This window comes from Streptomyces sp. NPDC051963 (assembly GCF_044593495.1).
In the GTDB taxonomy this organism is placed as follows: Bacteria; Actinomycetota; Actinomycetes; order Streptomycetales; family Streptomycetaceae; genus Streptomyces.
The window spans coordinates 54,556-149,361 of record NZ_JBIUCC010000016.1 but is presented as its reverse complement, the minus strand read 5'-3'; the positions used below and the strand labels follow the sequence as shown (position 1 = coordinate 149,361).

Below are 94,806 nucleotides of genomic sequence, written 5' to 3'. Positions count from 1 at the left end.
TTGTCGGACCCGTCGTTGTTGATGGCGCTGCCGCGGACGACCGCGTAGATGCGGTCCCCGGCCTCGACCGCGTCCGACAGCCGGCGCAGCACCACCGCGACCACGCCGTTGCCCACCACGGTGCCCTGGCGATCGGCGTCGAACGCACGGCAGGAGCCGTCCGGGGAGAAGACGAAGCCTTCCTGGTACGGGTAGCCCCACTCCAACGGGAACGTCAGCGCGGAGGCGCCGGCGAGTGCCACGTCGGATTCCCCGCGCAGCAGGCTCTGCCGGGCCAGATGCGCGACCACCAGCCCGGTGGAGCACGCCGTCTGCACCGTCAGCGCGGGGCCACGCAGATTCAGCCTGTGCGCCACCCTCGTGGACACGAAGTCGGACTTGTTCCCGAGGAGGTCGCGGTAGAACTCATGGAGTTCGGTGATCTCGTCGCCGCGCACGCTTCCGCTGTTGTAGCCGCCGAATCCGGCGCCGGCGAAGACCCCGATGCGGCCGGGAAAGGCGTCCGGCTGGATGCCGGCGTTCTCCAGGCCCTGCCAGGCCGTCTCCAGGAAGAGCCGGTGCTGCGGGTCCATGTTCTCCGCTTCGGACCGCGAGTAGCCGAAGAACTCGGCGTCGAAGAGGTCGGCGTCCTCCACATAGCCCTTGGCCGGGACGAACGCGGGATCGTCCAGCAGGTGCCTGGGCACCCCGGCGTCCAGCAGCTCCTGGTCGGTGAAGCGGCGGATCGACTCGACCCCGCCCCGCAGGTTCGCCCAGAACTCCTCCGCGTCCGTCGCACCCGGCAGCCGCAGGGCCACGCCCACGATCGCCACCGCGTCCTCGTCCGAACGCTCCCTGGCCGGTACCGTCGCCGCGGTCACCGCGGGCGTGGCCTCGTCGCGCAGGAACGTGGTCAGCTGCCGCACCGTGGAGTGGCGGAACAGCGTGGAGAGCGGGAAATCGCGGTCCACGCCGGCCCGGATCAGCTCGTGGACCTGCACCGCTGTCAACGACGTTCCGCCCAGGTCGAAGAACCCGATGTCCGGGTCCACATCGGCCGGCTCCAGCTCCAGTACCTGCGACCAGGCCGAGAGCACCGTCTCCCACACCCGGTCGTCACCGGCGGCCGGAGCGGCGGGAGCCGGCTGCGCCGCGGGCAGTCCGGCCGGTTCCGGGGTCACGTGGTGGTCGTGCCTGCGGAACCAGCCCTCGTCCTCGGCGTGGGGCAAGGACAACCGGCTGACCGGCAGACCGCCGTCCCGGACGAAGGAGTTCAGCATGGTCTCGAAGTTCGCGACCATGCGGTGTGCGGATTCCTGATCCAGTACGTGCGTCTGGAACTCCAGTTCCCCGCGCAGTCCCTCCGCGGCAGGTGCGAGGCTCATGGCCAGCTCGAACTTGGCGGTTCCCGCGACGTTGCCGGTGAAGTGCCCGCCGTACGGCCGCCATGTGCCGTCGTCCGGCTCCGCACCCAGGCCGTAGTTGAACACCGCCCGGAACAACGGGTTCTCCTCGCCGTTGCGCTCGGCGTCGACGACCTTGACCACTTCGGACAGGGGCACGTTCTGGTGTTCCATCACACCGAGCACGCGGGACTGCATCGCCGACAGCAGCTCGGGCACGTCCGGGTCGGCGGAGAGATCACAGCGCAGCGGCAGGGTGTTGGCGAGGAAACCGACGATCTCCGCCGACCCGGCCAGTCCGCGCCCGGACCACACCGTGCCGATGCTGAAGTCCCGCTGGTCGCTGTACCGGGAGAGCAGCACGGCGAAGGCGCCGGCCAGCACCGTGTACAGCGTGACCCCCGTATCGGAGGCGAGGGACTCCAACTCGCCCCGGAGGGCGTCCGGCAGTGCGAACCCGACCTTGCCCGCGCCCGGGTCCGACTGCCCCCGGGGCAGTTCCAGACGAGGGGCCCCGGACAGTTCGTCCCGGAAGAAGCCGAGTCCCGCCTCGAAGGCGCCCTGCGCGATGGAGTCCCGCTCCCAGGCGGCGTAGTCGCCGAGGTGCACGAGCGACTCGCTCCCGCTGTCGGGGGCGTAGCCTTCGCGGAACTCCCCGTACACGGCGACCAGCTCATGCAGCACCATGACCAGCGACCAGGCGTCGACGACCGCGTGGTGCAGAGTGAAGCAGACCACCTGTTCGTCCGCGCCGGTGAGCACCAGGCAGCGCAGCAGCACGGGGCCGGACAGGTCGAAGGGTGCCTCGGCCTCGCTCCGGATCCGGTCGGCCAGTTCCTCGGAACCGGCCACCTCCTCGAAGCGCAGCGGGGTGTCGAACTCCTCGTACACCACCTGGACCAGCTCACCGTCGCGGCTCTCCAGGCCCGTGCGCAGTGCCTCGTGCCGCCGCACCACGAACTCGACGGCGGAGGCGAATGCCGCGCGGTCCAGCGGTTCGGCGAACCGGACCGGCATCGTCACGTTGTACTCGGCCGTGCCGGGACGCATGTGCTCCAGGAACCACAGCCGGCGCTGCCCCTCGGTCGCCGGATGGACATCGCGTCGCGCCACGCGTTCCACACGCGGGCCAGGCTCCGTGTCGTCACCCCGGTCCCGTACGGACTCGTTGAGGTACGCCGCCAGGCCGGCGGGCGTCGGGTGGTCGAAGACCGCCGTCGCGGCCAGCGCCAGTCCGGTCTCGGCGGCCAGCCTGCGGCGCAGTTCCACCGCCATCAGGGAGTCCAGGCCGAGGTCGGTGAAGACCGCCTCGGGGTCGATCTCGGCGGGCGTGCCCAGGACCACCGCCGCTTCGCGCCGCACGAGATCCGTCAGGGCGCGGATCCGTTGCGCTTCCGGCAGGTCGGCCCAACCCGTGCCGGTCGTCCGGGTGTCCGCCAGCCGCCGCATCCGGGACCTGCCGCGCAGCAGCGGCGATCGGGTCTCCTCGGGCCCGGAGAGATCGACGCGGATCGGCACCACGTGGGCCGGCCGTGCGGCCAGGGCGGTGTCCAGGGCGTCGAGGGCCTGCGCGCCGGTCAGCGCGGTCACGCCCTGCCTGCGCATCCGGGCCAGTTCCGCCTGGCCGAGGTCCGCGGTCAGCCCCGTGCCGGCCTGCTCCCACAGCCCCCAGGACAGGCTCAGTCCGGGAAGTCCCTGCCTGCGCCGCTCCAGCACGAGCGCGTCCGCGAACGCGTTCGCCGCCGCGTAGACGCTCTGCCCGGCGCTGCCGAGCACACCGGCGGCCGAGGAGAACACCACGAAGGAGGTCAGCGGACGGGCGGCGGTCAGCTCGTGCAGCCACCACGCCGCGCGTGCCTTGGGAGCCCAGACGCGTTCCAGTCGCTCCGGGCTCTGGTCCGCCAGCAGCCCGTCGTCGAGTACGCCGGCCAGGTGCCACACCCCGCTGAGGTCCGCGACGGACTCCACGAGCCCGGTCACGGCTTCGCGACTGGTGACGTCGCAGGCGACCACGCGCACGCTGTCGGCCCCGGCGGCGGTCAGTTCGGCGCGCAGGTCGCCGGCGCCGTCCGCCCCTTCGCCCCGGCGGGAGGCCAGGACCAGGCTGCGCACCCCCCGAGCCTTCACGAGGTGCAGGGCGACCTGCCGTCCCAGCTCACCTGTGCCGCCGGTGATCAGCACCGTGCCCGGTGCGCCGTCCATGCCCCGGGGGGCGTCGTCCACCGGTGCCGTGTCGCGCGGGGAGAGCCGGACCAGCCGGGGAACGCGGATGCCGGCGCCGCGGACCGCGAGTTCCGGCTCGGGGACGGTCAGGGCCGCCCGCACCGCGTCCGGATCGGCGTTCCCGTCCACGTCGACCAGCCGGACCGGATGCCCCTCGGCGCGTGCCGCCCGCAGCAGCCCCCACAGGGGTGCCGAGGCCAGGTCGACGGCCTCGCCCTCGGCCGCGGACACCGCCTGGCGGGTCACCCATACCAACTCGGCTCCGTCCAGCCGGAGATCGGTCAGCAGGTCCCGCGCACGGATCAGTGCAGCCGTGGTGGACTCCTGCGGTGTGCCGGAGGTCTCCGTGGCGTCCACGACGATGCGGGAGGGAACCGGTCCGGTCCCGGCGTCCAGCACGGGCAGCGCGAGCGCAGCCGCGAGGGGGCCACCGGTGATCACGGTGTCCGCGAGTGCGGCGGCCGGCGCCGGGCACTCCTGGAACTCCACCCGGTACAGGTGCCGTTCCGTCGCCGCCCGCAGGCTGCCCGCGGTGGCCTCGCGGAGCCGGAGGCGCGCGGTGGCCACCGGATTGCCGTTCTCCTCCGTCACGGACAGCTCGACCTGCTCGCGCGTCTCGTCCAGGCGTACGCGCACCCGCACGACCGAGGCCCCGGTCGCGTACAGCCGGGCGTCGCTCCACTCGAACGGCAGCAGGATCCGCTTGTGGTGCTGCCCACCGGACGTGCTGCCTGCCTCCTCGGCCTCCTCGGCCACGAGGATCGTGTGGAAGGCCGCGTCCAGCAGGGCGGGGTGAATGCCGAAGCCCTCGGTGCGCAGGCTCTCGGGGAGGCGGAGGACGGCGTGCAGTTCGTTGTCCTGTCGCCACAGGTCGCTGAGGCCCTGGAACGCGGGTCCGTAGTCGATGCCGCGCTCGCGGAAGCGGTCGTAGAACCCGGTCAGGGAGACGTGCTGCGCGTGCTCGATGGCCGTCCAGTCGACGGGTTCCGGTGCCTGTGCGGGTGTGTGGTGGGTGAGTTGGGCGGTGGCGTGGGTGGTCCAGGGGGTGTCGGGGTGGGTGTCGGGGTCGGGGTGGGTGTGCACGGTGGCCTGGCGGCGGCCGTTGCCGTCGATGCCGCTGACCGCGACCTGGACACGCAGGGGCCCGCTGTCGGGCAGGACCAGCGGAGTGGCGAGGGTGAGGGTGTCGATCCCGGTGGCGCCCACGCGTTCGGCGGCGGTGAGGACCATGTCGAGGATCCCGGTGCCGGGCAGGAGCACGGTGCCGAACACCTGATGCTCGTTCAGCCAGCGCTGTCCAGGGGTGGTCGCGTCGATGCTGCCGGTGAGGATCAGCCCGTCGCCGGTGGCGAGCGGAGTCGCGTTGGTGAGCCACGGGTGGTCCAGGCCGTCCGCGCCCCGGCCCGAGGGACCGCTCGTGGTCTTGGCGGGGGTGGCGTGCCAATAGCGTTCACGGTCGAAGGCGTAGGTGGGCAGCGTGGCTTCCACGGGCGTGCGCGGGACGGCCCGCTCCCAAGACCATGCGTCACCGCGGGTCAGTCCGGCGCGGGCCCAAGAGGTGAGGACGTCGGTGATGTCGGCGTGGTGACGGTGAACGGTGGCATGGCTGGTCCCGCCGTGACGCCGCGTGATGTCATCGAGAGCCATCGCCATGACGGGATGAGCACTGACCTCGACCCAGGTGTCATGCCCGTCAACGGCAGCAGCCTGACTGGCCTGATCGAAACGCACCGGCCGGCGCAGATTGGCGCACCAATAATCCGCGTCCATCCCGGTGCCGTCGATCTTGCGGCCGTGGACCGTGGAGTAGAGGGGCGTGTGTCCGGGCCGGGGCTCCAGGTCGGCCAGTTGCTCGGCCAGGCCGGGCAGCAGCGGGTCCATGTGCGCACTGTGGGAGGCGTAGTCGACCTGAACACGGCGGGCGAACACCCCCTCGGCCCGGAACTGTTCGAGCAGCGCATCCAGGGCGTCACTGTCCCCCGAAATCACCGTAGAAGTAGGGGTGTTGACGGCGGCGACCGACAAAGCGGTGCCGGCCAGACGCTCACCGACCCACTCATGGCCACGCTCCACGACGGCCATGCCGCCCTCACCACAGCAGGTGGCGACAGCCCGCGAACGGGTGGCGACAATGCGCGCACCCTGCTCGACGGTCAGAATGCCCGCGACCACCGCCGCGGCGACCTCGCCCTGAGAGTGACCGATCACAGCCCGGGGCGTGACACCCATCGACCTCCACCACGCAGCCAGGCCCAGACTCATCGCGAACAACGCCGGCTGCACCTCCTCCACACCGGTCAACCCACGGCGACCGGTGAGCAGATCGGTGACCGACATCCCCGTCCACGGCAGCAGAGCCGCATCACAAGCCGCCACCGCCTCCGCGAACACAGGGGACTGCTCCCACAGTGCCCGGCCCATGCCCTCCCACTGCGAACCCTGACCCGGGAACACCCACACCCCGCCATCACCGCTCTCAAAGAAGTCCTCAACCGGAGCTTCAAAGGGAGCGACGACACCGACGGCGTCCGTGCCCTCAGCGAGGGCTTCGAGGCGTTCAATGGCCTCCTCCCGGGTGGTGGCCAGCACCGCGGCCCGGTGCTCGAACCAACTGCGGTGCCACAGCGCCGTGGAGGCGACCCGGTCCAGGGACACCTCGGGGTGGCTGCGCCACCACTCGGCCCAACGCCGGGCCTGAACCCGCACCACACCCGCATCCCGACCCGAAACCACCACCGGAACCACCACCGGAACCACACCCTCGGGCAGTGCCTGCTCGGTGACGGCCGCCACGGCGGGGGCGGGGGCCTCCTCCAGGACGAGGTGGGCGTTGGTGCCGGACAGGCCGAACGACGACACTCCCGCGCGCCGCACCCGGGATTCCTCCTGCGGCCAGGAACGGGCCTCACCCAGCAAGGCCAGCCCGCTGCCCTCCCACTCGATGTGCGGGCTCGGCTCGTCCGCGTGCAGCGTCGCGGGGAGTTGCTCGTGCTGGAGGGCCAGCACCATCTTCATCACGCCGATCACGCCGGCGGCGGCTTGGGCGTGCCCGATGTTCGACTTGGCCGAGCCCAGCCACACCGGCCGTTCCGCAGGCCGCCCCGGCCCGAAGACCTCGGCCAGCGCGCCCGCCTCGATCGGATCGCCGAGAGGGGTCCCGGTGCCATGGGCCTCGATCACGTCCACATCCGCCGGCGACAACCCGGCGCGCGACAACGCTTCCTGAACGACCCGCTGCTGCGACGGCCCGTTCGGAGCGGTCAGCCCCTGCGACCGGCCGTCCTGATTGACCGCCGAACCACGGATCACGGCCAGCACCCGGTCCCCGGCCGCCCGCGCGACCGACAGACGCTTGAGTACGACCACACCACAACCCTCGGACCAACCCGCACCGTCGGCATCGGCCGAGAAACTCTTGCACCGCCCGTCCGGAGACATACCGCGCAGCCGCGAGAACTCCACGAACAGCGACGGCGTCGACATCACGGTCACACCGCCGGCGAGCGCCACGTCGCACTCACGCTGCCGCAGCGCCGTCACCGCCAGGTGCAGCGCCACCAGCGACGACGAACACGCCGTGTCCACCGTCACCGCCGGACCCTGCAACCCCAGCGCGTACGACAACCGGCCCGACAGCACACTGCCGGCGCTCCCCATCGAGCCGTACGCGTCGAGTGCGCCCAGGTCCTGGTTGTGGAAGCGGTCGTAGTCCGACCCCATCGCACCCAGGTACACACCGGTGTTGCTGTTCTCGAGCGCCTCGGAACGGATGCCGGCACGCTCCAGGGCCTCCCAGGAGGTCTCCAGGACCAGCCGCTGCTGCGGGTCCATGGCCTGCGCCTCGCGCGGCCGGATCCCGAAGAACGCGGCGTCGAACTCCTCCACGTCCCGCAGAAAACCGCCCTCACGCGCATAGCTCTTCCCGACGGCCTCCGGATCCGGGTCGTACACATCCCAGTCGTCCCACCGGGACGGGAACCCCTCGATCGCGTCCCCGCCCGAGGACAACAACTCCCAGAACTCCTCAGGAGTCCCCACACCACCCGGCAACCGGCACGCCATCGACACGATCGCGACCGGATCGTCGTCCTCGTCCGCAGCCCGGACGACGGCCTCGGCGGGCGGCACTGCCCGTGACAGGTCCATCTGTTCCAGGAGGAACGCCGCCATGGCGGCAGGAGTCGGGTAGTCGAACGCCAGCGTCGCGGGCAGGGGGACCTCCGTCTCCTGCGAGATGCGGCGCCGCAGTTCCACGGCCATCAGCGAGTCGAGGCCGAGGTCCCTGAACACCTGCTGGGCCGGCACCTCACCGGCGTCGGGGAGGCCGAGCACGCCCGCCGCCGCCGACCGCACCAGCAGCGTCAGCGACTCCCGGCGCTGGTCGGGCGACATCGCCGCGAGCCTGCCGCGCAGGCCCGACGGAGTCTCACCGGTGTTCGCGCGCCGCAGGCGCGGCCGGACCATGCCGCGCAGGACCGCGGGCACCTCGTCCTGGCCGCGGCGCAACGCGGCCGGCGCGAGGCGGACGGGGACCAGATGTCCCCCCGGCTGCGACGCCATTGCCGCGTCCAGAGCCCGCAGCCCCTCGTCCACGGACAGCGGCTCGACGCCCATGCGCCGGATCCGGGTCAGCTCGGCCTGGCCGAGATGCGCGGTCAGACCGATACCCGCCTGCTCCCACAGTCCCCAGGACAGGCTCCTGGCGGGCAGGCCCGCGTGCAGCCGCCATGCGGCGAAGGCGTCGAGGAACGCATTGCCTGCGGCGTACGTGCTCTGGCCGGGGCTTCCGAACACTCCGGCCAGCGAGGAGAACACGACGAACTCGGACAGCGCGTGCTCAAGGGTGAGTTCGTGCAGGTGCAGGGCTGCGTCCAGCTTGGGAGCGAGGACGCGGGCCATCCGCTCGGCGTTCTGGTCCGGCAGCAGTCCGTCGTCGAGTACGCCGGCCAGGTGCCACACCGAGTCCAGGCCGTCGATGGAGCCGATCAGACCGGCGAGGGCTTCCCTGTCGGTGACGTCACAGGCAGCGATCCGCACGCTGTCGGCCCCGGCCGCCGTGAGTTCGGCGGCGAGGTCGGCGGCCCCGGGGGCCTGCTCACCGCGGCGCGAGGTCAGCACGAGACGCCGTATCCCGCGCGTCCGCACCAGGTGCCGGGCGAGCACCCTGCCCAGCTCACCGGTGCCTCCGGTGATCAGTGCCGTTCCCCCCGGCGCCGGGGTTCCCTCGGTGGCGTCCTCCGGCTCAAGATCGACCGCGACCAGCCGCGCGACCTGGACCTCTCCTCCCCGTACCGCGATCTCGGGTTCGTCCGCCACGGACACGGCCCGGGCGAGCGCGGCCTCGTCCTCGGCCGCGGGACCGACGTCCACCAGACGCAGCGAACGCTGCGGGTACTCCGCGCGCGCGGCGCGGACCAGACCCCACAGGGCGGCATGGACGAGGCCGTCCGCGCCCTGCCCCTGTTCGGCCGCCACGGCCTCCCGGGTCACCCAGACCAGCTCGGTTCCGTCCAGCCGGGAGTCGGCCAGCAGGCTCTGCACCACGTGCAGCGCGGTCGTGGCGGCCTCCCGTACCGCATCCGCCAGCGCGTCCGGGTCCGGCGCGGTGTCCGCGGTGTGGTCGAGGACGAGCCGTGCCGGGGGCTCCTCGCCGGCGTCGAGCAGGGCCCACAGCGCGTCCACGCCGCTGACGGGTCGCGCGCCGAGCACGGGCACGAGGTCGCCGGAGCCGCCGAGGACCCAGGTCTCGGCGGGTGCCTCGCGCATCGTGCGGGGAGGCTGGAATTCGACGCGGTAGAGGTGGCCGGGGGTGCGCTGCCGCAACTGCTGTGCGGTCGCCGTCCGCAGGACGAGCGCGTCCGCGTAGGCCACCGGCTCGCCGTGAGCGTCGGCCATCCACAGCCGGACCGCGTCGGAGGACCCGGGATCCCGCTCGATCCGGACCCGGAGTTCGGTCGCACCGGTTGCGTACACCTCCGTACCGGCCCACTCGAAGGGGAGCGACACGCGCTCCGTGTCGGAGTTCAGCGCCGAGATCGCGTGCAGCGCCGCGTCCAGCAGTGCCGGATGCACCGCGAAGCCGCCCGCCGCCGCGTTCTCGGCCGCGGCCTCGGGCAGGCGGACCACGGCGTAGGCGGTGTCGCCGCTGCGGGAGAGCTCCACCAGCCCCTGGAAGGCGGGTCCGTACTCGATGCCGCGCTCGCGCAGCCGGTCGTAGAACCCGTCGAGGTCCACCGGCGTGCTGCCCGCCACCGGCCAGTCGCGCAGTTCCCGGAACCCGTCGTCGTCGGCGCCGACCGCCTGGTGGGTGAGTTGGGCGGTGGCGTGGGTGGTCCAGGGGGTGTCGGGGTGGGTGTCGGGGTCGGGGTGGGTGTGCACGGTGGCCTGGCGGCGGCCGTTGCCGTCGATGCCGCTGACCGCGACCTGGACACGCAGCCCGCCGGTTTCGGGGAGGACGAGGGGGGCGGTCAGGGTGAGGGTGTCGATCCCGGTGGCGCCCACGCGTTCGGCGGCCGTGTGGACCATGTCGAGGATCCCGGTGCCGGGCAGGAGCACGGTGCCGAACACCTGATGCTCGTTCAGCCAGCGCTGTCCAGGGGTGGTCGCGTCGATCCTGCCGGTGAGGAGCAGGCCGTCCTCGCCGACGAGGGGGGCGGCCAGCGTGAGCCACGGGTGGTCCAAGCCGTCGACGCCCCAGGCCGACGGGTCGGCCGCGGTGCCTGTGGGGGTGGCGTGCCAGTAGCGTTCACGGTCGAAGGCGTAGGTGGGCAGCGTGGCTTCCACGGGCGTGCGCGGGACGGCCCGCTCCCAAGACCATGCGTCACCGCGGGTCAGCCCGGCACGGACCCACGAGGTGAGGACGTCGGTGGTGTCGGCCCGGTCCCGATGGGCACTGCCGACGGTGACGCCCCCCGCGTGCTGGGTGATGTTGTCGAGGGCCATGGCCATGACGGGGTGGGGGCTGATCTCGATCCAGGTGTGGTGGCCGTCAGCGGCAGCAGCCTGACTGGCCTGGTCGAAGCGGACGGGCCGGCGCAGGTTGGCGCACCAGTAGTCCGCGTCCATCCCGGTGCCGTCGATCCTGCGCCCGTCGACCGTGGAATACAAAGGCGTATGCCCCGACTGCGGCTCCAGGTCGGCCAGTTGTCCGGCGAGGCCGGGCAGCAGCGGGTCCATGTGCGCACTGTGGGAGGCGTAGTCGACCTGAACACGGCGGGCGAACACCCCCTCGGCCCGGAACTGTTCGAGCAGCGCATCCAGGGCGTCACTGTCCCCCGAAATCACCGTAGAAGTAGGGGTGTTGACGGCGGCGACCGACAAAGCGGTGCCGGCCAGACGCTCACCGACCCACTCATGGCCGCGCTCCACGACGGCCATGCCGCCCTCACCACAGCGGGTGGCGACAGCCCGGGAGCGGGTGGCGACGATGCGCGCACCCTGCTCGACGGTCAGAATGCCCGCGACGACCGCCGCGGCGACCTCGCCCTGGGAGTGACCGATCACAGCCCGGGGCGTGACACCCATCGACCTCCACCACGCAGCCAGGCCCAGACTCATCGCGAACAACGCCGGCTGCACCTCCTCCACACCGGTCAACCCACGGCGACCGGTGAGCAGATCGGTGACCGACATCCCCGTCCACGGCAGCAGAGCCGCATCACAAGCCGCCACCGCCTCCGCGAACACAGGGGACTGCTCCCACAGTGCCCGGCCCATGCCCTCCCACTGCGAACCCTGACCCGGGAACACCCACACCCCGCCATCACCGCTCTCAAAGAAGTCCTCAACCGGAGCTTCAAAGGGAGCGACGACACCGACGGCGTCCGTGCCCTCAGCGAGGGCTTCGAGGCGTTCAATGGCCTCCTCCCGGGTGGTGGCCAGCACCGCGGCCCGGTGGTCGAACCAACTGCGGTGCCACAGCGCCGTGGAGGCGACCCGGTCCAGGGACACCTCGGGGTGGCTGCGCCACCACTCGGCCCAACGCCGGGCCTGAACCCGCACCACACCCGCATCCCGACCCGAAACCACCACCGGAACCACACCCTCGGCGGCGGCCCCGGCCGCGGGCCCGGCGGATTCCGCGGGCTCCGGTGCCGGCTCCGGGTGCGCCGGGGCTTCTTCGAGGATCAGGTGGGCGTTGGTGCCGGACAGGCCGAACGACGACACTCCCGCGCGCCGCACCCGGGATTCCTCCTGCGGCCAGGAACGGGCCTCACCCAGCAAGGCCAGCCCGCTGCCCTCCCACTCGATGTGCTCGCTGGGCCGCTCGGAGTACAGGGTCGCGGGCAGCCGCTCGTGCTGCAGCGCGAGCACCATCTTGATGACGCCGGCCACGCCGGCGGCGGCTTGGGCGTGCCCGATGTTCGACTTCGCCGAGCCCAGCCACACCGGCCGTTCCCTAGGCCGCCCCGGCCCGAAGACCTCGGCCAGCGCGCCCGCCTCGATCGGATCGCCGAGAGGGGTCCCGGTGCCATGGGCCTCGATCACGTCCACATCCGCCGGCGACAACCCGGCGCGCGACAACGCTTCCTGAACGACCCGCTGCTGCGACGGCCCGTTCGGAGCGGTCAGCCCCTGCGACCGGCCGTCCTGATTGACCGCCGAACCACGGATCACGGCCAGCACCCGGTCCCCGGCCGCCCGCGCGACCGACAGACGCTTGAGTACGACCACACCACAACCCTCGGACCAACCCGCACCGTCGGCATCGGCCGAGAAACTCTTGCACCGCCCGTCGCGGGCGGTGCCCTGAAGCCGGGAGAACTCCACGAAGACCGATGGCGTCGACATCACCGTGACACCGCCGGCGAGCGCCACGTCGCACTCACGCTGCCGCAGCGCCGTCACCGCCAGGTGCAGCGCCACCAGCGACGACGAACACGCCGTGTCCACCGTCACCGCCGGACCCTGCAACCCCAGCGCGTACGACAACCGGCCCGACAGAACGCTGCCCGCCCGGCCGGTGTTGACGTAGCCGTCCTGGTCGTCGAGACCGTGCCCCAGGCTGCCGTAGTCGCCGTTCATCGTGCCCAGATACACACCGGTGTTGCTGTTCTCGAGCGCCTCGGAACGGATGCCGGCACGCTCCAGGGCCTCCCAGGAGGTCTCCAGGACCACCCGCTGCTGCGGGTCCATCCCCCTGGCCTCGCGCGGCGGGATCCCGAAGAACGCGGCGTCGAACTCCTCCACGTCCCGCAGAAAACCGCCCTCACGCGCATAGCTCTTCCCGACGGCCTCCGGATCCGGGTCGTACACATCCCAGTCGTCCCACCGGGACGGGAACCCCTCGATCGCGTCCCCGCCCGAGGACAACAACTCCCAGAACTCCTCAGGAGTCCCCACACCACCCGGCAACCGGCACGCCATCGACACGATCGCGACCGGTTCGGTCAGTTGCGCCTCCAGATCGGTCGCCCGCCGCTTGAGCTCCCGGATGGCGGGCAGCGCGAGTTCCAACCGACTCTGTTCAGACATCAGGCGGTTCCTTCCGAGCAAGGGCGAGGGGCGAGGGGGAAGACTTCTAGGTATCGAGTGCGAGGAGAGCCTCGAGTTCGGCGCCGATCTCGGCGACCGACCGGGCCGGCGCCGGTGCCTCCGGGGCCGTAGGAGACCTTGGTTCCGGTACCGTCGCGGCCTGCGGGCGCGTGAGCCCCAGGCGCCGCATCAGCAGGTCCGCGATGTCGGCCGAGGTCGGATGGTCGAAGGCGAGACTCGCGGGCAGCGGGACCTCGGCGGCGTTCGCGAGCCGGCTCCGCAGTTCCACGGCCATCAGCGAGTCGAGGCCGAGATCCTTCAGCACGGCCTTGCTCCTGAGCGCTCCGGGACCGGACAGCCCCAGGACGACGGCGACCTCCTCCAGTACGAGCCTGGTGACCGAGGCGGCCTGCTCGCCGGGCGTCAGCCCGCTCAGACGCTCGCGCAGCGAACCGCGCGCGGGGGTGTCCCCGGCCCGGCGGAGCGAGGGCCGGACAAGACCGCGCAGCATCGCCGGAGGCTCCCCTTCCAACGCGGCGAGGTCGAGCCGGACGGGGACGAGGTTGCCGTCCTGCGAGCGCAGCGCACGGTCCAGCAGCCGCAGGGCCCTGTCCACGGGCAGCGGAGCGATTCCCTGCCTGCGCAGCCGCCCCAGCTCCGCTTCGGTGAGGTGGGCCGTCATGCCCGAGCCGGCCTGCTCCCACAGCCCCCAGGCCAGACTGGTCCCGCCGCTGCGGGCCGCGAGGGCGTCCAGGCAGGCGTTGGCCGCCGCGTAGGCGCCCTGTCCGGCGGCACCGAACGTCGCCGCGACCGAGGAGAACAGGACGAACGCCGACAGGCCCAGTCCGGCGGTGAGTTCCGCCAGGTGCGCGGTCCCGTCCAGCTTGGGGGCCAGCACCCCGTGCAGTCGCCGCCGGTCGTAGTCGAGCAGCAGACCGTCGTCGAGCACGCCCGCGAGGTGCAGTACGGCCGACCAGTCGTCCGCCGTGGACAGGACGTCGGCCACCTGGGACCGGTCGGTGACGTCACAGGCCAGCAGCCGGACGGATCGTGCGCCGGCTTCGGTCAGTTCCGCCACCAGATCCGCGGCTTCCGGGTGCTCGGGGCCGCTGCGTGAGGTCAGGACCAGGTCGCGGACCCCGTGCTCGGTCACCAGATGCCGGGCGACCGCCCTGCCGAGTTCGCCGGTCCCGCCGGTGAGCAGAACCGTTCCGTCGGCCACCGCGGTGGTGGGCGCACCCGGGGCGCCCGCGGCGGTCAGCCGGGGGGCCAGGATCTGCCCGTCCCTGACGGCGAGTTCCGGCTCTCCGGTCACGGACAGCGCCGACAGCAGGGTCACGGCGTCTGTCCGGTCGCAGTCGACGATCCGCAGGGCGGCCTCCGGGTGTTCGCGCCGCGCCGCCCGCAGCAGACCCCACAGGGGTGCCCCCGCGAGGCCGCCCACGCGGTCCTCGGGGCGGGCGGCGACGCTGTCCCTGGTGATCCACACGAGCTCGGCGTCCTGCCGGGGCAGCAGCCGGTGCAGCAGGTCCAGCGCGTGCGCGGTCGCCTCGTGGGCGGCGGCGACGCCGTCGGGGTACCCGGTGGCGTCGATCAGGATCCGGCGCGGGCCGTCCCAGGTGACCTCCTCGGCCGGTGCCACCCCGAGGGCCTCGGACACCGCACCGCGGCCCAGGACTTGCACCGGTTCCGCAACCGCGGGCACGTCCGGCACGGACCGGAAGACCACCCTGTAGAGATCGGGAACGGACAGGGCGGCACGCAGCTGGTCGGAGACGACCGGACGCAGCTCCATGGCTCCGATGTACGCCACCGGAGCCCCGGCGCCGTCGGTCATCGCGACCCGGATGCCGTCGTCCCGGACATCGACCCGCACGCGCAGCTCGGTCGCTCCCGTGGCGTACAGGCGCACATCGGTGAACTGGAACGGGAGCTGGGCCTCCGCGGAGGCCGGGACCACCGCGCGCATCACTTGCAGGGCCGCGTCGAGCAGCGCCGGGTGCACACCGAAGCCGCCCGCCTCGCCTGCGGGGAGCCGGACCACGCCCGCGGCGGTGCGGTCCTGCCCGCGCAGTTCGGCCACGCCGTGGAAGGCGGGGCCGTAGTCGACGCCCTGGGCGGCGAAGCCTTCGTAGAAGCCGGAGAGGTCCGCTGCGGGCAGGTCGGGCATCGACCAGTCGACGTGCTCCGGGCCGGACGCGTCGACCAGCACGCCCTCGGCGTGGGTGTTCCAGGCTCCCGTGCCGTCCACCCTGCTGTGCAGGGTCGTTGTCCGCTGTCCGCCTTCGGAGGGGCTGATCCTGACCTGTATCTGCGCCGTGTCCTCCAGCACCATCGGCCGTGACAGGGTCAGTTCGCCGATACCGGTGGCGCCGGCCTGGCCGGCCGCGGCCAGGAGCAGGTCCAGCAGCGCGGTGCCGGGGACGACCACGGTGCCGAAGACCACGTGGTCGGCCAGCCAGGGCTGGGACGAGGCCGAGATGCGGCCCGACAACACCCAGCCGCCGTCGGCCAGTTCGGTGCTGTCGGTCAACCAGGGGTGGCCGGCGTGGCCGGCGTGGCCGGCGCTCCGGGCGTCCAGCCAGAAGCGTTGCCGCTGGAAGGCGTAGGTGGGAAGGGCGACTCGGCGGCGCCTGCCGCCGTACAGGGCGGGCCAGTCGACCCCCGCACCCGCCGTGTACGCCCGGGCGACCGCCAGGGCCAGCGCCTCGGGCCCGGGCCGGTCCGGCCGCTGGGTCGCGATCACGACGGCCTCGCGGTCCAGGCAGTCCCCGATCATGGCGGCGGGCGTGCCGTCCGGGCCGATGTCGAGGAACCGGGTGACGCCTTCCGCGAGTGCGGTGCGGATCCCGTCGGCGAACCGGACCGGCTGCCTGACCTGCCGCACCCAGTGGCCGGCATCGCAGGCGGTGGCGATCCGCCCGGTCGGATTCGTCACCAGCACGAGGCGCGGCGGGTGGAAGGTGAGCCCCTCGGCCACGTTCCGGAACTCGTCGAGCATGCCGTCCATGTGCGCGGAGTGGAAGGCGTGCGACACGTTGAGCCGCTTGGTGCGGCGTCCGGGGAACCGTGCGGCCACCTCGTCCACGGCGTCGGCGTCACCGGCGATCACCACGGACCGCGGCCCGTTGACGGCGGCGAGGGAGACCCGCGCGGACAGCAGCGGGGCGATCTCGTGCTCGGCGGCCTGGACGGCGAGCATGACCCCGGTGTCCGGCTGGGCCTGCATCAGCCGGGCCCGGGCCGCGACCAGCGCGCAGGCGTCCTCCAGCGAGAGCACGCCCGCCACGTGCGCGGCGGCGAGCTCGCCGACGGAGTGGCCGAGCACCACATCGGGCTTCAGGCCCCAGCTCTGAAGGAGCCGGAACAGCGCCATCTCGAAGGCGAACAGCGCGGGCTGGGTGAACTCGGTACGCCGCAGCGCGTCCGGGTCGTCGATGAACTCGGCGACCGGAAGACGCAGGTGCCGGTCGAGTCCGGCGCAGATCTCCTCCCACGCCGCGGCGAACACCGGGTACGCCTCGCGCAGTTCGGCTCCCATGCCCGCACGCTGGGTTCCCTGCCCGGCGAAGACGAACGCCGTCCGGCCGTCGTCCGCCGACCCTTCCACCAGCGACGCCGAGGGTGCTCCCTCGGTGAGCGCGCGCAGCCCGGCGAGCAGGTCCGCGGTGTCCCGGCCGACGACGACGGCGCGCTCCTGGAAGGAGGTGCGCGAGGCGGCCAGGGAGAACCCCAGGTCGGCGGGGTCCGTGCCGGGGTCCGTCCCGACCCGGACGGCCAGCCGGGACGCCTGTTCGCGCAGGGCTTCCCGGCTCCGCGCGGACAGTGTCCAGGCGAGCACGTCGGGGCGGGGGCCCGCCACGGGCTCCTCGGCCTCGGCGGACTGCTCCAGGATCAGGTGGGCGTTGGTGCCGCTGATGCCGAAGGCCGAGACGCCCGCTCGCCGCGGGCCGTCGCCGTTCCAGGCGACGGGGTCCGTGGCGAGCCTGAGGGAGTCCGCCGACCAGTCCACGTGGCGGGACGGGGTGCCGGCGTGCAGGGTGCGCGGGACCACGCCGTGCTGCATGGCCAGCACCATCTTGATCACGCCGGCCACGCCGGCCGCCGCCTGGGTGTGGCCGATGTTGGACTTCACCGACCCCAGCCACACCGGTCTGCCGGAGGCGCCGTAGGTGGCCTGGAGGGCGCGTGCCTCGATGGGGTCGCCCAGTGTCGTGCCGGTGCCGTGGGCTTCCACGACGTCCACGTCGCAGGCTTCGAGCCCCGCCGCGGCCAGGGCCTTGCGGATGACCTGCTGCTGGGCCCGGCCGTTGGGTGCCGTGAGGCCGTTGGAGGTGCCGTCCTGGTTGACCGCCGAACCGCGGATCACGGCCAGGACGGGATGCCCGTTGCGCCGCGCGTCCGACAGCCTCTCCAGGAGCAGCAGCCCGCTGCCCTCGGACAGTGCGGTGCCGGAGGCGTCGTCCGAGAAGGCGCGGCACCGGCCGTCCGCGGCGAGGCCGCGCTGCCGGCTGAATCCGACGAACAGGCGCGGCGTGGCCATCACGGTGGCGCCGCCGGCGACGGCCATCGCGCACTCGCCCCTCGACAGGGCCTGCGCGGCGAGGTGGACGGCCACCAGCGAGGCCGAGCAGGCGGTGTCCACGGTGACGGAGGGCCCTTCCAGGCCGAGTGCGTAGGAGATACGGCCGGAGACCACGCTGGCGGCACTTCCGGTGAGCCCGAATCCCTCGGAGCCGTGGGGCGTGCCCAGGGACGCGTAGTCCTGGCCGTTGGTGCCCAGGTAGATGCCGGTGTCGCTGCCGCGCAGCGTGTCCGGTGCGATGCCGGCCCGCTCCAGCAGCTCCCAGGACCCCTCCAGGAGGATCCGCTGCTGCGGATCCATGGTCAGCGCCTCCCGGGGGCTGATCCCGAAGAACTCCGGGTCGAATTCGGCGGCGGCCACGAATCCGCCTTGGCGGACGTAGCTCGTGCCCGGGTGGTCCGGGTCCGGGTGGTACAGCGCGGACAGATCCCAGCCCCGGTCCTCGGGGAACGGGGTGATGGCGTCCCCACCATCGGCGAGCAGCCGCCAGAACCCCTCCGGATCGCGTACGCCGCCGGGGAACCGGCAGCTCATGGCGACTATGGCGATGGGCTCGGCCGAGCCCTCGGGGGCGCGGGCCGAGCCCTCGGGGGCGCGGGCCGGGGTGGCGGGGACGCGGGCCGGGGTGGCGGGGGCCAGATCGGCGACAGCCGGGACGGCGGGCGCCGGGACGCCGGATGCCGGAACAGCGGATGCCGGGACGGCGGGCGCCGAAACGCCGGATGCCGGAACAGCGGGCGCCGAAACGCCGGGCGCCAGGACGGCGGGCGCCGAAACGCCGGGCGCCAGGACGGCGGATGCCGAAACGCCGGGCGCCAGGACGGCGGGCGCCGGAACGCCGGGCGCCGAAACGCCGGGCGCCAGGACGGCGGGCGCCGAAACGCCGGATGCCGGAACAGCGGGCGCCGAAACGCCGGGCGCCAGGACGGCGGGCGCCGGAACGCCGGGTGCCGGGACGGCGGCAGCCGGGGCTGCGTCCGTCGGGGCCGGTGCGTCGGGAAGGGAGGCGGCGTGCAGGAGTTCGTCGAGGATGTGCTCGGCGACCTGTGCGGGCGTGGGGTGGTCGAAGACCAGTGTGGTGGGCAGCCGCAGCCCGGTGGCGGCCCCCAGCCGGTTGCGCAGTTCGATCCCGAGGACCGAGTCGAAGGCGAGTTCCTTGAAAGTGCGCTCGACGTCCACCGCGTCGGCCGCCGCGTGCCCGAGCACGAGCGCGGTCTGCGCCCTGACCGCCTCCCGCACGGCGTGCGGCCTGCCGTCCGCGGGCAGTTCGGCCAGGCGCCGGCGGAGGGCGGGCCCCTGCTCGGACGCCGCTTCCACGCCGTCGGGCAGATCGCCGAGCAGGGCGCTCGGACGGGCCGCCGTGAACACCGTGCGGAACCGGTCCCAGTGCACATCCGCCACGGTGACGCAGGGCTCGGGGGCCGCCACGGCCCGGTCCAGGGCCAGCAGGGCCAGGTCCGGCGCCATCGGGGGTACGCCGTGACGGTCGAGGACCTCCCGCACCGGCCCCCGCGCCATGCCGTCGCCGTCCCAGGGACCCCACGCCACGGAGGTCGCGGGCAGTCCCTGGGCGTGCCGGAGCGCAGCCAGGGCGTCCAGATACGCGTTGCCGGGCGCGTAGTTGCCCTGTCCCGGAACGCCGACAGTCGCGCCCCACGAGGAGAAGAGCACGAACGCGTCCAGTCCGGTGGTGAGTTCGTGCAGATTCCGCGCGCCCTGAGCCTTCACCCGCAGCGCCGCGTCGACCTGGTCGAGGGTGAGGTCCTCGACGAGTGAGTCGTGCAGTGCCCCGGCGGCGTGCACCACGGCTCTGGGCCGGGTCCGCCCGAGGAGCTCGCGCAGCGCCTCCCGGTCGGCGACGTCGCAGGCGACGATCTCCGCCCCGGCCCCGAGCCGGCGGATGTCCGCGGCGAGCGACTCGGCCCCGGGGGCGTCCGGTCCGCTCCGGCTGACCAGCACCAGGTGTTCGGCGCCCTGCCCGGCCAGCCGGCGGGCGACCGCGGCGCCGAGCGCGCCCGTGCCGCCGGTGATCAGAACCGTCCCCCGGGGACTGAAGTCGCGGGCCGGACCGCCGGAGGCGCGCACCAGGCGGCGGCCGTATACGCGGGACCCCCGGATCGCCACCTGGTCCTCGCCGTGCCCGCCGTTGAGCATCCCGGCCAGTACCGCGGCGTCGTACACGGTGGACACGTCGATCAGACCGCCCCAGCGCGCAGAGTGCTCGAGGGCGACGACCCTGCCCAGGCCCCACACCAGACTCCGGTCCGGCGCGACCGTTTCGTCCGAGACGGCGACGGCGTCGAGCGTGACGCACCACAGCGGGGCGGTCACCCCCGCGTCCCCCAGCGCCTGCACGGCGGTCAGCGTCGTGGCATAGCCCGCGGGAACGCTCGGGTACGCGGGGTGCGGAGCGTCCTGTGCGGCGGCCAGGCAGAGCACGCCGTCGCAGGTCACGCCCCGCAGGCGGGCGGCGAGCGGGTCCCGGCCGAGGCCGGGTTCGACGTCCATGACGGTGATGTGCAACCCCTGTCCGGTCAGGGCCTCGACCACGGAGTGCGCCCAGGCGTCGCCTGCCGGCACCAGGGCCAGCCAGTCACCCTGGCGGGCCGCGGCCGCGCGCACCTCCTTCCAGCCGATCCGGTACTGCCAGTCGTCCAGGACGGAATCCGCGGTGCGCCGCCGGCGCCAGGAGGCCAGGGCGGGCAGGACGGGGGCGAGTGTGTCCGGGTCGAGGCCCAGGGTCCGGGCCACCTCGTCGACGTCCCGTCGGCCCACCGCGTCCCAGAACGGCGCGTCCTCGGCCGGCCCACCGCCCGCCGCGTCGGGGTCGGCGTCGATCCAGTACCGCTGGTGCTGGAAGGGGTACGTCGGCAGGTCCACGACGTTCGCCCGTCCGAAGGCGCGGCTCCAGTCGACGTCCACCCCGCTGGTGTATGCCTCGGCCAGAGCCGTCAGGAACCGGTCGCCCTCCCCCCTGCGCAGGGTTCCGACGGTGTGCACGTCGGCGCTCTCCTCCACGCCCATGGTGAGCACGGGGTGCGGAGTGCATTCGATGAACACCCGGTGGCCCTCGGCGGCCAGCTCGCGTACGCACGCGTCGAGTTCGACCGTGGAGCGCAGGTTCCGGTACCAGTAGCCCGCGTCCAGGGTCGCGGTGTCGATGCGGCCGGTGTCGACGGTGGAGAAGAAGCCCTCCACACCGGGACGCGGCCGGATCCCGGCCAGCGCGGTGAGGATGTCCTCGCGGATCTCCTCCACCTGCGCCGAGTGCGAGGCGTAGTCGACCGGGATCCGCCTGGCCCGGATGCCCTCGGACTCGCAGTGCGCGATCAGCTCCGTCAGCGCCTCGGGATCACCGGAGACCACGGAGTTCCTGGGCCCGTTGGCCGCGGCCATCGACAGCCGGCCCGGCCACCGGTCGGTCAGCGTTTGCGCGTCGGACCGCGAGGCCACCAGCGAGACCATGCCGCCCCGGCCCGCCAGTCCTCGGCGGATGGCCTGGGCCCGCAGCGCCACCACGGCCGCCGCGTCCGCGAGCGACAGCGCTCCGGACGCGCACGCCGAGGCGATCTCACCCTGCGAGTGCCCGAGCAGGACCGCGGGTTCGACGCCGAAGTGGTTCCACAGCCGTGCCAGCGACACCATCATCGCCCACAGTGCGGGCTGTACGACGTCCACGCGTTCCAGGGCGTCGGCGTCCGAGATCACCTCGCTGAGCTTCCAGTCCACATACGGTTCGAGTGCCTGCTCGCACTCGGCGAACCGCTCGGCGAAGACCGGGGAGGACTCGAGCAGTTCGGCGGCCATTCCCGGCCACTGGGCGCCCTGCCCGGCGAACATCAGGACCGGGTTGCGCCCGCCGCCGGATCCGACGACCAGGTTCGACGCCTGGGCTCCCGAGGCGAGCGCCTCCAGCCCGCGGAACAGCTCCGCGTCGTCCCGCCCCAGGACGACGGCCCGGTGCTCGTGGTCGGCACGGGTGGTCGCCAGGGAGAATCCGACGTCGGCGGGCACGAGGCCGGGGTGCGCGGCGAGGTGGGCGCGCAGTCGGCCGGCCTGTTCCCGCAGGGCGGGCGCGGAGCGTGCCGACAGCACCCAGGGAAGGCGCGTCCGCTCGACGGACTCCTGGACGTCGGCGGTTCGCGCCGGTGGCCCCGCCAGCGCGAGGTGGGCGTTGGTGCCGCCGTAGCCGTAGCTGCTGACTCCCGCCAGGCGTTCTCCCTCCGGCCACGGCTGGCGGCTGGTGACCACGGCCAGGTTCGCCGCGTCGAAGTCGATCTTCGGGTTGGGGTTCCGGAAGTGGAGGCTGACGGGCAGTTCGCCGTGGAAGAGGGCGAGGGAGGTCTTGAGCACACCGAGCACGCCGGAGACCGGTTCGAGATGGCCGAAGTTGGTCTTGGCCGACCCGATCCGCAGGGGGTCCTTCCTGCCCCGGCCGAGCACCTGGCCCAGTGCCGCCGCCTCGATCGGATCGCCCCGGCGGGTCCCTGTGCCGTGCGCCTCCACGTAGTGCACCCGGCCGGGGTCCACGTCCGCCTCCCGCCAGGCCGTGCGCAGAACTTCGGCCTGGGCCTCGGCGCTCGGGGTGGCCAGGCCGTCGGTAGTGCCGTCGTTGTTCACGGCGCTGCCGCGGATCACCGCGTAGATCCGGTCGCCGTTGCGGCGGGCGTCCGCGAGCCTGCGCAGGACGACCACGCCGCAGCCCTCGCCCCGGACGTACCCGTTGGCGCCGGCGTCGAAGGCGCGGCACCGCCCGTCGGGGCTCTGCGTGCCGAGCTTGGACATCGCCACGGTGGTGTGGGGGTGGAGGATGAGACTGACACCGCCGGCCAGTGCGAGGTCCGTCTCTCCCGACCGCAGGCTCCGGGCCGCCTGGTGGATGGCGACCAGCGAGGAGCTGCATGCGGTGCCGATGGACATCACGGGGCCGCGCAGGCCGAGGGTGTAGGCGATACGGGCGGGGACGATCGAGGTGTCCGTACCGAGGGCCGTGTGCGTACGGATCTCGCGGGCGGACGCCCCGGTGGCGAGGTGGTACTCCTGCCACATGGTGCCGAAGAACACGCCGGTGGCCGACCTGGCGAGCCGGTCGGTCCGGATCCTGGCGTCCTCCACCGCGGCCCAGGCGACCTCGAGCGCCAGCCGCTGCTGCGGATCCATCTGACGGGCCTCGGTGGGCGAGATGCCGAAGAACTCGGCGTCGAACCCCGCGATGTCGTCCAGGAATCCACCCCACCGGGTCCTCATCTTGCCCGGTGCCGAAGAGTCGACGTCATGCCAGTCCTCGGCTCGCCACCGCTGCGGGGGGACCTCGCTGATGGTGTCGATCTCGTCCAGCAGGCCCTGCCAGAGGGCCTCCGGGGTGTCGATTCCGCCGGGGAGGCGGCAGCCGAGTCCGATGATGGCAATATCGTCAGCGTTCATCACGCATCCTCACTTCGGGCAGGCAAAAGGCACGGCGGTGCGCGCCCGCCGGGCCGACTCCGGGGGACCTGGCCCGGGGGAAAGTTCGTTGGCAGAGCGCCGCGTCAGAGGATCTGACCGATCAGGGCAGCATGCATGTCCCACCCGCGGCGCCGGTGACTGAAGGCGACGCCCATCTCGACCCTGGCGAACTGCTGCCACGCACTGGTGCACGCCGTGGCCGAGGTCGAGTACGTCCGGTTCCTCCGTGGCTCCCCGGACGACCGAACCGGACCCGGCGGCTCACAGATCGCCGACGAGGAAATGGGCAGAGCGAATTCCCGCACCAGATCCGACGAGGGGCCCATATCCCGCATGGCCGCTATCCGGTCCACGGCACGCCGTACGGTGAATTCACCGGTGAACAGCATCCGGAAACGGGTGTGCTCCGGCGGGTCCATGAAGAAGAAAACTCCCGGCCGTGCGGGCTCGGAAGTGCCTCCCCCGACCGCCGTCCTGCGGTGTTGGGGCAGGTACGCTCAGTGGGTAATTCCACCTGTTTCAGATCGGTCCTGGTCAAGTCCACTCCGTGGTTGTGACGGCCTGTCCGTCCGGCCAGGTTCCGGGATAAGTCCCGCAGATTGGCTTACCCGATGGTGCCAGACAACCCGGATCTCGATCTTTCTGTTCATGTCGTGTGCGATCTTCCTGCGATTACTCCCCAATCCTTTCTCAAGCGTTCTCTTAGACTCTTAGACCATGTCCTACGTGGTGAGGCGGACGTTGACGTCGATATAGGGCGGGGAACATGGAGTTGGATTGTTCCGGACGGTTTATGGGAGAACGAGACACCACCCTCACAACGGCCGACCTGCCCAGATGGCTGCGGTGGAAGCGCATTGGAGTCCGGATCGCACGCAAAGGCATCGAGTCCGGTGAACGGTTGGGCCGTTGCAGGTGGGTGATCGAGCGGACCATGTCGTGGCTGTCCGGCTGTCGAAGACTCAGTCCTCGATACGAGCGTCATCCCCGCAACTACCTGGCCTTCTCTGGTATCCGCGGAAGGGGGCGGGGACGCCTCAGCGGTCGCCGAGGCCGGGGCTGTCGGTCGCGCCGACCAGTACGGCCGAATTGCCCGGTGCCTGCACGCCCTCGAGCAGGTCCTGATGGGCCCGGCCGATCTCCTCGAAGGTGTACGAATGTCCCAGGTGCGGGTCCACGAGGCCCATGTCGACGAGGCGGGTCACGGCGTGATACTCGCGCGGATTGGCGAAGTGAGATCCCTGGAGCCGCTTCTGCCTCATCCACAGATATCTGAGGTCGACGTCCACGTTGTAGCCGGATGTGGCCCCGCAGATGACGATCATTCCGCCCGTGCCGCACACATAGACCGACGTGGGGATGGTGTCGCTGCCGGGATGCTCGAAAACGATCGTGGGCGATGCCTTCTCACCGAGGATGTCCCAGATCTCACGCCCGAAGCGCCGGAGTTCCGAGGTCCATCGCTTGTGCTCCGCCGTGCCGGCCTCGGGCACGCGTCCCCAGTGGCTGTACCCGGTTCTGTCGATGACGCCTGTGGCCCCCAGGTCGAGGCAGTACTTGGCCTTCTCCGGTGAGGACACGACGGCGATGGGCCTGCCTCCCAGGTGCCGGGTCAGGGATATGGCCATGGCGCCGAGGCCGCCGGAGCCGCCCCAGATGAGGACCGGATCCCCGGGCTGGACCGTATTGGGTGCCCAGCCGTTGAGCTGCCGGTACGCCGTCGCGCCGGTCAGCAGAAAGGCCGAGGATTCCGCCCAGCTCAACCGGGCGGGCCGGGGCAGACACTGGAAATCGGCTACCAGGGCGAACTGGGCGAATGAACCCCAATTCGATTCATAGCCCCACGCTTTCAGTGAGGTCGCGAACATCGGATCGACGCCGAGCCGGACGTCAGGATCGTCCGCGTCCCACAGTCCGGCCGAGACGATGACCTCATCGCCCACCTTGACGTGGCGTACGCCGGCTCCCAGTTTCCAGACGATTCCGGAGGCATCTGATCCGCCGACGTGAAAGTCCTCCGTGCTGCCCTGCCGCTGACGTGCGCCCACGACATCGACGGGGTGCCCCTTGGCGGCCCAGACGTTGTTGTAGTTGATGCCGGCGGCCATGACCGCGATGAGCACGAACCCGGGGGGAACCTCAGGCGTGTCAACGACTTCCGTCCGGAAGGCCGTTGCCGGTTTCCCGTACCGCTCCGGGCGAATGACGGATGCGTACATGGATCTGGGGACCGTCCCGAGCGGGGGCAGGTCTCCCACCTCGTAAAGGGTGCTGGTCGTCGAGGAGTCCAATGTGATCTCCAGTGTCGAGTGGTCGGTTGCGCCCTGGGCTCTTCGGTTTCGTGCCGGTCAGATGCCGGAGGCGTTCGCCACCTGGACAGCCTCGGCGGGAACAGCGTTCTTCAGCATGTAGCCCCGCCCCCACACGGTCCGGATGGACAGTTCGATGGGCAGGAGCCGGCGGCGGAGCCGCATGATGTGCAGATCGAGCGAGTTCCTGTTCAGGGTCAGCGTCCGCAGGGCGCAGCACTGCACGAACTCGGTGCGGTGCACGACGTCTCCGAAGCGGTCGATGAGCAGCCGCATCAGTTCGGCCTGCGTGGCGGAGACGGTGATGGAGTGATGACCGAAGCTCAGGGTCCCGGTCGAGTCGATCGTCGGTACCCGATTGCTCTCGAACCGGTTCTGCAGGACTGTGACCCGGGCCTCCAGGTCATCGCGGGAGACCGGGGGGCGTACCCAGTCCTCGACCGGGTCGTTGCTGATCGGCGGCTGCGCACCTGCCTCCACGACGAGCAGTCGTGGCATCCCCTCTTGCCGGCAGCGGGTTCTCAGATCCGCCTGCGCCGGCCATCGGACGAAGACGACGTCGGAGTTTCGACCGCCCACAGCACGTCCTCCCTGTACATCCCACGTACGTACCGGTCCGTCCCACGAAAGGCCATGCACCTCTCGGCACGGATGAGTCCCGGTGGAGTCCGTCGTCGCGCGGGTTCGGCCCGCCTCAGGAAGCCGGCGTCACCTCGCGCAGGCTCCGGGGCCGGATGTCGGGCCAGTGCTCCTCGACGTACGCGATGCTCTCCGCCCGCCCCGCCGGCCCGGCCACGACCCGCCAGCCGCCGGGCACCTCGGCGAACGTGGGCCACAGCGCGTGCTGCTCCTCGTCGTTGACCACCACATGGAACTCGCCGTTCTCGTCGTCGAACGGGTTCACCGTCATGTCTCCTCCCTTGCTGTCACGATCGGTTCGCGACAGCAGCCGGTCCATGTGCTCGCGGGTTCCGTGTGTGCGGCGAGACCTACTCGCCGGCTCGCTCCGGTGCGGGGAGCGCGGCGCGGTCGACCTCACCGCTCGCGGTCAGCGGCATGCGTGCGACGACCACGATGTCGTCCGGCACCAGGTGGTCGGGCAGTTCGGCCGCCAGATCCCGCCGCAGCACCGCCGGCAGCTTCGACGCCCGGCGGGACACCACCGGCGCGTTGGCGAGCGGCCTGGTCCGGGTGTCCATGGGCCGGTACACGCCGCCGTAACAGTGCGTACCGTCCGCGGGCACGATCACCGCCTCGAACCAGCCGGGTGCCTCGGCCGACCAGGTGCACAGGACGGCCCGGCCGTGCTCCTCGCCCCAGGTCTGCAGCGCGTGCGGGTCGAGCGGTGTCCCTTCCGCCGTGGTGGGAACCCCGCACTCGGCCGCCTCGCTGATCAGCCTGGCGTTCGGGATCCGGGTCAGCCGGAGGCGGCCGCCGTGCCGGGCCAGCTCGGCCTCCAGACCGGACATCTGGTGCACATCCGAGTCCCAGGCGACGGTGGGGACGTCCGCGAGGCGAGTCGGCCCGCTCGGCTGCTTGTGCAGGACGGTTTCGTAGCGGTGCCGGGTGAGTTCGTTCCCGTTGGATCCGGGCTTCAGCCGGATGTCCACGGCCACGACGTCGCGGTGCGCGTCGGCCCACTCGGTGAAGAAGCCCGCGTCGAGGTGGAGTTCGGTCTCGCGGCGCACGGCGCGGGCGACCGCCGCCCGGACCGCGGACGGCTCCTGGCCGGGGCGCTGGGCATGGTGAACGGCCGTCAGGAACTCCCGGAGGGTGCCGAGGTTGCGGACGTCGCCGATGACGATCCGGCCGCCGGGTGCGAGCCGCTGGAGCGCGACGTCCAGGACGCGCGAGAGGTAGGCGGCGTCGGGGAAGTACTGCACGACCGAGTTGAGGACGACCGTGTCGAAGTACTCGGCCGGCAGTCCGTCGGCCACGTCGGCGGGCTGCCAACGCAGCGTCACCTTGTCCTTCAGCCGCGGATCCATGCCGACCTGGGCGCGGAGGCGTTCGATGACCGGCTCCGAGAAGTCGGTGCCCCAGTAGACCTCGGCCTCCGGAGCCAGCGGCCCGAGCAGAAGGCCGGAGCCGACCCCGATCTCCAGCACCCGGCGCGCCTGAAGACCGCGCACCCGCTCCACCGTGGACGCGCGCCACCGGCGCATCTCCGGCAGGGGGATGGGTTCGCGCGTGTAGGAGCTGTTCCATCCGGTGAAGTCGTCGCCGATCCGGGTGGCGTCCGGCGCGGTGTCGCCGTACATGTCGTCGTAGACCGCGCGCCATCGCTCGACGTGCTGGGTCACGTCCGTGTCCGGCACCTCGGGCACCACGTACGCCACCAGGCGCCGCTCCCCGAGCCGGATCTCGTGGGAGACCACGGCCGCCTGCGCCACTCCGTCCCGCTTCCGGAGCGCTGCCTCGACCTCCTCGAACCGGTTGGTGGACGACATGTTCTGTCGGGCGTACGTGAGGGGCGCCATGTTCCTGTTCCCTTTCGGTCGGGCGTCTCCAGCGTGCTGCGGTGGCCACCGGAGAAGATCTCCCCTGGGTGCTTCCCGGGGCTCGGGGGTCAGTCGAGGTCGAGGCCCGATGCCTCCAGCAGCGCGTTGAGCTCGGCGTTGATGTCGTCCACGGACCGCTCCCCCTCGGTCCCGGCAGGCGCGGTCCAGCTCAGCGGGGACGCCGGGTCCTCGGCAGCCGGGGCGTCCGGCGTGAGCGACGGCAGGTCCATGCGGTTCAGGACAAGCCGGGTGATGTGCTCGGGGGTCGGGTAGTCGAAGGCGAGGGTCGCGGGCAGCGAGAGGCCGGTCTCCGCGGAGAGACGGCGGCGCAGTTCGACCGCCATCAGCGAGTCGAGGCCCAGGTCCTTGAGGACCTGCTGCGGGGCGGGCGTCCCCGCGGCGGACAGGCCCAGCACCGTGGCGACCTCGCGCAGCACCACCTCCGTGACCAGTTCCGTGCGCTGCTCCCCGTCCGCCGCGAGCAGCCGCTCACGCAGACCGGCCGGGCTGCCCGTGCCGCCGGCGGAGCCGGTACCCGAGCCGCCGCCCGCGCGGCGCAGCCGGGGCCGTACGAGCGCGCGGAACAGCGCGGGCACGACGCCGCCCTGGTCGGCCTCCCGCTGCGCGGCCCGCAGGTCGAGCCGCACGGGCACGAAGTCTCCGGCCGGGCGGGCCAGCGCCGCGTCCAGCAGCGCCAGCCCCTGGTCGAACGGCAGCGGGGCGATGCCCTGCCGGCGCATCCGCTCCAGCTCCACCGCGCCCAGGTGGGACGTCATGCCGACGCCCGCCTGGTGCCACAGCCCCCAGGCGAGGCCGGTGGCCGGGCGGCCTTCGGCGCGCCGCCGGGCGGCGAACGCGTCGAGGTAGGCGTTGGCGGAGCCGTAGATGCTCTGTCCCGCCGTGCCGACGGTGCCGGCAGCGGAGGAGAACAGCACGAAGGCGGCCAGGTCCAGGTCACGGGTGAGTTCGTCCAGGTGGTGGACGCCGGTGACCTTCGGGGCCATCACTCGGGAGAGCCGCCGCGCGTCCTGACCGAGGAGGACACCGTCGTCCAGGACTCCTGCGAGGTGCAGGACCGCAGTCCATCCGCGGCCCTGTGGAGCGTTACCGAGCACCTGCGCCACGTCATCTCGCCGAGAGACATCACAAGCCACCACTCGTACGCATCGCGCACCTTCTTCTTCCAGTTCATGGATGAGTTCCGCGGCGCCGGGGGCCTCCGCCCCGCGCCGTGAGGTCAGCACCAGGTGCCGCACACCGTGGTGGCGCACCAGGTGCCGGGCGGTCTCCCGGCCCAGCTCGCCGGTGCCGCCGGTGATCAGCACCACGCCCTCGGGGTCAAGGGCCCGTACCGCGGCCCCCGTACCGTCCGCGGCGGCCCGCACGAGGCGGGCGGCCCTCACCTCGCCGCCCCGGACGGCCAGTTCGGGCTCGCCGGTGACCGCGAGGGCGCGGGCGAGCGCGTCCCGGTCGGCGTCGTCGGGACCGAGGTCGACCAGGCGCAGTGTGCGCTCGGGGTGCTCGGCGCGCGCGGACCGGACCAGGCCCCACAGGGGTGCGTACGGCAGTCCCTCGACGGTGTCGCCGGGCGCGGCGGCGACACTGCCGCGCGTCACCCAGACCAGCTCCGTCCGTGCGAGCCGCTCGTCGGACAGCAGCTCCTGGAGCTGCGCCAGCGCGAACTCGGTGGCCCGGTAGGCGGCCTCCGGCGCGCTGTCGAACGGTGGCCGTCCGGTGGCGTCGACGACGATCCGAGCGGGCACGTGCGGACCCGCGGCGAGCCACGCGGTCAGGGCCCCTCCGTCCGCGAGCGCCGGTACGCCGAGCCGTTCGGCGATCAGGCCGGTACCGGTCAGCACCGCGTCCGCGACAGGGCCTTGCGGTACGGGGGCCGCGACCGGCTGGAACTCCAGGCGGTGCAGTCCGTCGGCGCCGCCGCGCGCGGCCTGCAGCTGCTCGGCCGTCGCCCGGCGCAGATGCAGTGCGCCGATCCGTACGACGGGTGCGCCGGCCGGGTCGCAGGCCCACACCCGGATCTCCTGACCGCCGTCGGCGCCCTCGGCACCGGCGGACACGTCGATCCGTACGCGCAGTTCACCGCCGCCCGCCGCGTGCAGGTCGACGTCGCTCCACTCGAACGGCAGCAGCGCGCCCGGTGCCTCCTCGCGGGCCACGCCCTTCATCACGTGCAGGGCGGTGTCGAGCAGCGCCGGATGCAGCAGGAACTCGGCACCGGCGGAAGGGTCCGGCAGACGCACGAGGCCGTAGGCGGAGGAGTCCTTGCGCCACAGCTCGGCCAGACCGCGGAACACCGGGCCGTAGTCGATGCCCTGGGCGGCGAACCGGTCGTAGAACCCGTCGAGTCCGACTCGCTCGGCTCCCGGCACCGGCCACTGTGCCAGCTCGCCGAACGCCGAGGTGTCCGGATCGGGAGCGCCCTCGCCCAGTTCACCGGTCGCGTGCCGCGTCCACTCGGTGGGCGCGGTCTCGGGGCTGCTGTGGACGGCGATCGCCCGGCGGCCCGAGGCGTCCGGCGCGCCGACGGTGATCTGGATCCGTACGGCGTCGTCGATCACCAGCGGCTCGGCCAGCGTCAGCTGGGCGATCCCGGTCGCCCCGACCTCGTGCGCGGCGGCGGTGGCCAGCTCCAGCAGCCCCGTGCCGGGCACGATGACCGACCCGAAGACCGTGTGGTGCGTCAGCCACGGCTGCTCCGCCGACGACAGCCGCCCGGTGATCAGATGGCCCTCACCGTCGGCCAGTTGCGTGACGGCACCGATCCACGGGTGCGCGGAGGCGTCCAGACCGAGCGACCCGGCATCCCCGTTCGTCTTCGGTACGTCCGACCAGTACGGCTCGCGCTGGAAGGCGTACGTCGGCAGCGGGACGACAGTGCCGCCGCCGAGGACCTTGTTCCAGTTCAGCTGGTGGCCTTGGACGTGGAGGAGGCCGAGGTTGCGCAGCAGACGGTCGTAGCCTCCCTGCTGACGGGCGAGGGAGCCGACGACGATGCCACCGCGGTCGGCGCTGCCGTCGGTCAGCGGCATCGACAGCACCGGGTGGGCGGAGATCTCCACGAACACCGTGTGACCGTCGTCCAGAAGCCTGCCCAGGGCACGATCGAAACGGACCGGCTCACGCAGATTGCGGCACCAGTACGTGCCGTCCAACTCCGGACCCGCAGCCACTTCCCCGGTCACCGTCGAATAGAAGGCGATCCCAGCGGCCTGCGGCGTAAGACCCTCGAACTCAGCGGCCAGGCCCGGCAGCAACGGATCCATCTGCGCGTTGTGCGACGCGTAGTCCACATTGATCTTGCGGGCGTACACGTCCTGCCCCTGAAGCTCGGACACGATCCGCGCGACGGCGTCGGCCTGACCCGAGATCACGGTGGACCCGGCGGTGTTGACGGCCGCGACCGACAGGGCGTCACCGTAGGGCGCGAGGAACTCCTCGACCACACTGACAGGCCGCTCGATCAGCGCCATACCGCCCTGACCGGCACAGGCAAGAACCCCCTTCGAACGAGCGGCCACGATCTGCGCACCCTGCTCCAACGACAACGCACCGCTCACCACCGCGGCGACGACCTCACCCTGCGAATGACCCACCACCGCGGCAGGCTCCACACCCAGCGAACGCCACAACGCCGACAAGCCCACACCCATCGCGAACAACGCGGGCTGGACCACATCCACCCGGTCGAACGGCGGATGCTCACCCTCCTCACCCGCCAAGACCTCACGCACCGACCAACCGGTGAACGGCATCAGAGCCGCATCACACGCCTCGACCGTCTCCCGGAACACCACACTCGTGGCAAGGAGTTCGCGGCCCATACCGACCCACTGCGAACCCTGCCCCGGATAGACGAACACCACCTTCCCGCGCCGCTCAGCCACCCCGGAGACCACCGCGTCATGCGCCTCACCCGCGGCCAACGCCTCCAACGCCTCGACAAGAGCAGCCGTGTCACCAACCGCAATGCTCGCCCGGTGCTCAAAGTGCGTGCGATGACGAGCCGCCGTCACCGCCACATCCCCAAGCCGGACGCCCGAACGCCCGGCCAGCCAAGACGCCCACCGCCCCGCCTGGACACGCACCGCCACCTCGTCACGGCCCGACACCACCACCGGCACCGGACCAACCACCACCTCAGCGGCAGCCCCCGCCAGAACAGGCGGCTCCTCCACGATCACATGCGCGTTGGTGCCACTCAGCCCGAACGACGACACACCCGCACGGCGCGGACGCTCGACGTCCCGCTCCCATGGTTCGAGGGCGTCGACGACACGCACCGGGAGGTCGTCCCAGGCGATGTTCGGGTTGCGCGGGCTGCTGTTGAGGGTCGCGGGCAACGCATCGTGGCGGAAGGAGGCGAGGACCTTGCAGACGCCCGCGATGCCGGCGGCCGACTCCAGGTGGCCGATGACGCTCTTGGCCGTGCCGAGGCCGAGTTCGTGACCCGGCGCCCGGCCCTCGCCGTACACGGCGGCCAGGGCCTGCACCTCGATGGGGTCGCCCAGGGAGGTGCCGGTGCCGTGGCACTCGACGTAGTCGACGTCGGCGGAGGTGAGTCCGGCCGAGGCGAGGGCGGTACGGATGACCTTCTGCTGGGAGGAGCCGTTGGGGGCGGTGATGCCGCTGCTGGCGCCGTCGTGGTTGACGGCGGTCGCCCGGATCACTCCGAGCACGGTGCGGTTCTGGGCGACGGCGTCGGACAGCCGCATCAGCGCGATCACGCCGACGCCCTCGCCGCGGCCGTAGCCGTCGGCCTCGGCGGAGAACGTCTTGCTGCGGCCGTCGGGCGCGAGCGCGTGGGAACGGCTGAGCGCCACGAACGAGTCGGGGTCGGCGAGCACCTGCACACCGCCCGCGAGGGCCAGTTCGCACTCGTCGGAGCGCAGCGCCTCGCAGGCGAGGTGGAGGGCGACGAGGGAGGAGGAGCAGGCGGTGTCCACGGACAGCGCCGGTCCCTGCAGACCCAGATGGTAGGAGAGCCGGCCGGCGTTGAAGCTGGGCAGGCTGCCGGTCAGGGTGTAGGTGTCGGCGGTGCCGCCCTGCCGGTGCTTGCCGTACTCGCCGACGCCCGCGCCGACGAAGACGCCGGTGGTGGTGTCGCGGAGGTCGCGCGGGCGGATGCCGGCGTTCTCCAGGGAGTTCCAGGCGGCCTCCAGCAGCAGCCGGTGCTGAGGGTCCATCGGCTCGGCCTCGCGGGGGCTGATGCCGAAGAACGCGGCGTCGAAGTGGGCGACGTCGCTGAGGAAGGAGGCGTGGCGGGTGTAGGTGCGGCCCTCGGAGTCGGGGTCGGGGTCGTAGTAGGCGTCTACGTCGAAGCGGTCGGCGGGCACGGTGGTGACCGTGTCGCGGCCCTGGGCGAGGACCTGCCAGAGACTGTCGAGGTCGTGGGCGTCGCCGGGCATGCGCAGGCCGACGCCGACGACCGCGAGGGGGTCGTCGGCTGGGCGGCGGGTGCCGGTGCCGGCGGCGGGTACGGCTTGTGCGGCGGGGGCGAGTTCGGTGAGCAGCCAGCGGGTGGCGGCGGCCAGGTCGGGGTGGTCGAAGACGAGGGTCCTCGGGGTGAGGACGCCGGTGCGCTGCTGGACTCGGACACTGAAGTCCACGGACATCATGGAGTCGAAGCCGAGATCCTTGAAGCCGCGCTCGGGGTCGAGGGCTTCGGGGTCCTTCGCGCCGAGGACCGCGGCGGCCTCGACGGCCAGCAGGTGGCGCACATGGTCGGCGCGGGCGTCCTCGGGCAGTGCGAGGAGGGTGGCCCGCAGCGGGGTGTCCGTCTCGGCGGGGCCGGCGTCCGCGAGGGCGCGGGCGGCCTCGGGGACCGCGCGCAGGAAGGGGCGGTCGCGGCCTTCGGTGTAGGCGGTGGCGGCGCGGGCCCAGTCGATGCCGGCGACGAGCGCGGTGGTACCCCGGTCGAGTACGGCGTCCAGGGCGTCCAGCGCGTGCGGCGCGGGCATGGGTTCGAGGCCGATGCGGCGCAGTTGGGTCTCGGCGGCGCCGTGCGTCATTCCACCGTCGGCCCAGGGGCCCCAGGCGACGGAGACGGCGGGCAGACCGGCGGCGCGGCGCCGGGCGGCGAGCGCGTCGAGGGCGGCGTTGGCGGCCGCGTAGTTGGCCTGGCCGACGTTGCCGAGGACGCCGACGACGGACGAGTACAGCACGAACGCGTCGAGGTCGAGGTCGCGGGTCAGCTCGTCCAGGTGGGTGGCCGCGGTGAGCTTGGGTGCGGTGGCGGCGGCGAGGGACTCGGCGTCCTGGCCGTCGAGGAGCCGGTCGTCGAGCAGGCCCGCGGTGTGGAAGACGGCGCGCAGCGGGGTGTCGTCCCGCCGGAGCGTGTCGATGAGGCCGGCGAGTTGCTGCCGGTCGGTGACGTCGCAGGCGGCGAGGGTGACGCGGGCTCCCGACGCCTCGAGGTCGGCGACGAGTTCGGCGGCGCCGTCGGCGGCGGGACCGCGCCGGGAGGCCAGGACCAGGTGTTCGGCGCCCCGTTCGGCGAGGCGGCGGGCGAGATGCCCGGCGAGGGCTCCGCTGCCGCCGGTGACGAGGACGGTGCCGCGCGGTGTGAAGGGGCGGGCCGAGGTGTCCGGGGCGGCGCGGCGCAGCCTGCGTGCCAGGCGTCCGGCGGGACGTACCGCGACGTGCTCCTCGGCGTCGGGTGTGCCGTGCGCGGCGAGGGTGGCGAGCAGTTGGCGCAGCTCGCTCTCGCCGGGGTCGGCGGGCAGGTCGGCCAGTCCGCCCCAGCGGGCGGCGTGTTCGAGCGCGACGACATGACCGAGGCCCCAGGTCTGGGCCTGGGCTGGGTCGGGGGCGGGGTCCTCGGGGTGGGCGGCGACGGCGCCCTCGGTGAGGAACCACAGCGGGGCCCGTACGGCGGTGTCGGCCAGGGCCTGCACGAGGGTGAGGCTGTGGACCGCGCCCGTGGTCACGTCCGGGTGGCCGGGGTGCGCGGTGGTGTCCGCGGCGGTGAGAGCGAGGATCCCGGTGAAGGTGTCCTCGCCGAGGGCCGCGGTCAGGGCGCCGATCAGGGCCGCGCAGGCGGACCGGTCGTCGTCGGTGGTCAGGATGTGGGGGTGGGCTCCGGCGGCCGCGACGGCGGCGGCGAGGCGTTCGGCGCGGGCGCCGGCGGTCACGGGGGCGGCGATCAGCCAGTGCCCGCGCAGGGCGGGTGCGGTACGCGCCACGGCGGAGGGTTCCCAGGTCTCCTCGTAGATCCAGTCGGCGATGCGCCCCGCGCGGTCCTGCTGGTCGCGCCAGGCGGCGAGGTGGGGCAGGACGGCGGCGACGGCGTCGGCGTCGGCCGCGCCGAGGAGCTCGGACAGCCTCGCGACCTCACCGCTGCCGACGGCGTCCCAGAAGGCGTCCTCGGCCTGGGAGCGTTCGCGGGCGTCGGTGGCGCCGCCGCGCGTGGTCTCCAGCCAATGACGCTCGCGCTGGAAGGCGTAGGTCGGCAGGTCGACGGGCCGGCCGCCGGGCAGGACACGGTCGAAGGCCAGGTCCTCGCCCGCCACGTGCAGCGCGGCGAGCGCGCGGACGAGGGTACGGACCTCGTCGGCGGCGTCACCGTCGGCACGCGGGGCACGCTGGGAGGCGACGAACACCGCCTCCCCCTCCACACACCCGGCGCCCATCGCGGACAGCACCGCCGCCGGACCGCACTCCAGATACCGGCCCACGCCCGAGGACTCCAGCGTGCGCACGGCGTCCAGGAACCGCACCGTCTCACGCACCTGACGCACCCAGTACGCCGGCTCCGCCAGCTCCCCGGCCGTCGCCCAGCCACCGGTCACCGTCGACACCAGGGGCACCTGGGGTGCCCGGAACACGCAGGAGGCGGCCACCTGTTCGTACTCGGCGAGCATCGCGTCCATGTGCGGCGAGTGGAAAGCGTGCGACACGACCAGTCGGCGCGTACGGCGGCCGGCAGCCGTGAAATGCTCCAGCACCGCTTCCACCGCGGACTCGTCGCCACTGACGACTGTCTGGGTGGGGCCGTTCAGGCCCGCCACCGAGATCCGGCCCCCGATCCCGGCCAGTACCTCGGACACCTCGGTCTCCGGCGCCTCCACCGACGCCATCGCACCACCCGGCTCACAGGCCTGCATCAACCGGCCACGCGCCGCCACCAACCGCGCCGCGTCCGCCAGATCCAGCACACCCGCCACATGCGCGGCCGCCAGCTCACCCACCGAATGACCCGCCACCGCGACAGGCGCGATCCCCCACGCCTGCCACAGCCGGGACAACGCCACCTCGACCGCGAACAGCCCCGGCTGCGCGAACTCCGTCTGATGCACCAGCTCCGCATCCGCGCTGTCCGGCGCCGCGAACAACACCGCCGTCAACGGCACCCGCAGATACGGCTCCAACGCCGCACACACCTCGTCGAACGCCTCCCGGAACGTCGGGAACGCCCCGTACAACGCACGCCCCATGCCCAGGCGCTGACTGCCCTGCCCCGTGAACAGCACGGCCAGACCACCCGTGACGGCGGCACCCTCGACCACATCCGGATGAGCCCGGCCCTCCGCCAGCGCCCGCAACGCAACGGCGGCCTCGGCGACGGACCCGGCGGTGACGCCGGCCCGGTGCTCGAAGTGTGTGCGGTGGTGGGCGGCGGTGTAGGCGACGTCGAGGAGGTCCCTCTCGGCAGCGCCGTCGAGGCGGTCGGCGAGCAGAGCGGCGTTCGCGGCGCGCGCCTGCTCGGTCTTGCCGGACACGGTCAGGGTGAGGGGCGCGCGGCGGGCGGCCCGCTCCTGGCGGCCGTGCACGGCGTCCCAGTCGATGTCGTGCCCGTCGCACCACAGGCGCGCGGCGAGCTCCTCCAGGCCGCGGCGGGCGCTGCGGTCGCGGCGGCAGGTGGCGAGGGCCGCGGAGCGGGTGTCGCCGAGGTCGGTGAGGGTCCGCTCGACGGAGCGCCGGACGACGGAGTGCGGGGCGATCTCGACGACGCGCAGCCCGCGGGTGGCGGCGGGGCGGGCGAGGGCGAGCTCGGTCACCGACTCCGCGAGCAGCATCGGCTCGCACATGTTGCGCGCCCAGTAGGCGGCGTCCAGGGCGGTGCCGTCGACGTGGCCGGCGAGCACCGTGGAGAAGAAGGGGACGGACGTGGTGCGGGTGCGCACCGTGCCGAGGCGCCGGACGAGTTCGGGGGCCAGGTCGCGCAGGGTGTCGCTGTGGGAGGCGTAGTCGATGTTGACGCGCAGGGTGCGTACGTCGCGCTCGGCGAGGTCGCGTTCGACTGTGGCGACAGCGTCCAGGGGTCCGGACAGGCAGACCTGGCCGGGGGCGAGGTGCCCGGCGAAGCTGATCCCGCGGGCGGTGTCGCGGGCCAGTTCGGCGGCCTCGTCGATGCCGAGGTCACAGACCGTCAGGGCACCGAGGCCACAGGCGCGTTCGGTGATCAGCGCGGACCAGGTGGTGATCAGGCGGGCGCCCTCGTCCAGGTCGAGGGCGCCGGCGACGACGGCCGCGGCGACCTCGCCGACGCTCTGCCCGAGCACGGTGTCGGGCTCCAGGCCCCAGGCGGTCAGGGTGCGGGCAAGGGCGATCTGCACGGAGAACAGCACGGGCTGGACGACGTCGGTGCGGTCGAGCCGGGAGCGGGCGCCGTCGGCGAGCAGTTCCTCGGTGACGGACCAGCCGGTGTACTGGCGTACGGCTTGGTCGCAGGCGTCCAGGGCGGTGCGGAAGGCGGGTTCGGCGAGCAGTTCGCGGCCCATGCCCGGCCACTGCGAGCCGTGGCCGGAGAAGAGGAAGGTGAGCGGGGGGCGTTCGCCGGTGCGGGCCGGTCCGGCGAGGAGTTCGGCCGTGGTGGCGGTGATGGCAGCGACGGCTCGGTGGGTGCCCTGCTCCTGGGCCGGGGCGCCGGGCGTGGCGGTACCGGCGAGGGCGGTGACGGCGTCGTGCAGCGTCTGTTCGTCGTCGGCGGTGACGGGCAGCAGCGTACGGCGCCGGTGGGCGGCCTCCTCCAGGGCGACGTGGGCGTTGGTGCCGCCGAAGCCGAAGCCGCTGACGCCGGCGTAGCGGCGGGGGGCGGCCGGCCAGGTCTGGTGCTCGGCGACCACGCTCAGGCGGTTGCGCTCGAAGTCGATGTGCGGGTTGGGCGCGTCGAAGTGCAGGCTCGCGGGCAGTTCGCCGTGGTAGAGGGCGAGGGCGGTCTTGAGCAGGCCGACGACTCCGGCCGCGGGCTCCAGGTGCCCGAAGTTGGTCTTGGCCGAGCCCAGGCGCAGCGGTTCGATGCGGCCCTCGGCGAAGACGGTGCCGAGGGCCTCCGCCTCCACGGGGTCGCCCAGCAGGGTGCCCGTGCCGTGCGCCTCGACGTAGGAGACGTCCTTGGGGTCGATGCCCGCGTCCTGCCAGGCGGTGCGCAGGACGTCGGCCTGGGCCAGCGGGTTGGGGGCGGTCAGCCCGTTGGAGGCGCCGTCGTTGTTGACGGCCGAGCCGCGGATGACGGCGTAGACCCGGTCACCGGCGGCGAGCGCGTCGGACAGCCGGCGCAGCACGAGCATCCCGCAGCCCTCGCCGCGTACGTAGCCGGCGGCACCGGCGTCGAAGGCGCGGCACTGGCCGTCGGGGTTCATGCCGCCGAACTTGGTCATGGCGACGGTGGTGTTGGGGTGCAGCATGACGTTGACGCCGCCGGCCAGGGCGAGATCGCTCTCACCGCGCCGCAGGCTCTGCACGGCGAGGTGGGTGGCGGTCAGCGAGGAGCTGCAGGCGGTGGCGACGGCCAGCGCCGGGCCCTGCAGACCGAGCGTGTAGGCGATACGGGCGGGGATGATCGAGTTGTCCCAGCCGACGGCGGAGTGCGTGCCGATGGCCTCGGGGTCGGCGCCGGTGGCCAGGTGGTACTCCTGCGCCATGGCGCCGAGGAACACACCGGTGCGGCTGCCGGACAGGGAGCCGGGCACGACCCGGGCGTCCTCCAGCGCAGCCCAGGCGACCTCGAGCGCCATGCGCTGCTGGGGGTCCATGTGCCGGGCCTCGGCGGGCGAGATGTGGAACAGGTCGGCGTCGAAGCGGGAGACGTCGTCGAGGAAGCCGCCCCAGCGGGTGGTCATCTTGCCGGGGGCACGCGGGTCGTCGTCCAGCCACTCGTGGGCGTTCCAGCGGTCGGCGGGCACCTCGCGGATGGCGTCGAGGCCCTCGCAGAGGGCCTGCCACAGGTCCTCCGGGGTGTCGACGCCGCCGGGCAGCCGGCAGCCGAGGCCGACGACGGCGATGGGCTCGCCGTCGTGGACCTGTCCCTTCGCGGCCGGAGCCGGGGTGGGGGTCACGGCGCCGGTGAGGTGGGCGGCCATCGCGGCGATCGTGGGGTGCTGCCACACCACCCAGGTGGGGACGTGTTCGCCCAGGTGTCGGGAGAGGGCTGCCACGAGGGTGGTGACGCCGGCGGAGTCCACGCCGAGGTCGCGCAGAGGTCGGCCTGGGTCGACGGACTCCGGTGTCACGTCGAGCAGTTCGGCGACGGTGCTTCGGAGGAACGCCGTGATGTCCTGGGCGGTGGCATTGCTCATCTGCTCATCCTCGAGATTCTCGACGTGGGGAGCGCTGCAGCTCAGGGGTTGGCCGGCTCTGGAGTCAGGGGGCCCGTGCCGCCGTACTCCTCGCGGATCGCCTTGGACAACGTGCGCGAGCCCGCTATCTGCGAATAGACCGTCGCCGCTTCTGTGGGCGTGCGTTCCATCGTGGTGCGGTCGACCCGGTAGAGGCCGAAGCGGGCGCTGTAGCCCATGAGCCACTCGAAGTTGTCCATCAGGCTCCAGTGGTAGTAGCCGCGGACGTCGACGCCTTCGGCGCGGACGCGCTCGATCTGCTGGAGTGAGCGGACGGTGAACTCGGCGCGGCGCTTGCCGGATTCGGAGGCGATGCCGGACTCGCTGACCACGAGGGGGACGCCCGGGTAGCGGGCGGCGAAGTCCTTGAGGACCGGGTAGAGGCCGTCGGGGTCGGACTCGTAGCCCATGGCCGGCACGAAGTAGGAGTCGTCGAGCAGCGGCAGACAGGGCGCGGCACCGCAGACGTTGACGTCGATGACCGGCAGGGAGGGCGCCGCGTCGCCGGGGTCGGAGACTCCGGTGCGGTCGTACAGCTGGATGCCCAGCCAGTCCATGGTGTTCTTCCACTCGGGGTGGGCCTCGTCGGGCTTGCCGTCGAAGTCGGCGTCGAAGCTGCCCTTCCACAGCGAGTTGAGGAAGTTCAGCTCGAAGAAGTAGCGGAAGCGGTCGCGGGCGGCGATGTCGCGGGGCTCGGTGCTGATCTTTCCGTCGCGGACGGCGACGTACTGCTTGACGCTGGCGGTCAGGCCGACCGCGGAGTTGCGGCGGTCGCCGTCGGCGTCATGGCGGTCGTAGCGCTTGATCGCCTTGTACATGGCCGCGTGGGCGCTGATGTAGCTCCGGATGGCCGGCGCGAACTTGGTGCCGAAGTTGGTGGGCAGGTTGGCCTTGCCGGGCGGGCCTGCGCCGAAGGCGTGCGAGAACATCATGTAGACCATCGGCTCGTTGACCGTGGCCCATTCGTCGACGCGGTCGCCGAAGCGCTCGGCGAGCAGCTTGGCGTGCTCGGCCATCTCCTTGACGACCAGGGGGCCGCCCTGTGGGTGGTCCAGGCCGCACAGGTTGGTGTCGGAGGGGCCGTTGGTGCAGGCGACGTCCTCGGGGTCGTCGACCCAGACCGGGTTGGCGAAGTGGTGGACGACGATCATCGGGCGGATGCCGCGGTCGATGAGCGCGTCGAGCTGGTCGCTGTAGTGGTCGAGCGCGGCCTCGTCGATCTGGTTGCGCTTGGGCTCGATGCGGGCCCATTCGATGCTGAACCGGTAGGAGTCGACGTTGAGGTCGTCGAGCAGGCCGACATCCTCGACGGCCTTGCTGTAGCCCTGCACGCCCTCGCCGACGAAGGGGCTCCTGCCCATGCCGTCGGGGGCCGGCTGGGTCCACTTGTACCAGTCGGTCCGGGTGTTCTGGTCCTCGATCTGCGTGGCGGAGCTGGCCACACCGAATCGGAAGCTGCCCTTGCCGGAGGGTGCGGTCAGTGAGCCGATGCCGGCGAAACCGGTGCCGCGGTGGGCCTTTGACTCGGTGTCCGGGCCGGCCGCGGCGGCGACCGGGGTGAGCAGGCCAAGGGTCGCGACGACGCCCGCGATCTTCAGAAGTCGCTTCACGGTGCCTTCCAGGTGAAAGGAGACGGTGGAAACACGGGTTGCTCCGCATGAGGCATGAGGACAGTCCCCCGCACGCTGACACCCTCTGCTCCGCCGCTCGACACCCACTCGAACCTGCCTCAGCCGCACGAGGGCGGAGGAAGATGCGGGAAGGCCCACGAGGAGGGGCCCGCCACCCGGGACGTCCCGGGTGGCGGGCCCCTCCTTGCCGCCCAAGTACGGTCGGTCAGCGCTGTTCGGTCTGCTGCGCGAGGAAGGACTCGATGGCGTCGGCGGCGACGGCGGGGCCGTCGACGGCGCGCATGGTCTCGCCGAGAGCGGTGACACGCTCGGTCACCGCGGTGTCGCCCGCGACCTGGTCGACGGCCGTGCGCAGGCTCTCGGCGGTGACCTCCTCCTTCGCGAGGTGGCGGCCGAGGCCGAGTTCGCCGACGCGCAGGCCGTTGGCCCGCTGCTCGTTCATCTGCGGGATCACCACCATGGGCACGCCGTGGTAGAGCGCCTCCATGGTGCTGTTCATGCCGCCGTGGGTGACGAACAGGCGGGCGTGGCGCAGCACGTCGAGCTGCGGCACATGCCGGCGTACGTCGAAGTGCGGCGGCAGTTCGCCGAGTTCGGCCTGGTCGAGGTGGTCGCCGACGGCGATGACGACGTCCCAGTCGGTCAGGTCGCGGAAGGCCTCGACGGCCAGGGAGAAGAACTCCGGCCAGCCGGTGGCCGCGGTACCGAGCGAGATCAGCAGCACGGGCCGGCCGGCGGCGGCCGGCTGCCAGGTGCCCTGGAAGGAGCGGTCGCCCAGGCAGGGTCCGGCGAAGACGAACCGCTCGTCGAAGGTCTCCCCGTCGTAGTGGAACTCCCGGGGCATGAAGACGATGCCGCGCTTCTCGATGCCCTGGAAGAAGGCCATCGGGTCGGCGGGCAGCCCGAACTCCGGCAGCAGTGCCGCGAGTTTGCCGACCATGTCCATGACCTGAGGATCGGTGAATTCCGCGATCGGGAACCGCTCCTGAATGTTGAAGTGCTCGTTCCACGCGTACGAGGGGAACAGCCGGACCACCGGGATCCCGTTCTTCGAGGCGTGGAAACGGGCTCCCCAGGCCATGAAGTCATGGGCGATGAGGTCCGGCTTGTTCTTCTCGTAGAACGGACCCACCTGTTCCACCAGGGAGGTCGCCTCGTTCAGACAGCGCAGCCCTTCCCCGGCGTTCGCCTCGGCAGTGTAGGGGCTTCGGTAGAACTCACCGAAAACCGATTCGTAGACGACCGGCTCCGCGCCCACTCCGCGCACCGCAGGAACGAAATGCTCGGTCACGGTGCACGTCACCCGGTTTCCCCGCTTCACCAGTTCTTCCACCACGCCGAGCGTGGGGTTGACATGGCCGATCGCCGGGAAATTGAAAAAGGCGATGTGAGACGACATGAATTCTCTCCTCCGTGGCACGCCGAACGCTGCGGGTGAAATCCTTCCTCACCGTAGCAGCGCCCGGCACGGAGCGGTCTAGAAAGGAACGTGCTTGCCCAGGGCCACGCGCAGGCAGCCGACCTGCCCGCAGTGATAGGCGTCGTGCATCTGAATGATCGACAGGGCCTTTCCAAGATTCTTGAGCCGGTCGTCGCCGACGGGCTCGAGGGGGGATTCCTCGTCCAGGTCGGCCGGGGTCAGCCCGGCCACGAACTCACGCATGCGTGCGTGCACGGCCCGGTAGAGGTCGATCATCTCCTCGAGCGAGGGGCCGATGGACCAGTCCTGGTCGTCGTTGCCGGCGTAGCGGAGCGAGAACTCCTCGGTGACCAGGGACTGGGTGCCCTGGTGCAGGGTGGAGAAGTAGTCCGTGGCGCAGGTCAGATGGCCGAGGAACCACACCAGCGGCTTGTGCGGGGCCGGCGCGAGACGGGCGGTGGCGTCGTCGAAGTCCTCGGCGAGCTGCAGGACCATGCCGTGCGCGAGGTCGTAGCTGTGCAGGAGGTGGTCGGTGAGGGACTGCGGGGCCGCCTCGATGGTCGCGGTCATGTGCCGGACTCCTCGGTGTCGTGGTCAACTTCTTGCAGGCATCGTGACAATGAGTCCTCAAGCATCCCTCAAGGGATTCTCGAGCGGTTCTCGAGCTTATTTCTGCCGCTTCACAGACCGGGCGACGCGAATGCGCTGGTACCGGGATCCCGTATTGCCGCGAGCCGGTCCCGTGCCTCGTCGAAATCGGGCAGCTCCGCGGTCTCCTCGGATTCCCAGTGGCAGCCTTCCCAGTCGAACATGAGCTCTTTCACGCGGCGCGCCGCGGCCAGATGCGGTTTCGACTTCATGAAACCGCTCAGCGCCGCCATGTCCTCCCAGATACTGAGACTCCGTGTGCTGTTGAAATTGTTCTCGGATATGCCCAGGCATACGGCGAGCAGGCCGGGCCGCACATAGAGTTCCTTGAGAATGGCCTCGTTCAGCTGGATGGCCACCGGTTCGTGTCCCGGTTTCGGCCAGCCGACCGAGGTCGCGATGAGATGACGGCCGCGAATGGGTTCCCGCAGCATTCCCGTTTCCGGGTCCACGGCCGGGCCGGTCCAGGGCGCCACCACATTGAGGTCGGATTCGTCGCCGTCGGCGAATCCCTGCAGCGAGGTGGGGATCGGCCGCTGGTTGTCCGCCATGCTCAGTTCTCCTTGCGTCGTACGACAAGCCGCTTGATCTCGGCGGCCTGGAGGTGCAGGACGCCGAACTCGGGCCGCCGCACGACCTCCAGTCCGGCGAGGAGGGGGGCCACCGCCCGTAGGACGGCCCGCAGTTCGAGCCGGGCGAGGTGGGCGCCGAGGCAGATGTGCTCGCCGTGGCCGCCGAAGGCCACGTGGGCGCGCGCGTCGCGGGTGATGTCGAAGCGGTAGGGGTCGTCGAAGACGGACTCGTCGTGGTTGCCCGCCGGGTACCACATGGCGACGGTCTCGCCCTTGCGGATGCGCTGCCCGCCGATCTCGGTGTCCTGGCGTGCGGTGCGCACGAAGTTGACCGCGATGGACGTCCAGCGCAGGATCTCCTCCGCCGCGCTGTCTGCGAGCGAGGGGTCGTCGATGAGCTTGCGCAGTTCCTCCGGGTGGTCCAGCAGGGCCTGGATGCCGCCGGTGGTGGCGTTGCGGGTGGTGCCGATACCCGCGACGAGCAGGTTGAAGACGGTGTACAGGATCTCGTGGAAGGCCAGCGGTTCGCCGTCGATGCGGGCCTGGGCGAGCCGGCTGAGGACGTCCGTGCCGGCGCCGTCGATCTGCGCCATGCGCTCCTGCACCAGGTTCGCCACATAGCCGTTGAGGGCGGTCATGTTGCGGGCGAAGGTGGCCTCGGCGTCCTCGCCGTCGCGCTGGTTCTCCGGGTCGGCGGCACCGGTGGTGCCCTCCGTCCACTCGAAGATGTCGTCCCAGTCCTTCAGCGGGGCGCCGACCAGCTCGCAGATCGCCGCGACCGGCAGCCGGGCGGACAGATGGCGGGCCACGTCGGCCTCGCCGCGCTCGTCGAGCCGGGCGGCGAACTCGGCGACGTATCCACGGGCGAGCTCGTGGAAGCGCTCCTCCAGTTCGGCGATGGCCTTCGGGGTGAAGCAGGGGGCCATCACCTGGCGCAGATGGCGGTGGCCGGGCGAGTCCATGTACGACAGCGCCGGCGGCAGGTCGGGGCCGTGCCCGAACATCTGGGCACGCTGTTCGAGCTGGATCTCGAACATGTCGACGGCCTCGGGGGTGTCGAGGGTGACCCGCTGGGCGCTGGAGAAGATCTTCGGGTTGCGGGAGACCCAGGCGATGTCCTCGTGCCGGGTCAGCACCCAGAACGGCTCGAAGCCGGGCCGCCGGTACCAGAACACCGGTGACTCGCGGCGCAGCAGGTCGAACTCGTCGTACGGGTAGCCGCCGCGGGTGCTGTAGGCGGTCTCGTCGGTGATGTCGAGGGTGTCGGTCGTGAGCATGGTCATCGGTCCTCAGGCTCCGGCGTGTGCTCGTTCAGGAAGGAGGCGATCGTCGCCACGGTGGCTTCGCGACGGTCGGCGCCGGCGTGGCCGGCGTCCAGGATCCGGGCGCCGGGCACCTCGTCGGCGAGGCGTTTGGCCAGGCCCTCCGGGTGCAGCGGGTCGGAGCCGGACAGGATCAGCAGCGGACTCCCGAGGCTCGCCGGCCACTGTTCGGGCACGGAGAAGTACGGCGAGCCGGCGGGCCAGATGCCGTCGCGGAAGCGGACGAGGGCGACGATGTAGCGCTCGCGGCGCAGCGCCGTGAGCTCCTCGCGGAACGCCGGGTCGGCGGCGAGCCGCGCCGCGTAGGGACCGGCGCCCGGGTTGCGGGCGAAGTCGCCGTCCGGCTCGGCGGCGGCGATGACGCCGGCGATGCCCTCGGCGCGGGCGTGCCGCATGGGCTCGTCGTAGGTGCCGAGGAAGTCGCCGGGGGTGTTGGTGCCGTCGAGGCCGACGGGTCGCTCGGCGACCACGGAGCGCACCCGGGCGGGGGCGTCGTGGGCGAGCCGCCAGGCGACGGCGGTGCCGGTGCCCGCGGCGACCACATGGGCCTCGGCGGCGCCGGCGTCGTCGAGGACGGCGACCAGGTCGGCGGCGTGCTCCGGGTAGGAGAAGGGCGCGAAGGGGGCGGCGGACGAGCGGCCGGTGTGCCGCAGGTCAACGGTGATGACCCGGAAGCGGGCGGCGAGTTCGGCGACCGGGTGGTAGAAGTTCTCCTCCCAGCCGGCACTGTCGCCGCCGGCCGGGCCGTCCGCCAGGAGCAGCACGGGGAAGCCCTCCCCGTGCACTTCGTAGTGGATCCGCGCCCCGTCGGGGCGGACTGTCTCAGGCATGGGGTTCCTCCACGGTTGTGATGAGCCTGATCACGTCGGTGAGCCGGTCCGCCATCGCCGGTGCGTTGACGATGGGCGCGGCGTGGGTGCCGTCGATGCCGGTGCGGGTGAAGGGGCCGTCGGTCAGCTCCTGCCACACCTGCATGGCCCCGGCGGGCAGCACCGGGTCGTCGCTGCCCTCGACGGCGACGACGGGCACCCGCAGCGGGGGCCGGGTGACGCCGCGCAGGACGCCGCGGTGGCTGTCTGCGAGCCGGGTGTCGGCGCGCAGCCGGTCGACGTACTCGGCGAGGAGTTCCTCGCTGTCGAGGATCTGGTCGGGCAGCAACCCCCGGAAGATGTCGGCGAGTTCACCGAGGGTCACGGCGTCGAAGTCGCCGTCCGCGGTGAGTTCGGCGAGCCGGGTCAGGCCGGGGGTCGGCGCGGCCAGCGGCGGCAGCGCGCACGCGGCGACGAGGGCCAGCGGCGGCACGCCGGGGCGGTGGGCGAGGCGGTGGGCGACCTCCCAGCACAACCATGAGCCCTGGCTGTGCCCGTAGAGCACGAGGGGTGCGTCGAGCACGGGGGCGAGGGCGGCGACGACCTGGTCGGCGACGGCCATCATGTCGGTCATGGCGGCTTCGCCGGCCCGGGCCTCACGGCCGGGCAGCTGGACGCCGACCAGTTCGACGTCGTCGGGCAGATGGGGCACCAGCGGGAGGTGGCCGCCGGTGGTGCCGCCCATGCCGGCCACGCACACGACGCGTGCGCGGGGCTGCTCGGCGGGCTTGAGGACCCGCAGCCAGGGACCGGGACCGGCCGGGGCGGTGTCCTCGACGCCTTGCAGGTCCTGTAGGAGCCGGCCGGCGATGCCCGCGCAGTGGGCGTGCTTGAGGATCAGCTCGGTGGTGACCGGCAGGCCGGTGCGGCGGATGAGCTGGTTGCGCAGGGTGACGGCCATCAGAGAGTCCAGGCCGAGCTGCGGCAGCGGCTGCTCGCCGGGCACGTCGGCGGCCGTGAGGCCGAGCACGGCGGCGATCTCGTCCTTGACCAGATCCGTTACGGCGTCCAGTCGTTGGCCCTCGTCGAGTCCGGTCAGCCGGTTCCGCAGGGCGCGACCGGCCTCGGCGTCCCCGGCTGTCTCCTGCTCCGGCTCCGGGCGCGCCTCGTCGATGCCGTCGAGCAGCGGGCGCGGGCGGGCGGAGCGGTAGGCGGGCGCGAACGCCGTCCAGTCGATGTCGGCGACGCCGAGTGCCACGCTTCCCGCGCGCAGCGCCAGGTCGAGGGCGTCGAGGGCGCGGGCAGGCGGCATGGAGCGCAGGCCGCGCGAGCGGGCCGCCTTCTCGGCCTCGGCGGACACCATGCCGCCGCCGGCCCAGCCGCCCCAGTGCAGCACGGTGGCGGGCAGCCCGCGGGCGTGACGCTGTCGGGCGAGGGCGTCGAGGGCGGTGTTGGCGGCACCGTAGGCGGCCTGACCGGCGCCGCCCCAGAGGCTGGCGCCGCTGCCGTAGAGCAGGAAGGCGTCGAGGTCGTACCCGTCCAGCGCCTCGTCGAGGTTCCGGGCGCCCAGCACCTTGGCGGCGATCTCGTCGGCGGCCGCCTCAGGGGTGAGATCGGCGAGCGCGGCCATACGGGAGACCCCGGCGAGGTGGGCCACCACGGTCAGCGGCCGTTCGGTGTCTGCCGCGCACTGCGCGACCAGCGCGGCGACCTGCTCGCGATCGGTGACGTCACCGGCCGCCAGGGTCAACTGCACGCCCCGTTCGGCCAGTTCAGCGGCGATTTGCTCGGTGTCGTCGGAGGCGCCCGCGCGCCGCGAAGCCAGCACGATGTGCTGCGCACCGCGTTCGGCGAGCCTGCGTGCCAGGTGCAGGCCGAGGGCGCCCCGGCCGCCGGTGATCAGGGCGGTGCCGCGAGTGGTCCACTCCCCGGCCGCGCGGGGCGCGGTGCGCCGCAGCCGTCGTACGAAACGGCCGTCCGCGCGCAGCGCGCCCTGGTCCTCGTGGTCGCCGCTCGCGAGGGCGGCCACGACCTGTCCGGCCCAGCCCTCATACGGCAGGGTCGCGAGGTCGAGGGTGCCGCCCCAGCGCAGCGGGTCCTCCAGGCCGGCCACCCGGCCCAGCCCGGTGACCAGCGCGGCGGCGGGGTCGGGGGCACCGTCGGCCGCGTCCACCGCGACCGCACCTCGGGTCAACGCCCAGGCCGGAGCGGCGAGTTGGAGTTCACCGAGGGCCTGAAGCAGCGCCAGGACGGCGAGCAGACCGCGGGTGGTGCCGCCGGGCCCGGTGGTGGTGTCGAGGGAGGCGAGGGTGAGGATCGCGTCCGGCGACTCGGGCAGCGCGGCGAGCGCCTCGGCGGCGGCCGCGCGGTCCGTGGTGCCGGGGACACGGTGAACCGTCCGGGTACCGGCGGCACGCAGGGCCTCCGTCAGCGCATCGGCAGCGTCCTCCTCGCCGTGGGAGGTGACCAGGACGACGGTGCCGGGGGCAGCGGAGCCCGCCGGAGCCACCGGCTCCCAGGTGTCCTCGTACAGCCATCCCGCGACCTTCTCGTCCGCCCCCTGCCTCCGCCACCAGGCGTTCAGCAGCGGCAGCAACTCCTCGATGCTGTCGTGCAGTTGCTCGGGCGCGGCCAGCAGCTCGGCGATGCGAGCGGGCTCGGCGTCGCCGACCGCTTCCCAGAACGCGCGGTCCACGCCGGCGTCCCGGGCGGCGCGCGGCTCCTCGATCCAGTAGCTCTGCCGTTGGAAGGCGTACGTCGGCAGGGGCACGACCCGGCCCTCGGGCAGGGCCCGCGTCCAGTCGACCGCGTGGCCGTGGGTGTGCAGCACGCCCAGGGCGCGCAGGAGTTCGGAGCGTTCGCCGTGGCCCCGGCGCAGTGTGCCGGCCACGACGGCCCGCTCGCCGCCGCCCTCGGTCAGCGCCATCGCCAGCACCGGGTGCGGGCCGACCTCGACGAACACATCGTGTCCGGACTGGAGCAGCTCCTGCTGAGCGAGGTCCAGGCGGACCGGTTCGCGCAGGTTGCGGGACCAGTAGCCGGCGTCCAGGGCGGCGCCGTCCAGCAGGGCGCCGGTCACGGTCGAGAAGAACGGGACGGTCCCCGACTGCGGGGCCAGGCCGGCCAGTTCGGCCTCCAGCGCGGGCAGCAGGGCGTCCATGTGGTGGCTGTGGGAGGCGACCGGTGCCTCCAGCTTGCCGCAGACCACATCGTCGTCGTCCAGTGCGAAGAGGAGGTCCTCGATCGACTCGGCGGAGCCCGAGAGGGCCACCGACGACGGGGTGTTCACGGCGGCGACGGACACGGTCCCGCCGTACGGGGCGATCCGTTCGCGCACCTGCTCCAGCGGCAGTTCCACGACGGCCATCGCACCGACCCCGGCGACACCCTGCAGCGCGCGGCTGCGGACGGCGATGATCCGCGCGCCCTCGGCGAGGGTGAGCGCCCCCGCGACGACCGCGGCGGCCACCTCGCCCTGCGAGTGACCGACCACCGCGGCCGGTTCCACGCCCAGTTCGCACCAGGCCGCGGCGAGGGAGACGTACATGGTGAACATGACCGGCTGGTTCACGTCCAGGCGGTCCAGGGTCAGCTCGGGGGCGGCCCGGCCGAGCAGGACGTCGGTGACCGACCAGCCGGTCAGCTCCGCGAACGCGGCGTCGCACTCCCCCACCTTCTCGGCGAACGCCGGGGATTCGGCCAGCAGTCGACGTGCCATGCCGTCCCACTGGGCGCCCTGCCCGGGGAAGACGAACACGGTGCGGCCCCGCGCACGAGCCGTGGCCTCGGTCAGCGCGGCGTGCGAGCGGCCCTCGGCGAGCGCGGTCAGCGCCTGCACCAGCTCCGGCACGTCCGCCGCGGCGACGGCGGCCCGGTGGGCGAAGTGGGTACGCCGGGTGGCGACGGTGACAGCGACGTCGCGCAGCGCGGCGGAGGGGTTGCGCTGCAGCCAGTCGGCCCAGCGGGCGGCCTGCTCGCGCAGCGCGGTGTCGTCCCGCGCGGACAGCACCACCGGCAGAGCGCCCTCGGCCGGGGCCTGTTCGTGCCGCTCGGGGGCCTGTTCGAGGATCACATGGGCGTTGGTGCCGCCGATCCCGAACGAGGACACCCCGGCCCGCCGTGGCCCGTCCTCCTGCTGCCAGGGCTGGGTCTCGGTGTTGACGTGGAAGAGGCTCGGGTCCATGCCCATCTCGGGGTTGGGGTGCTCGAAGTTGAGGCTCGGCACCAGCTCCCCGTGGTGCACCACGAGCGCGGCCTTGATCAGCCCGGCGACGCCCGCGGTGGCGTCCGCGTGCCCGATGTTGGTCTTCACGGAGCCGATCGCGCAGGGTTCCTCGCGCTCGGCGGCGCCGAACACCTGCTGCAGTGCCTGCACCTCGATCGGGTCGCCGAGCGCGGTGGCCGTGCCGTGCGCCTCGACGAACCCGATGGACGCGGCGTCGACGCCGGCCACGGCCTGCGCCTCGGCGATGACCAGGGCCTGGCCCTGGACGCTTGGCGCGGTGAAGCCTGCCTTGTCGGCGCCGTCGTTGTTGACGGCGCTGCCGCGCAGCACCGCGTACACGGTGTCCCCGGCCTCGATCGCGTCGGAGAGCCGGCGCAGCGCGAGGATGCCCGCGCCGCTGCCGAAGACGGTCCCGGCGCCCTTCTCGTCGAAGGCCCGGCACTTGCCGTCGGGCGAGACGACCAGGCCTTCCTGGTGCACGAAGCCCTGCTTGAGCGGGATGGTCAGCGAGGACGCGCCGACGAGGGCGACGTCGCACTCGCCGCGCAGCAGGCTCTCGCGGGCCAGGTGGGCGGCGACCAGGCCGGTGGAGCAGGCGGTCTGCACGGTCAGGGCGGGGCCTCGCAGGTCGAGCTTGTGCGCGACCCGGGTGGCGAGGTAGTCGCTCTTGCCGCCGATCATCGAGCGGTAGAAGGACGACAGGTCCTCGGCGGGCTGCTGCGGGTAGCCGCCGAATCCGGTGCCGCCGAAGACGGCGACCTTGCCGTCGAAGGCGCGCGGCACGATGCCGGAGTGCTCAAGGGCCTGCCAGGCGCACTCCAGGAACAGCCGGTGCTGGGGGTCCATGACCAGCGCCTCGGCGGGCGAGTAGTCGAAGAACGCGGCGTCGAACAGGTCGGGGTCGTCGACGAGGCCGCGGGCGCGCACATAGTCCGGGTCGGCGAGTTCCTCCTCGGTGGCGCCGGTCGCGCGCAGTTCGTCGTCGGTGAAGCGGGTGATGGACTCCACTCCGCCGCGCAGGTTGTGCCAGAAGGCGTCCAGGTCGGGTGCGCCGGGCAGCTTGCAGGCCATGCCGACGATCGCGACCGCGTCCTCGCCGTTGCGTTCGCGCCGGGCGGCGGCCTCCTGGCGTACGAGGGTGGTGGGCGAGCCGTCGCGCAGGAACCCGGCCAGTCCGCGCACGGTCGGGTAGCGGAAGAGGGTGGACAGCGGGAACTCGCGGCCCAGGCCCGCACAGATGATCTTGTGGGCCTGAAGGGCCGTCATGGAGGTGGCGCCGAGCTCGAAGATGCCCTTGTCGGGGTCGATGCGGTCGCTGCCCAGCACCTCCGCCCAGGCCCCGGTGATCAGCTCCTCGAGGTGGTCGCCGCCCGCCGCGACGGGCACGGCTCGCGAGAGCGGGGCGTCGAGGGCGAGCAGCGCGTTGCGGTCGACCTTCTTGTTCGGGGTGTGCGGAAGTTCGTCCTGGCGTATGAGCCGGGCCGGGACCATGTAGGCGGGCAGCCGGTCGGCGAGCAGCAGGCGCACGTCCTCGTCGGCGACTGTGCGGGAGGTGGTGTAGTACAGGCACAGCCGGGGGTCGCCGGGGATGTCCTCGCGGACCACCGCGGCGGCCTCGGTCACGCCCGGGTGCTCGGTGGCGACGGCTTCGATCTCGCCCAGTTCGATGCGGTGCCCGCGCAGCTTGATCTGTGTGTCGACGCGCCCGCAGAACTCCAGGCTGCCGTCGGCGCGGTAGCGCACCACGTCGCCGGTGCGATACATCCGCCCGCCGGGCAGGAAGGGGTCGGCGACGAAGCGTTCGGCGTTCAGTTCGGGCCGGTCGAGATAGCCGCGGGCCACCTGGAGTCCGCCGATCCACAGCTCGCCCCGGGTGCCGCGCGGCACCCGCCGCCGGCCCGCGTCCAGCACGTACAGCCGGTTGTTGGCCAGGGGTTCGCCGAGGGCGACCTCACCGGGCAGCGCGTCCCAGGCCGCCGACCACACCGTGGTCTCGGTCGGCCCGTACATGTTCATGACCTGCGGGCACAGCCTCAGCAGCTTGCGGGCCAGCCCTCGGTCCAGGGCCTCGCCGCCGACCAGCATCCGCTCCAGGCCCTGCACCAGAGCTCGTCCGTCGGCGTCCGCGAGCAGCATCCGCGCCAGCGACGGGGTGCACTGCAGATGGGTCGGCGCGTACGGCAGGTAGCCCGCCCAGGAGGCCGGACCGCCCTGGGCGACGACCACGCGGTAGCCACGGGTGAGCGTCCACAGCAGCTCCAGCGTGGAGATGTCGAAGGACAGGCTCGTCACGGCCAGCCAGGTGTCGCCCGCGCCGCCGCCGACACGGTCGTCCATGGCCGTGCAGAAGTTCGCGAACTGCGCGTGCTCCAGCTGCACCCCCTTGGGCAGCCCGGTCGACCCGGAGGTGTAGATCACATAGGCCAGGTCCCGCAGCCCGGGCAGGGCGAGGTCCTCGGGAAGCGTGGTCTCGTCGGCGGCGGGCAGCGCGTCGGCGAGCAGCACCTGGATACGGTCGTCGGCGATCTCCCCGGCGCCGTCCCGGGTGGAGACGACGATCCCGAGCCCGCTGTCGGAGATCACATGCTCCAACCGGGCCTTCGGGTACTCCGGGTCCAGCGGCACATACGCGCCCCCGGCCAGCCAGGTCGCCAGCACAGCCACCACGAGGTCGACCGAGCGCGGCAGATGGATACCGACCAGGCTCTCCCGGCCGACTCCGGCCGTCCGCAGATGCCCGGCCATCGCCCAGGCGCACGCCAGGAGTTGGCGGTACGTCATCGTCGTACCGTCCGCGACGAGTGCGACCGCGTCCGGGGCGGTGCGGGAGCGCGCCACGATGCGCTCCAGGGCGCCGGGCACGGTCACGGCCTCGGCGGCGGTGCCACCGTGCTCCTCCAGCCACGCCAGTTCTGCGGTGTCGAGGACGGTGAGCTCGGCGATCGGGCGGGTGGCGTCGGCGGCGATGTCCACGAGCAGTGCGTGCAGGCCGGCGACCAGCCGCTCGGCCGACTCGCGGTCCAGTACGCCGGTGAGGAACTCCAGTTCGCCGCGGATGCCGCCGTCCCGGCCCGGGGCGAGGATGAGGCCGACGTCCGCCTTGGCGACCCCGCGCGGACCGCCGCCGACGGCACCGTCCTCGGCGGGCACCCAGGCATCGGCGCCCTCGCCGAGGACCGGCAGGTCGGAGGCCCGGTAGTTGAACAGGGCCCGGAACAGCGGGTTCTCGTCGCCGGTGCGGGTGCCGCCGGCGGTCTTCACGATCTCGGTCAGCGGCACGTCCTGCCGCTCCAGCAGCCCCAGCACCCGCGATGCCGTCGCCGCCAGAGCGTCGGTGAACGCCGGCTCGCCGGTCAGGTCCACGCGCAGTGGCAGCGTGTTGACGAGGAACCCGGACAGGCGGTCCACGCCCGGCAGCTGGCGGTTGGCCCACACCGTGCCGAGTGCGAAGTCGTACGACCCGGTCGTCCGCGCCAGCAGCACCGCGAACGCGCTCGCGTACACGGTGTACGGCGTCACCGAGGCGTCGGCTGCGATCTCCTCCAGGCGGGCGTGCAGGCCGGCGGGGAAGGTGAAGGGCACGGTGCCGCCGGTGCCGCCGGTGGCGGGCGGGAGGTCCAGACGGCCCATGCCGTCGAGTTCGGCGCCGAACCGCTCCAGGGCGGGCGTGAAGTGGCCTTCTGCGAGGGCGCGTTGCTCCCAGGCCGCGTAGTCGCCGAGGTGGAAGTCCCCCGCGTCGGTGGCCCGGCCGTGATAGGCGTCGTACAACTCCCTGGTGAGCAAAGTGAGCGACCAGCCGTCCGTGACGGCGTGGTGCAGATTCAGGCACAGCAGCGGGCCGTCGGACGTGTCGAGCAGGGCGCAGCGCAGGAGGCTCCGGCCGCTCAGGTCGAAGGGCGCGAGCTCCTCGTGTCGCAGCCGCTCCTCGATCCCGCCGCCGGTGAGGTCCTCGTGCACGAACGGCAGCTCGTAGGTGTCGTGCACGACCTGCACCAGCTCGCCGTCACGGCTCTCCAGGCCGGTGCGCAGGGCCTCGTGACGGTCCATCACCTGACGCAGGGCGTCGGCGAGGCGGACCGGATCGAGCAGCTGGGCGGGGCGCAGGACGAGAGGACTGTTGTAGCGGGGGTTGCCCGGGTCCATCTGCTCCAGGAACCACAGGCGTTTCTGTCCTTCGGTCGCCGGGTGCGTGTCGCGGTGCTCGGCTCGCGTCAGGGGCGGGGCGGTGGTGGCGAGGTCGAGGTCCAGGGTCAGCAGATGCCGAGCGATGTCCTGGGGGGTGGGGTGCTTGAAGGCGAGGTTGGTGGGCAGGGCGGTGCCCAGAAGTTCCGCGAGCCGGTTGCGCAGCTGAAGCGCCATGATCGAGTCGAGGCCGAGCTCGGGGAGGCGCTTGCCGGCCGGCACCGGTTCGGCGGCACCGAGCACGGCGGCCGCCTCTTCGGCCACGGCCCGGGTCAGGGTCTCGGCGCGGTCGGCCTCGTCGAGGCCGGCGAGCCGGGTGCGCAGGACGGCCATCGGCGCCGCGGCGGCCGTCTCCTCCCCGGCGGTCGTGCGGACCACGGCGGCGGACCGGCCGACGACATCGGTCCAGTACGGGCGACGCTGGAAGGCGTACGTGGGCAGTTGGGCAGCGCGCTCGAGCGGCAGGGTGCCGAGGATGCGCTCCCAGTCCACCGCGCACCCCTGCGCGTGCAGGCTGCCCAGAGACCTGAGGACCTGGCCCAGGCCGCCGTGCCCGCGGCGCAGGCTGCCGGCCACCGCGCCCTGCACATCGGCGGTCGCGCCGGTCAGCGCCATGCCGAGCACGGGGTGCGGGGAGATCTCCACGAAGACGTCGAACCCGTCGGCGACCAGGGCGGCAAGGGCACGGTCCATGCGGACGGTCTCGCGCGCGTTGCGGCACCAGTAGCTGCCGTCCAGGGCGGTGCCGGGCAGTACGGAGCCGGTGACGGTCGAGTAGAACGGCAGCTCTGAGTCGACGGGCCGGAACCCGGCGAGTTCCTCGGCGAGCCAGGGCAGCATCGGGTCGATGTGCGCGCTGTGCCCCGCGGTGTCGGAGGCGATACGGCGGCTGAAGACGTCCCCGCCCTCCAGGCCGGCCAGCAGCGACTCGACGGCGTCGACGTCGCCGGAGACCACCGCGGACGCCTCGGTGTTGACGACGGCGATCGACAGCGCGCCGCCGTAGGGGGCGATCAGCTGTTCCACCTCGGCGACCGGCAGTTCCACCAGCGCCATCGCGCCCCGGCCGCTGCACTCGCGCAGCTGGCCCTGGGAGCGCAGCGCGGTCAGCCGGGCGCCGTCGACCAGCGACAGGGAGCCCGCCACGACCGCGGCGGGCACCTCGCCCTGGCTGGAGCCGACGACCGCGGCGGGCTCGACACCGAGCGAGCGCCAGACCGCGACCAGGCCGATCATCACCGTGAACAGGGCGGGCTGAAGCACGTCGATGCGCTCCAGGTTCAGCTCCTCGTCCGCGGTTCCGCGCAGGACGTCCAGCACGGACCAGCCGGTCCACGGCCGCAGCGCGGCGTCGCACTCCTCGGCCGCGGCACGGAACTCCGCGCTCTCGGCGAGGAGTTGACGGCCCATCCCCACCCACTGCGAACCCTGTCCCGGGAAGACGAAGACGGGCTTGCCGCGCTCCTGGGCCAGGCCCGTGACGACGGCGGTGTGCGCGGCGCCGTCGGCGAGCGCGCGCAGCGCCTCGGCGGCCTCGGCCGGGCCCTCGGCCAGCACGCAGGCACGGTTCTCCAGGTGCGCGCGGGTCAGGGCCGCGGTGCGCACGGTGTCGCGCCAGGGCGTGGTGGTGCCGTGTTCCTCCAGCCAGCCGGCCCAGCGGGCGGCCTGGTCGCGCAGCGCCTGCGGCCCGTGGCCCGACAGCAGCAGCGGATACGCGTCCGCCTCGACACCGGGCGTACCGGGCTCGGTGGACTCCGCGGGTTCGGCGGGCGGCGCTTCCTCGACGACGACATGGGCGTTGGTGCCGCTGATGCCGAAGGAGGAGACACCGGCCCGGCGGATGCGTTCGCCGCGCGGCCAGGGCCGCGGCTCCCGCAGCAGGGCCAGCCCGCTGCTCTCCCACGGGATGTGCGGGCTCGGCTCGTCGGCGTGCAGGGTCTGGGGCAGGGTCTCGTGCTGGAGGGCCAGCACCATCTTCATCACCCCGGCCACGCCCGCGGCGGCCTGGGTGTGCCCGATGTTGGACTTCGACGACCCCAGCCACACGGGCCTTTCCGCGTCCCGCCCCGGTCCGAAGACCTCGGCCAGTGCGCCCGCCTCGATCGGGTCGCCGAGCGGGGTACCGGTGCCGTGCGCGTCGACGGCGTCGATGTCCGCCGCGTTGAGCCCGGCGGCGGCGAGCGCGTCGCGTACGACCCGCTGCTGGGCGGGCCCGTTGGGTGCGGTCAGGCCCTGGCTGCGCCCGTCCTGGTTGACGGCCGAGCCGCGCACCACGGCCAGGATCCGGTCGCCGTCGCGGCGCGCGTCCGAAAGACGCTTCAGTGCGAGGATGCCGACACCCTCGGACCAGATCGCGCCGTCGGCACCGGCCGCGAAGCTCTTGCAGCGCCCGTCGGGCGCCATCGCGCCGAGCCTTGAGGACTCGACGAACATCGCCGGCGAACTCATCACGGTGACCCCGCCGGCCAGCGCCAGATCGCACTCCCCGGTGCGCAGCGCGGCCAGCGCGGAGTGGATCGCGACCAGCGAGGACGAGCAGGCCGTGTCGATGGTCAGGGCCGGGCCCTGCAGACCGAGCGCGTAGGAGAGGCGGCCGGAGACCACGCTGCCGGAGATACCGGTGCCCTGATAGCCGTCGAGCACGCCGAGGGGGGCGTTGCCGGTGTCGTAGTCGGAGCGCATGCAGCCCAGGTAGACGCCGGTGCGGCTGCCGGCGAGGGCGTCGGGGCGGATCCCGGACCGCTCCAGCGCCTCCCAGCCGGTCTCCAGGACGAGCCGCTGCTGCGGGTCCATCGACACCGCCTCGCGCGGCGAGATCCCGAACAGGTCGGCGTCGAACTGCTCCAGGTCGTCGAGGAACCCACCCTCCCTGGCGTAGCTCTTGCCGACGGCCCCGGGGTCGGGGTCGTACAGGTCGAGCCCGTCCCAGCGGGCCGGGAGCGGGCCGATGGCGTCGCGGCCCTCGGCCAGCAGCCGCCAGTAGTCCTCCGGGGTGCTCACCCCGCCGGGCAGCCGGCCGGCCATGCCCACGATCGCGGCCGGTTCGTGCAGCCGCTCCTGAAGCTCGGCGTTGCGCTGCTTCAGCTGGAGGACCGCGGCCATTGCCCGCCGCAGCCGGTCCTCGTTGGCCTGGGAGTTCGCCTCGGCGTTCATCTCCGCCATCCGTCTCGCATCTGGTGTGGGTCTCGCAAAGAGAAGGGGGTGGTGGCGCCGGTCAGCGCTCGATGGTGACGTCCATGTAGGGCGGGAACTCCGGCAGCCGTGCGCCGTCGTGCTCCAGCAGGGTCACGCCGCCCTCGGTGCCGGCCTCGCGGAAACCGGCGAAGCGGTAGGTGACGTACATGGTCCGGTTGCGGTCGGTGGGGACGAACTCCGCGCGCAGCCGTACGCCGGCGGCGTGGGCCTCGCGCATGAGATGGCTCAGCAGGACGGAGCCGACGCCGCGGGACATCACCCGGCACGACATCAGCAGCAGCTTGACCGTCCACACGCCGGCGCCGCGTTCGACGAGGGCGAGGCCGATCCGGCCGTAGCTGCCGTAGCGGTCCTCGAGGCCGGCGACCAGCAGTTCGTGGTCGGGCGAGCGACGGAAGGCGTCCAGCTCCTCGTAGGAGTAGGTGTAGCCGGTGGCGTTGAGCTGGTTGGTACGGACGGTGAGTTCCTCCGCGCGCTGCAGGTCCCGCTCCCGGGCGGGTGCGATGACGAAGCGCATCCGCAGGGCGGCGAGGAACTCGTCGTTGGTGCCGTCGTGGGAGTCCTCGGCCTGCTTGCGCCGGGCGTCGGCGCGGTAGAGGTGGCGGCGCTCGCGGGAGTCGTCGGTGACGAAGCGCGGCTGCATCTGCGGCAGTTCGGGAAGGCTCGCGGCGTCGACGGCGTCGACGCACAGCACGTCGGTGTGCGCGAAGGACACCTCGTCGCGTTCGAAGGGCTGGTCGTCGACGAAGGCGAGGGTGTCGACGCCGATGTTGATCGCCTCGGCGATGGCCTTGACCGACTGGGACTTGTTGCCCCAGTTGATCTGCGGGTACAGGAAGTACTCGGCGATCCCGAACTCCTCGAGTTTCGCCATCGCCGCGTCGTGGTCGTTGCGGCTGGCGACGGAGTGCAGGATGCCGCGCTCGTCGAGGGTGCGGAGCACCTCGACGACCTCCGGCCGCAGCCGTACGTCGCCGTCCTCCAGCAGCACGCCGTCCCACACGGTGTTGTCGAGGTCCCAGACCACGCATTTGACGGTCTTGACGGGTTTGACGGTGGCGGTCATCGCTCACTCCTCGGTGCTCGTTCCTGGAACGCGTACTCGGCCAGGCCCACTTGATGGAGCTGCGCGCTGCCCTCGATGATCTCCATCACGCGGGAGTCGCCGAGGAGACGCTGGACGGGATAGTCGGAGCTGCAGCCGTTGGCGCCGTGGATCTGCACGGCGTCGGCGGCGGCCTTCCCGGCGGCGGTCGCGGCGAAGTACTTCGCGGTGGAGGCGGCGGCCAGGGCGCCGGGGTCACGCAGGTCGCGCAGCCGTCCGGCCTCCAGGCACAGCAGCCGGGCCGCCCGGGCGCCTGTGTACATGTCGCTGATCAGCCGGCGCACCAGCTGGTGTTCCTTGATGAGGGTGCCGAACTGCTCGCGCCGGCCCGCGTAGTCGACGCTCGCCTCCAGGGCGGCGTCGAGGATGCCGACACAGCCCCAGCCGACGGTGTAGCGGCCGAGGTCCAGGGCGGCGCCAACGACGTGCGAGACGCCGAGGCCGGGGCGGGCGAGCAGGTTCCCGGCCGGGACCCGGCAGCCGTCGAGGCGGACGTGCGCGGTCATCGAGGCGCGGATGCCGATCATGTCCTCGATCAGCTCGGTGCTCAGGCCCGGGGTGTCCCGCTCCACCAGCAGAGCGGTCGGGCCCTCCTCGCTGCGGCCGACGACGAGGAAGACGTCGGCGCTCTCGCCGTAGGTGATCCACTTCTTGTGGCCGTCGATCACGTAGTCGTCTCCGTCGCGCACCACACGGGTGGTCACGCCGGCCGCGTCGCTGCCTGCTTCCGGCTCCGACACGGCCAGCGCGGCGATGCGCTCACCGCGGGCCAGCCGCGGCAGCCAGTTCTGCTTCAGCTCGCGGCTGCCCCAGCGGGCGACGGTGTGCGCCACCATCGAGTGCACGGTCAGCAGGCTGCGCACCGAGGAGCAGGCGCGGCCCAGTTCGCCGGCGAGCAGGCCGAGGGTGACCGCGTCGCAGCCTCCGCCGCCGTACTCGCGCGGCACGTACAGCCCCAGCAGACCTTCGTCGGCGAGCAGTCGGACCGTCTCGGGCGGCGTCCGCTGGGCGCGGTGCCAGGCGTCGGCGTGCGGGGCCAGGTGACGGTCGGCGAAGGCCCGGAACCCCTTGCCGGCCTGCTCCTGCTGCGCGGTGAGCGCTCCGGTCATCGTCGTGTCGTCCGCTCGTCGCTACACTGCGGCCGGGGCGGACAGCTTGCGGGTGACGAACGCGTCGAGGGCGCTGATGGAGCGGAAGTACTCCAGCTCCAGGTCCTCGTTCTCGACGGTGATGCCGAATTCGTGCTCGACGAAGGAGACCAGCTGCATCGCGAACATCGAGCTGACGAAGCCGAGTTCGAAGATGTCGTCGTCGTCCTTGAGATCCTGCACCGGGAAGAAGCGGGAGAGGTACTCCGCGATCCGGGCCCCATTGTCCGTACTCATGTCGTCATCCGTCCTGTTGTGATGGCAGAAGTGGGGAGGGGGCGTCAGCGGTACTTGTGGAAGCCCTCGCCGCTCTTTCGCCCGAGCAGGCCGGCGGCGACCATCTTCTTCAGCAGTGGGGCCGGCCGGTATTTGCCGTCGTTGAAGCTCTCGTAGAGCACCTCGACGGACTTGAGGATGGTGTCCAGGCCGATCAGGTCGGCGGTCTCCAGCGGGCCCATCTTGTGGTCGAAGCAGGTCTTGAAGATCCGGTCGACGTCGGCCGCGGGCGCCACCCCGTCCTGCACGAGAAATACGGCCTCGTTGATGGTGAGCATCAGCACCCGGTTGGAGACGAAGCCCGGCACGTCCTCGACGACGACGCAGTCCTTGCCCAACCCGGCGAGGAAACGGCGGGCGGTGTCGAGGGTCTCGGGCGTGGTGTGGTGGCCGCGGATCACCTCGACCATCGGCTTCATCGGCACCGGGTTCATGAAGTGCATGCCGACGACCCGCTCGGGGCGCGAGGTGACCGAGCCGACCCGGGTGATGGAGATCGCGGAGGTGTTGACGGCGAACACCACCTCGGGGCGCACGATGCGGTCGATCCGCTCGTACACCTGCTTCTTGATGTCCCAGTCCTCGGTGACGTTCTCCACCACGAAGTCGGCCTTGGCGAGCAGTTCGTAGTCCGTGGTGAACTCGATCTTGTCGAAGACCTCGGCCACGTCGACCCCGGCGCCCTTGTTGAACAGGGCGTAGGCGCGCAGGCCGGTGCGCAGTTCGCGGCGCGCGTTCTCGAGGACCTCGTCGGAGATGTCGACCAGGACCACCCGGTGGCCGGTCTGCGCCAGGTTCTGTGCGACGCCGACGCCCATGACACCCGCGCCGACGACTCCTACGGTCGTGAATTCCATCGCGTACGACTCCGTTAGCGTGCGCCGCGTACGGCGTAGATGTTGTGGATGTCCGTGCCGACGTACAGCTCGTCCTGCTCTGCGGTCACCGTGAAGCCATGGCCCTGCAGCAGCTGGACGAGTCGGGCGACCTCGCCGTCCGCGTCGTGCGCCTCCAGCACCATCTGCTGGATCTTGGGCCAGTCCTCGTCGGCGATGCCGTCGATGACCTGGCGCTCGCTCTTCTGCACGTCGATCTTGATGAGGTCGATGCGCTCGACGCCCTGCTCGCGGATGACCGCGCTGAGCGGGCGCAAGGTGGCGGTGAACTCGACGGCCTCGAAACGGACGTCGAGCAGGTCCTCGGAGGAGACCAGCTGAGCGACCTCGGCGTCGGCGTCGGTCTTCTGCTGGTTGGCGATGATGGTGCGCAGGTTGTGCTTCTCCTCCGCCTCGTCGGGGTGGAAGGAGGACATGCCGGAGCTGCGCGGGTAGAAGGTGAAGTTCGCCTGTGCCTCGGTGTCGGAGGCGCCGATGTTGAACAGGGTGGCGTTGACACCGTGCTCGGCGACGTTGCGGCTCAGCAGCTCGAACATGGGCGGCGCTGGCTCGAAGGTGAAGACCCGTACGTTCTCGGCCTCGTAGTGCGAAAAGAGCGTGAACAGGCCGATGTTGCCGCCGACGTCGAAGACGGTGCCGCCGTCGGGGATCGAGATGCCGTGCTTGGCGTAGGTGCGGTGATCGAAGATGTCCTCGTAGAAGTGCCGGGTCTCCGCCTCGTTCTGGTGCCAGACCGTGAGGCCGTTGGGCAGCTGGAAGCGGGCCAGGGAGTTGCCGGTGTGCGAGGAGCCCTCGGCCGTGGCGTCCAGTTCCCCGCCGGAGCGCAGCGTGTCGACGGCGGCGGCCATGCGGGTGAGGGTGGACCACTCGTAGATCTGGCGCAGCGTCAGCTCGACGCCGAAGGCGCGCTTGATGCGCAGCGACAGCCGGGTGGCCAGCAGCGAATTGCCGCCGAGCTCGAAGAAGCTGACGTCGTGCGGCAGTTGCTCGTTCTTCAGCAGCTTGGCCCACAGGCCGGCGAGCTCCTGCTCAGTGGCGCTGGGTGCGTGCTGACCGTCGGCGTTCATGGCAGCCGTGGCGGCGGCGTCGGCGACGATGTCCAGCTCGCCGGCCGGGAAGCCGGTCCAGTCGATGTCGGCACCCGCGAGCCACAGCCGGCCGAGCGCCTTGAGGGCGACGGCTGAGTCGGACTGGCGCTCCAGCGGGTGGCGCATGGAGGCGACGACGGTGCCCGCATCGGCACCGCGAACGACGGTGGCCATGCTGCTGAGGGTCTGGCCGGGGCCGGCCTCCAGCAGCAGCGGGACGGCCCCGAGGTGACGCAGCCCGCTCGCGAAGCGCACGGTGCTGACCAGGTGGCGGGCCCAGTACGCGGGGTCGGTGGCCTGCTCGTCGGTGATGGGCTCGCCGGTGACGTTGGAGATGTAGGGGATGGCCGGCGGGTTCAGGGTGAGGGTGCGCGCGAGCGCGGTGACCTGGTTGGCGATGGGCTCCATCATCGAGGAGTGGAAGGCGTGCGTGGACTGCACACGGCGGCAGATGACGCCCCGGTCGGCGAGCGTGCGCTCCAGCGCCTCCACGGCGGTGACGGTGCCCGCGACCACGCAGAACTCCGGACCGTTGACGGCGGACAGCGAGACGTTCTCGCCGAGCAGGTCCGTCAGCTGCTCCTCGGGGAGCATGACGGCGAGCATGGCGCCCTTGGGCAGGCCGTCGATGAGCGCGGCGCGGCGGGCGACCAGGGTCAGGGCGTCCTGAAGGCCGAGCACGCCGGCGAGGGTGGCCGCGACGTATTCGCCGAGGCTGTAGCCGATCATGACGGAGGGGCGGGCGCCCCAGGACTCCCAGAGGCGGGCGAGCGCGTACTCGATGACGAAGAGCGCCGGCTGGGCCAGACGGGTGGCGTTCAGCCGGCGCTCGTTCTCGTTCTGCGGGCCGTTGTCGCGGCCGAGCATGCGCCGCAGGTCGATGGCCGGGGAGGCCTCAGCGGAGTGGCCGGGTGCCGGGTCCGGGAAGACGATCTCGCGTATGTCCAGGCCCAGTTCGGGGGCGAGGGCTTCGGCACAGTCGTCGACGGCGGTGCGGAAGACGGGGAAGTCGCGGTACAGGTCGCGGCCCATGTCCAGGTAGTGGTCGCCCAGTCCGGGGAACATGAAGGCGACGGGCGCGGCGCGGCCGGCCTCCTGGGCGCCGATCTCCGTGGCGACCCCGTCGCCGGCGAGCACGGCGCCGCGGTGGTCGCCCTCGGCGTTGCCCACGGTACGGATGCGCACCGGTACCCGTTCCAGCTCGGGGGCCTGGGCGAAACGGGCCTTGAGGCCGGCGAGTCCCGCATCGAGAGTGGTGCCGTCGTCCCCGCTGAGCAGGGCCAGATGCCACAGGACCGGCTCGGACGGCTGGAGTGCCGCCTCGTCGTTCTTCTCCGCGGTGGTGATCTTGGGGCTCATGCCTCTCCTTGAGGTGTCGGCCGTCCGGAAAGGGTCGAGCGCCCACTGCTGCTGCCCCGTGCCCTTTTCGAGGTGTCCGTCGTCTGCCAACTCTCGGCGCGCCGCCTAGAGCCGAACCGGAGCTGCGCTGGACACCCCGGGGGCGCGGAACTCAGCCTTTGAACGGCCGTCCGTTCACCGGATCTGCGTCACGGACTCCGCGTACTTGCGGGCCAGATGGAGCGTGGCGGTGGAATTGCGCCCCAGCGCCTCGCGGACGTGGCGGCGGGCCCGCGCGAGGTCGGCGCCGGGCCCCAGCACCCGCTCCACGGCGTCCTCGCGCAGCACCACGCTGTGCTGGGCGACGGCGGTCACCCCGTGCTCGTCGGACACGACGTTCCACTCGCCGGTGTGCGCCTCCATGAGCGCCGGGGTGGTGGTCTGCTTGTAGACGATGCGGCCGGCGTGCGGGAAACAGATCCGCACGGACTCGGTGGTGTGCGTCGCGCCGTCCGCGGTGAGGGTGTCCATCGCCATGATCTGCACCCCGGGGATGTCCTCCGTCAGTTCCAGCCGCTGCACATGCGGAACGCGCTCGGGCCAGTCACCGACCCGGTAGAGGAACTCGTACACCGGCTCGGCGGGCGCATCGATACGGACCGTGTCCTCGAAGGACAGCACCAGCTCGTCGAACCGCCGCCAGCGCTCCGCGAGCGACTTCAGACTCGCCAGCTCGGCCCGGGAGTTGAGCTCCAGGACCTGCTCCACCCAGGACAGTTCACCCGCGCTGTCCCCGAGCACCGAGAAGTCGTGCAGCAGCGTCAGCGCACTGGTCCCGTCGGGCCGCTCCTCGACGATCCACGTGCCGTGCATCTTCGTCACCGGCAGCTGCGGATGCGTCTGGTGGAACTCGACGCACCGCGTCCTCGGGTCCTGGGTCCGCTCCGAGATCCACGACCTGACCCTGCGGCCCGCCGTCGCCCACATCCGCAGCCGCTCGTTCGTGCCGTCGAACTCCAGCCGCTCCACGTGCACGTTCTCCGGGAAGAACAGCGGCCACCGCACCGCGTCCGTGATCAACCCGTACACGACCCCGGCCGGGGCGTCCACCTCGGCCGAGTGCGAGGTGCGGTGCACACGCTCACCGGTCATGATCAGTGCTCCTTCGGGCGGGGGACAGGGGTGGGCAGGTCGGGCGCCGGTTCGCGCCGGGCCTCCCGGGCGAGCGGGTCCGAAAGTCCCAGCGGGGCGAACGCCCCGTCCAGGACGGAGCGGGTCAACTGGCTGCCCCGCGCGGCGACATAGCCGTCCGGGCGGACCAGCACCCAGCAGCCCGGGCCGAGACCGAGCGCGGTACGCAGCCGGGCGTCGGGGTCGGCGAGCGGGGCGGGCCCGTCGGCGTCCTCGCCGCCCACGGTCCGCACGGACAGCCACTCGCCGTACTGGACGGCGGCGGTGACGGCGACGCCGACGGGCGTGTCCCCGGGTCCGGTGCCGCCCTCGGCGAGCAGCAACGTCCAGCGCGGGTCGCGCAGTTCGTCGTGCAGCGCACGGCAGCCCGGTGACCGGGGATCGTGCACCTGGGCCTCGGTGATCCGCCGGCCGGGGCAGGGGCCGGGTGTCAGCACGGTCCCGGACATCACGACGGGTCCGGCACCGACGACGTAGTGGTAGGACTCGACGCTGGTCAGGGACGAGTCGCCGTACCCGATGCGCAGGCCGGACATGCCGCCGAGGACCTTGCGCTGGATGGCGCGGCGCAGCGCCGGCACGGTGCGCACGACGGAGAACACGACGGGCAGCGCGGCCGAGGCGAGGAGGTTCTTCAGCTGGACGAGGAAGGTGGCGGTGCGGGTGGAGCCGAGGAGGGCCTCGCCGATCGGTACGCGTTCCTCGCTGTAGGTGTCGAGCAGGCCGTGCCCGGCGTTGCCCTGGTCGACCTGGGCGAGTTTCCAGGCGAGGTTGTACGCCTCCTGGACGCCGGTGTTCATCCCCTGTCCGGAGGCGGGGCTGTGCACGTGCGCGGCGTCGCCGGCCACGAAGACCCGGCCGTCGTGCATGCGTTGCACCATCCGCTGCTGGAAGGTGAACACGGACGTCCACTCGGGCTCGCCGACCTCCACCTCGCGGCCGAGCCCCTTGGACAGCCGGGCCCCCAGCTGTGCGGCGCCGCCGTCGGGTGCGGGCGCGGTGTCGAGGAGACGCCAGTGCCCGTCACGGGCGTAGGGCACCATCATCAGGGCGTGGCCGCCGGTGTGGGTCCAGTAGATGGTGTCGGGCGGCAGGTCGGTGACGACGGGCGCATCCGCGAGCATCCAGGTCTCGCTGGTCTCGCCGGTCAGTTCCAGCCCGAGCAGCTTGCGCACGGTGCTGTGCCCGCCGTCGCAGCCGACCAGCCATGAGGTGCGGGTGCTCTCCTCGTAGCCGTCGGCGTCGCGCAGGCGGACGCTCACACCGTCCGTGTCCTGCTCGAAGCCGGTCAGCCTCACGCCCCACTCGATCTCGACGCCGAGCCGGGCCACGGCCTCGCGCAGCACGGCCTCGGTGTCGGTCTGCGAGACGATGAGCGTGTACGGGTACGAGGTCGGCATCGTCGAGTAGTCGGCCTCCAGGCGCACCAGCCGGTGTCCGCCGGAGTACATGGTGAAGGCGCGGTTGCGCCGTCCCCGGGCGAGCAGCGCGTCGACGACGCCCAACTGCGCGAACGTCTCCAGGGTGCGGGGGTGCACGGCCACGGCCCGGCTGGTGCGCGCGGGCCCGGGGGCGGCGTCGACCAGCCGCACCCGCACTCCCCTGCGGGCGAGTTCATGGGCGGCGGTCAGCCCGACGGGACCCGCGCCGACGACGACTGCTTGCGGCCGGTCGAGGTGATGCATCACGCGCTCTCCTCGACCGTCTCGTACAGACCCGGGTCGGGCGTGGCCAGCGGGCCCAGGCCCTTGACCAGCGACTGGAACTCCTCGCTGCGTACGGCCTGCTGGTGGGCGGCGGCGTCCTGCCACACGGCCAGCTCGAGGAAGACGTTGGGCGCGCCCGCGTGACGGAGGGTCTGGTGGCTGACGTATCCGGGCTGGGCGGCCATGTAGGAGGTGAGCCTGCCCTTGACGGCGAGGAAGGTGTCGAGGTCGCCGTGGACGGTCAGCTTGTTGACGAAGGTCACCATGGTCTTCTCCTGAGATCCTGGGGGAATCGGATGTGCGGACGTGCGGGTGCGGGTTCGTGCGTGCGGGTGCGGGCGTCCGGGTCAGGACGCGGCCCGCTGGATGAGCCGTTGCCGGATCAGGCGCCGGGCCGGCTTGCCGGTGGGGGTGCGCTCCACGGCGTCCAGGGCTTCGGTGAGACGGATCCGCTCGAAGTGGGCGAGCTGTTCGTTGGCCCGTGCCGTGACCGAGTCGAGGACGTCGAGGATCCGGTGGGGGCGGCCGGAGGTGTCGTGGTCCTCGCGGTCCTCGCGGTCCTCGTGGCCCTCGTGGTCCTCGCGCAGGACGACGCCCGCCCAGACGAGGCCGCCGTGTTCCTCGTCGGGCCAGCCGGCGACCACGCAGTCGGCGACCCTCGGGTCGGCGGCGAGGATCCCTTCGACACGGCTGGGCGAGACGATCTCGTTGTCGTACTTGAAGATGTCGTCGATCCGGTCGACCAGCCACAAGGCCCCGTCGTCGTCGACGTATCCGACGTCCCCGGTGGAGAACCAGCCGTCGGCGTCGATGCGCGCGCAGGACTTCTCGCCGAGGTAACCGGCCATCAGCTGGGGGCCCTTGACCTGCACCTCACCGCTGGACCAGACGTCGACCGGGCGGCGGGTGGTGAGGTCGACGAGCCTGCACTCGGTTCCGGGCACCGGGGCGCCGACCGCGCCGGGCCGGTAGCGGTCGGGCTGCTGGCAGTGGGTGAGCGGGGAGAGTTCGGCCATGCCGTAGCCCTGGACGACGGGGACGCCGAGCAGGTCGCGCAGGGTGCGGGCGGCTTCCCGGCGCAGTCCGGAGCCGCCGGAGAGCACGGCCGTGAGCGCGGGCCCGCCGCGCGCGGCACGCTCGGTCGCGGCGAGGCGTCCGTCGGCGGCCAGCCGGTGCAGCCGTGCGGGCAGCCCGTAGTAGTGGGTGGCGCCGGTGCCGGCGGCCACGGCCAGCGAGAGAAGCGGGTCGGGGTCCTGGCACAGCACCTGGCAGGCGCCCGCGTCGAGCGCCGAGTTGAGGTGCATGACGTGGTACAGCGGCAGATGGTTGACGGTCACCGAGTCGCGGCCCAGGCGGTGGGCGAGGGAGGTCTGCCGGGCGTTGGCGACCACGTTGCGATGGGTGAGCAGTACGCCCTTGGGGCGGCCGGTGGTGCCGGTGGTGAACTGCACGCAGGCGACGGCGTCGCGGTCGGCGTGGACCGGTTCGGGGGTGTCCGGCATGCCGTCCAGGGCGGTGTGCAGGGGCACGCAGCCGGGGGGCACCACGGCGTCGGGCGCGTCGGTCACCACGATGGTGTGCAGCGCGGGCAGCGTGTCCCGCATCTTGGCCAGCAGTCCGGCCGTCGCGGCGGGCACGAGCGCGATCTCGGCCCCGGACGCGGCGAAGACGTGCCGCAGTCCGTCCTCGCCGATCAGCGGGTTGACCAGAACGACCGTGGCCCCGCCGCGCAGTACGCCGTAGTAGCCGGCGGCGAAGGCCGGGGCGAGGACGTTGGCGACGCCGATCCGCGCGCCCGGCCGACCGTCGGTCAGTTGCTGCACGAACACGGCGATCCGGTCGGCCCGGGCGTCGAGTTCACGGAAGGAGAGGGCGGCGCCGGCGGTGCGGACGGCGAGGCCGTCCGGGTCGCGCTCGGCGGCCGTGCGCAGCAGGCCGTCCACCGGGAACTCGGGGTACGTGAGCTTCGGCACGGTTCTCCTCCGGTTCTCGGTGGGCGGCGCGCACACCGCTCGACGGATTCACGTTCCGTCGGACCGCTTGAGGAATGTTCGAAGCGTGCTGGATCCGTTCTGCACCCTGGGGCCCCGCACCCCGCACCCCGCTCACCCGCGAACGCCGGACCGTGTCCCCTCACTTGCCCCGCTGAGCACGAACAGGTCGGTGCGCACGCTGACCGGGTCGGCGCCGTACGCGATCCTGCGGGTGATGCGCTCGCCGAGCCGGGTGCGGGTGACCACGGCGGCGGCGCGGGCGCGCAACCGGGTGGTGACGGGTCCGCCGCGGCCGAGCAGCGCCTTGGCCTGAAGCCGCTGCATCCGGTGCACGGCGGCGGCCGCGGGCCTGCGCCGCAGCTCGTAGGGGAGCAGCCGGGTCCGGCTCGCGTCGCCCGCGTGGACGGCGTCGAGCAGGACGGGATGGGCGGCGGCCGCGTCCTGGAGGGCGAGGTTGATGCCCTGGGCGCCGATCGGCCCGTGCGTGTGGGCGCTGTCACCGACGAGCATCAGCCCGTCGCGCACCCATTCCTCGGCCTGGGCGGCGAACACGTCGAGCAGCTTCAGGTCCGCCAGGGCGGGCGGATGCTCACGGAACAGTTCCGCGAACTGCGGGAGCGCGTCGGTCAGTTCCCGCCGGATCACGTCGATCCCCTGGGCCGCGACCCGGTTCCAGGTCCGGTGCGGCAGGGTCCAGCCGATGCGCAGCCGGTCGGGGTGGGTGTCGTGGACGAGGAGGGCGCCGCGCTCGGTGCGGTGGACCCGTACCTGCCCGGTGGCCCCGCCCGGCGCGGGCATGGCGAACCACACCACGTCCTGGTCGAACGCCTCGGTCCGTCCGGCGTCGATGCCGGCCAGCTTCCGGGTCCGGGAGTACCGGCCGTCGGCGCCGGCCACGACGTGTGCCCGCACCATCGCCGTGTGCCCGTTCCCGTGCTGCGCCACGGCCCCGGTGACCCGGTCGCCGTCGCGCAGCAGCGCATTGAGCCGGTAGCCCTCCAGCAGGGTGAAGCCGGGCAGGGCATGGCAGGCGGCGAGGAGTTCATGCAGCAGATGGCGCTGGGGCAGGGCGAGCAGACAGTCGTACGGCGGTGTCAGGCGCCGGTAGTCGACGTCGAGCAGCAGCCGTTCGTCCTGGAGGACCTGGAAGCCGTTCAGCGCGCGGGCGCCGCGGGCCCGGGCGCCGTCGAGGACGCCCAGTTCACCGAGGATGCGCTGGCCGCCGGGCTGGAGGATCTCGCCGTGGAAGTCACGGCGCAGCCCGGAGGAGCGCTCCAGCAGGGCGACGCGGACACCGGAGCGCAGCAGCATCAGGGTGAGCGCGAGCCCGGCGGGGCCCGCGCCGACCACACAGACGTCGGTGCTCAGTTCGTTGACCCGGCCCATCTCGGGCACCTTCATGCCAGTCCTCCTGTGGTGTGCGGTTCGGCGGCGCCCCCGAAGGGGCGCGGGGCCGCATCTGATATGCGGCTCCGCCGCGCGGGCGCGACCAGCCACGACGCACCCGCAGCCAACTCACCGCACCACCAGCGGAGCACTCAGTCGCCGTACGACTCGGCAGGCCCGCCCGAGCAGCCGCGGCAGTTCGGGGCCGCGGACGAAGAAGTGGTCGCCGGGGAGTGTGCGGGCGAGCAGCGGCCCCGCGGTCCAGCGCCGCCAGTCCGCCAGTTCGGCGGGGTGCACCAGTGGATCGTCGGCGCCGGCGACGGCCAGCACCGGTACCGTCAGCGGGCCGCGCGCGACCGGGGTGCGGGCGGCGCGGCGCAGGGCGTCGGCGAGGGCCAGATCGGCGCGCAGCACCGGCATCACGGACCGGTACCAGAAACCGCCGGGGGCGGCGCCCTCGGGCAGGCCACCCGCGGTGTCGAGCAGCCGCAGCAGCTGCTCGTCGGAATCCCGGCAGGCGTCCGCCAGTCGGGAGGCGGCGTCGGGCGGCGGACAGGCTCCCACGGCGAGCAGCGCCGGGCCGGGCAGCCCGGCCTCGTGCAGGGCCCGGGTGAGCGTGTAGGCGACCAGCGCGCCGAGGCTGTGCCCGTACAGCACGTACGGCGTGTGCGGCGCGGGCCGGAAGTCGTCCATCAGGTCGGCCAGCAGCGCCTCGCGTCCCGTCACCCGGGGTTCGCGGCGCCGGCTGTCACGGCCGGGGAGCAGGTGCGGCACGGGCGAGACGCCGGTGCCGAGGTCCGCGGGCCAGCCGTGGAACGACGAGACGCCGGCTCCGGCGTGCGCGAAGCAGTGGAGCAGCACCGGCTGTTCGTCGGACATCGGCCGTCCCTCTTCTCGTCGCGCCCGGGCCTGTCCGGCGGATCAGGTCGCGGGAGACCCCACGGCGCTGGTGGCGGAGCCATGGCGGCTCCCGCGCCCCACGAGGGTCGCGCCGGGTCCTCGAGGCAGGCTCGGGCTCAGACCGCGTACAGATTGAAGGTGGAGGTGGGGCGCGGCCCGCACACCACGTCCAGCGCCGGGTCGACGGTGAGCATCGCCTGGTGCAGCCGCTGAAGCTGCGGCGAGGGCTCCACGCCGAGGTCCTCGATGAGCCGCTTGCGCAGCCGCCGGTAGACGTCCAGCGCCGTGGCCTGCCGGCCGGAGCGGTAGAGCGCCACCATGGCCTGCGAGTGCAGGCCCTCGTGCTGCGGGTGACGGGCGATCAGATCGGTGAGCTCGGCGATGAGTTCGGTGTGCCGGCCGAGCCGGAGGTCGGAGTCGATGCGGCGCTCGACGGTGACCAGGCGGCTCTCCTCCAGTCGCATGACCTCGATCTCCAGGATCGGTCCGACGCGTACGTCGACGAGCGCGGGACCCTGCCACATGGACAGCGCGTCCCCGAAGAGGCCCGCCGCGTTGGCGTCCTCGCCCTCCTCGAAGGCGGCCTGACCGGCCGTCACCAACTGCTCGTAGCGCTGTACGTCGACGCACTCGGGCGGGACCTGGAGCAGGTAGCCGCCGTGCCGGGTGGCCAGCACCTCCTTGGCGGTGCCGGGGGCGTCGGGCCCCATGGCGGTGCCGAGGCGGCGGCGCAGTTGCAGGATGTACGTCTGCATGGTGGTCATCGCGCTCTGGGGCATGTTGGTTCCCCAGATCTCCTCCATGAGGGTGGGCACAGGCATGACCCTGCCCGGGTAGAAGGCGAGCAGAGCGAGGATCTGCCTCGGCTTGCCCGCAGTCGGAACGATCGAGACTCCGTTGACATGAGCGCTCAACGGACCCAGAACCTGTATCTCCACAGTTTCCTCCCCGTACCGGTTGAGTGTGTGATTCCACTCGTTGGCTCAAAGCCGTCGGCCGTGCAGCACGCTAGCCCCGTTCTCGTGACACCCGTCGGTATCTCCAGCCGCGTTCAAGCGACCTTCCACACGCGGCCGTTCGACCTGGGACCAGCTCACTAGAGAGCACTTGTACGAATGCTGGAGCCGGGCTCGCGCGGACGGCCGCCGCCCGCTTCGGGTGGCTATCGTCCGGAAGACGACCGCCCCACCCCGCAGCCGTCGCGATGGCCGAACCCGACCGGATCACGACACCCGCACCCACGCCCCCTGGCCGCCGCCCACCGACCAGCGACGGAGTCACCATGGAACAGCGCCGGCCCACACCACCCGGCAACACAAAAGGAGGTGGTGTCGCGATGACCGTGCAGGGTGGGGCCGCCTTGACCGTGGTCGGGCGGGGTGGGGGGCTTTCAAGTGCCCGTGAGGAGACCGAGTTCCGGCTGTTGGGGCCGGTGGAGATCCGGGACGGTGGGGCGGGGGCGGACATCGTGCCGCCGGGCGCCAAGCAGCGTGTCCTGTTGTCCGCGCTGGTGCTGCACGCCGGCCGGCCGCTGTCCGTGGACCAGCTCACCGAGGAGCTGTGGGGCGGCAGTCCCCCGTCGAACGCGGCGAACGCGTTGCAGGCACATGTGGCCCGGCTGCGCCGGCTGCTGCCGGAGAGCGCCGTGCCCGTCCCCGGCCACGAGTGGATCACCACCCTGCCGACCGGCTATCTGCTGAGCCTGGGCCGCGCCACCACCGACGTCCAGCGCTTTGCCCGGCTGTCCGCCAAAGGCCGGGCCGCGGTCGCCACCGACCCCGACTATGCGGCCCAACTGCTGCGCCGAGCCCTGGCGTTGTGGCGCGGTCCGGCCCTCCAGGACAGCCGCGACGGACCGCTGTGCACCAGCGAGGCGAACCGTCTCGAAGAGAACCGGCTGACGGCGGTGGAGACCCTCTACGACGCGTGCCTGCGCTGCGCCCAGCACGGCGAGATCACCGGCGAGCTGGAGAAGCTGACGTCGGACCATCCGCTGCGCGAGCGGTTCTACGACCTGCTGATGGTCGCCCTCTACCGCAGCGGCCGTCAGGCCGAGGCCCTGGGCGTCTACGAGCGCGCCCGCCGCCGCCTCGTGGAGGCCCTCGGAATCGAGCCGGGCCCGGTCCTGCGCGGGCGCCTGGAGGCGATCCTCAACCACGCCCCCGACCTCTCCGCCCCCACGGGCCCCGGCCTGTCCGCCGGGCCGACGACGCTGACCGACACCCTCGAACTCGGCAGCGAGATCGCCCGCCTCCAGCGGCACATCGACGAACTGTGCCGCCGTCAGGAGGCGTTGGTGCGCCACTTCGACGCGCTGGTCGCCCGGCTGCCGGAGACCACGTAGGCGCTGAGCAGCCTGCGTCGTGTTCAAGCCGTTCTCCAGGTACGTCGGCGACGCTCGGACCGTCGACGTGGGGCTCGTGTTTGTCGGCTGGGCGACGATTCGCGCCGCCGTCGTGACACCTGGAGGACAACTGTGAGGGACAGCCGATGAGAAGGGTCGTGATCACCGGAATCGGAGTGGTCGCCCCGGGTGGAGTGGGAGCCAAGGAGTACTGGTCGCAGCTCACCGCGGGTCGCACGGCCACCCGTGGCATCACCCTGCTCGACCCGGCCCGGTTCCGTTCACGCATCGCCGCGGAGGTGGACTTCGACGCCGCCGCGCACGGGTTCACCGTCGCGGAGACCGAACGGCTCGACCGCGCCGCGCAGTTCGCGGTGGTCAGCGCCCGCGAGGCACTGGCCGACAGCGGACTGGGCGGGCAGCTCGACCCGCTGCGCACCGGGGTCACACTCGGCAGCGCCGTCGGCTGCACCTCCGGCCTGGACGCGGAGTACGCGGAGGTCAGCGACAGCGGCGCCCACTGGCTGGTCGACCACACCCGGGCCGTGTCCCATCTGTTCGACTACTTCGTGCCCAGCTCGCTGGCCGCCGAGGTCGCCCACACCGTCGGCGCCCAGGGGCCGGTCTCGCTCGTGTCCACGGGCTGCACCTCGGGCCTGGACTCCGTCGGCCACGCGGTCGAGCTGATCCGCGAGGGCAGCGCCGACGTCATGGTCACCGGCGCCACCGAGGCACCGATCTCCCCCATCACGCTGGCCTGCTTCGACGCGATCAAGGCCACCACCTCCCGCAACGACGAGCCGGAGAGCGCCTCGCGGCCCTTCGACCGGACCCGGAACGGGTTCGTGCTCGGCGAGGGTTCGGCCGTCCTGGTCGTCGAGGAGCTGGAGCACGCCCGCCGCCGCGGCGCGCATGTGTACGCCGAGATCGCCGGCTTCGCCAGCCGCAGCAACGCCTACCACATGACGGGCCTGCGCACGGACGGCCGGGAGATGGCCGAGGCCATCACCGCCGCCCTCGACGAGGCCCGGCTCGGCCCCGACGCCGTCGACTACGTCAACGCCCACGGCTCGGGCACCAAGCAGAACGACCGGCACGAGACGACCGCGTTCAAGCGCAGTCTGGGCGAGCGGGCCCACGAAGTGCCCATCAGCTCCATCAAGTCGATGATCGGGCACTCGCTCGGCGCGATCGGCTCCCTGGAGGTGGCCGCCAGCGCGCTGGCCATCGAGCACGACGTCGTACCGCCGACGGCCAATCTGCACGAACCCGACCCCGCCTGCGACCTGGACTACACACCGCTGGTGGCCCGCGAGCAGGTGACCGACACCGTGCTCACCGTGGGCAGCGGGTTCGGCGGTTTCCAGAGCGCCATGGTCCTGACCCGTCCGCACCTGGGAGTGAGCGCATGACCGGCACGTCCCTCCTCGAACGTCCCGCCTCCCCCGCCCCGGCGCCCCCGGGCGCCGCCCCGGCGGTCCGCAGCACCCACGCCGTGGTCACCGGCATCGGCGTCGCCGCCCCCAACGGGCTGGGCACCGAGGCCTGGTGGGCGGCGGTGCTGCGCGGCGAGAGCGGTATCGGTCCGCTGACCCGCTTCGACGCCTCCCGCTATCCGGCCCGGTTCGCAGGTGAGGTGCCCGGCTTCGTCGCCGAGGACCATGTGCCGAGCCGCCTGCTGTCGCAGACCGACCAGGTGACCCGGCTGTCGCTGGTGGCCGCCGAGGAGGCACTGCAAGACGCCGGCCTCGACCCGGCCGAGCTGCCCGACTACGCGGCGGGCGCGGTCACCGCGTCCTCCGCGGGCGGCTTCGAGTTCGGCCAGCGCGAGTTGCAGGCCCTGTGGAGCAAGGGCAGCCAGCATGTCAGCGCGTACCAGTCCTTCGCCTGGTTCTACGCGGTGAACACCGGTCAGATCTCCATCCGCCACGGGCTGCGCGGCGCCAGCGGAGTGCTGGTGTCCGAGCAGGCGGGCGGTCTGGACGCCGTGGGACAGGCCCGGCGCCAGCTGCGCAAGGGCGCCTCGGTCGTCGTCACGGGCGCGGTCGACTCCGCGCTGTGCCCGTGGGGCTGGGCCGCACACCTGGCCGAGGGCCGGATCAGCGTCAGCGACGACCCCGACCGCGCCTTCCTCCCCTTCTCGGCGGACGCGAGCGGCTACGTCCCCGGTGAGGGCGGCGCCCTGCTGATCCTGGAGGCCGCCGACTCGGCCCGCGCCCGCGGCGCCCGGACGTACGGCACGGTCGCCGGATACGCGTCCACCTTCGACCCGGCCCCGCAGACGGGCGGCGGTTCCCGGCTGGGTGCCGCGGCCGAACTGGCCCTGGCCGACGCCGGTGTCCGCGCCGACCAGGTCGACGTGGTGTTCGCCGACGGGGCCGGCGAGCGGGATGCCGACCGTATCGAGGCCGAGGCGCTCGGCGGGCTGTTCGGGGCGTACGGCGTCCCGGTGACCGCCCCGAAGAGCATGACGGGCCGGCTCGCCGCCGGTGGCGCCTCCCTGGACCTGGCCGCCGCTCTGCTCTCGCTCCGCGACCAGGTGATCCCGCCCACGACCGGTACGCAGCGCCCCGCCGAGGACTGCCCCCTGGACCTGGTGACGGGCACACCGCGCCGAGACGTCGAACTGCGGACGGCACTGGTGCTGGCACGCGGCCGCGGGGGCTTCAACGCCGCCGCCGTGGTCCGCGCGTAGCCACGGTCGCCGTCACCCGTACCGAAGGAACACCGAGGGAACACCGAAGGAAGAGGTATCCGTGAACCGGCTCGAACTCAACGATCTGAAGACCCTGTTGCGCGAGTGCGCCGGCGAGGAGGAGGGCGTGGACCTGGACGGGGAGATCCTGGACCTCCCGTTCTCCGAACTCGGCTACGACTCGCTGGCCGTGCTCCAGACGACCGGGCGCATCGAGCGGGACTTCGAGGTGCTCCTGGACGAGGAGGCCGTCGACGAGGCCGAGACTCCGCGCGCGTACCTGGAACTGATCAACCGGGCGCTGTCCGAGCGCGCCGGCGTCTGAGCGCGGGTGCGTGAGATGACTGCTCCCAACCGCAGAAGTTTCGTGGCGGGAACGCTCGCCGCGACCGCGGCGACCGCCACGGCCGGCATCACGGCGAAGCCGGCCGCCGCCGCGGCCGGATCCGAGCCCGTCGTGGTCGACCCGGCGGACCCGCGCTACGAGGACCTCGCCGTACGCGGCAGCAACAAGAGGTTCTCCGCCCGCCCCGAGTCCTTCGTGCTGGCGACGACCACCGAGCAGGTGGTGCGGGCGGTGCGCGAGGCCGTACGCGACGGCAAGCGCATCGCGGTGCGCAGCGGCGGCCACTGCTACGAGAACTTCGTGGGCGACGCGTCGGTCCGCCGGGTCATCGACCTCGGCGCGATGGACACCGTCCGCTGGGACGCGGCGCGCGGCGCCTTCGAGATCGGGGCGGGCGCCCGCCTCATGGACGTGTACCGGGCCCTCTACTACGGCTGGGGAGTGACCGTCCCGGGCGGTGCCAGCGCGACGGTCGCCTTCGGCGGCCATGTGCAGGGCGGCGGCTACGGCGCCCTGTCCCGCCGCGAGGGCATCTCCAGCGACCACCTGCTGGCCGTGGAGGTGGTCGTCGTGGACGCCGCCGGCCGGGTCCGCCCGGTGATCGCCACGCGCGAGGCACACGACCCGAACCGGGACCTGTGGTGGGCCCACACGGGGGCGGGCGGCGGCAACTTCGGTGTCGTCACCCGCTACTGGTTCCGCTCGCCCTCGGCCCGGGGCACCGACCCCGGGACTGCTCTGCCGCGCCCGCACGGCAGCGTGCTCACCTCCAACGTGATGTTCCCGCGCGAGGGCATGACCAGGAGCGCGTTCCGCACGCTGGTGGGCAACCACGGCCGCTGGCACGAGCGCAACAGCGGCCCCCGCTCGCCGTACACGGGCCTGTTCAGCGGCCTCGTCCTGCTGGGTCACCAGGGCCAGAACGACCAGGGCCTGAGCGCGATCGCCTTCACCCACCTGGACGCGACGCTGCCCGACGCGCAGCGGCTGCTGGACGACCACATAGCCGCGATCAGCGCCGGAGTGGGCGTGGAGGCGTACGTGGCACCTCCTCAGACGCTGCCGTGGCTGGCGTCGGTGGAGGCGCTGGCGACGGCGCAGGACGCGGAGACCGGCCGGCAGAAGATCAAGTCGTCCTATCTGCGCAGGGCGTTCACCAACGCCCAGATCGACGTCCTGTACGACCGTCTGGGCAGCACGGACCACACCAACGAGTCCAGTTCGGTGTCCATCCAGTCGTACGGCGGCAGGGTCAACACCGTCGCCCCGACGGCGACGGCTTCGGCCCAGCGCGACTCGGTGATGAAGGCCCTGTTCATGAACACCTGGCAGGACCCGGCCCAGGACGCGGCGAACGTGGACTGGCTGCGCCGCCTCTACGCGGGCGTCTACCGCACCACCGGCGGGGTCCCGGTCCCGGACGACCGCAACGAGGGCTGCTTCATCAACTTCCCCGACGTCGACATGGCCGACCCCAAGTGGAACACCTCCGGTGTCCCCTGGCACCGGCTGTACTTCGGCGACAACTACCGCCGCCTCCAGACGGTCAAGGCGAAGTGGGACCCGCGGGGCGTGTTCCACCACCCGTTGTCCGTACGAGCGGCCCGCTGAGGCCTCGTTCCGTACGACGCAGCGCTCAGCTGCTCGTCGTCGCCTTGCGTTCCAGCACCGGCGCGTACAGGTTCGGCTCGCTCGTGCTCAGCGCCCGCAGCGCCTCCGCGTGCGGGGCGAAGTCCGGGTGGGTGACCGCCGCGCGGAAGGCCTCGGCGTCCGCCCATTCGGCGATGTTGACGTACGCGCCCGGCTGTTCGGTGTGGCGCAGCAGACGGTGGCGCAGGAATCCGGGGCGGTCACGGAAGAAGGCCGAGGTGTCGTCGAAGAGCCGCTCGAACTCCTCGGCCGGACCGGTGACCGTGAACCGGTTGATGAAGGTGACCACGTGTTCCTCCGGGCCGGTGAAACGGGCTGACGTAAACGGGCTGACGCAGACATACACACGCACGCTTGCGCGCGCGGCTCGAGCCGGACTCGAAGGGGGACCGAGCGGTGGCATCGACACTGCTCGGACTGCCGCCGACCCACCGGAAGGGACACCCATGGCAAGGCCATCGACGGGATCCGAGTACGCGATCCTCGCCGAGAACGTGTGCAAGCGGTACGGCGACGCCCCGGCCCTGAGCGGGTTCGGACTGCGGGTGCCCGAGGGCACGGTGCACGGGCTGCTCGGCCACAACGGCGCCGGCAAGACGACCGCGGTCCGCATCCTGTCCACGCTGGCCCGGCTGGACGAGGGCCGCGCCGAGGTGGCCGGCTTCGACGTGGTCCGCGACAGCGCGAAGGTGCGGGCGCGGATCGGGCTGCTCGGCCAGAACGCCGCGGTCGACGAGGTGCTCAGCGGCCGTCAGAACCTGGTGATGTTCGGCCGGCTGTACCACCTGGGCAAGCGGGCGGCCGGGGTGCGCGCGGACGCGCTGCTGGAGCAGTTCGGGCTCGCCGACACGGGGTCGAAGCAGGTCAAGGACTACTCGGGCGGTATGCGACGGCGGCTGGACCTCGCGGCCAGTCTCATTCTCGCGCCGCGGGTGCTGTTCCTCGACGAGCCGACGACGGGCCTGGACCCGCGCAGCCGCAACGAGGTGTGGGCCGCGGTGCGTTCGCTGGTCGAGGACGGCACCACGGTCCTGCTGACCACGCAGTACCTGGACGAGGCGGACCAGCTCGCCGACCGGATCTCGGTGATCGCCTCCCCCGGCGGCGCGGGCGGCCGGCTGATCGCCGAGGGCACCCCCGACGAGCTGAAGTCGCAGATCGGCGGCGACCGGATCGACGTCACGGTCCGCCACAGCGGTGAACTGGCCGCCGCGGCCGATGTGCTGGCCCGGATCACCGGCCTGGCCCCGGACACCGACGCCGAGAACCGGCGCGTGGGCGCCCCGGTCCGGGACCGGGTGGCCGCGCTGTCTCAGATCGTGCGCGCGCTCGGCGAGGCGGGTGTCGTGGCCGAGGACATCGCCCTGCGCCGCCCCACCCTGGACGAGGTCTTCCTGCACCTCACCGGCACGGACAGGACCGAGAAGGAAGAGAAGAAGGAAGAGGTGACGGTGTGACCACCGCAGTCCCGCAGTCCGAGGCCGGTACGGGCGGCGTCCGCTGGGCCCTGTCCGACTCCTGGGTGCTGACCGGCCGTTCGCTGGCCCACTGGGCCCGCAACCCCGCCCCCGTCGTCATCGGGCTGCTCTTCCCGATCATGATGGTGCTGATGTTCGGGTACCTGTTCGGCGGGGCGATGCAGGTTCCCGGCGGGGGCGGCTACCGCGAGTTCCTGGTGCCGGGCATGTTCGCGATGACGATGGTCTTCGGCATCGAGGTGACGATGCTGGCCGTGATCAGCGACGCCGCCAAGGGGGTCACCGACCGGTTCCGGGCGATGCCCACGTCCGCCGCGGCGGTGGTGACCGGGCGCAGCATCGCCGACATGCTCAACTCGGTCCTCGGGCTGGCGGTGATGATCCTGTGCGGTCTGGCCGTCGGCTGGCGCGCCAACGACGGGTTCGGCCGGGCGCTGGCCGCCGTCGGCCTGCTCCTGCTGCTGCGCTTCGCCCTGCTGTGGGTGGGCATCTACCTGGGGCTGGTCTTCACGGACCCGGCCGCCGTCACCGCCGTACAGACTCTGGTGTGGCCGCTGGGCTTCCTGTCGAACGCCTTCGTCTCGCCGGACACCATGCCGGGCTGGCTCGCCGCGGTCTCCGAGTGGAATCCGCTGTCGGCGACGGTGACGGCCGTGCGGCGGCTGTTCGGCAACCCCGGCTGGGACACCGGGACCTGGGCGACGGATCAGGCCATAGTCATGGGTGTGGTGTGGCCGGTGATCATTTTTGCCGTTTTCTTCCCGCTGTCCGTGCGACGCTACCAGCGGCTCGGCAGCTGAGACCGGCCGTACGCACGGGACGAACGAAGGGGAACCCAGAGGGACATGGCAGTGATGACGGGCGTTCGAGCCGACGACCTCACGCGGTGCGCGGTGCTCTTCGAGGCGGCCGACCCGCCTCGTGCCGGCACCGTGGTGTTCTGGGATCCGACGGGCCCGGTGACCGAGGACGCGAGTGATGCCGTGGACGTCGTCACCGTCGAGGACGACACCCCCGTCACCCGCACCGTGGCGGCCCTGCGCCTGTCCGTCGCGGACGCGCTGCCGGTGCTGGCCCGGGCGGCCCGGCCGGGGGCACAGGCGCATCCGGCCGCCGCGTTCTGGGGCGGCGCGGTCGCGATCGCCCTGCACCTGGCGGCCCGGGAGCGGCTGCTGCCGGGCGTCACACCGGCCGGCTACGACGCCTGGCGGACCGGCCCGCTGGACCTGGACGACGTACGACGGGTGCGCGCGCTGGCCGGCGCCGCGCCGCCCGAGGCGTACGCCGCCGCCCTGCCGGGCACCGGTGGCGCGACCGTGCGGCTGGCCGAACCGGAGGGCCTGGTACGGGCGTTCCTGGATGCCGTCGCCGACACGCTGCCGCGTACCCCGGCGGCCCACGCGGCCACCGGCCGGGCCGCCTTCGCCGCCGTCGAGCCCCAGCACGTGCCCCAACTGCGGGCCTGGGCCGAGGAGATCTCGGCGGGGCTGGACTCGGGGGTACGGGTGTCGCTGCGCGTGGAGCTCACCGAGACCGGTACCGACGCCGCTCCCACGCTGCGTCTGGTCCCCCGCGCCCACAGCCTCGCCGACCCCACGCTCGCCCTCGACGCGGAGGAGCTCTTCGCCAGCGTCGACCACGCCCTCGGCCACCGCGCCCAGGCCGACACCGTACTGGCCGTACGCCGTGCCGCGGGCGTGTGGGAGCCGCTGGAGCGGCTGTTGCCCGTGCCGCGCGCCATGGACCTGTCCGACCGGGACGTGAGCGACCTGCTGGGCGGCGGCGCCGGCCGGCTGCGCGCCCACGGCATCGACGTGCTGTGGCCCGGGGACGCCGGCCGCACGCTGACCGCCCGCGCCGTGGTCGGCGCCGACCTTCCGCCGCCGGCCGACCTGCGCTCCTTCTTCGGCGGCGACGGCACCGTCGGTCTGCGCTGGCAACTCGACCTCGACGGCGACCCGTTGACGGACGAGGAGACGGACGAGGTGGCGACCGGCCGCCCCGTCGTACGACTGCGCGGCGACTGGATCCTGGCCGGTGCGGACCTGGCCCGCAAGGCACGCGAGCGGGAGGTGGGCGCGCTCTCCGCGATCGAGGCGCTCGCCGTCGCCCTGACCGGGTACGCGCGCGCCGGCAAGGAGCAGGTGCCGGTGGCGCCCACGCCGTGGCTGCTGGCGCTGCGGGCCCACATCACCGATCCGGACGGCGGCTCCGAGCCCGTACGGCAGCCCGCGGCGCTCACCGCCACCCTGCGCGACTACCAGCTGCGCGGACTGCGCTGGCTGGAGCGGATGACCTCCCTGGGTCTTGGCGGCTGCCTCGCCGACGACATGGGCCTGGGCAAGACGATCCAGCTGATCGCGCTGCATCTGCTGCGCCAGGAGCACCCCGACAGCAGCGGCCCGACCCTGGTGGTCTGCCCGGCCTCGCTGCTGGGCAACTGGCAGCGCGAGGTGGGCCGGTTCGCGCCCGGTACGGCGGTACGCCGCTACCACGGCACGGGCCGCACCCTGGACGGCGCCGACGAGGGGTTCGTCCTGACGACGTACGGCACGATGCGCCTGGACGCCGAGCGGCTGGCCGGGCACCGCTGGAGCATGGTCGTCGCCGACGAGGCCCAGCACGTCAAGAACCCGCACTCCAGCACCGCGAAGGCGCTGCGGCTGATCCCCGCCGACGCGAAGATCGCCCTCACCGGTACCCCCGTCGAGAACAGCCTCTCCGAGCTGTGGGCGGTGCTGGACTGGACGACGCCCGGACTGCTCGGCGGATACGGCGAGTTCCGCCGGCGCTGGATGGCGCCGATCGAGGCGGAGCGCGCCGCGGGCGAGCGGGAGCGGCCCACGGCCACACGGCTGGCCGGCCTGGTACGGCCGTTCCTGCTGCGCCGCCGCAAGTCCGATCCGGGCATCGCGCCGGAGCTGCCGCCGAAGACGGAGACGGACCGGCCGGTCGCGCTGACCGCCGAGCAGTCGGCGCTGTACCGCGGGCGGGTGGCGGAGGTGATGGGGCAGATCCGCGGCAGCGAGGGAATCGCCCGCAGCGGTCTGGTCCTGAAGCTGCTCACCGGCCTGAAGCAGATCTGCAACCACCCCGCCCAGTTCCTCAAGGAGGAGGACTCGGCGCTGACGGGCCGTTCGGGGAAGCTGGAGCTGCTCGACGAGCTGCTCGACACGATCATCGCCGAGGACGGCGCCGTGCTGGTGTTCACGCAGTACGTCGCCATGGCCCGGCTGCTTCAACGGCACCTGCGCGAGCGCGGCGTGCCCGCCCAGCTCCTGCACGGCGGCACGCCCGTGCCCAAGCGCGAGGAGCTCGTCCAGCGCTTCCAGGACGGGGAGGTGCCGGTCTTCCTGCTGTCGCTGAAGGCGGCGGGCACCGGCCTGAACCTGACCCGGGCCGAGCATGTCGTGCACTACGACCGCTGGTGGAACCCGGCGGTGGAGGCGCAGGCCACGGACCGCGCGTACCGGATCGGCCAGACCAGGGCCGTCCAGGTGCACCGGCTGATCGCCGAGGGCACCGTCGAGGACCGTATCGCCGCGCTGCTGGAGTCGAAGAAGGAGCTCGCGGACTCGGTTCTCGGCGCCGGTGAGCAGGCGCTGTCGGAGCTGACCAACGACGAACTGGCCAACCTGGTCGAGCTGAGGAGCGTGTGATGGCCGCGAGCCAACGCAGCGATGACAGCGATGCCCGGGGTTTTCCCGCGTTCGCCGCACGCAAGGGCGGCCGTGCCCGCGGCCAGTCGTTCTGGGCCAAGGCCTGGACCGAGGCCGTCGAGGACACCTGGCCGCAGGAGGAGCCGCTGAAGCAGGGCCGCGCCTTCGCCCGCACCGGGCGGATCGGTCCGGTCACCGTCAGCCCGGGGCGGATCTCCGCGGAGGTGTACGGCGGCGAGGAGGCCCACACGACGGTGATCACTCTGCGGGAGCTGGACGAGCAGGAGTGGGAGCTGCTGTGGGAGAAGACCGCCGACCGGCCGCAGGAGACGGAGGCGCTGCTGGCGGGTGAGCTGCCTCAGGACCTCCTGGAGGCGGTGGAGGACGCCCGGGTGCGGCTGTTGCCCGGGTACGGGGACCTGGACGCGGACTGCGACTGCGACGCCCTGGACCATCCGTGCCCGCACGCCACGGCCCTGTGCTACCAGATGTCGTGGCTCCTGGACACCGATCCGTGGCTGCTGCTGCTGGTGCGGGGCAGGGGCGCCGCCGAGGCCGTGGAGGAGCTGAAGTCCGAGCTGCTGCTGCGGGCCATGGCGGGCGACGACGACGACGAGGACGCGGACGACGCAGACGGAGTCGGCGAGAGTCCGGCCGAAGTCGCCCCGTCGGACGCCCCGTTGCCCGGTGTGGACCCGCTGGCCGCCTGGTCGCGGGAGGCGTCGCCGCTGCCGGAGCTGCCGCCGCTGCCCGCCGCGCCGGACGGCGCCGACGAGCCGGTCACCGGCATCGAGGCCGACCCGCTGGAGCAGTTGGTCGCCGACGCGGCCGTACGCGCCAGATCGCTGCTCGGGTACGCGCGGGGCCTGACCGACCGGCCCGCGCCGCCGCTCGACCTGTGGCAGGACACCGTACGCATCGCCGCCGTCCATCCCGATCCCAGAGTGCCGGTGCGGCTGCGGGAGAGCTGCGGCCGTCCGCCCGAGGAACTGGACCGTGCGGCCGAGGCGTGGCGCACCGGCGGGGCGGCGGGCCTGGAGGTGCTGGAGCACACCTGGTCGCCGTCCGCCCAGGAGACCGCGCGGGCACGTGCGGCGCTCTCGGCGGGCTGGGAGGCGGACGAACTGCCGGAGCTTCAGGTGCGGGACAACCACTGGACGCCGGCCGGGCGGGGCATCCAGCTGCGGCTGGGCCGCGACGGGCGCTGGTACCCGTACCGCCTGCGGGCCGGTGAGTGGTGGCCGGCCGGCCCTGCGCACAGCGACCCGTCGGACGTCCTCGTGGACCTGACCGACGACTGAACGACCGTGCAGGTCAAGGGGCCCCGTCACCGGGTGGTGACGGGGCCCTTTCTTGCTTGAGGTGCACCGCGGCTCGATCAGTTCTCCAGACCACGACAGCACGATCGGGAGCCACAGGTACCGCGAGCCGCGCACGGAGACAGAGGGAGGGATCTTGACCGGACAGGCCACGGCACACCGTTCCGCTCTCCTCGACGGTGTCCTCACGCAGGCACGGCGCACCCCGCACGCGACGGCTCTGGTGTGGCGGGACGAGGAGATCGGCTACGACGCGCTGCTGCGCCGCGCGGAACGGGAACGGGCCCGGCTGGCAGGTCTGCCGGACGACGAGCCGGTCGCCGTACCGGCCGTGAAGTCACCCGCCACCGTCGCGCTGGTACTGGCCTGTCTGCTGGAGCGCCGCCCGGTGCTGCTGCCCGCCGCCACCCTCGGATCCGACGCCGTCGACCGGCTGCACGAGCAGGCGGGTGTACGGCATGTGCTGCGGCCGTACGACGATCCCCCGCCGCACAACGCGGACACCCCGCGACCGCCCGCGCCGCCCGCCGACCGGCCCGCGCTGCTGCTCACCACGTCCGGCTCCACCGGACTGCCGAAGATCGTCCCGCTGGACGCGGACGCGGTCGACGCCTTCACCGGCTGGGCCGCCGAGGCCTTCGGCATCGGGCCGGGCACGACGGTGCTCAACTACGCGCCGCTCAACTTCGATCTGTGCCTGCTCGACGTGTGGACCACCCTCGCGCACGGCGGCCGGGTCGTGCTCGTCGACCCCGACCAGGCCCTCGACGGTCCGCGTCTGCTCGGCCTGCTGACCCGGCATCAGGTACAGGTCGTCCAGGCCGTCCCCATGTTCTTCCGGCTGCTCGCCGACGCGGCGGACGCCGCCGAGGCGGTGCTGCCCGCCGTACGGCACGCCATGTTCACCGGCGACGCCGTCCCCGGGCCGCTGCTCGCCCGGCTGCCCGGTCTGCTGCCCGGCGCCCGGCTGCACAACATCTACGGGTGCACCGAGACCAACGACAGCTTTGTGCACGAGGTGCCCGCCGCGGCCGCGGCGGGCGGCGGTCCGCTGCCGCTGGGCCGGCCGCTGCCCGGCGTCGACGCCCTCCTCGTCACCGACGAGGGCACGGTGCTGGCCGGGCCCGGCACCGGTGAACTCCTCGTCTCCACCCCGTTCCAGACCCGCGGCTATCTGGGCGCCGCGGCCGCCGCACGGGCGTTCGTGCCGCACCCGGCCCGCGGCGGCGACGCACCGGGGCGCCGCTACTTCCGCAGCGGCGATCTGGTGCGCCGGCACCCGGACGGCTCCCTCACTCTTCAGGGCCGCACCGACTTCCAGGTCAAGGTGCGCGGGGTGCGGGTCAACGCCCAGGAGGTGGAGCACGTCCTGCTCGGCCACGACGAGGTCACCGAGGCGGCCGTCCTGGCCCTGCCCGACCCGGTCGCGGGGCGGCTGCTGCACGCGGTCGTCCGACGGGCACCGGGCTCGGGGCTCAACAGCCTGACGCTGCGCGGGCATCTCGCCCGCCGACTGCCCCGGGCGGCGGTCCCCTCCGGAGTGCGGATCGTCGACGACCCGCTGCCCAGGACCGCCACCGGCAAGGTCGACCGCGACCGGGTCGCTTCGGCCCACTTCACCAAGGAGAACTGACATGAGTCACGCCCAGGCCGTCAAGGAGTTCGTCGTCAAGGAGTTCCTGCCGGACGTGCCGGCCGAGGAGCTCTCCGACGACCTCGACCTCATGGCGAACGGCGTCATCGACAGCCTCGGGCTGCTCAAGGTGATCGCCTGGCTGGAGGACCGCTACGGCGTCGACACGGACGCCGTCGACCTGGATCCCGAGTCGTTCACCTCCGTCGCGGCGATCGCCGCGTTCCTCGCGAACGCGCCGCGCGAGCACGCGGGGGCCGCGTAGTCATGCACGAGGCCGTCGTCTCGCTCATCGGCCGGGACCGTCCCGTGGAGCCGGCGGTGTGGCGGTCGTTCTGGGACCAGCTGCACTCCGGTGACCTGCGCCGCGGCGAGGCCACGGCCCTGCTCGCCTCGCTGTCCACGAGGATGCCCGACCGCCTCACGCTTCAGGCGTTCCTGCACTCGCTGGCCGAGCGCCGGCCGGCCCGTCCGGCGGACACGTTCCCCGGCGCCGTCAACATCGTCGGCACCGGCGGCGGGCCGCGCACCTTCAACATCTCCACCGCGGCGGCCTTCGTGGCGGCGGCGATGGGCGTGCGGGTCGTCAAGACCGGCTCCCGCGCCTACACCGGCACCTGCGGCTCGCTCGACCTGCTGGAGCGGCTCGGCATCGCGCCGACCACGTCGTACGAGCAGACCCAGGACACCCTGGAACGCCACGGCGTCGCCTTCGCCGGGTACTTCGTGTACCCCGCGGAGATCGCGCTGCTCGCCCGGGCCGTCGCCCCCCTGGACCTGCGCCGGCTGGGGTCGTTCGTCAACACGCTCGGCCCCTTCCTGGCCGACATGCCGGTGCGCGCACAGGTGACCGGGGTGTCCCACGGTTCAGCCGCGCCCCAAAGGGGCGCGGGGCTGTATCCATATGCGGCTCCGCCGCGGGGCGCGACCAGCCACAACGGACCCGCAGCCGAGAGACGACACATCGCGGCACAACCCGCGGAGCGCCTCGCGGGGCTGCGGCAGGCGGCCGAGCATGTCTCCCGGGCGACGGGCCGGACGGTGTGGCTGGCGGACAACGACGCCGGCGCCGACGAACTCCTCGCCTTCACCGCCAACCGGGTGCGGTGCTACGAGGACGGCGCCGAGGACGAGTTCACCCTGACGCCCGACGCGCTGGGCCTGGGTTCCGGCAGCCTGGCGGACCTGGCCCGGCCCGAGGAGGCCGGTGTGCAGGAGGCCGCGGACCTCTTCCTGGAGGTCCTTTCCGGCCACGGCACCCCGGCGGCCACGCAGACCGTCTGCCTCAACGCCGCCGCCCTGGCGGTGGCGGGCCGCTTGACCGGCGACTGGCACGAGGCGCTGCGCGCGGCCCACGCCACGGTGCACGACGGCTCGGCGCTGTCCCTGCTCGACCGGCTGCGCACCCGGGAGGCGGCCCATGTCTGAGCGCGGCCGCGTGCCCACTCCACCGCCGCTGCCGGGCCTGGCCCCGGGGGCGGTACCCGGGGTGGCGGCCCTGTCCCTGGCGTCCTACCAGGCGGCGGACAGCGGGTTCTTCCCGCACCGCCGCCCCGGCCGGCCGGGAATCGCCGTGTTCCTCAACGCGGGCGATCCCCCGCTTCAGACCCTGCCCGAACTCGCCGCGATGCTCGACGACAGCGACATCGACTGTCTCGAACTGGCCGTGCCGTTCCCGGACTCCGTCACCGACGGCCCCGTGATCCGCCGCAGCGCCGACCGTGCGCTGTCCCGCGGGATCACCCTCGAAGCCGTCCTCGACGCGGTGGCGGCCCTGCGCCCGTCCCTGCGGCGCCTGCGGATCGCCCTGCTCGCCGACTGGAGCCACACGGTCAAGGGCCGGGACCTGGGCGACTTCTCCCGCGCCGTCGCCGACGCCGGCTGCGACGGACTGCTGCTGCACGGTCTGCCGCCGAGGCTGCGGACCGCTCATTACGAGGCCGCCCACCGGGCCGGACTGCCGCTGGTCACGACCTGCTACGCGGTCTCCTCCCCGGCGGTCGTGGCGGAGGCCGCCGCACACGCCTCCGCCTACCTCTATCTGGTCGCCCACTACGGCCGCAGCGGCACCACCGCCGCCCCGGACCACGACCGGCTCGCCGCGACGCTCACCGCACTGCGCGCCAGGACCCGCGTCCCGGTCGCCGTCGGATTCGGCGTCCGCACCGGGGCCGACATCTCCGCACTGGAGGAGCTGGGCGCCGACGCCGCCGTCGTCGGCAGCGCCGGCGTGGCGCGTATCGAGCGGGCGCTGGCCGAACGGCGCGACCCCGTACGGGAGTTCGCCTCCTTCGTCACGGAGCTGCGCCGCCCGGTCGTCCGCCACCTCACCACCGTATGAAGGAAGGAAGCCACACATGATCGTGCGATCCATCGACAGCGTCCGCTGCGTCGACTGGGGCAACGGGCTCAGCCGCCGGTTCCTCACCGAGTCGGACGGCCTCGGCTATACCGTCACCGACACGATCGTGCGGGCCGGCACCAAGTCACGGCTGGAGTACCGCCGTCACCTGGAGGCCTGCTACTGCATCGCGGGAAGCGGCGAGATCGTCGACATGAGCGGCGACTCCCACCCCATCACCCCCGGCACGCTGTACGCCCTCGACCAGCACGACGCGCACTGGCTGATCGCCGGCCCGGACGAGGACCTGCGCCTGGTGTGCATGTTCACTCCGGCGCTGCGCGGCGACGAGCGTCACCAACTCGACTCGGACGGGTTCTCCCACTACTGATGATCACGTGGACCGAGGACCAGCGGCGACTGCGCGAGGGTCTCGCGCCCCTGCTGGCGAAGCTCAGCGACGGACACGTCGAGCGGGACGCCGACGCCGCCTTCCCGCGCGCGCAGTGGGAGCTGCTGCGCGCGACGGGCATCCTGGGCCTGCCCTTCGAGGAGCGGTGGGGCGGGCTCGGCCAGGATCTGCTGACCACGATGTACGTCCTGGAGGGGCTGGGTCTGGGCTGCCGTGACGCGGGGCTGAACTTCTCCGTGTGCAGCCATCTGGTCAGCACCGGCGTGCCGTTGCAGCGTTTCGGTTCCGAGGAGTTGAAGGCCCGCTATCTGCCCGGGCTGTGCTCCGGCGAGCTGATCGGCGCCCATGCGATCAGCGAACCCGACAGCGGCTCGGACGCGCTGGCGATGCGTACCCGGGCCGAGCGGGACGGCGACGACTTCGTCCTCACCGGCAGCAAGGCCTTCGTCAGCAACGGCCCGGTCGCCGATGTGATCACCGTGTACGCCCGCACCAGCGACCGCCCCGGACCGCTGAGCATCACCGCGTTCCTCGTCGACCGCGCCACGCCCGGTCTCACCGTGGGGCGGCCGGTGGCGAAGATGGGGCTGCGCACCTCCCCGCTGTGCGAGCTGTACTTCGACGAGTGCCGGGTCCCGGCCACGCAGGTCGTCGGCCGCAGGGGCGGCGGCTTCCTCGTCATGGACCATGTGATGCGCTGGGAGATCCTGTGCTCCTTCGTCATCAACGCGGGCGAGATGCGCGACCGGGTCGAGCGCTGCGCCGAGTACGCCCGCACCCGCACCCAGTTCGGGCAGCCGATCGGCTCCTACCAGGCCGTGTCGCACAAAGTCGTGGACATGGAGATCGGGGTGGAGACCGCCCGGCACTGGCTGTACTCGGCCGCGGCCAGGCTGGCCGCCGGCGAGAACGTCACCCGTGACATCGCGATCGCCAAGCTGGTCACCAGCGAGGCCAACGTCGCCTCGGCGCTCGCCGCGGTGCAGATCTTCGGAGGCAACGGCTACATGGCCGAGTACGGCATCGAGAAGGAACTGCGCAACTCGGTCGCCGGGACGATCTACTCCGGCACCTCCGAGATCCAGCGCAACCGCATCGCCTCGACGCTCGGCCTGTGACCCCCAAGGAAAGCGGACCCCACCACCATGACCGCCCTGGCAGCAACCGAATTCATCGACCACCACAGCCCCGAGGTGCACGCCTTCGTCCGCCGGACACTGCCGCCGACCGCCACCACCCCCACCGAGCAGGCGGTGGCCCTGTACTACGCCGTGCGGGACGGCATCCGCTACGAGGTCTACGGCGCCGACCTCTCCCGCGAGGGCCTGCGCGCCAGCCGGGTCGTGCGCACCGGCGCCGGGATGTGCCTGCACAAGTCGGTGCTGTACGCGGCCGCCCTGCGTTCCCTCGGCATCCCGGCCCGCCTGGTCCTGACCGACGTACGCAACCATCTCGCGTCCGAGCGGCTCAAGGAGCTGCTGGGCGGGGACGTGTTCCACCAGCACGGGCTGACCTCGCTCCGCCTCGATGGGCGCTGGGTGAGGGCGACCCCGGTGTTCAACAAGACCCTGTGCCGGCTGTACCGGATGGCTCCGCTGGAGTTCGACGGCACCGCCGACAGCGTCCACCACCCCTTCGATCTGAAGGGGCGGCGCCAGATGGAGTTCCTGCGCGAGCACGGCGAGTTCGACGAGCTTCCCTACGAGCGGGTGATCGGCGACCTGCGGACCGCGCACCCGCGGCTGTTCGACGCGGCGGGTGAGCGCTTCGCGGAGGGGTCCCTGGCAGGCGAGGCGGCCGCGTAGTGCTGGTCAAGTTCTGCGGCGCCACGACCGCGGCCGAGGTGCGGGGCGTCGCCGACGCGGGCGCCGATCTGGTCGGGCTGTGGCACGGGGTTCCGGGCGGGCGCGCGGAGCTGTCCGCGCGGGGGCTGGCCGGGCTGGCCGCCGAGGCGCGGGCCACGGGCCGGCTGCGGTCCGTGCTGGTCACCTTCGGCTCCGACGCCGAGGCCCTGGCCCGGCTGACCGCCGACGGCGGCCCGTCGTGGATCCAGCTGCACGGCTACCAGCGGCCCGCGACGGTCCGCGCCCTGCGCGCACTGGTCCCCGACGGCGTACGCATCGTCAAAGTCCTGCACGTACAAGGCGGTTCCTGCGTGGAGTCGGGTCTGATCGGCGCCTACGAACGGGCCGGCACGGACTGCTTCCTGCTGGACGCGGTCACCGCGGACGGCCGGGTCGGCAGCACGGCACAGCCCCTGGACGAGACCGCCGTGACCGCTCTGGCCGACCGCATGACCCGTCCCTTCCTCCTGGCGGGCGGATTGCGCGCGGACAACCGGGACCGGTTCGCCGACGCGGTCGCCCATCCCCGTTTCCTCGGCATCGACGTGGACTCCGCCGCGCGCGGCGCGGACGGACTGCTCGCCCCGGCGAACGCGGCGGCGGTGGCCGGCGCCTGGAGGACGTCATGACGTTCGTGGAGGCACTGACGTCGGCCGCACGTCCGGTGATCATGGAGGTCAAGCGGCGGGACGCCGACGGCACCGACCTCATCGGCGCACGCACGGTCGCCGAGGTCGTCGCCGGGTACGAGGAGGCCGGGGCGCCGTGTGTCTCGGTGGTCACCGGCCGCTGGTTCGGCGGCAGCGAGGAACTGCTGAGCGAGGTCGCCGCGCTCACCGATCTGCCTTTGCTGCGCAAGGACTTCCTCACCTCACGCCGCCAGCTTCGGCGCAGCCGCGAACTCGGTGCCTCCGCAGTGCTGCTGACGGTGAAAGTCCTGCCCACCGACGTCCTGGCAAGCCTGGTGGACCACGCGCTCGACCTGGGCCTGACCCCGTTCGTGGAGGTCACCGACGCCACCGAGGCAGCCGCGGTGCCCCGGGCGTCCGCCTGCGTGATCGCCGTCAACAACAAGGACATCGCCACCCGTGAACGCCTCCCCGGCGACCTCGACCGCAGCACCGCCCTGCTGCCCACCGTCCTGAACACCGCCCCCCGCCGCACCATCAGCGCAAGCGGCATCACCGACCCCACCGACGCCGCCCACCTCCTCGACGCAGGCTACGACGGCCTGCTCATCGGCACCGGCCTACTCCGCACGGCGGACCCGGCCCAGTGGTGCGCCGCCCTGGACGCAGCACGGGCCGCCTGACACGAGGTCAGGCGGCCCGTGACTCAGGGCGGTTCATGGGCGCCGGGCGCGGCCGGTCGCGCGGCGGCCGCGGGACGTGCGGCCCCAGGGTTTGTAGACGGAGATCACGGCTGCGGCTGTGAGCAGGGCGAACAGGAGGGGGACGCTCCATACCAGGAAGTCGGCGGGCCAGCCGGGGCGTGGCGGGGTGCCGCCTGCCTCGGCGGTGTTCTCGGTGGCCTTGATGACGATCGGGTGGATGACGAACCAGGCGAAGATCGTCATGAAGAGGGTGATCACCCACTTGGCGATGATCCACCAGTGCAGCAGCAGGCCCCAGGCCGTGCCGCAGGACAGCAGGATGCCGGAGATCGCGGCGGTGACGCTGAACACCGTGACGCTGGTGTCGTCGAAGACGTACATCGCGTAGAAGACGCCCTTGGCGATCGCCGCGTCCTCGGTGGTGAACCCCATGACGGCCAGGACGGCCATGGACAGCGACAGCCCGACCCAGCCGACGGACGTGACGACATGGATCGCGAGCGTCAACTTGCGGGTCCGGCGGCTGAGTTCGAACCTCTTCTTCTTCCCGGTGTCCTTCTTTGCGGTGTTCCGGTTCGCGGTGTTCTGGTTCTGGTTCCTGACGGCGCTCTGGGGAGCGGACAAAACGCAGCCTCGCCTTCGTCCTGTGGGGGTGTCGACAGCGGGTCCGATGGTCCCTTCTGCTGCTTGAGGCCTGGTGGAGACCGGTCGACCGGCTCTCCGGGCATCCTCCAGCGGCCCGCCGGACGCTGGGCACGACTTGACTGACCGACGAACTCGTGGAGCAGGCGTGACAGTTCTGGTGACAGGTGCAACAGGATCGGTCGGCCGGCATGTGGTCGAGCGGCTCGTGACCGCGGGCGTCCCCGTGCGGGCGCTGACGAGGAACCCGGCCACCGCCGGCCTCCCGGCGGGCGTGGACGTCCGCGAGGGCGACCTCACCAGCCCCGACACGCTGCGCGCGGCGCTGCACGGCGTGGAGCGGCTCTATCTCTTCCCGGTGCCGGAAACCGCCCGTGAGGTCGTCGCCGCCGCGAAGGAGGCCGGGGTACGCCGCATCGTCGTGCTCTCGTCCTCCTCCGTCCTGGACGAGTCCGGCGACAACCACAGCGGCGAGCACCACCGTGCCGTGGAGCGCGCCGTGGAGGAGTCCGGCATCGACTGGACCTTCGTGCGGCCCGACGAGTTCGCCACCAACGTCCTGTGGAAGTGGGGCCACTCGATCCGCGCCGAGGGCGTGGTGCACGCCCCGTACGGCAACGCCCCGCGCGTGCTGATCCACGAGGCGGACGTCGCGGCCGTCGCGGCGACCGCGCTGCTTCAGGACGGGCACACGGGCCGTGCGTACGTCCTCACCGGCCCCGAGGCGATCACCCAGGCCGACCAGGTGCGGGCGATCGCCGGAGCGCTGGGCCGGGACATCGAGTTCGTGGAGATCACTCCCGACGAGGCCCGCGAGCAGATGGGGCAGGTCATGCCCCCGCCGGTGGTGGAGATGGTCCTCGGCTATCTGGCCGACGCCGTCGTCAACCCGCCCGCGGTCCTGGACACCGTGGAGCGCGTCACCGGCGTACCCGCCCGGACCTTCGCCCGGTGGGCCGCCGACCACGCCGCCGACTTCACGCCCGTACCCGAGGAGGCCGCCGTATGAGCGTCGACGCCACCGCCGCGCTCACCGGCGCGCGAGTCACCATGACGGGCAGCGGCGAGCCCGAGCGGCAGCTCGTCGCCGGCCACGAGACGGTCCCGGCCGCGGGCCGCGGCCAGGTCGTGGTGCGGGTCGAGGCGGCGGGCGTGTCCTTCGCCGAGGTCCAGATGCTCCAGCATCTGCACCCCTTCCCGCCGCGCTTCCCCTTCGTGCCCGGCTACGACCTGGTGGGACGGATCACGGAGGTCGGCGAGGGCGTCACGGGCCATCGCGTGGGCGACCGGGTCGCCGCCATGCCCCGCTACGGCGCCTGGCAGGAGTACGTGCAGACCCCGGCCAAGCACCTCGCCCCGGTGCCCGAGGACCTGGACGCCGCCGAGGCCGTCGCACTGGTCGCCAACGGCGTGACCGCCTATCAGATGCTGGACCGGCTGACCGGCCTGTCGCCCGGCGACACCGTGCTGGTGCACGGCGCGAGCGGCGGCGTGGGCACGGTGCTCGCCCGGCTCGCCGTCCACCGCGGGCTGCGCGTCATCGGCACCGCGTCCCCGGCCAAGCACGAGGCCGTCCGCGCGCTGGGCGCCGAGCCCCTCGACTACCGCACCCCCGACCTGCCGTCGGCGGTACGCCGGCTGGCGCCCGGAGGCGTGCAGGCGGTCTTCGACCACATCGGCGGCCGGGGCCTGGACGACAGCTGGGCGATGCTCGCCAGGGGCGGCACGCTGGTGTCCTTCGACTCCTCCGTCGCCGGATACCGGCCGGGACAGTGGTTCCGCCCGCACGTCCCGGCACTGCTGCGCACCGCCCGCCGCTTCCTGGCCCGGCTGCTGCGCCTGACCGGCGGACGCCGGATGACGATGTACTACGTCAAGCCGGGCCCGGACTTCAACGCCGCCCTGGACGCCCTGTACGGACTGCTCGCCGAGGGTGTGCTGAAGCCGGAGATCGCGGGCCGCCACCAGCTGGACGGGGCCGCCGACGCGCTGCGGCAGCTGCTGGAGGGACGTTCCGTCGGCAAGCACGTCCTCCTTCCCTGACCCGCGCGCCGACTCTTCGATCACACAAAGGAATTCACCATGTCCACGACGCTGACCGAGCGTGCCGTCCAGCAGCGCAACAAGCAGATCGCGCTGGACTGTGCCGCCGCCTGGAACCGCTGGGAACTGGACGGCATCATCAAGCACTGGTCCCCGGACATCCGCCACTTCTCCGAGGACCGTCAGGTCGACACCCAGCAGATGATCGGCGCCATGCAGGGCGGCCTCGCGGCCTTCCCCGACCTCCACCTGGACGTCAAGAGCGCCGTCGCGGAGGACGACCGGGTCATCCTGCGGATCACCGTGACGGCGACCCACCTGGGCGAGTTCATGGGCAAGGCCCCGACCGGCAGGAAGGTCACCTGGTTCATGCTGGAGGAGCTGCGCTTCGACGACGCCGGCCGGATCATCGAGCACTACGACGTCTTCAACTACCTGCCGATGCTCAAGGAGCTGGACTTCGTCCCCGCGGACGTGATGTGAGCGCCGACCTGTTCGAGACCGGCCCGCTCGACACCGCACCGAACGAGGTCGAGCTGACCG

50 protein-coding genes and 2 pseudogenes (1 of these 52 only partly in view) are annotated in these 94,806 nt (G+C 72.5%); 23 read left to right on the top strand and 29 right to left on the bottom strand.

The window, feature by feature from the left end; translation table 11 throughout:
- The 3 genes and pseudogenes from ACIHFB_RS43775 to ACIHFB_RS43765 form a co-directional block, all read right to left on the bottom strand.
- Positions 1–12,995, bottom strand: a pseudogene (locus ACIHFB_RS43775) (SDR family NAD(P)-dependent oxidoreductase); the annotation flags it as partial.
- Between the two features lie 130 nt (positions 12,996–13,125).
- Positions 13,126–23,088 carry a type I polyketide synthase gene (locus tag ACIHFB_RS43770; RefSeq protein ID WP_400129772.1) on the bottom strand — a complete coding sequence of 3,321 codons (9,963 nt, stop codon included), beginning with the start codon at positions 23,086–23,088 and terminating at the stop codon, positions 13,126–13,128.
- A 104-nt stretch (positions 23,089–23,192) separates the two neighbouring features.
- The gene (locus ACIHFB_RS43765; protein WP_365284595.1) at positions 23,193–23,528 is read right to left on the bottom strand and encodes a hypothetical protein; all 336 of its coding nucleotides are present in this window, start codon (positions 23,526–23,528) and stop codon (positions 23,193–23,195) included.
- Positions 23,529–23,953: 425 nt separating this feature from the next.
- Here ACIHFB_RS43765 and ACIHFB_RS43760 point away from each other — a divergent pair.
- Positions 23,954–24,118: pseudogene (locus ACIHFB_RS43760) on the top strand (transposase); the annotation flags it as partial.
- Between the two features lie 28 nt (positions 24,119–24,146).
- On the opposite strand, the gene ccrA reads toward ACIHFB_RS43760, so the two are convergent.
- From ccrA to ACIHFB_RS43640, 24 genes are all read right to left on the bottom strand, one after another.
- Complete coding sequence (ccrA, locus tag ACIHFB_RS43755) at positions 24,147–25,400, bottom strand: crotonyl-CoA carboxylase/reductase (protein ID WP_365284593.1); 1,254 nt, start codon at positions 25,398–25,400, stop codon at positions 24,147–24,149.
- A gap of 57 nt (positions 25,401–25,457) precedes the next feature.
- Positions 25,458–25,916 carry a winged helix-turn-helix domain-containing protein gene (locus ACIHFB_RS43750; protein ID WP_365284591.1) on the bottom strand — a complete coding sequence of 153 codons (459 nt, stop codon included), beginning with the start codon at positions 25,914–25,916 and terminating at the stop codon, positions 25,458–25,460.
- A gap of 196 nt (positions 25,917–26,112) precedes the next feature.
- Positions 26,113–26,328: an MbtH family protein gene (locus ACIHFB_RS43745; protein WP_365284587.1), complete on the bottom strand. Its 216-nt coding sequence runs from the start codon at positions 26,326–26,328 to the stop codon at positions 26,113–26,115.
- 79 nt (positions 26,329–26,407) lie between these two features.
- Positions 26,408–27,898, bottom strand: coding sequence for a methyltransferase (locus tag ACIHFB_RS43740; RefSeq protein ID WP_400129771.1), 1,491 nt, complete (start codon positions 27,896–27,898; stop codon positions 26,408–26,410).
- Positions 27,899–27,987: 89 nt separating this feature from the next.
- Complete coding sequence (locus ACIHFB_RS43735; protein WP_400129770.1) at positions 27,988–39,453, bottom strand: SDR family NAD(P)-dependent oxidoreductase; 11,466 nt, start codon at positions 39,451–39,453, stop codon at positions 27,988–27,990.
- A 41-nt stretch (positions 39,454–39,494) separates the two neighbouring features.
- The gene (locus ACIHFB_RS43730) at positions 39,495–41,102 is read right to left on the bottom strand and encodes a family 1 glycosylhydrolase (protein ID WP_365284581.1); all 1,608 of its coding nucleotides are present in this window, start codon (positions 41,100–41,102) and stop codon (positions 39,495–39,497) included.
- A 226-nt stretch (positions 41,103–41,328) separates the two neighbouring features.
- Complete coding sequence (locus tag ACIHFB_RS43725) at positions 41,329–42,522, bottom strand: macrolide family glycosyltransferase (RefSeq protein ID WP_365287537.1); 1,194 nt, start codon at positions 42,520–42,522, stop codon at positions 41,329–41,331.
- A 78-nt stretch (positions 42,523–42,600) separates the two neighbouring features.
- Positions 42,601–43,113, bottom strand: coding sequence for a DinB family protein (locus tag ACIHFB_RS43720; protein ID WP_400129769.1), 513 nt, complete (start codon positions 43,111–43,113; stop codon positions 42,601–42,603).
- A 110-nt stretch (positions 43,114–43,223) separates the two neighbouring features.
- Entirely contained in the window at positions 43,224–43,742 is a 519-nt protein-coding gene (locus tag ACIHFB_RS43715; protein ID WP_365287541.1) for a DUF3291 domain-containing protein, read from the bottom strand.
- Positions 43,743–43,744: 2 nt separating this feature from the next.
- Positions 43,745–45,040, bottom strand: a complete 1,296-nt coding sequence (locus ACIHFB_RS43710) for a cytochrome P450 (RefSeq protein WP_365287543.1) — start codon at positions 45,038–45,040, stop codon at positions 43,745–43,747.
- Between the two features lie 2 nt (positions 45,041–45,042).
- Positions 45,043–45,915, bottom strand: a complete 873-nt coding sequence (locus ACIHFB_RS43705; protein WP_365287545.1) for an alpha/beta hydrolase — start codon at positions 45,913–45,915, stop codon at positions 45,043–45,045.
- Positions 45,908–57,463 (bottom strand): amino acid adenylation domain-containing protein, encoded by an 11,556-nt coding sequence (locus ACIHFB_RS43700; protein ID WP_400129768.1) that lies wholly within the window; start codon positions 57,461–57,463, stop codon positions 45,908–45,910. The genes ACIHFB_RS43705 and ACIHFB_RS43700 overlap by 8 nt, the downstream gene beginning before the upstream one ends.
- Before the next feature lie 52 nt (positions 57,464–57,515).
- Entirely contained in the window at positions 57,516–58,562 is a 1,047-nt protein-coding gene (locus ACIHFB_RS43695; RefSeq protein ID WP_365287549.1) for an HAD-IIIC family phosphatase, read from the bottom strand.
- A complete protein-coding gene (locus ACIHFB_RS43690) occupies positions 58,559–59,710 on the bottom strand; it encodes an acyl-CoA dehydrogenase family protein (RefSeq protein WP_365287551.1) in 1,152 nt (383 codons plus the stop codon). Before ACIHFB_RS43690 ends, ACIHFB_RS43695 begins: the two co-directional genes overlap by 4 nt.
- Before the next feature lie 21 nt (positions 59,711–59,731).
- A complete protein-coding gene (locus tag ACIHFB_RS43685) occupies positions 59,732–59,986 on the bottom strand; it encodes a phosphopantetheine-binding protein (protein ID WP_365287553.1) in 255 nt (84 codons plus the stop codon).
- 44 nt (positions 59,987–60,030) lie between these two features.
- Positions 60,031–60,882: a 3-hydroxyacyl-CoA dehydrogenase NAD-binding domain-containing protein gene (locus ACIHFB_RS43680; protein WP_365287555.1), complete on the bottom strand. Its 852-nt coding sequence runs from the start codon at positions 60,880–60,882 to the stop codon at positions 60,031–60,033.
- Between the two features lie 14 nt (positions 60,883–60,896).
- Complete coding sequence (locus ACIHFB_RS43675; protein WP_365287557.1) at positions 60,897–63,368, bottom strand: FkbM family methyltransferase; 2,472 nt, start codon at positions 63,366–63,368, stop codon at positions 60,897–60,899.
- Positions 63,369–63,542: 174 nt separating this feature from the next.
- Positions 63,543–64,499, bottom strand: coding sequence for an aromatase/cyclase (locus tag ACIHFB_RS43670; protein ID WP_365287559.1), 957 nt, complete (start codon positions 64,497–64,499; stop codon positions 63,543–63,545).
- 2 nt (positions 64,500–64,501) lie between these two features.
- Entirely contained in the window at positions 64,502–66,223 is a 1,722-nt protein-coding gene (locus tag ACIHFB_RS43665) for an FAD-dependent oxidoreductase (protein WP_365287653.1), read from the bottom strand.
- On the bottom strand, positions 66,223–66,510 hold the full coding sequence (locus ACIHFB_RS43660; protein WP_365287561.1) for an antibiotic biosynthesis monooxygenase family protein: 288 nt from the start codon (positions 66,508–66,510) through the stop codon (positions 66,223–66,225). Before ACIHFB_RS43660 ends, ACIHFB_RS43665 begins: the two co-directional genes overlap by 1 nt.
- A gap of 81 nt (positions 66,511–66,591) precedes the next feature.
- On the bottom strand, positions 66,592–68,217 hold the full coding sequence (locus tag ACIHFB_RS43655; protein ID WP_400129767.1) for an AMP-binding protein: 1,626 nt from the start codon (positions 68,215–68,217) through the stop codon (positions 66,592–66,594).
- 132 nt (positions 68,218–68,349) lie between these two features.
- Entirely contained in the window at positions 68,350–69,639 is a 1,290-nt protein-coding gene (locus tag ACIHFB_RS43650) for an FAD-dependent monooxygenase (RefSeq protein WP_365287565.1), read from the bottom strand.
- Between the two features lie 114 nt (positions 69,640–69,753).
- A complete protein-coding gene (locus ACIHFB_RS43645) occupies positions 69,754–70,503 on the bottom strand; it encodes a thioesterase domain-containing protein (RefSeq protein WP_365287567.1) in 750 nt (249 codons plus the stop codon).
- Positions 70,504–70,640: 137 nt separating this feature from the next.
- The gene (locus tag ACIHFB_RS43640; protein WP_365287569.1) at positions 70,641–71,462 is read right to left on the bottom strand and encodes an AfsR/SARP family transcriptional regulator; all 822 of its coding nucleotides are present in this window, start codon (positions 71,460–71,462) and stop codon (positions 70,641–70,643) included.
- A gap of 398 nt (positions 71,463–71,860) precedes the next feature.
- Here ACIHFB_RS43640 and ACIHFB_RS43635 point away from each other — a divergent pair, with 398 nt between their 5' ends.
- From ACIHFB_RS43635 to ACIHFB_RS43615, 5 genes are all read left to right on the top strand, one after another.
- Positions 71,861–72,868: an AfsR/SARP family transcriptional regulator gene (locus ACIHFB_RS43635; RefSeq protein ID WP_365287571.1), complete on the top strand. Its 1,008-nt coding sequence runs from the start codon at positions 71,861–71,863 to the stop codon at positions 72,866–72,868.
- Between the two features lie 146 nt (positions 72,869–73,014).
- Entirely contained in the window at positions 73,015–74,280 is a 1,266-nt protein-coding gene (locus ACIHFB_RS43630) for a beta-ketoacyl-[acyl-carrier-protein] synthase family protein (protein ID WP_365287573.1), read from the top strand.
- Positions 74,277–75,563, top strand: coding sequence for a ketosynthase chain-length factor (locus ACIHFB_RS43625; protein WP_365287575.1), 1,287 nt, complete (start codon positions 74,277–74,279; stop codon positions 75,561–75,563). Before ACIHFB_RS43630 ends, ACIHFB_RS43625 begins: the two co-directional genes overlap by 4 nt.
- Before the next feature lie 61 nt (positions 75,564–75,624).
- Positions 75,625–75,888 (top strand): acyl carrier protein, encoded by a 264-nt coding sequence (locus ACIHFB_RS43620; RefSeq protein ID WP_365287577.1) that lies wholly within the window; start codon positions 75,625–75,627, stop codon positions 75,886–75,888.
- A 15-nt stretch (positions 75,889–75,903) separates the two neighbouring features.
- Entirely contained in the window at positions 75,904–77,520 is a 1,617-nt protein-coding gene (locus ACIHFB_RS43615; RefSeq protein WP_365287579.1) for an FAD-binding protein, read from the top strand.
- A 25-nt stretch (positions 77,521–77,545) separates the two neighbouring features.
- On the opposite strand, the gene ACIHFB_RS43610 is transcribed toward ACIHFB_RS43615, so the two are convergent.
- On the bottom strand, positions 77,546–77,848 hold the full coding sequence (locus ACIHFB_RS43610; protein WP_365287581.1) for an antibiotic biosynthesis monooxygenase family protein: 303 nt from the start codon (positions 77,846–77,848) through the stop codon (positions 77,546–77,548).
- A gap of 157 nt (positions 77,849–78,005) precedes the next feature.
- On the opposite strand from ACIHFB_RS43610, the gene ACIHFB_RS43605 reads away from it, so the two are divergent.
- The 13 genes from ACIHFB_RS43605 to ACIHFB_RS43545 all read left to right on the top strand — a co-directional run bounded on the left by ACIHFB_RS43605 (position 78,006) and on the right by ACIHFB_RS43545 (position 91,557).
- Entirely contained in the window at positions 78,006–79,016 is a 1,011-nt protein-coding gene (locus ACIHFB_RS43605; RefSeq protein ID WP_365287583.1) for an ATP-binding cassette domain-containing protein, read from the top strand.
- Positions 79,013–79,837: an ABC transporter permease gene (locus tag ACIHFB_RS43600; protein WP_365287585.1), complete on the top strand. Its 825-nt coding sequence runs from the start codon at positions 79,013–79,015 to the stop codon at positions 79,835–79,837. Before ACIHFB_RS43605 ends, ACIHFB_RS43600 begins: the two co-directional genes overlap by 4 nt.
- Before the next feature lie 45 nt (positions 79,838–79,882).
- Positions 79,883–82,696 (top strand): DEAD/DEAH box helicase, encoded by a 2,814-nt coding sequence (locus tag ACIHFB_RS43595; protein ID WP_365287587.1) that lies wholly within the window; start codon positions 79,883–79,885, stop codon positions 82,694–82,696.
- Entirely contained in the window at positions 82,696–83,997 is a 1,302-nt protein-coding gene (locus tag ACIHFB_RS43590; RefSeq protein ID WP_400129766.1) for a hypothetical protein, read from the top strand. The genes ACIHFB_RS43595 and ACIHFB_RS43590 overlap by 1 nt, the downstream gene beginning before the upstream one ends.
- A 154-nt stretch (positions 83,998–84,151) precedes the next feature.
- Positions 84,152–85,648 (top strand): AMP-binding protein, encoded by a 1,497-nt coding sequence (locus ACIHFB_RS43585; RefSeq protein ID WP_365287591.1) that lies wholly within the window; start codon positions 84,152–84,154, stop codon positions 85,646–85,648.
- Position 85,649: 1 nt separating this feature from the next.
- On the top strand, positions 85,650–85,913 hold the full coding sequence (locus ACIHFB_RS43580; protein ID WP_365287593.1) for an acyl carrier protein: 264 nt from the start codon (positions 85,650–85,652) through the stop codon (positions 85,911–85,913).
- Positions 85,914–85,915: 2 nt separating this feature from the next.
- A complete protein-coding gene (locus ACIHFB_RS43575) occupies positions 85,916–87,076 on the top strand; it encodes a hypothetical protein (protein ID WP_365287595.1) in 1,161 nt (386 codons plus the stop codon).
- Positions 87,069–87,989 carry a tryptophan synthase subunit alpha gene (gene trpA / locus ACIHFB_RS43570; protein ID WP_365287597.1) on the top strand — a complete coding sequence of 307 codons (921 nt, stop codon included), beginning with the start codon at positions 87,069–87,071 and terminating at the stop codon, positions 87,987–87,989. The genes ACIHFB_RS43575 and trpA overlap by 8 nt, the downstream gene beginning before the upstream one ends.
- A 16-nt stretch (positions 87,990–88,005) precedes the next feature.
- Complete coding sequence (locus ACIHFB_RS43565) at positions 88,006–88,380, top strand: ectoine synthase (protein ID WP_365287599.1); 375 nt, start codon at positions 88,006–88,008, stop codon at positions 88,378–88,380.
- Positions 88,380–89,519 carry an acyl-CoA dehydrogenase family protein gene (locus ACIHFB_RS43560; protein WP_400129764.1) on the top strand — a complete coding sequence of 380 codons (1,140 nt, stop codon included), beginning with the start codon at positions 88,380–88,382 and terminating at the stop codon, positions 89,517–89,519. Before ACIHFB_RS43565 ends, ACIHFB_RS43560 begins: the two co-directional genes overlap by 1 nt.
- 27 nt (positions 89,520–89,546) lie before the next feature.
- Positions 89,547–90,206, top strand: a complete 660-nt coding sequence (locus ACIHFB_RS43555; protein ID WP_365287603.1) for a transglutaminase-like domain-containing protein — start codon at positions 89,547–89,549, stop codon at positions 90,204–90,206.
- Entirely contained in the window at positions 90,206–90,874 is a 669-nt protein-coding gene (locus ACIHFB_RS43550; protein ID WP_400129763.1) for an N-(5'-phosphoribosyl)anthranilate isomerase, read from the top strand. Before ACIHFB_RS43555 ends, ACIHFB_RS43550 begins: the two co-directional genes overlap by 1 nt.
- Complete coding sequence (locus ACIHFB_RS43545; protein WP_400129761.1) at positions 90,871–91,557, top strand: indole-3-glycerol-phosphate synthase; 687 nt, start codon at positions 90,871–90,873, stop codon at positions 91,555–91,557. The genes ACIHFB_RS43550 and ACIHFB_RS43545 overlap by 4 nt, the downstream gene beginning before the upstream one ends.
- A 33-nt stretch (positions 91,558–91,590) precedes the next feature.
- On the opposite strand, the gene ACIHFB_RS43540 is transcribed toward ACIHFB_RS43545, so the two are convergent.
- Positions 91,591–92,202, bottom strand: a complete 612-nt coding sequence (locus tag ACIHFB_RS43540; protein ID WP_365287609.1) for a hypothetical protein — start codon at positions 92,200–92,202, stop codon at positions 91,591–91,593.
- Between the two features lie 166 nt (positions 92,203–92,368).
- On the opposite strand from ACIHFB_RS43540, the gene ACIHFB_RS43535 reads away from it, so the two are divergent.
- The 4 genes in view from ACIHFB_RS43535 to ACIHFB_RS43520 are tightly spaced (at most 39 nt apart) and all read left to right on the top strand, a layout consistent with a single transcriptional unit that may run on beyond the window.
- The gene (locus tag ACIHFB_RS43535; protein ID WP_365287611.1) at positions 92,369–93,229 is read left to right on the top strand and encodes an NAD(P)H-binding protein; all 861 of its coding nucleotides are present in this window, start codon (positions 92,369–92,371) and stop codon (positions 93,227–93,229) included.
- Positions 93,226–94,263 carry an alcohol dehydrogenase catalytic domain-containing protein gene (locus ACIHFB_RS43530; protein WP_400129759.1) on the top strand — a complete coding sequence of 346 codons (1,038 nt, stop codon included), beginning with the start codon at positions 93,226–93,228 and terminating at the stop codon, positions 94,261–94,263. The genes ACIHFB_RS43535 and ACIHFB_RS43530 overlap by 4 nt, the downstream gene beginning before the upstream one ends.
- Before the next feature lie 39 nt (positions 94,264–94,302).
- The gene (locus ACIHFB_RS43525; protein ID WP_400129758.1) at positions 94,303–94,746 is read left to right on the top strand and encodes an ester cyclase; all 444 of its coding nucleotides are present in this window, start codon (positions 94,303–94,305) and stop codon (positions 94,744–94,746) included.
- Positions 94,743–94,806, top strand: the beginning of a protein-coding gene (locus tag ACIHFB_RS43520; protein ID WP_400129757.1) for an MBL fold metallo-hydrolase. 884 nt of this gene lie beyond the right edge of the window; only the first 64 of its 948 coding nucleotides appear in the window; its start codon is at positions 94,743–94,745; its stop codon lies off the right edge, out of view. The genes ACIHFB_RS43525 and ACIHFB_RS43520 overlap by 4 nt, the downstream gene beginning before the upstream one ends.

What these genes read in the sequence shown, in the direction of transcription:
- ACIHFB_RS43685 (WP_365287553.1), bottom strand. Translation starts at nt 59,986, where the DNA reads ATGAGTACGGACAATGGGGCCCGGATCGCGGAGTACCTCTCCCGCTTC.
- ACIHFB_RS43705 (WP_365287545.1), bottom strand. Translation starts at nt 45,915, where the DNA reads ATGCCTGAGACAGTCCGCCCCGACGGGGCGCGGATCCACTACGAAGTG.
- ACIHFB_RS43530 (WP_400129759.1), top strand. Translation starts at nt 93,226, where the DNA reads ATGAGCGTCGACGCCACCGCCGCGCTCACCGGCGCGCGAGTCACCATG.
- ACIHFB_RS43695 (WP_365287549.1), bottom strand. Translation starts at nt 58,562, where the DNA reads ATGACCGCCACCGTCAAACCCGTCAAGACCGTCAAATGCGTGGTCTGG.
- ACIHFB_RS43680 (WP_365287555.1), bottom strand. Translation starts at nt 60,882, where the DNA reads ATGGAATTCACGACCGTAGGAGTCGTCGGCGCGGGTGTCATGGGCGTC.
- ACIHFB_RS43605 (WP_365287583.1), top strand. Translation starts at nt 78,006, where the DNA reads ATGGCAAGGCCATCGACGGGATCCGAGTACGCGATCCTCGCCGAGAAC.
- ACIHFB_RS43670 (WP_365287559.1), bottom strand. Translation starts at nt 64,499, where the DNA reads ATGACCGGTGAGCGTGTGCACCGCACCTCGCACTCGGCCGAGGTGGAC.
- ACIHFB_RS43690 (WP_365287551.1), bottom strand. Translation starts at nt 59,710, where the DNA reads ATGACCGGAGCGCTCACCGCGCAGCAGGAGCAGGCCGGCAAGGGGTTC.
- ACIHFB_RS43565 (WP_365287599.1), top strand. Translation starts at nt 88,006, where the DNA reads ATGATCGTGCGATCCATCGACAGCGTCCGCTGCGTCGACTGGGGCAAC.
- ACIHFB_RS43630 (WP_365287573.1), top strand. Translation starts at nt 73,015, where the DNA reads ATGAGAAGGGTCGTGATCACCGGAATCGGAGTGGTCGCCCCGGGTGGA.
- ACIHFB_RS43715 (WP_365287541.1), bottom strand. Translation starts at nt 43,742, where the DNA reads ATGGCGGACAACCAGCGGCCGATCCCCACCTCGCTGCAGGGATTCGCC.
- ACIHFB_RS43675 (WP_365287557.1), bottom strand. Translation starts at nt 63,368, where the DNA reads ATGAGCCCCAAGATCACCACCGCGGAGAAGAACGACGAGGCGGCACTC.
- ACIHFB_RS43580 (WP_365287593.1), top strand. Translation starts at nt 85,650, where the DNA reads ATGAGTCACGCCCAGGCCGTCAAGGAGTTCGTCGTCAAGGAGTTCCTG.
- ACIHFB_RS43710 (WP_365287543.1), bottom strand. Translation starts at nt 45,040, where the DNA reads ATGCTCACGACCGACACCCTCGACATCACCGACGAGACCGCCTACAGC.
- ACIHFB_RS43735 (WP_400129770.1), bottom strand. Translation starts at nt 39,453, where the DNA reads ATGAGCAATGCCACCGCCCAGGACATCACGGCGTTCCTCCGAAGCACC.
- ACIHFB_RS43765 (WP_365284595.1), bottom strand. Translation starts at nt 23,528, where the DNA reads ATGGACCCGCCGGAGCACACCCGTTTCCGGATGCTGTTCACCGGTGAA.
- ACIHFB_RS43525 (WP_400129758.1), top strand. Translation starts at nt 94,303, where the DNA reads ATGTCCACGACGCTGACCGAGCGTGCCGTCCAGCAGCGCAACAAGCAG.
- ACIHFB_RS43625 (WP_365287575.1), top strand. Translation starts at nt 74,277, where the DNA reads ATGACCGGCACGTCCCTCCTCGAACGTCCCGCCTCCCCCGCCCCGGCG.
- ACIHFB_RS43725 (WP_365287537.1), bottom strand. Translation starts at nt 42,522, where the DNA reads ATGTCGTCTCACATCGCCTTTTTCAATTTCCCGGCGATCGGCCATGTC.
- ACIHFB_RS43590 (WP_400129766.1), top strand. Translation starts at nt 82,696, where the DNA reads ATGGCCGCGAGCCAACGCAGCGATGACAGCGATGCCCGGGGTTTTCCC.
- trpA (WP_365287597.1), top strand. Translation starts at nt 87,069, where the DNA reads ATGTCTGAGCGCGGCCGCGTGCCCACTCCACCGCCGCTGCCGGGCCTG.
- ACIHFB_RS43700 (WP_400129768.1), bottom strand. Translation starts at nt 57,463, where the DNA reads ATGGCGGAGATGAACGCCGAGGCGAACTCCCAGGCCAACGAGGACCGG.
- ACIHFB_RS43745 (WP_365284587.1), bottom strand. Translation starts at nt 26,328, where the DNA reads ATGACGGTGAACCCGTTCGACGACGAGAACGGCGAGTTCCATGTGGTG.
- ACIHFB_RS43575 (WP_365287595.1), top strand. Translation starts at nt 85,916, where the DNA reads ATGCACGAGGCCGTCGTCTCGCTCATCGGCCGGGACCGTCCCGTGGAG.
- ACIHFB_RS43615 (WP_365287579.1), top strand. Translation starts at nt 75,904, where the DNA reads ATGACTGCTCCCAACCGCAGAAGTTTCGTGGCGGGAACGCTCGCCGCG.
- ACIHFB_RS43740 (WP_400129771.1), bottom strand. Translation starts at nt 27,898, where the DNA reads ATGGCGCCCCTCACGTACGCCCGACAGAACATGTCGTCCACCAACCGG.
- ACIHFB_RS43665 (WP_365287653.1), bottom strand. Translation starts at nt 66,223, where the DNA reads ATGCATCACCTCGACCGGCCGCAAGCAGTCGTCGTCGGCGCGGGTCCC.
- ACIHFB_RS43650 (WP_365287565.1), bottom strand. Translation starts at nt 69,639, where the DNA reads ATGAAGGTGCCCGAGATGGGCCGGGTCAACGAACTGAGCACCGACGTC.
- ACIHFB_RS43635 (WP_365287571.1), top strand. Translation starts at nt 71,861, where the DNA reads ATGACCGTGCAGGGTGGGGCCGCCTTGACCGTGGTCGGGCGGGGTGGG.
- ACIHFB_RS43770 (WP_400129772.1), bottom strand. Translation starts at nt 23,088, where the DNA reads ATGAACGCTGACGATATTGCCATCATCGGACTCGGCTGCCGCCTCCCC.
- ACIHFB_RS43555 (WP_365287603.1), top strand. Translation starts at nt 89,547, where the DNA reads ATGACCGCCCTGGCAGCAACCGAATTCATCGACCACCACAGCCCCGAG.
- ACIHFB_RS43645 (WP_365287567.1), bottom strand. Translation starts at nt 70,503, where the DNA reads ATGTCCGACGAACAGCCGGTGCTGCTCCACTGCTTCGCGCACGCCGGA.
- ACIHFB_RS43595 (WP_365287587.1), top strand. Translation starts at nt 79,883, where the DNA reads ATGGCAGTGATGACGGGCGTTCGAGCCGACGACCTCACGCGGTGCGCG.
- ACIHFB_RS43560 (WP_400129764.1), top strand. Translation starts at nt 88,380, where the DNA reads ATGATCACGTGGACCGAGGACCAGCGGCGACTGCGCGAGGGTCTCGCG.
- ACIHFB_RS43660 (WP_365287561.1), bottom strand. Translation starts at nt 66,510, where the DNA reads ATGGTGACCTTCGTCAACAAGCTGACCGTCCACGGCGACCTCGACACC.
- ACIHFB_RS43545 (WP_400129761.1), top strand. Translation starts at nt 90,871, where the DNA reads ATGACGTTCGTGGAGGCACTGACGTCGGCCGCACGTCCGGTGATCATG.
- ACIHFB_RS43720 (WP_400129769.1), bottom strand. Translation starts at nt 43,113, where the DNA reads ATGACCGCGACCATCGAGGCGGCCCCGCAGTCCCTCACCGACCACCTC.
- ACIHFB_RS43750 (WP_365284591.1), bottom strand. Translation starts at nt 25,916, where the DNA reads ATGCCACGACTGCTCGTCGTGGAGGCAGGTGCGCAGCCGCCGATCAGC.